This window comes from Pseudomonas sp. MHK4 (assembly GCF_054600775.1).
On record NZ_BAAIAK010000011.1, the window covers coordinates 1 to 111953 of the forward strand.

The following is a 111953-nucleotide window of genomic DNA, read 5'->3' on the forward strand; positions in this document are numbered from 1 at the left end:
GCCGTCCGGGGCATTGACGGTGAAGGTGCCGTGCTGGGTCAACGCCGCGTTGTCGGGGTCGCTGCCGTAGGTGAGGTTTTTCTCGTAGACGGTCAGTTCGCCGCCTGCGACGTCCAGGCCGCCGAGGGTCACCCCGTCATCGTTGTTGTGTACGATGAGCACCAGCCTGGCGGTGCTGCTGTCGCCGTCAGCATCGGTGAGGGTGTAGGTGAAGGTCTCGGTGCCGTTGCCGCCGGCGTGCAAGTCCTTGAAGTCGGCGTCGCCGGGATTGAGGGTGTAGGTGTAGGTGCCATTGGCGTTAAGTACGAGGGTGCCGTAGGTGCCGATGAAAGTGCCGGGGGTGATCGGGCCGCTGTTGGGGCCGGTCGCGATGCGGTCGGCGCCTTGCACGTCGTTGCCCAGAACGTTGCCTTCGAGGGTGAGCAGGGTTTCCGAGGCGGTGTTGGCATTGTGGTCATCGATCGCCTGGGGCACGTCGTCGGTGATGTTGACGTCCAGGGTACCGGTGGCGGTGTCGCCATTGCTGTCACCGGCCACCACGGTGAAGTGTTCACTGAGTTGGGTGCCGTCACCGGTGGAATGGTTCTCGCTGCCGTTGAGGGTGTAGCTGTAACTCACCACGCCCGTGGTCGGGTTGTAGCCGGTGATGGTCAGGGTGCTACCCAGCGGCGTGGTGATCGACTGCGGAAAACCGCTGGCCACGCCGCCGCTGATCACATTGATCCCACCGATGCTCAGGCTGCTCAGCCCGTCGGGCGCCGAGACGGTGAAGGTGCCGCTCTGGGTCAGCGCGTTGGGGTTGCTCGCCGAACCCTCGGCCAGGTTGGCTTCCTTGACGGTCAGTTCACCGCCCTCCACTGACAGCCCGTTGAGGGTGACCGGATTGTTCTCGGGCGGGGTGACCACAGGCGGTATGACTTGCGGTGGAGTGACTTCCGGCGGCGTGACTTCGGGCGGAGTGGTTTCAGGTGGTGTTACCAGAGGCGGAATTACCACCACTGGCGGCGTAACGACAGGCGGCGTAATCAGCGGTGCAGAGGCGCCGTCGTCCGGGTTGTGATCGCCGTCGTGCCGCTCCCGAGGAAATTCCGGAATGCCGTTGAACCCGGCGGTGGGGAAACCAAGGGTTGGATCGACATGCCCCCCCACTTCCTCAAGCATGACAAAACTGTGGCCCCCGCCCAGTGCGCCCCCGGCAGGTCCGGTCGAACCCGGGCCGGCCGCCGTGGCTTCAGCGGTCTGGGTCGGGTCGTCACCGGCGGCAATGGCTTTTTGCAGTTGCTCGACATCGGTCAACTGTGCCTGGCTCGGGGTCGTTGCTTCAGCCGTATCGACATGGGGCGAAGTTTGCGCCAACAACTGGTCAGTCATTTGCAGGCTACTGTCGCGGCCTAGCGTCAGTTCCTGGCCGTTCTGCAGATGCACCGCCACCGCGCCTTCGGCCCCGGTCACCAGTTGATCGCCGGCAAACAACCGATCCCCCTCGACCAGCACTCGACGGGCGCCATCACCCGCCACCGCGAAGACCTGACCGATAACCTTGCTGACGATACCGATGAGCGTAGCCATGTGCATTCCCTCCGCTGCCAACGCTTTGTCGGCACCCTGTCTGAATGCGGAGAATATGCACATGGGCTCAAGCAGGTTACCTGGCGAATCGCCGCCGCCGTCGCGACCTGGATAAACCCTTTGCAATCAATGGCATTGGGCTACCTGTCGAAAACAACGTCATCCGCCAGCGTTGCGTAACAGTCCTGAATCACCTTGGCGACAAAAAACCGTCACCCCAGTCTGCGCCGCATCCCTCCCCTCCAGCACTTCTCCGCTCTTTGTCGATAAGTGGACTTGACCTTTCCTCAAGCCCTGATGAGCGCCATAAGGCACATAAATCAAGGGCTTTCGCAGTGAACAATGTGCTGGATTTTGCAGAGTACATAAGTTTTTTTTGGCATAAAGCTTATGAGAAAAACTTCTTAGGTTCGCCTGAAAATGTTCTTAGCTCTCTTGTTACAAGCATGAAACGGTTTTACCTATAAATGTCGTCAAATAATTGGCGACGCATAAAGCACTATTAGGATTCAGGGAGATGAACCATGCGCCTTTTAAACCCCCTCTTCAGCGCGGTTTTGCTGGCAATTGCCTGCAGTTCCCAAGCGCATGCCATGTCGCTGACCGAAGCGATCCAGAGCACTATCGCGACCCACCCGGAGCTGGCATCGCGGGTGGACAGCCGTCTGTCGGCTGATGAAGACGTGAAGGTCGCCAAGGGGGGCTTTTATCCATCAGTGGACCTGAATGCCGCGTACGGGCGCGGGTACAGCGACAACACCAACACCCGGGCGCTGGGCAATCACCACACCGAAATCCTCAATTACACCCAGTCGGAACTGCGTCTGCGGCAGATGCTCTTCGACGGGTTCAATACCGCCAACGAAGTCGAGCGGACCAAGGGCGTCGTCAACTCCCGGGCGTATTACGCCCAGGGCACCGCCCAGGACCTGGCCCTGCGTACTACCGAGGTGTACCTCGAAGTGCTCAAGCGCCGCGAACTGGTGACCTTGGCCAAGAACAACCTGCAAGCGCACTTGCGCGTCAACGATCAGATCGGCCTGCGCACCGAGCGCGGGGTCGGCAGCAACGCCGATGCCGACCAGTCCAGTGCCCGTAGGGCCCTGGCGGAAAACAACCTCGACACCGCCGAAGTCGATCTGGCCGACGCCGAGTCGAACTTCGCCGCCGTGGTCGGCCGCCTGCCCGATGAACTCGAAGCGCCGCCGTCGATCCGTGGCGAAGTGCCGGCCTCGCTGACGGATGCCCAGCAAAGCATGGTGGACAACAACCCGTACCTGAAATCCGCCCAGGCCGACGTGCAATCGGCCGAGAGCCAGTACGAAGTTGCCAAGTCGCCGTTCTACCCACGCTTCGACGCCGAAGCCGCGGTAGGCGCGAACAACAACATCGCCGGCGAAGAAGGCCATGACAACGAATGGCGGGTCGGTGTGGTGATGAACTACAACCTGTTCCGCGGCGGCAGCGACAAGGCGCGCCTGCAATCCGATGCCCACAAGATCAATCAGGCGATGGACATCCGCAACAACGCCTTGCGCCAGCTCAACGAAAACATCCACCTGGCCTGGAACGCCATGGTCAACGCCAAGAAACAAACGCCAACCGCCCGCGAGTACGCCGAGACCAGCCGACGCGTGCGCGTGGCGTATCAGGATCAGTTCGGCCTCGGCCAACGTACCCTGCTCGACCTGCTGGACAGCGAAAACGAGCTGTACAACGCCAACCGCCGCTACACCGAAGTCCGCTACACCGAGGAGTATTCGATGTACCGTGTGCTGGCGAACATGGGCCAGTTGCTGAGCAAGCAACGCGTGGTGCTGCCGGCCGACGCCGTCGCCCAGGCCGAAGTGAAAAGCGAAGCTCGCCTGCCTGAACTCAGGTGAACAGCCCTGTGTAGGGCGTGCAGATACCCATGCCATATGCCGTAGCGCAACGGGAGCGATCAATGTGACCAGCATGGAAACCGCCAACACCGGTGTCGATCCACGCCTGAGCTTCGATGACCCGCTTCTGGACGGTCTGTTGATCCTCTGCAAACTCCATGGCGCGACGGTCAGTCGCGCCAGCCTCAGTGCCGGGCTCCCAATGGCACACCAACGCTTGAGCCTGGACCTGCTGCCCCGCGCAGCGGCCCGGGCGGGACTGCAGGCGCGCCTGCTGCGTCGCGAACTGAAAGACATCAGCGCGCTCAACCTGCCGGTATTGCTGCTGCTCAACAACGGCCGCACCACCGTGTTGCGCCGCTATGGCGAGGACGGCCGTGTCCTGGTCCTGCCCAGCGAAGCCGATGGCGGCGAGCAATGGACCACCACCCAAGAACTTGCCGAACACTACAGTGGCCAGGCGCTCTTCGCCCGGCCCCGGCATGAACTCGAAGACCTTCGTTCCCCCCTGGTGCCGCGGGTAGAGGCCTGGTTTCGCGACACGTTGAAGCTGTCGAAATGGTTATACAGTGATGCGATCCTGGCGAGTTTCCTGATCAACCTGCTGGGGCTGATGGTGCCGCTGTTCGTGATGCAGACCTACGACCGCGTGGTGCCGAACCAGGCCACCTCGACCCTGTGGGTGCTGTCCGTCGGCCTGCTGATCGGTACCGGTTTCGAACTGGTGCTGCGGGTGGTGCGCGCGCACTTGCTGGACACCGCCGGCAAGAAGACCGACGTGATTCTCTCGGCGACCCTGTTCGAACGCATCACCGGCATGGCGATGAAAGCCAGGCCTGCGACCATCGGTGGCTTTGCCCAGAGCATTCACGACTTCCAGGGCCTGCGTGAGTTCCTCACCGCCGTGACCCTTACCAGCCTGATCGACCTGCCCTTTGCCCTGCTGATGCTGGTGGTGATCGGCCTGCTGGGCGGCTGGCTGGTGGTGATTCCGGTCCTGGCGTTCCCGATCACGATCATTTTCGCCATGATCATTCAGGCGCGCTTGCGCGACACCGTGCAGAAAAGCCTGAGCCTGGGCGCCGAACGCCAGGCCCTGCTGATCGAAACCCTCGGCGGCCTGGAAACCCTCAAGGCCTGCAGCGCCGAAAGCGAGCGCCAGCACAAATGGGAAAGCACCCACGGCGCCCTCACCCGCCTCGACAGCCATGCGCGTAATCTCTCGGCACTGGCCACCAACGGCACGCTATTCATCCAGCAGTTTTCCGGCATGGCGACCATCGTTGCCGGGGTCTACAGCATCATCGCCGGCAACCTCAGCGTCGGCGCGCTGGTGGCGACCTACATGCTCGGCAGCCGGGTACTGGCACCGCTAGGCCAAATCGCCGGCCTGATCACGCGCTACCAGCAAGCGCAGCTGACCATGAAAAGCACCGACGCGCTGATGTCCCTGCCGCAAGAACGCGATGCCAACCAACGCCCGCTGGAACGCACGCAACTGCAAGGCGCCCTGGACGTGGTCGGCGTGACCTTCCACTACAACGGCCAGAACGCCCCGGCGCTGGCCAATGTCAGCTTCAGCGTGAAACCCGGCGAACGGATCGGCATCATCGGTCGCAGCGGCTCGGGCAAAAGCACCCTGGCGCGCCTGGTGATGGGGTTCTACGAACCGGCGCAAGGCCAATTGCTGCTCGATGGCCTGGACCTGCGCCAACTGGACGTCGCGGACCTGCGCCATCAGATCGGCTACGTCGCTCATGACCTGCCGCTGCTGGCCGGTAGCTTGCGCGACAACCTGACTTTGGGGGCGCGCTACATCAGTGACGCGCGCATGCTCGAAGTGGCCGAACTGACCGGCGTCACCGAACTGGCCCGGCAACACCCGCAAGGCTTCGACCGCCCTGTCGGCGAGCGCGGGCAACTGCTGTCCGGTGGTCAACGCCAGGCGGTATTGCTCGCCCGGGCGTTGCTGCTCGACCCACCGATCATGCTGCTCGACGAGCCCACTAGTGCCATGGACAACAGCAGCGAAGACGCCTTGCGGCAAAAACTCCACACCTGGGTCCAGGGCAAGACCGTGCTGCTGGTGACCCATCGCACCTCGATGCTCAGCCTGGTCGATCGCCTGGTCGTGCTGGACAACGGACGGATCGTCGCTGACGGCCCGAAAGAAGCGGTCATCGATGCATTGCGCAAGGGCCGTGTTGGCTCTGCGGCCGTCTAGGAGTTGCCTATGTCCGCTTCATCGGATGCTTCGAAAGCACGTGGCTACTTCGACAGTTTCAGCAAAAGTGCCGAAGCCGAGTTCATGCCGGAAACGGCCGGCGCCGCGTTGCAGGACTCCCCACGCTGGTCGCGGATCACCGTATGGCTGGCTGCCGCGTTGCTGATCAGCGCGTTGGCCTGGGCCAAGTTCGCGGTGCTGCAGGAAGTCACCATGGGCGAAGGCAAGGCGATTCCGTCGAGCAAGGTCCAGGTGATCCAGAACCTCGAGGGCGGTATCGTCACCGAGATCTTCGTGCGTGAAGGGCAGATGGTGAACAAGGGCGACACCTTGCTGCGCCTGGATGACACGCGCTACCTGTCGAACAAGGGCGAAAGCGAGGTCGATCGCTATGCGCTGACCGCGCAGGTCGAACGCCTGTCGGCCGAAGCCGAAGGCCGGCCATTCAAGCTGTCGGAAGAAGTGATCGCCAAGGCGCCGCAAGTCGCCGAAGACGAACGCTCGCTGTACGAACAGCGGCAACGTCGACTGGCCAGCGAACAACGCACGCTCACCGAACAACTGCGGCAAAAAACCCAGGAACTGGCGGAATTTCGCTCGAAAGCCGGGCAATACGGCTCCAGCCTGGCGCTGGTCAACCAGGAGATGGCCATGTCCGAGCCGCTGGTCAAGACCGGCGCCGTATCACCGGTGGAGATCCTGCGGCTCAAGCGCAGCGCGGTGGAAATCCGTGGTTCGTTGAACGCCACCACCCTGGCCATTCCCCGGGCGGAATCGGCGATCGCCGAGATCAGGAGCAAGATCGACGAATCCGAACAGTCGTTCCGCTCGGATGCGGCCAAAGAGCTGAACGAGAAACGCACCGACCTGTCGAAAATCACAGCTTCCAGCATTGCCATCGACGACCGCGTGACCCGTACCACGGTGCTCTCGCCGGTCAAGGGCATCATCAAGATGCTGAAGGTCAATACCATCGGCGGCGTGGTCCAGCCGGGCAGTGACATGGTGGAAATCGTGCCGTTGGAAGACAACCTGCTGATCGAGGCCAAGGTTCGCCCACAGGACGTAGCGTTCCTGCATCCTGGCCAGAAAGCCATGGTCAAGTTCAGTGCCTACGATTACACGATCTACGGCGGCTTGAGCGCCAAGCTGGAGCTGATCGGCGCCGACACCATCACCGACGACAAGGGCAACAGCTTCTACCTGATCCAGGTGCGCACTGACAAAAATCACTTGGGCGGGGACGTAAAACCGTTGCTGATCATTCCGGGGATGGTGGCGACGGTGGATATCATTACCGGGGAGAAAACCGTGTTGGATTATCTGCTTAAACCGGTGTTGAAAGCGCGGACCGAGGCGATGCGCGAGCGGTAGTTACTCGAAAGTTGTGGTGATTGATCTACCGCCGAAAAGGCCGGCACATAGGACGATCATCTGTCGCCATGATTACGCTGGTAAACCTCCTCCCCCATCGCCGCAATCTGCCCCTCGATCAACGCCTCGAACGGCCTGAGCAACGGCGCAAAGCTGGTCGGCGCTTCAAGGGTTTCCAGCGCCTGCACGATCGCCTCCACCGTCGACAACGCCCCGGGCCCCGGTGCCTTTCGCAGTCGATAACGCGATACCCCGCCTGATACCAGCGTCACCCTCGGCAACGCCGCCAGCAGCGGATTCAGGTGCAGCATCTTGCGCGCCTTGCGCCAGGTGCCGTCCGGTACGACCAGCAACAGCGGCTCATCGGTGACGGGGCAGGCCTGCATCGGCTGCGCGTCCTCCCCGGGAAACAGCAACCGCGCCCGATAGCCTGGCGGGTTCAACAACCTCGGCAGATCCTCGAACACCTCACCGACGATCAACTCGGCATTGTTCAACCCAAGCGCCGCCAACCGCGCGGTGTTCAGGGCATGGTTCACTTCGCTCGGGTGTTGCAACAGCAACACGCGGGTGCGGCTGTCGAGGCTGGGGATCAGCGGGCACAGGCAATGGCTTTGCGGGCGCAGACAGCGCGGACATTGAATTCTCGGCATCTTCTTCACGCCTGGTTGAGTTGTGCTTTGAGCAGGTCGCGAAAGGTCTGGATCAGCGGCTCACGGCTGCGGCCACGGCGCACGATCATCGAGAACGGCGCCTGATAACCGAAGGTGGCCGGCAGCAGCACCCGCAGGTCGCCCTTGTCGGCCCACGCCTGGGCGTAGTGTTCCGGCAGGTAACCGATGTAGGCGCCGGACAGCACCAGAATCAGCTGCGCCTCCATACTCTCCACGGTTGCGGCGCTGTGCTTGAAACCATGACGGGCCAGTTCGGCCTGGCTCCAGTAGCCGCGACCGACCATGCGTTGCTGGGTGATGACCTGCTCGGGGATGCGCCGCTCGTTGAACAGCGGATGCCGGGTACTGCAATACAACCAGTGCTGTTCGCGGTACAGCGGCATGTACACCAGGCCGCTCATGCGCGTGGAAAACGCGCCGATGGCCAGGTCCAGGCGATTGTCCTGCACACCCAGTTGCAGTTCATAGGGGCTCATCACCGACAGGTGCAAGTGCACCGCCGGGTGCTCCTGGCTGTAGGCGCCGATGGCTTCGGCGAACGGCAGGGCCTTGTCGCTGACGGTGGAGTCGATCACCCCCAGGTTCAGCGTACCGCGCAATTCGCCCTTGAGTGCGGCGGCATATTGTTCGAAACCTTCGAGCTCGCCCAACAAACGCAGGGTTTCCTGATGGAACAGTTCACCCTTGCTGGTCAGGCTGAACCCGCCGCGGCCGCGATGGCACAAGACCAGGCCCAGGGCGGATTCGAGCTGGCTCATGTAGGTACTGATGGCCGACGTCGAGAGGTTGAGCTCGTGCTGGGCGTTGGCGAAGCCCTGATGACGCACCACGCTGACGAAGATGCGCAATAGTTTGAGGTCGGGTAAAGCGTTGGCCATGGGGGCTCCGTAACCTGTCCAGAGAGATCGTGGTAACGATCGGTGAGAAGTCTATCGCCGCCCCCGCCATTAGTTTAGAAAAATCTGAACTAAGTATTTGCCCGTAGCGATTCTTCCCGGCCACTACATTTCGCAGAATCGGCGCCACAAGGTTCGCCCGTGCCTTCCGTGGACGGCGAAACCCAATAAATAAAACAACGACGATGAGGCCCTACCCGTGGACAAGATTCTTCACCAACCACTGGGCGGCAACGAAATGCCGCGCTTCGGCGGCATCGCCACCATGATGCGACTCCCCCATGTACCGACCGCTGCAGGTCTGGACGCCGCTTTTGTCGGCGTGCCGCTGGACATCGGTACCTCCCTGCGCCCTGGCACTCGTTTCGGACCTCGCGAAATCCGCGCCGAATCGGTGATGATCCGCCCGTACAACATGGCCACCGGCGCTGCACCGTTTGACTCGCTGTCGGTTGCCGACATCGGCGATGTGGCGATCAACACCTTCAACCTGCTGGATGCCGTACGGATCATCGAAGAATCCTACGACAACATCCTCGAACACGATGTGATCCCCCTGACCCTGGGCGGCGACCACACCATCACCCTGCCGATCCTGCGTGCCATCCATAAAAAGCACGGTAAGGTCGGACTGGTGCACATCGATGCCCACGCCGATGTGAACGATCACATGTTTGGCGAGAAAATCGCCCACGGCACCACCTTCCGCCGCGCCGTCGAAGAAGGCCTGATCGATCCGGACCGTGTGGTCCAGATCGGCCTGCGCGCCCAGGGCTACACCGCTGATGACTTCAACTGGAGCCGCAACCAGGGCTTCCGAGTGGTCCAGGCCGAAGAGTGCTGGCACAAATCCCTGGCGCCACTGATGGCTGAAGTTCGCGAAAAAGTCGGCGGCGGCCCGGTGTACCTGAGCTTCGACATCGACGGCATCGATCCGGCCTGGGCGCCGGGTACCGGCACCCCGGAAATCGGTGGTCTGACGACCATTCAGGCCATCGAGATCGTTCGCGGCTGCCAAGGCCTGGACCTGGTCGGTTGCGATCTGGTAGAAGTCTCGCCCGCTTACGACACCACCGGCAACACCTCGCTGCTGGCCGCCAACCTGCTGTACGAAATGCTCTGCGTACTGCCTGGCGTGGTCCATCGCTGAGGATCGGTCATGAACGAACGTGATCAGGTATTGAAAGCGGCCGCCGACCTGGTGTCCGCCTTCGCCCGTAACGATCGCGAAGCCTACTTCGGCGCTTTCAGCCTTGATGCCAGCTTCGTCTTCTACACCCTCGAACAGCCGCTGCTGTCGCGCGCTGCCTACCAGGCATTGTGGGACCGCTGGCGTGCCGAGGACGGCTTCGAGGTGCTTTCGTGCACCTCGAGCAACGCCTTCGTCAGCCTGCAGGGCGACGTGGCGATTTTCATCCATGACGTGGCCACTGAGCTGCGCATGCAAGGGGAGCAACACTTCAGCCAGGAGCGCGAGACGATTGTTTTCAAAAAACAAGCGTCTGGCCAAGAACAACAAGGCCTATGGCTGGCCTGCCACGAACATTTGTCCGCGATGCCGGAAGGGCTGCCAACCCCTTAGCCAAACAGGTGACGCTCACACACGATGAGCGCGCCTTTATGATCGGAGCAGATCATGAATAACAACAACAACGACCAAAGCCTTACGCAGATTGAAACCCACGGGGTCGAACAGATCCCGGACAACGAACGCACCGCAGGCCCGACGGACTTGTTCCGGATGATCTTCGGGGGTTCCAACACCTTCGCCACCGCCGTGCTCGGCAGCTTCCCGGTACTGTTCGGCCTGTCTTTTCATGCGGGCGTGCTGGCGATCGTGCTGGGCGTGTTGCTGGGTTCGCTGATCCTCGCGCCGATGGGCCTGTTCGGTCCGATCAACGGCACCAACAACGCCGTGTCTTCCGGTGCACACTTCGGCGTGCACGGGCGGATCGTCGGATCGTTCCTGTCGCTGTTGACCGCCATTGCCTTCTTCTCGCTCTCGGTGTGGAGTTCGGGTGATGCGCTGATCGGTGGCGCCAAACGCCTGATCGGCCTGCCGGAAACCGACCTGACCCTGGGCCTGGCCTACGGTCTGTTCGCGATCCTGGTGCTGACCGTGTGCATCTATGGCTTCCGTTTCCTGCTGTGGGTCAACAAGATCGCGGTATGGAGCGCCAGCCTGTTGTTCCTGTTGGGCGTCTTCGCTTTCGCAGGGCCTTTCGATGTGAACTACGCCGGCACCGTGAACATGGGGCAGCCGGGTTTCTGGGCAGCGTTCATCGGCGCCGCGCTGGTGGCCATGAGCAACCCGATCTCCTTCGGTGCGTTCCTGGGCGACTGGTCGCGCTACATTCCGCGTGACACCTCCAAGCGCCGGATCATGGCGGCGGTGGTGATTTCGCAAATCGCGACCTTCATCCCGTTCCTGTTTGGCCTGACCACTGCGACCATCGTAGCGATCAAGGCTCCGGACTACATCGCGGCCAACAACTATGTCGGCGGCTTGCTGGCGGTTTCACCCAGCTGGTTCTTCCTGCCGGTGTGCCTGATTGCGGTGATCGGCGGCATGTCCACCGGCACCACCTCGCTCTATGGCACCGGGCTGGACATGTCCAGCGTGTTTCCACGGGTGCTGTCGCGGGTCAAGGCGACGTTGCTGATCGGTGTGATGTCGATTGCGTTCATCTTCATCGGACGCTTCGCGGCGAACCTAGTGCAGAGCGTGTCGACTTTCGCCGTGCTGATCATCACCTGCACCACCCCCTGGATGGTGATCATGATCATCGGCCTGCTGGTGCGTCGCGGCTTCTATTGCCCGGATGACCTGCAAGTGTTCACCCGCGGCGAGAAAGGTGGCCGCTACTGGTTCACCCACGGCTGGAACTGGCGTGGCCTGGGTGCCTGGATCCCGAGCGCGGCCGTCGGCCTGTGCTTCGTGAACCTGCCGGGGCAGTTCGTCGGACCACTGGGCGAAATGGCCGGCGGCATCGACATCAGCCTGCCGGTCACCCTGGGCCTGGCCTCGCTGGTGTACCTGGCACTGCTGAGCCTGTTCCCGGAACCGCGCGCGGTGTTCGGCCCGAATGATCCACGCAGCAAGAGCACGGATCCGCTCGTTAAACCGGCTATCCGCCAAACAGCTTGATCCACCTGTAGGAGCGAGGCTTGCCCGCGAAGAACGATGACGCGGTTTGCCTGATGGACCGCGGTGCCTTGTTCGCGGGCAAGCCACGCTCCTACAGAAAAGATTGATTTTCAGCCTCACATAAAAAAGACAATCGGAGACACGCCATCATGGCTTTGGATTTATTCGTCGTACTCATCTACGCCGCCGCGATGCTGATACTCGGCTATTACGGCATGCGCAAGGCCAAGACCAACGAAGACTTTTTGGTCGCCGGTCGTAACCTCGGCCCGAGCCTGTACATGGGCACCATGGCCGCCACCGTCCTGGGCGGTGCGTCCACCGTGGGCACCGTGCGCCTGGGCTACGTGCATGGCATCTCCGGTTTCTGGCTGTGCGCAGCACTGGGTTGCGGGATCGTGGCGCTGAACCTGTTCCTCGCCAAGCCATTGCTCAAGCTGAAGATCTACACCGTTACCCAGGTCCTGGAAAAACGCTACAACCCGATGGCCCGCTCCGCGAGTGCGGCGATCATGCTGGCGTACGCGCTGATGATCGGCGTGACCTCGATCCTGGCCATCGGCACCGTGCTGCAAGTGCTGTTCGGCCTGCCATTCTGGGTCTCGGTACTGCTCGGCGGTGGCGTCGTGGTGGTTTATTCGGCCATTGGCGGCATGTGGTCGCTGACCCTGACCGACATCGTCCAGTTCGTGATCAAGACCGTAGGCCTGATGTTCATCCTGCTGCCAATCTGCATGTACCGTGTGGGCGGCTGGGATGAACTGGTGTTGAAACTCCCGGCGGCAAGCTTCAGCTTCACCACCATCGGCTGGGACACCATCATCACCTACTTCATGATCTACTTCTTCGGCATCCTGATCGGTCAGGACATCTGGCAACGGGTGTTCACCGTCAAGACCGCCAAAGTCGCCCAGGTCGCCGGTACCGCTGCCGGTATCTACTGCATCATCTACGGTCTGGCCTGCGCCCTGATCGGCATGGCCGCTCACGTACTGATCGCGGACCTGGACAACGTCAACAACGCTTTCGCCGCCATCGTGAAGCTGTCCCTGCCGGACGGTATCCGAGGCCTGGTGATCGCTGCCGCACTGGCCGCCATGATGTCCACCGCCAGCGCCGGCCTGCTCGCCGCCGCCACCACCCTGACCGAAGACCTGCTGCCAAAACTGCGCGGTGGTAAACAGTCGAGCCTGGGCCTGAACCGCCTGGTAACCCTGCTGACCGGTATCGTGGTGCTGGGTATCGCCCTGGTGGTGAACGACGTGATCAGCGCCCTGACCCTGGCCTACAACCTGTTGGTGGGCGGCATGCTGGTGCCGCTGATCGGCGCGATCTTCTGGAAACGCGCCACCACCGCCGGCGCCATCGCCAGCATGGGTCTGGGCTTCGCCACAGCGCTGGTGTTCATGTTCAAGGACGGCCTGGATGCCAACACGCCGATCTACTACAGCCTCGGCGTAGGCCTGGTGAGCTTCGTGGTCGTTAGCCTGCTGTCTCGTCGCCCGATGACGCTGGCCAGCGCCGCCTAAGCTGAAACATAACGACTTGATGCTTTCTTCGACGAGTGTGGCGTCGGTTGCCACACTCGTTTTTTTTCGCCTGAAGGAAACTGCCCATGAAGATCGTCAGCCGCGATCAGTGGTTCGAAGTCAAACAGCTCAGTGACGGCATCCGCCTGATTCACGAGCCCTTCATTCGCCCCTTCTATCGCTGCAACCTTTGGCATATCCAGGGCCGCGATAAAGACCTGTTGCTGGACAGCGGATCGGGGCTGGTCAGCCTGCGCGAACAACTGCCATGGATCACCGAGCGGCCCCTGGTGGCGGTGGCCAGTCACTGCCATTTCGACCACATTGCCGGGCACCACGAATTCGTCGAGCGCCTGGTGCACCCGGCGGAGGCGGACATCCTTGCCGCACCGGACGGTGAGAACGACTTGAGCAAGGCCTTTGTCGGCGACGACATGTTCGAAGCGCACCCCGATTGTCCGTTGTGCTACGCCGAGTATCGGGTCAAGGCCGCACCGGCCACCGGGACCATCGAGGAAGGCGATGTATTGGACCTGGGCAACCGGGTGATGCAAGTGCTGCACACGCCGGGGCACTCGCCGGGCGGCATCAGCCTGTACGAAGCGGCCACCGAGACCCTGTTCAGCGGCGACATCATTTACGACGGGCCGTTGATCGAAGACGCTTACCACTCCAACCTCGACGACTACGTACGCAGTCTGCAGCGTTTGCGTGCCCTGCCGATCCGTACGGTGCATGGCGGGCATTTCGGCAGCTTTTCCGGGGACCATCTACGCCATATGATTGACCAGTGGCAACGCTCGCACGCCTGAAGCCTGCTGTACTCAATCCCAGGAACAAAATGCAGGGACGATCACCACAACGTCGTCGAAGCCCCCATGAAAAGAACTGCCGTGCGTGCCACCGTGCATCAGTACATCAGCCGCCTGCTTGAAGGCCGGGATGACTTCGACGACAACGCCAGCCTGGCGCAGTTGGGATTGGATAAAGCGGATATCGAAGACCTGATCTTCCATCTGGAAGACGAACTCGGCTTGACGGCGTTCACCGCCGAGGAAGACCGGATGCTCAAGACCGCCAGGACGGCAAACGACTTGAGCCGGTTCTTGATGGAGATCGGGCGGCATTGACCTGGCCGATTTCCCTGTGAAACACCCATTGCTCATGGAGCAGCAGCCTTTGGCTGCTGCTGCAAAACGGCGTCGCGTTTACCGGCGACGCTGCTGGCGTCGACGCTGTTCGTCGTCGGTACGAATAGGCACAGGTTGCAGAGGCGGTTCAATCAAACCGAGCGCAACACCCAGGTCGTGCAGCCAGTTTTGGATTTTCTCTTTCATGATGCCCCCTTCAGGGTAGTGCCGGGCGACCGGAATTCTGTAGTCGCTTCGCACTGATAATAGTCCGAAGTGTCGAGCAATGCTCGCCAAACATAGCAACGATCTGTTACTGAATGGATCACAATCCGACGACAAGAGTTCAGCCAGGCGCATTGCCACCAGCGGGCGGCCTCACTCAAGGCTGTCCAAGCGTCCTGCGTAAACGTCGGCGCACCCACTGTTCAGCGCTTACAAAGGTAATCCCCAGCAGCACCAGAATGGCTCCGATGACAAAATTGAGGCTCAGCGCCTCCCCCAGCAGGACAACCCCGAACGTGACGCCAAACAGGGGCGTCATGAATGAAAATACCGCCAGGTTGGCCGCCAGGTAACGGCGCAGCAGCCAAAACCAGACCAGGTAGCTGAAGAACGAGACCACGATGCCCTGGAACAACACGCTGGCCACCGCCACGCGGGTCACGCTGACGTGGGTGATCTGGCCACTGAGCAACGCAATCAGCAACAGGCCGACGAAACCGACGATCAGCTGATAAAACAAGGTCAGGGTCACCGGCGCCTCCGACAGACGCGATGCGCGCACCACCACGGTGGTCGCCCCCCAGCAGGCTCCCGCCAGGACGCCCAGCGCATCGCCCAGCAACATGCGGCGATCGAGGTTGTCCCAGGACAAACCACCGGCAAAGGCAATGCCGATCCCGACGAAGGCGAGGAAAATGCCCAGCCATTGCAAAGGCCGCAAACGCTCGCTCGGCAATAACCAATGCACGCCCAGCGCCGTAAAAATCGGCGCGGTGTAGAGGAACACCGACATGTGCGCCGCCGTGGTCAGCTGCAGGCCTTCGGAAATGAACAGGAACTCCAGGCCAAACAAGGCCCCGGCCAACAGCCCGCCGCGCCAGGTGGCGCCCACCTGGTTCCAGCCGCCCTTCCAGCAGATCAACAACCCCACCAGCAGTGCGGACAGGCCCGAACGCCCGGCTGCCTGCATGACCGGCGCAATATCGGGCGCCGCCCACTTGATCATTACCTGCTGAATGCCCCAGACCAGGCACAACCCCACCATCACTTGCAGGGCAAATCCATCGGCGCTGCGCCGGGAGGCGCTCACCCTGATACCTCGACAACACAGAACATGGGAGGATCAGCTCAGTTCAATACGATCGGCATGAATGACAATCTGGCCGTTCTTGTACAACGCACCAATGGCCTTCTTGAAGTTGCCCTTGCTGACGCCGAACATGCTGCTGATCAGGGTTGGATCGCTCTTGTCGCTGACGGCCAGGCTGCCGTTGTTCTCGCGTAACTTGGCGAGGATCTTCGAGTTCAGGCTGCTGGCCGCTTCGACACCCACCGGTTGCAGGCTCAGGCTGATCTTGCCGTCGCTGCGAACTTCCTTGATGAAGCCCTTCTCTTCTTTGCCGGCGCGCATGAACTTGAAGATTTCGTTCTTGTGAATCAGGCCCCAGTGCTTGTTGTTGATGATTGCCTTGAAGCCCATGTCGGTGGCTTCGGCCACCAGCAAATCAACTTCCTGACCTGGGGTGTAGTTGGCGGGCGTCTTGTCCAGATACCGGTCCAGACGCGCCGTCGCGGTAATGCGGCGGGTATGCTTGTCGAGGTAGACATGCACCACGGCATATTCACCGGCCGTCATCTGGCGCTTTTCTTCCGAATACGGCAACAGCAGGTCTTTGGGCAGGCCCCAATCGAGGAACACGCCAATACTATTGACTTCAACAACTTTCAAACTGGCGAATTCACCGACTTGAACTTTCGGCTTTTCAGTAGTTGCGATGAGTTTGTCATCGCTATCCAGATAAACAAAAACGTTGAGCCAGTCTTCATCTTCACTGGGAATATCTTTTGGAATATAACGATTAGGCAGCAGGATTTCGCCATCCGCGCCACCGTCCAGATATAAACCGAAGTTAGTGTGTTTAACTATTTGTAAACTGTTGTAACGCCCGACTAAAGCCATGTCCAATACCCTCATTGCGTGGCGCCATTCTACCCGGTTTTAGCGGTCAGGTTCGGCGGTCAGCCCGGTGGAGCCAGAAATTCCGCGCAAAGCCTTAATTTTCTTGGTTTTGCCCTGCTCGACCGGCCGCTCGTCTGACTGATCTGTCAGTTATCCTGCCGCCCACCCTGGATGGAGCGCTGTTTTTCCGAGCCGAGTTCTTAGTTAAAACAGCGGCTTAGGGCAATATCGCAAATAACAACTTGCATTTTGTCGCACCACCACCCAATGTCCTCCAGCGGATATTTACCAAGCAAATATGAAGTCAATCCTGTACGATGCCTGGCCAAGTTAATTTTCTACAGGTTAATGGCCGCCATGCGCGTAAAAGCATCCAACAGCAAAGCAAAGCCAGCTCCAGCCGTCGAAACCAGCGAGTCGATCAACAGCCAGATCGCTGCGTTTCTCAAATCCGGTGGTGAAATCCAGCAAATTGCCAAAGGTGTCAGCGGCCAGACGTTCGGCCCGTCCAAGCAGATCACGCTCGGCAAGAAGTAATACCCTGCGCTGCACCTGGTCCCTAAGCGCTTTGAGCTTCGAAGCGCTTGGACTGGAACCCCGCCCCACCCTCGCTGCAAACCCTCCAATCTTGTAGAAATCGACGAACGGCCCTCACTCGCCGTCATTCGTCGGTATTCTTGCACGCGTCTAGATCAAGCGTTTCAGCAGGCTCAAGCTTGCGCTCGCTGTCCATGGAGTGACGCATGCGCATACCCTCTTGCTTACCCCTACTGCTCGCCGGCCTGCTGGCGTGTCCGACGGTGCACGGGCAAATCTTTCAACGCGAGCTGGGGGCCTTCGACCTCAAGCTCGGGACGAGCCCCAGTCGCAGCATGGCCCAGGGCCTCGTCAAGCCATCGGCCGTTGGCTCGTTTCATGGCGGCCTGGACCTGACTCATGACAGCGGTTTCTACTTTGGCCAATGGTCGCCGAGCATGGGCATCAGTCCGGGGAAGAACCTCGAAATAGACTCCTACGCGGGCTTCAAGCAACCCTTCGACCAGGTCCTTGGCTACGAAGTGGGCGTTATCCATTACAGCTACCCCGAAGTCGACACCCTCGACAGTCAGGAAGTGTTCGGTGGCCTCACCCTGTTGGGCAGTCGTTTCGGCGCAGCCTTGAGCAACGACCCGGACAAACAGAACAGCACGCTGTTTGCCGACCTGCGCGGCAACCAGCCGTTCGGTATCGGGGTCAGCATGAAATACACCACCCATCAATTGAACACGCCAGTCGCGGTGGACGGCGGTTATGTCGGCAGCTTCACCGACTGGTCGGTAAAACTGTCCCGACCGTTCATGGGCATAGATGTCGATCTGATCTACAGCGACTCCAGCCTCAACGGCAGCTATTGTTCAGCCTATACCGGGCAAAATAGTCAGTGCGACGCACTACTCACCCTCAAGGCCGAGCGCGCGTTCTACTGACGGGCTGAACTGCCGGGTTGATTCTGCGTTCAGATGAGAAACAGCTCCAGAAGCCAGGCTTTCGCAAGGATTCGCCCATGTCTAGCTGGATTAAACACATCGCCTTAGTACTCATGTTCACCCTTGCCCTCGGCGCGTGCAGCCGCATGGGCGTTGCCTATCGCAACCTCGACGTGATCATTCCCTGGACGCTCAGCGATTACCTGGACATGAACGGTGAGCAAAAGAACTGGCTTAGCGAACGCCTGAAAGAACACCTGGATTGGCATTGCAGCACGCAAATGCCGGGGTATCTCGACTGGCTGGACCGTTTGCAGACCATGATCGCGACCAACCAGGTAACCGATGCCGCGCTGCAGGCGCGCACGGCGGAAGCCGAAGCGGCAATCGCCGAGACGGCCCGGGAAATCACGCCTTCAGCCATCGAATTGCTGCAGGGCCTGGATGACAATCAGGTCGCGGAAATGAACGAGGCTTTCGCCAAGGACCAGCGCAAGCGTCAGGAGAAATACCTGAAACCGCCGCTGGAGCAGCAGATCAGGCAGCGTGGCGAGCGCATGGAGAAACGCTTGAATGAATGGCTAGGACCGCTCAGCGCCTCTCAACACCAGCGAGTCTTGGCCTGGTCGAATGCCTTGGGCGATCAGAACACGCAATGGATCGCCAACCGCATCCACTGGCAGAAACAGTTCAGTGCCGCAGTGGCGCAGCGCCACACACCACAATTCCCACAGCGAATCGAGACGCTTCTGGTCAATCGTGAGAGCTTGTGGACACCGGCTTACCGCGAGGCTTTTGCCAAGACCGAAGCCCAGGCACGGGCACTATTTGTGGATTTAATGGCGGAAAGTACCCCGGACCAGCGTGATCGATTGCTGAAAAAGATCGAGAGCGTGAGGAAGGATTTCAGTGATTTGAAGTGCCTGAAAGCGGCGAAGCAGGGTTGAAAGATCAAAGGATCGTCCGAACGCGGACCGAACCTTCGGCAGCTCCTACAGGATGTCCGCCGATCCCCTGTAGGAGCTGCCGCAGGCTGCGATCTTTTAGCTCAGGCGATCTGTGCCTTCGAAGCCACCTCATCGAACGTCAGTTCGTCCAGGGCATCCTCCTGCTCATCCAGCACCTGCCGCGGATGGTCATTGCCCGGAATGCTGCTGTCGATCAGGCTCAGAAGGCTTGCGCCCCGGGGCGTCAAAATGTAATTCGACCCGGAACCACCCTGCTCCTCCGGCCGAGGTTCGATATACCCGCGCTCCAGCAGCAGCTTTTCATACTCGCCGGCCACTGCTTTCAAATGATCCAGGTTTTCAGTCTGCTCACCTTCCGATGCTTTCTCCGCGGCATACTGCTCGGCGTAGGGCCGCGGCGTGAAGCTGCTCGCACCGTTCTGCACTTCGTGCAGCAAGCGTTCAATCAAATCCCAGTTATAAGTCGTCATCCCGTTTCAACCTCCGGTACCCGTGAGAAAGAGGGGCCTTCTTAGGTTGTGACAGATGTGCACGGTAGCCGTTCAGCCCACGTCTTTACCGCTACCGACCGGCGGTATGTCGAATTACCGGCAAGTCAAACGACTAGGCTGTGTAAGTCACTTCCGCGCATCACGCAGGAGAAAGCCCATGAACATTCAGAATCACCCGGTCGTGTCCCGGGAAGAATGGCTCGCCGCCCGCATGCAACATCTCGCCCACGAAAAGGCCTTCACCAAGGAACGCGACAGGCTCAGTGCCGAGCGCCGCGCCCTGCCCTGGGTAAAAATCGACAAGGACTACCACTTTCAGGGCGCCAACGGTGAACTGAAACTCGCCGACCTGTTCGGTGGCCGCAGCCAGCTAGTCATTTACCATTTCATGTTCGCCGACGGTTGGGACGAGGGCTGTCCCGGATGCTCCTTCCTGTCGGACCACATCGACGGCGCCAACCAGCACCTGGCGCACCACGATGTCGCGGTGGTGGCGGTGTCCCATGCACCGTTCGCCGAGTTCCAGGCGTTCAAACGGCGCATGGGCTGGACATTCGACTGGGTGTCGTCCGAAGGCTGCGATTTCAACTATGACTTCGGTGTGACGGCCCGCCCCGAAGACGTCGCCGCCGGCAAGGCCACCTACAACTACGAAAAAACCGACGGCTCTGAAGAGGAACTCCCCGGTCTCAGCGTGTTTTATCGCAATGAAGCCGGCGAGATTTTCCACACTTACTCGACTTATGCCCGCGGCCTGGATCTGTTGGTCGGTACATACAACTACCTCGACCTGACGCCCAAGGGGCGCAACGAAGACGAAATAATGGATTGGGTGCGCCATCATGATCGGTACGATGATAAGGCGCCCAAGAGCTGCTGCCATGGGGGATGAGGGTGAACTTTTTCCCTGTTGCAGGCCTCAACCGGTTAACCCGCCTTAACCGGAACTGAGGCCTCACAGATGAAAATCCTGCTGAAACTCACCCTCGCCACCACCCTAGCCTGCGCCCTGCCCGTCTGGGCCTGCACACCCGAGGAGGCCACCCTCAAGCGCGAGCAGCTGGCCAAGGAAGTTACCAGGCTCACCGAACAGAACCCGACCAAGGCCAAGGAAATCAACGACGAGCTGCAGAAGATGGACCTGGGAACGGCCGCCAAGGATTTGCCGGACAAGTGCCAGTTGATTGATCAGCGGCTCAAGGAATTGGGTACGGCCGAGAAGAAAGCCGAAAGTTGAAGATAAAAAACCCGGACACTGTCCGGGTTTTTATTGAGCTAACCGAGGCGCTTATTCAGCGGCCGGCGCTTCCGGCTTGCGGCGCTTGAGCGGGGCCATGCCGTCCTTGCTGACCAGAGAGTCGCTCTTCGGACGGTTGACGCTCTTGCGTTTGGTCGGGGTCTTGGCGGCGACTTTTTTCTTGTCGCCCTTGGCGTCGGTTTTTTTCTTCTTCACGCCGACGGCCTTGCCGGAGGCCTTGACCTTTTTCGGTCCGCCGTAGGTACCTTTGACTTCCTTGATGGTGCGGCGCTCGAAGCTCTGCTTGAGGTAGCGCTCGATGCTCGACATCAGGTTCCAGTCGCCGTGGCAGATCAGCGAGATGGCCAGGCCATCGTTGCCGGCACGACCGGTACGACCAATGCGGTGCACGTATTCGTCACCACTGCGCGGCATGTCGAAGTTGATCACCAGGTCCAGGCCGTCCACGTCCAGGCCGCGCGCGGCGACGTCGGTGGCCACGAGGATTTTTACCCCGCCCTGCTTCAGACGATCGATCGCCAGTTTGCGATCCTTCTGGTCTTTCTCGCCGTGCAGCACGAACGCCTTGTATTCCTGGGCCACCAGGCGGCCGTAGATGCGGTCGGCCATGGCCCGGGTGTTGGTGAAGACGATGGCCTTCTGGTAGGTCTCGTTGGCCAGCAGCCAGTTGACGATCTGTTCTTTGTGCTGGTTGTGGTCAGCGGTGATGATTTGCTGGCGGGTGGTTTCGTTCAGCTGGCTGACCGCATTGAGCTGCAGGTGCTCAGGATTGTTCAGGACCTTGGCGATCATCTCGCGCAGGCCGGAACCGCCCGTGGTGGCGGAGAACAACATGGTCTGCTGGCGGTTGGTGCACTCGTCCACCAGGCGCTGTACGTCTTCAGCGAAACCCATGTCGAGCATGCGGTCGGCTTCGTCGAGCACCAGCACTTCGACTTCCTTGAGGTCAAGGTTGCCAGCGTTCAGTTGCTCGATCATCCGGCCTGGGGTGCCGATCAGGATGTCCGGCACCTTGCGCAGCATGGCAGCCTGGACCTTGAAGTCTTCGCCGCCGGTGATCAGGCCGGACTTGATGAAGGTGAATTGCGAGAAGCGTTCAACTTCTTTCAAGGTTTGCTGGGCCAGCTCGCGGGTTGGCAGCAGGATCAGGGTCTTGATGCTGACGCGGATCTTGGCCGGACCGATCAAGCGGTTGAGGATCGGCAAAACGAATGCAGCGGTCTTGCCGCTACCGGTTTGCGCTGTCACCCGCAGGTCACGACCTTGGAGCGCCAGCGGAATAGCCGCTGCTTGCACAGGCGTTGGCTCGACAAATTTCAGCTCGGCCACGGCTTTGAGCAGGCGTTCGTGCAAGGCGAATTCGGAAAACACGGGTGCTACCTCGAAGAAATGCAAAAAAACAGCTGCATAGGGTACCGGTTTCGAGCGCTCAGGCCGAGTTTCTTTGTACAAATGGCGCTAATCAGTGGTTTTTTTGTTGCCCGATTTGTCCCTGAACGTAATACAAAGCGTCTTAAATGCTCTAATCGCCCCTCGCGTCCCAATAGAAGAATCGTTTTTGCCCATGGATATCAAACAGCTCTGGCTCAATGCCCAAGACCTTTGGGGTGCCCTCGACCAGCATCCGCTCGTGCACGCCAGCCTGGCCCTGATGGTGTTGTTGTTCATTGCCCTGGCCCTCGGACGAGTGGCTCGCTACCTGATCCTGCACGCCAGCAAAATTCTTGGCCGTCAGCCGGCGCTGCACTGGATCAACGACTTGCGACACAACAAGGTGTTCCAGCGGCTGGCGCAGATAATTCCGTCGCTGGTGATCCAGTTCGGCCTGCACCTGGTGCCGGAGCTCAGCAAGACCGCGATGCTGTTCCTCGGCAACGTGGCGCTGGCGTTCACCATCCTGTTCCTGCTGCTGTCCGTCTCTGCATTGCTCAATGCCCTGCTGGACATCTACGCCCGCACCGAACATGCGCGCACCCGCTCGATCAAAGGCTATGTGCAACTGGCGAAAATGGTCTTGTACGTGTTTGGCGCGATCATCATCGTCGCCACCTTGATCGATCGTTCGCCGCTGTTACTGCTGTCGGGCCTGGGTGCGATGTCGGCGGTGATCCTGTTGGTCTACAAGGACACCCTGCTGTCGTTCGTCGCCAGCGTGCAGCTGACCAGCAACGACATGCTGCGGGTCGGCGACTGGATCGAGATGCCACAGGTCGGTGCCGACGGCGATGTGGTGGACATCACCCTACACACGGTCAAGGTGCAGAACTTCGACAAGACCATTGTCTCGATCCCGACCTGGCGCCTGATGTCCGAGTCCTTCAAGAACTGGCGCGGCATGCAGCAGTCCGGTGGCCGGCGGATCAAGCGCAGCCTGTTCATCGACGCCAGTGGCGTGCGGTTCGTTCGCGATGACGAGGAGCTCAAGCTCTCCCAGGTGCATCTGCTCACGGACTACATCAGCCGCAAGCAGGCCGAGCTCAAGGCCTGGAACGAGGCCCAGGGCAATGTCGCGGCGATGTCGGCCAATCGAAGGCGCATGACCAACATTGGCACCTTTCGCGCCTATGCACTGGCCTATCTGAAGAGTCATCCAGAGATCCAGCCCAACATGACCTGCATGGTCCGGCAAATGCAGACCACGGCCCAGGGTATTCCGCTGGAAATCTACTGCTTTACCCGCACCACCGCGTGGGCCGATTACGAACGGATCCAGGGGGATATTTTCGATTACTTGCTGGCGGTGTTGCCGGAGTTTGGGTTGAGCCTTTATCAGCAGCCCAGCGGCACGGATTTACGCGCCGGCTTGCTGCCGGCGGTGCTAGGCGCGAGCCACATCCCCGAGCCGGAAAAGCACGTGATGTAGGAGCTGCCGCAGGCGATCTTTTGACTTTCAAGATCAAAAGATCGCAGCCTGCGGCAGCTCCTACGCGGGTTTTGTGTGCTGCCTGATACCTAATCGGCTAATCCACACCGCCATCAGGATCACCGAACCACCCAGCAATAACCGCCCCAGCTCCTCATGCTGATTCCAGATCAGCAGGTTGATCAGCAACCCCACCGGTACATGCAGGTTGTTCATCACCGCCAGTGTCCCGCCGTTGACCAGGCAGGCGCCCTTGTTCCACCAGTACAGCCCGAGCGCGGTCGAGACCAGGCCGAGGAACAGCAGCACGCCCCATTGCAGCGGTGCTTCGGGCAGGAAGTTGGATTTGCCGAACATAAGGAACGCCGGCAACGCCACCGCCAGTGCGCCCAGGTAGAAATAGCCGAATCGCCGGTAATGCGGCAAATCACTCGGATGGCGCGCCACCAGGTGTTTGTAGAGCACCTGCCCGGCGGCGTAGGTGAAGTTGGCCAGTTGCAGCAGCAGGAATCCCATGAAGAAGTCCGGGTTGATCCGGTCGTAGCGAATCACCGCTGCGCCACCCACAGCTACCAGTGCCGCGACCAAGGCCCAGGGATTGAAACGACGGTTCAACGCGTCTTCGATCAGGGTCACGTGCAGCGGCGTGAGGATAGTGAACAGCAGCACTTCCGGTACCGTCAGCACGCGGAAGCTCAGGTAGAGGCAGACGTAGGTCACACCAAACTGCAACGCGCCGATCAGCAACATGCCGCGCATGAACGCCGGCTCCACCGAACGCCAGCGGGTCAGCGGGATGAAAACCAGTCCCGCCAGCAGCACGCGTATCAGCACCGCGAAGTAACTGTCGACATGACCGGCCAGGTACTCGCCGATCAGACTGAAGGAAAACGCCTGGATCAGCGTGACAAAAAGTAGATAGCCCATGCTCGCCTCGTCTTGAATGGCGGCGAAGATAGCGGGTTTTGACGGGGATCGCGAACAGTCAAACGATACAAAAAACCTGTAGGAGCGAGCTTGCTCCGGGCGGCGTTCCGACGATGGTCGTCAACGATAACGCGCACAAGCTGGATGAACGCAGCGCCCTTGAGTTCTTCGCGAGCAAGCTCGCTCCTACAGGATCTTATGGCGACGACAAATCCCAGGCAAAAAAAAGCCCGATCTCGCTAAAGCGTTCAATCGGGCTAGAGCACTCAGGAGCAACAAGTGCAAAGGGAGGTTCGATGCGCGTATGGGCTTGAAGGGTAACGCGCCAGGTCACTAGAACATCCGGTGATTATCTGGCGATTAACGGCTCAAGCCACTTGGGAAAGCTTGGCGTTCGCCTGGTTCAGGCCTTTCTCCTGGAAGTCGCCGCCCAGGTTCATGCCTTCGGCATGGATGAACGTCACGTCGTGGATGCCGATAAAACCCATGACCTGGCGCAGGTAAGGTTCCTGGTGATCTGCGGTGCTGCCGGCGTAGATCCCGCCGCGAGCGGTCAGTACATAAGCGCGCTTGCCGCTGAGCAGGCCTTGTGGGCCGGTTTCGGTGTACTTGAAGGTCACGCCGGCACGCAGCACATGGTCGAGCCAAGCCTTGAGGGTGCTCGGGATGGCGAAGTTGTACATCGGTGCGGCCATCACCAGCACGTCGGCGGCGAGCAGCTCGTCGGTCAGCTGGTTGGAGCGTTCCAGGGACAGCTGTTCGATGTCGCTGCGCTGATCGGCGGGTTTCATCCAGCCGCCCAACAGGTTGATATCCAGGTGTGGCACCGGGTTGACGGCCAGGTCACGAACGGTGATCTGATCCTTCGGATGCGCGGCTTGCCACTGGGCGATGAAGGTCTGGGTCAGTTGACGGGAAACCGAGTCTTGCTGACGGGCACTGCTTTCGATGATCAGAACGCGGGACATGGGCTGTAGCCTCCATCTGAGAATGCTGTAGGTCGATGGAGTGAAGGTTAAACAGCGTCATATCGATTAAAAAGCGCAAATAACTGCTATAACCGATCAAGAAATTCGTTTATAAGCGGAGCATCAGCGATTGGCGTGCTCTGCTGGAGGTCATTTCGGCTTGCAGGTCATGCTGATGTACAGCTTGATGATCTTGCGGTTGAACTTGGCGGAAAGATCCGCGCTTTTGCCGGCGTCGAGATTGATCCTGCGGGTCTTGGGCGATTCAGGACCGTTGCGAAACACCACCGTGCATTCGGCAGCGGTGTCGCCGTAGTTGTTCACGGTGATCGAACCCATGTCGTAATCGGAAGCGTAGGTGGTGTAGTCGATCTTCAGTCCATTGAGCTCTTTCTGTACATCGATCGGATAAGCAAACGCAGTCAGCGGCAGCATTGCCAGTACCAAAAAAACGATTTTTTTCATTCAGCAGTCTCCAATAAGAACTGCGCAGCTTAGGACAAGAGGAGCCCATCATGAAAGCGCCCCGCGTGACCCTTGATCAATGGCGAACGCTTCAGGCCGTGGTCGACCACGGTGGCTTCGCCCAGGCCGCCGAAGCGCTGCATCGCTCGCAATCGTCGGTCAGCTACACCGTAGCGCGCATGCAGGACCAGCTCGGCGTGCCGTTGCTGCGCATCGATGGGCGCAAAGCAGTCCTCACCGAGGCGGGCGGCGTGTTGTTGCGTCGCTCCCGCCAACTGGTGAAACAGGCCAGCCAGCTCGAAGACCTGGCCCATCACATGGAGCAGGGCTGGGAAGCCGAAGTGCGCCTGGTGGTCGACGCCGCCTACCCGAGCGCCCGCCTGGTCCGTGCGCTGACCGCGTTCATGCCGCAAAGCCGTGGCTGCCGCGTGCGCCTGCGTGAAGAGGTGCTGTCGGGCGTGGAAGAGGTGCTGCTCGAAGGCGTGGCCGACCTGGCCATCAGCGGTTTCAGCATTCCCGGTTACCTGGGCGCGGAATTGAGCGACGTCGAATTCGTCGCGGTCGCCCATCCGGAACACCCCCTGCACCGGCTCAATCGCGAACTGAATTTCCAGGACCTGGAAAGCCAGCTGCAAGTGGTCATCCGCGACTCCGGTCGCCAGCAGCCGCGGGACGTCGGCTGGCTCGGTGCCGAACAGCGCTGGACCGTCGGCAGCCTGGCCACCGCCGCCACTTTCGTCGGCAGCGGGCTGGGCTTTGCCTGGTTGCCAAGGCACATGATCGAACGGGAACTCAAGGAAGGTACGCTCAAGCTGCTACCGTTGGACCAGGGCGGCAGCCGTAACCCGAGTTTTTACCTGTACTCGAACAAGGACAAACCGCTCGGCCCGGCGACGCAGATTCTCATCGAGCTGTTGCGCACATTCGACACCGCACCACTGGACGCACCGTTCGCCGCCCCAGAACAAGCCTGACATGGAGGTAACGCATGGCCTATTTCGAACACGAAGGTTGCAACCTGCACTATGAGGAATATGGGCACGGCGCGCCGTTGCTGCTGGTCCACGGCCTGGGCTCCAGCACCCTGGACTGGGAAGAACAGATCCCGGCGCTGGCCGCCCGCTACCGGGTGATCGTCCCGGATGTGCGCGGCCACGGGCGCTCCGACAAACCCCGCGAGCGCTACAGCATCGCCGGGTTCAGCGCCGACCTGGTGGCGCTGATCGAGCACCTGAACCTGGGGCCGCTCCATTACGTAGGATTGTCCATGGGTGGCATGATCGGCTTTCAACTGGGCGTGGACCAGCCGCAATTGCTCAAGAGCCTGTGCATCGTCAATAGCGCACCGGAGGTCAAGTTGCGCAGCCGCGACGATTACTGGCAGTGGTTCAAGCGCTGGAGCCTGATGCGTGCACTCAGTCTGCGCACCATTGGCCAGGCCCTGGGTGGCAAACTGTTCCCCAAGCCGGAGCAGGCCGATTTGCGACAAAAGATGGCCGATCGCTGGGCAAAAAACGACAAACGTGCTTATCTCGCCAGCTTCGATGCCATTGTTGGCTGGGGGGTTCAGGAACGACTGTCAAAGCTCACCTGTCCAACCCTCATCGTCAGCGCCGACCGTGACTACACGCCGGTCGCGCTGAAGGAAAACTACGTAAGACTGCTGCCCAATGCGCGGCTGGCAGTGATCGCCGATTCGCGTCACGCCACCCCGCTGGATCAACCCGAACGCTTCAACCAGACGCTGCTGGAGTTTCTCGCCGCAGTCGACACCACCCCTCAGGATCACTGACCCATGCTGAAAAAAATCGCCCTCGCCGCTGGCTCCGTTCTGTTTGCCGCCAACCTGATGGCAGCAACGCCTGCCAAGGCGCCGCACGTTCTACTGGACACCACCAACGGCCAGATCGAAATCGAACTGGACCCGGTCAAGGCCCCGATCAGTACCAAGAACTTCCTTGAGTACGTCGACAGCGGTTTCTACAACAACACGATCTTCCACCGCGTGATCCCGGGCTTCATGGTCCAGGGTGGCGGCTTCACTCAACAAATGCAGCAAAAAGACACCAAGGCGCCGATCAAGAACGAGCACAAGAACGGCCTGGTCAATGTGCGTGGCACCTTGTCCATGGCGCGTACCTCGGTGCCTGACTCGGCCACCAGCCAGTTCTTCATCAACGTCAAGGACAACGATTTCCTCGACCAGGGTGACGGTTACGCGGTATTCGGCAAAGTGGTCAAGGGCATGGACGTGGTGGACATCATCGTCAATTCGCCAACCACCGTGCGCAGCGGCATGAAGGATGTGCCAGCTGACCCTGTGTTCATCAAGTCAGCCAAGCGCATCGACTGAGACTAAGCTGGACAAGGATGTCCGAGCCGTTGCCGGTACTGCCGGCAACGCTCAAACCGTTGGAGGAGAGCCCGTTCGCGGGTGAATAACCGATGCTTTATCGCCGTTTTGAAAAACTGATCGACGTGTTCCGCGACGCCCCGACAGCGGCACCGCCGGATCGCGTATTGCCGTTCTATACCTATTACCTCAAGCAGGTCTGGCCCAGTTTTGCCGCCCTGCTGATCGTTGGCCTGGTCGGCGCACTGATCGAAGTGGCGCTGTTCAGTTACCTGAGCCGTATCATCGACCTGGCCCAGGGCACGCCCAACGCCGATTTCTTCAAGGAACACGGCCTCGAACTGACCTGGATGGTGGTGGTGGCGCTGGTGCTGCGCCCGGTATTCGTCGGCCTGCACGACCTGCTGGTGCACCAGACCCTCAGCCCCAGCATGACCAGCCTGATCCGCTGGCAGAACCACAGCTACGTGCTCAAGCAGAGCCTGAACTTCTTCCAGAACGACTTCGCCGGGCGCATCGCCCAACGCATCATGCAGACCGGCAACTCCCTGCGCGATTCAGCCGTACAAGCGGTGGATGCGCTGTGGCATGTGCTGATCTACGCCATCAGCTCGCTGGTGCTGTTCGCCGAAGCCGACTGGCGCCTGATGATCCCGCTGCTGACCTGGATCTTCGCGTTCATCAGCGCCCTGTATTTCTTCGTGCCACGGGTCAAGGATCGCTCGGTAGTGGCCTCCGATGCGCGCTCCAAACTCATGGGGCGGATCGTCGACGGCTACACCAACATCACCACCCTGAAGCTGTTTGCCCACACCAACTTCGAGCAGCAATACGCCCGCGAAGCGATCAAGGAGCAGACCGAAAAAGCCCAACTGGCCGGCCGTGTCGTCACCAGCATGGACGTGGTCATCACCAGCATGAACGGCCTGTTGATCGTCGGCACCACCGGACTGGCCCTGTGGCTGTGGACGCAGTCGCTGATCAGCGTGGGTGCCATTGCGCTCGCGACCGGGCTGGTGATCCGCATCGTCAACATGTCCGGCTGGATCATGTGGGTGGTCACCGGCATCTTCGAAAACATCGGCATGGTCCAGGACGGCCTGCAAAGCATTTCCCAGCCGGTCAGCGTTACCGACCGTGACCAGGCCAAACCTCTGGCGGTGGCCCGTGGCGAAGTGCGTTTCGACAATGTGGATTTCCACTACGGCAAACAGAGCGGGATCATCGGCGGGCTCAACCTGACGATCAAACCCGGCGAGAAGATCGGCCTGATCGGTCCGTCCGGCGCCGGCAAATCGACCCTGGTCAATCTGCTGCTGCGCCTCTATGACGTCGAGGGCGGGCGCATCCTCATCGACGGCCAGAACATCGCCGACGTCAGCCAGGAAAGCCTGCGCGAACGCATCGGCATGATCACCCAGGACACGTCCCTGCTGCATCGCTCGATCCGCGACAACCTGCTTTACGGCAAACCCGACGCCACTGATGCCGAACTCTGGGAAGCGGTGCACAAGGCCCGGGCCGACGGCTTCATCCCCAGCCTGTCGGACGCCGAAGGCCGCAGCGGTTTCGATGCCCATGTCGGGGAACGCGGGGTGAAGCTTTCCGGCGGCCAGCGCCAGCGCATCGCCATCGCCCGTGTGCTGCTCAAGGACGCGCCGATCCTGATCATGGACGAGGCCACGTCGGCCCTGGATTCAGAGGTCGAAGCGGCCATCCAGGAAAGCCTCGAAACCCTGATGCAGGGCAAGACCGTGATCGCCATCGCCCACCGTCTCTCGACCATCGCCCGGATGGACCGGCTGGTGGTGCTGGAGAACGGCAAGATCGCCGAAACCGGCAGTCACGCCGAGTTGCTGGCCCATGGCGGTTTGTATGCGCGGTTGTGGCAACACCAGACAGGGGGTTTTGTCGGGATCGATTAGGCCATGTACCCGATAAAAAACCGCCACGCCCCCCACCCCGGGCGCTGGCGGTTTTTTATGCCCACTGGAACTTTGCAAAAACAGTGCTGTACTCAGCCAAGGTTCTGGAGGTGGTTCTGCAGTCCATCTGCTGGATGCACAAGGCAGCAAAATCTCGAAAGGACACTCTCTCATGTCTCTGTTCAAACGTTCCGCTACAGAGTTGGTAGGTACTTTCTGGCTGGTGTTGGGTGGTTGCGGCAGCGCGGTGCTGGCCGCCGCTTTCCCGGATGTCGGGATCGGTTTGCTCGGGGTTTCCCTGGCGTTTGGCTTGACCGTGCTGACCATGGCATTCGCCATCGGCCACATTTCCGGTTGCCACCTCAATCCGGCGGTGTCGCTGGGGCTGGTGGTCGGCGGACGGTTTCCGGCCAGTGAACTGCCGGCCTACATCATCGCCCAGGTGATTGGCGCGGTGATTGCCGCCGCCCTGCTGTACTTCATTGCCAGCGGCAAGCCCGGTTTCGAACTGGCGTCGGGCCTGGCGTCCAACGGATTCGGCGAACATTCCCCTGGCGGCTACTCGATGGCGGCGGGATTTGTCTGTGAACTGGTGATGACCGCCATGTTCATCCTGATCATCCTGGGCGCCACCGACAACCGTGCGCCAGCGGGGCTTGCGCCGATCGCCATTGGCCTGGCACTGACCCTGATCCACCTGATTTCAATCCCGGTGACCAACACCTCGGTCAACCCGGCACGCAGCACCGGCCCGGCGCTGATCGTTGGTGGCTGGGCGATCCAACAGCTGTGGATGTTCTGGGTCGCGCCGCTGCTCGGTGCGGTCGTCGGCGGCGTGCTGTATCGCTTTTTGGGCAAGGAAACCAGCTGATAGGCAGTACCGCGAAGATCAGCCTTGTCGGTAAGGCAAGGCGGTCTTCGCTTCATCCGCGTAGGCCAATACCCCGATCCGCTCCTGCTGCAAAAAGTCCTCCACGGCCGCCTTCAAGCCCGGATGGCGCAAGTAATGCCAGGAGTGCGTGATGACCGGCTCGAATCCGCGAATCAACTTGTGCTCACCCTGGGCGCCAGCATCGAAACGCGCAAAGCCATTTGCAATTGCGTAGTCCATGCCCTGATAGAAGCACGTCTCGAAGTGCAGCCGATCGAACTCCGCCAGGCAGCCCCAGTAACGCCCGTAAAAACTGTCGCCGCCGACCAGGCTGAACGCCATCGCCACGGGACGCGAGCCTTGCCTGGCCAATACCACGCGAATGGATTGCGGCATGCGCTCAGCCAGCAGACTGAAAAACGCCCGCGTCAGGTAGGGTCTTTGCCGACGCACGGCGTAGGTATTGGCGTAGCAGGCGTAGACGAAATCCCACAGTGACTCGGTCAATTCCCGGCCTTCGAGCCATTCGAAATCGATCCCCTGCCCCGCCACTTGCTCGCGCTCCTTGCGCATCTGCTTGCGTTTGCGCGAACTCAGGGCGTCGAGAAAATCCTGGAAATCCCGATAACCGCGGTTCTGCCAGTGATACTGACAACCGATGCGCTGCAACCAGCCAGGTTGTTCGGCCAGCGCGGCGTCGGTGAACGGATCGGTGAAGTTGATGTGGGCACTGGACAGTTGTTCGATCTCCAGATAGCCCGGCAGACTCTTGAGCAATTCAAAACCATCCTCCACCCGGGCTGCCAATAAGCGCGGGCCGCTGACCGGGCTGAATGGCACGGCCGTCAGCAGTTTGGGGTAGTAATCGATGCCCGCGCGTTCGCAGGCATCGGCCCAGGCGTGGTCGAACACGTATTCGCCGTAGGAATGCCACTTACGGTAGCTGGGCAACGCCGCGACCAGCCGATCACCTTCGATGTGCAGCAAATGCTCGGGCTGCCAGCCGGAATGGGGCCCGACACTGCCGCTGTCTTCCAGCGCGCCGAGAAAGCCGTGACGCAGGAATGGCTGATTCTCGGGTACCAGCGCGTCCCAGGTTTGCGGGTCGATTTCAGACAGACTTTGCAGGCGTTGCAACGGCATCACCATCCTCACTCTTCATGGCGTGGAAGCCTGGCGAGTATCGCCTATCGCTGTGCATTGCACACGGTCATTTCGACGACAGCGCTCTGGATCAAGGGTTCGCGACGACTGTACATCGTCATAGACATGCCATCACTCTGCCACTGCACTGTAATAAACCATCGCGATACTGGCGCCTGTTTTTAGAGCGCCGGGTTATATCCGGCCACTGTTTTCCGTCCACCCCATGGTCGGTTGTGCCCAGGATGGTCCAGCCATCCACTCTCATCTTCGGAGATTGATATGCGTCTTGCTTCCACGAAAACTGCGGCGGCCTTGTGTGGCGGCCTGTTGCTGGCCATGAGTGTTCCGGCCAGCGCCGCAGTCGACGCCAAACTGCTCGACATGCTCAGGGCTAACGGTTCGATTACCAACGCCCAGTACGGCGAACTGCAAGCCGAGCTGGCAAGGGATCAGAAAGACCAGCAAATCGCTCGTCAGGCCCAGCAAGAGACCAACGAGCAGATCGCGGCCACCGCGAAGAAAACCAATGAGCTGAGCACCTTCGACCAGAAACTGGCGTGGGCGGCCAAGACCCAATTCAAGGGCGACGTGCGTTTCCGTCAGGAAAACGTCCACAACGATGGCGTTTCCAACAACAAGGACCAGGATCGCCAGCGCATTCGTGCCCGCCTGGGTGCGTTCAGTGAAATCAACCCGCAGGTGGACACCGGCATCCGTATCGCCACCGGCAGCAGCGACGACGCCCGTTCCACCAACCAGGACCTGAACAACTACTTCGACAAGAAGCAGATCTGGCTGGACCTGGGTTATGTCGACTACCACCCCGACGCCATCAAGAACCTGCACGTAATCGGCGGCAAGATGCTGCAGCCGTGGGTGAGCATGGGCGACATCATCTGGGATAGTGACGTCAACCCCGAAGGCCTGGCCCTGACCTACAAGTACCCGCTGGGCAACACTGAACTGTTTGGCAGCGCCGGCCACTACACCCTCAAGGACAACGTCGATGGCGACGGCGTGCAGTTCAAGCACGACTTGCGTCTGTACGCTGGCCAGCTGGGTGCGCGTTTCGCCATTACCGACAACCTGAAATTGACCGTCGGCGGCAGCCTCTACAACTACGACAACGACGAAGACAGCCTCTGCACCGCCACCACCACGCCATGCGCGCTGGCCGTCAACGGTAACAGCCCCGGCGAAGAGTTCCGTCTGTGGGAAGGTTTCAGCCAGATCGACATCGGCGGCCTGCCAATGCCGCTGTCGCTGTACGGCCAGTACGTCCACAACGCCGAAGCCAGCAACAACCAGGACACTGGCTGGCTGGCCGGGGTCAAGACCAAAATCTACGGCTTTGGCCTGGACTACAACTACCGCGACATACAGCAAAACGCGGTGGTGGGTGCCTTCACCGACTCCGACTTCGCCAACGGCTTCACCGGTTCGCGCGGCAGCAAGCTGAAAGTCAGCTACGAGCTGGACAAGAACTTCACTCTGGGTGCGACGTACTTCATGGCGACTTCCGACTACACCAACGCCAGCGTCAACCTGAAAGACTCCGACATCAACACCCTGCAACTGGATGCCGAAGCGAAGTTCTGATTCCCCGCTACACGACTCCGGCACGGATGCCTGAGCCCCTTTTACAGCCTGGCGTTGATGTATCGGTCCCCATCATCCTCCGATATTTCAGCGCCGGGCTGTTTCTATTGGTGCAAAAAAAGCCGCAAATCAGCGCTTGCGCAACAGAACGCTACCAATCGAATAACCGGCACCGAACGAGCTGAGCACCGCCAGCGAACCGGCCGCCAGATCGTCCTGGTTTTTGTGGAACGCAATCACCGAACCTGCCGAACTGGTGTTGGCATAGGTATCGAGGATCACCGGCGCTTCCTGCTCGGTGGCTTCACGTCCCAGCAGTTTCTTGACGATCAGGTGGTTCATGCTGAGGTTGGCCTGGTGCAGCCAGAAGCGTTTCACGTCATTGACGTTGAGTTGATTCTCTTCCAGGTGCGCAGCGATCAGCTCGGCGACCATCGGGCAGACTTCCTTGAACACCTTGCGGCCTTCCTGCACGAACAGTTTGTCCTTGGCACCGATGCCCTCTTCCGCGGCGCGGTTGAGGAAGCCGAAGTTGTTGCGGATGTTGTTGGAGAACTGGGTCAGCAGTTTGGTGCTGACAATGTCGAACTGGTGGCTGGAGGTAGCCAGGTCAGCGCGCTCGATGATCACCGCGGTCGCGGCATCGCCGAAGATGAAGTGGCTGTCGCGGTCGCGGAAGTTCAGGTGACCGGTGCAGACTTCCGGGTTGACCATCAGGACCGCCCGGGCCTGGCCCAACTGCACGCTGTTGGCGGCGGCCTGGATGCCGAAGGTGGCCGAGGAGCACGCCACGTTCATGTCAAAACCGAAACCCTGGATGCCCAGCGCTTCCTGGACTTCGATGGCAATGGCCGGATAGGCGCGTTGCAGGTTGGAGCAGGCGACGATCACGCCGTCGATGTCCGCGGCGGTCTTGCCGGCACGTTGCAAGGCTTGTTCAGCGGCGCCGATGGCCATCTGGCAAAGCACCGACCATTCGTCGTTGGAACGCTCCGGCAAGCGTGGTGCCATGCGTTGCGGGTCGAGAATGCCTTCCTTGTCCATGACAAAGCGGCTTTTGATGCCAGAGGCTTTTTCGATGAAGGCTGCGCTGGACTCGGTCAACGCCTCGACTTCACCGCGGGCAATGGCCTCGGCGTTGTCGGCGTTGAATTGAGCGACATAAGCATTGAAAGACTGCACCAGCTCTTCGTTGGAGATGCTGTTGGCCGGGGTGTACAGGCCGGTGCCGCTGATGACGACGTTATGCATGGTCGTGTCTCTAATCTGTTCAGGCAGAAAGCATTGGTACAAGCGTACCAATGCACAAAGGGTCTATTCCCATCCGTGGACGCAAACCTGGCATCGCTTTATTCCGACCTGCCCGCGGCGGCGAAGGCTCAAAATCGCGGGGCCGGTGTTTATAGGCGCGAAGTTTGCCATAAACCTTGGATTTTGGCGCCTTTTTGCATGAGCAACGACTTCCCCTGTAGGAGCGAGCTTGCTCGCGAAAATTGTCAACGATAACGCTGCGAGCCTGACACCCCGCCGCGCTCTCGGGTTTTTCGCGAGCAAGCTCGCTCCTACAGGGGTTCGTGTCAGGCTTCGACTTGCGACCACTGCTTGTTGAGGCGTTTGTCGGATATTGGCACCTTGGTTCCCAATTGCTGGGCGAACAGGGAAACCCGGTATTCCTCCAGCCACCAGCGATACAACTCCAGCTGCGGGTCGCGCTTGCCTTCCTGGGCGTGTTTGTTGGCGCGGGCCTGGTATTGCGTCCAGAGCCCGGACAACTCGCCGCTCCAGACCCGGTCCCGTTGCACCTGGGCGCCGATTTTTTCGAAACGCTGTTCAATGGCCTTCAGGTAGCGCGGCAGTTCCTTGAGCCACTGCATCGGCGTTTCCCGGACAAACCCCGGATACACCAGATGGCTGAGCTGCTGCTTGATGTCGTTCAGGGCCACCGCTTGCGCCAGGTCGATCTTGCCCTTGAAGCGTTTTTGCAGGCCGTGCCAGTGCTTGAGGATTTCCAGGGTCAACCTGGCCACGCGTTCGGCATGTTCGGTCCATGCACCGCGCTTGCGTTCGGCCAACGCGGCCAACCCGGCACCGTCGCGTGGCAGCGGGTCTTCACCGTCGAGAATGCAGCTGTCGAGGCTGGCCAACAGAATGTCTTCCACCAATGCATCGACACGCCCCATGTCGCGATACAGCAGGCCCAGTTCGGTCAAGCCCGGCAGCTTGCCGCGAAGGAACTTCGCCGGTTCCGCCAGTTGCTGCATCAGCAGACGCTGCAAGGCGCGGCGATGCTGGAACTCGGCCTCGGCCGGGGTCGAAAAACGTCCTTCCTTGACCGTCCCCGCCTCTTCCACCAGCGCTGGATAAACCGTCATCGACAGCCCGGCGATCTTCTGTTGGGTTTTCTCGGCGACGGCGGCAAACACTTTCGGCTCGACCGGCTGCTGGCTTTTCGCGGATTGCGGCACAGCCAGGGCGGCCTGACTGGCTTGCGCGAAACGCGCGGTCAGTTCGGCCAGGTCGCGCCCTTCACCGAGGAACTTGCCCTGGGCGTCGACGATCTCCAGGTTCATCCGCAAATGGCTTTCGACCTGCTGCGCCGCCTCGGCCCAGGCTTCATCGCTAACCCGGGCGCCGGTCATGCGCAGCAACTCGCGACCTAATGCCTGGGGCAACGAGCCTTCAGCGAAAGTCATGCGCTGCAACGCGGCCTTGACGAAATCCGGCACCGGCACGAAGTTCTTGCGCAAGGCCTTGGGCAGGTTGCGCACCAGGGCAATGCACTTGGCTTCGATCACTCCCGGCACTAGCCATTCCAGGCGTTCCGGCGGCAGCATCGGCAACAGCGGTGCCGGTACACGCAAGGTCACGCCGTCGCGTGGGTGATTCGGTTCGAAGTGGTAGCTCAGGGCCAACTCCAGGTCGCCGATGTGCAGCGTGTCCGGATAATGCTGGGCGGTGACTTCACTGGCTTCGCGGGCCAGCACGTCCTCTTCGCGCATGATCAGCAACTGCGGGTCTTTCTGGCTGTTGATCCGATACCAACTGTCGAACGTTGCGGTCTGGTGAATCTCTGCCGGCAGCCGCGCATCGTAGAAGGCGTATAGGGTTTCTTCGTCGGCGAGAATGTCGCGACGGCGGGCCTTGGCTTCCAGCTCGTCGAGTTGTTCCAGCAGCTGCTTGTTGGCCGTCAGGCACTTGGCCTTCGACTGAATCTCGCCACGCACCAGCGCTTCGCGGATGAACAGTTCGCGGGACACCACCGGATCGACCGGGCCGTAGTGCACCGGCCGGCGACCGACCACGATCAGCCCGAACAGGGTGATCTGCTCGAAGGCCACGACCTGGCCACGCTTCTTTTCCCAATGGGGTTCGAAGTGGTTTTTCTTGATCAGGTGCCCGGCCAGGGGCTCGATCCAGTCGGCATCGATCTTGGCCACCATGCGCGCATACAGCTTGGTGGTTTCCACCAGTTCAGCGGTCATCAGCCACTGCGGACGTTTCTTGCCGATGCCCGACGAGGGGTGAATCCAGAAGCGCCGCTGCCGCGCGCCGAGGTAATCGCCGTCTTCAGTTTTCTGGCCGATCTGGCTGAGCAGGCCAACCAGCACCGCCTTGTGCAGTTTCGGGTAATCCGCCGGTTCTTTATTGAGGCTCAGCTGCATGTCGCGGCAGATCAGGCTCAACTGGCGATGGGAGTCGCGCCATTCGCGCAGGCGCAGGTAATTCAGGAAATTCTTGCGACACCAGTTGCGCAACGGGCTGGCGGTCAGCGCCTGGCGCTGCTCTTCGAAACCGCGCCACAGGTTGACCAGCCCGGCGAAGTCCGAGTCGGTATCTTTCCATTGCGCGTGGGCCTGATCCGCCGCTTGCTGGCGCTCCGGCGGACGCTCGCGCGGGTCCTGGATCGACATGGCGCTGGCGACGATCAGCACTTCCTGCAGGCTGCCGAGCTTGGCCGCCTCGAGCAGCATGCGGCCCATGCGCGGGTCCACCGGCAGTCGCGCCAACTGGCGACCGAGCGGTGTCAGTTGGCTGTTGCGGTCCACCGCCGAGAGTTCTTGCAGCAGGTTGTAGCCATCGCTGATCGCCTTGCCATCCGGCGGCTCGATGAACGGGAATGCGCTGACCTCGCCAAGGCGCAGATGCAGCATCTGCAAGATAACGGCGGCGAGGTTGGTCCGCAGGATTTCCGGATCGGTGAATTCCGGGCGCCCGAGGAAATCCTCTTCGCTGTAGAGGCGCACGCAGATGCCCGGCTCGACCCGTCCGCAGCGGCCTTTACGCTGGTTGGCGCTGGCCTGGGAAATGGCTTCGATGGGCAGGCGCTGGACCTTGGCGCGGTAGCTGTAGCGACTGATGCGCGCGGTGCCGCTGTCGATCACGTAGCGGATGCCCGGCACGGTCAGCGAGGTTTCCGCGACGTTGGTCGCCAGCACCACGCGACGGCCCGGGTGCGACTGGAAAATCCGCTGCTGCTCGGCCGGCGACAGGCGCGCGTACAACGGCAGGATCTCGGTGTGCTTGAGCTGGGCCTTGCGCAGCATGTCGGCGGCGTCGCGAATCTCGCGCTCGCCGGGCAGGAACACCAGCACGTCACCGGGGCTGCGGCGTTCGCTGCGCTCATGGGCGGCGATTTCGTCGAGGGTGGCGAGGATCGCCTGATCCACCGTCAGGTCGTCCTCGACCCGGTTGCCCTCCTCGTCCTGCTCCAGGGTCAGCGGGCGATACCAGGTGTCCACCGGGAAGGTACGGCCGGAGACTTCGACAATCGGCGCATCGTCGAAATGCTTGGAAAAACGCTCCAGATCGATGGTTGCCGAGGTAATGATGACTTTCAGATCCGGACGGCGCGGCAGCAGGGTTTTCAGGTAACCGAGCAGGAAGTCGATGTTGAGACTGCGTTCGTGGGCCTCGTCGACGATGATCGTGTCGTAGCGTTCCAGGTAACGGTCGTTCTGGGTTTCCGCCAGCAGGATGCCGTCGGTCATCAGTTTGATCAGGGTGTTGGAATCGCTCTGGTCTTCGAACCGCACCTGATAGCCGACCAGCGCACCCAACGGCGTGCCCAGTTCCTCGGCCACCCGGGCGGCCACGCTTCGCGCAGCGATTCGCCGCGGCTGGGTGTGGCCGATCAGGCCATGTTGGCCGCGGCCGATTTCCAGGCAGATTTTCGGCAACTGGGTGGTTTTACCCGACCCGGTTTCGCCGGCAATGATCAGCACCTGGTGCTTTTCCAGCGCTTGCTTGATTTCGTCGCGCTTGGCGGCGATCGGCAGGCTGTCGTCGTAACGAATCACCGGCAGGCTGGCGCGGCGCGCCAGCACCTGGTCACAGGACGCCTGCATCCGCGCTACCCACTGGGCCAGCTTGGCCTCGTCGGGTTTCTTGCGCAGCTCAAGCAACTGCCGCCTCAGCCGGTGGCGGTCGGCGAGCATGGCGTGTTCGAGGTTTTTCAGCAGTTTGTCGATGGAGGGCGATTCGTCGGTCATCGGGTACGCAATTCAGTCGTCTAGTGGCGCAGGGGGGCGATTGTCGCAGATTTGAAGGGCGAACGAGATCCCTTGTAGGAGCCGGCTTGCCGGCGAAGGCGTCTGCACTGACGATGCAAGGCTCAAGACTGCCTTCGCCGGCAAGCCGGCTCCTACAGGGGTTCGTGTCGGATGGAGGACTATTCGTTATCCAGGCCCTTGCGCCGATACGGAAACACATCGATCACTTTGCCGGCGCGAATGGCGTCCTGCAGGCTCTTCCAGTAATCGGCGTTGTACAACTCGCCATGCAGTTGATCGAACAATTTGCGCTGGCCGAAATCGGCAAACAGGAACGGCGGAAACTCCTCGGGGAACACATCCAGCGGCCCGATCGAGTACCAAGGCTCGGACGCCATCTCATCTTCCGGCGTACGCGGTTGCGGGATGTGGCGGAAATTAGCCTCGGTCAGGAAGCAGATCTCGTCGTAGTCGTAGAACACCACGCGACCGTGACGGGTAACGCCGAAATTCTTCAGCAGCATGTCACCGGGAAAGATGTTCGCCGCCGCCAGCTGCTTGATCGCCAGGCCGTAATCCTCCAGGGCCTCGCGTACTTGCGCGTCGTTGGCGTTTTCCAGGTACAGGTTCAACGGCGTCATGCGCCGTTCGGTCCAGCAGTGCCGGATCAGCACCGTGTCACCTTCCACCGACACCGTGGACGGCGCGACGTCCAGCAGTTCTTCCAGGCACGCCGGGTCGAACTTGCTCAGCGGGAAGCGGAAGTCGGCGAACTCCTGGGTGTCGGCCATGCGCCCGACGCGGTCGACGCTCTTCACCAGTCGGTATTTCTCGATGACTGTGGCGCGGTCGACGTTTTTCGACGGCGAGAAGCGGTCCTTGATGATTTTGAACACGGTGTTGAAACCCGGCAGGGTGAACACGCTCATGACCATGCCGCGCACGCCGGGGGCCATGATGAACTGGTCGTCGGTGTTGGCCAGGTGGTTGATCAACGCCCGGTAGAACTCTGACTTGCCATGCTTGTAGAAACCGATCGAGGTGTACAGCTCGGCGATGTGCTTGCCCGGCAGGATGCGCTTGAGGAAGCCGATGAACTCCGCTGGCACCGGCACATCGACCATGAAATATGAACGGGTGAACGAGAAGATGATCGACACGTCCGCTTCGTCGGTGATCAGCGCGTCGATCTGGATGCCGCGCCCCTCCAGGTGCAGCAGCGGGATCGCCAGCGGCCATTGCTCATCGGCGGTGTAGATGCGCCCCACGAGATAAGCGCCTTTGTTGCGGTAGAGCACCGAGGAAAACAGTTCGACGCCGAGCTCGGGGTCCTTGCACACCCAGTCCGGCAGATTCTCGCGCAGTTGCGCTTCGAGGCGGCGCAGGTCGCCGGGCAGGTCGGCGTATTCCTCGCTGAACCGATAATCGGCAAAGATGCTCGCCAGCATGCCCGCCAGCTGGCCCTGGGGTTTGTAGGTGCGGGTTTGCGCGGCGCGGGCCCGGCGCAGGCTCGGCCGCGTGGTGTGGATGAACATGCAGCCGTCGCTGATCAGGTCATGGCTGAACAGCCCGCAGAAAATCGAGTTGTACCAGGTCTCGGACAATTCATCGTCGAAACGCAGGTCGATCAGGGTGATGTAGGCACTCTTGACCAGCGGCCAGCAACTGACGTCCAGCGTGTCACTGTCGAACGCGATGCGCAGCCGTTCCACGGTTTCGCTGACTTTTTCTTCGTAGAGATTGATCCGCGCAGCGGACGCGACCTGCGTCTCCTGCCACTGGGCCTGCTCGAAGCGGGCCCGCGCGCCGTCGGTGATCTGACGGAAATGCTCGCGGTAATCGTCAAAGCCATCGAGGATCATTCGGGCGATATCGGCGGCTGGCCATTGCTGCGGCATGGTGAGACCTCTGCGGGAATTCGTGAGCCCTGAGCTTAGCCAGTGAAGCGGGTGCAGGAGAAGTGTAATTTTGCGCCCGGGTTATTTGCCGGTTTTTCGGTTGCCATCGATCGGCCGCTCGGCAACACTCTCGTCCCCATAAAGGAAGGAGAGCAGCGTGAACCCCGTCGATATTGTCCGTTTACTGTCACTGGCGGCCATCTGGGGTGCGAGCTTTCTGTTCATGCGCATCATCGCCCCGGTGATTGGCACGATCCCCACGGCGTTTTTCCGCGTGTCGATTGCCGCGACCGGCCTGTTGCTGATCCTCGGGCTGATGCGCATCAGCTGGGATTTCAAAGGCAAACTCAAGACCGTGATGCTGCTCGGGGTGATCAACTCGGGGATTCCGGCCACCCTGTATTCCGTGGCCGCCCAGGTGCTGCCAGCCGGGTACTCGGCCATTTTCAACGCCACCACCCCGCTGATGGGCGTATTGATCGGCGGCTTGTTCTTCCATGAACGGCTCACCGCCGCCAAGCTCGGCGGAGTTTTCCTCGGCCTGTTCGGCGTTGGCGTGCTGACGCGCGCGGGACCTGTGGCGTTCGATATGCAATTGCTGATGGGCGCCCTCGCCTGCCTGCTCGCCACCACCTGTTATGGCTTTGCCGGTTTTCTTGCCCGCCGCTGGCTGGATCAGGCCGGCGGCCTCGACAGCCGATTGTCTGCGCTGGGCAGCATGCTTGGGGCGACGCTGTTCCTGTTGCCGCTGTTCGGCTACAGCGTGATCAGCCAACCGCCAGCGAGCTGGGGCGGCTGGGATGTCTGGTTGTCATTGCTGGGATTGGGGCTGGTGTGTACTGCGCTGGCGTACATCGTTTACTTCCGTTTGCTCAGCTCGGTCGGGCCGGTAAGGTCGATGACCACGACCTTTTTGATCCCGCCGTTCGGGGTGTTGTGGGGGGCGTTGTTGCTGGGTGAGCCGTTGTCCATGGCGCATGTGTATGGCGGGGTATTGATCGGGGCGGCGTTGTGGTTGGTGTTGAAGCCGGCGGTAGTGAGGGTGGCTGAGGTCACCGGCAAATAGATTTGTGGTGCCGGTGAGGGCCTCATCCCTGGCAAGCCAGCTCCTACAGGGCCGACTGACTCACCTCCCCATCCACCAACCGCCGAATCCCCAGCGGATTAGCGTTCTGCAACGCCTCGGGCAACAACGCATCCGGGTAATTCTGGAAACACACCGGCCGCAGGAATCGATCGATCGCCAAGGTTCCCACCGATGTCCCGCGCGAATCCGACGTCGCCGGATACGGCCCGCCATGCACCATCGCCTCGCATACCTCGACGCCGGTCGGATAACCGTTGAGCAGAATCCGCCCGACCTTTTCCTGCAACATCTCCGCAAGCCAGCGGTATTCCAGCAGCTCATCCGCCTCGCCAATCAAGGTCGCGGTCAATTGCCCGCGCAACCCCTGCAGCGCCTCCGCCAACTGCGCACGGCTTTCGACTTCGACGACGATGGTGGTCGGCCCGAACACCTCTTCCTGCAGCAGTTCATCACCCTTGAGCAACAGGCTGACATCAGCCTTGAACACTTGCGGCTGCGCCTGATTGCCCTGTTGCGGCTTGCCCGCCAGATGGCTCAGCCCTGGATGTTCGTGCAGCTCGCCCAGGCCTCGGCTGTAGCTGGCCAGTGCACCGGCATTGAGCATGGTCTGCGCCGGTTGCTGGTTCATGCTCGCGCAAAAGGTTTCGAGAAAGGTGCTGAACTGCGGCGAACGCAGGCCGATGACCAGGCCAGGGTTGGTACAGAACTGCCCACATCCCAAGGTCACTGAACCGGCAAGCTGCGCCGCGATCTGTTCACCGCGCTCGGCCAGCGCCTCGGGCAGCAGGAACACCGGGTTGATGCTCGACATCTCGGCGAACACCGGGATCGGCTGTGGCCGGGTTGCGGCCATGTGGCTCAGGGCATTGCCGCCCTTGAGCGAACCGGTGAAACCCACGGCCTGGATCGCCGGGTGCTTGACCAGCCACTCACCGACGCCACCGCCGTAGATCATGTTGAACACCCCGGCGGGCATTTCCGTGCGCTCGGCGGCGCGGATGATCGCGTCCGCCACCCACTCGGCGGTTGCCATGTGCCCGCTGTGAGCCTTGAACACCACCGGGCATCCGGCGGCCAGGGCCGAGGCGGTATCGCCACCGGCAGTGGAAAACGCCAACGGAAAATTGCTGGCGCCGAACACCGCCACCGGCCCCAGGGCGATGCGGTACTGACGCAGATCCGGACGTGGCAATGGCTGGCGATCCGGTAACGCCCGATCGATGCGCGCGCCGTAGAAATCACCGCGACGCAAGACCTTGGCGAACAAGCGCAACTGGCCGCTGGTGCGACCGCGCTCTCCCTGGATACGCCCGGCCGGCAACGCGGTTTCGCGGCACACGGTGGCGACGAAGTCATCGCCCAGCGCATCGATTTCATCGGCGATGGCATCGAGGAAGATCGCGCGTTTTTTCGCGCTGAGGTTGCGGTAGATCGGGTAAGCCGCGGCGGCGGCTTTGGCGGCTGCATCCACCTCGGCTTCGGACGCCTGGAAGAAGGTGCCGGGCAGTGGCTCGCCGGTGGTCGCGTCGAGGCTTTGCAGGCACAAATTGCCGTTGGCGCTGCGGCGGCCGCCGATGTAGTTGTGTCCGAGTATCGTGGTCATTGAAGTTTCCTTGATCGATTGCAGACCTGTAGGAGCCGGCTTGCCGGCGAAAGCGATTTCGTGCGCGACGTTGATGTTGATTGTTCGATCGCCTTCGCCGGCAAGCCGGCTCCTACAAGGGTCAAAGCGCACGCACCTGACCGATAGCCAACGGCTGGGCACTTTCACCAATACCGTTCACCAGCGGCGCACCAAACTCATCGAGACTGATCTGGAAGCGGTCCCCCGGCTGGGTCTTGATGCCATCGGCAAACGACAACGTGGCGGTGCCGAAGTAGTGCACATGCACATCACCGGGACGCAGGAACTGCGCGTACTTGAAGTGGTGGAATTCGAGGTTGGCCAGGCTGTGGCACATGTTGTCTTCGCCGCTGAGAAACTCCTTTTCCCAGATCGTCTTGCCATCGCGCTTGATGCGGCTGGTGCCCACCAGGTGTTTGGGCAATTCGCCGACGCGCAGCTCCGGTCCATAGGAGCAGCAACGCAGTTTCGAATGGGCGAGGTACAGGTAGTTGCGCCGTTCCATCACATGGTCGGAGAACTCGTTGCCCAGGGCATAACCGACGCGATACGGCTGGCCGTCGTCGCCGATCACATAGAGCCCGGTCAGCTCGGGTTCTTCGCCAGCGTCTTCGGCAAAGGGCGGCACCGGGAAGTCCGCACCGGGCCGCACGACGATGCTGCCGTCGCCCTTGTAGAACCATTCCGGTTGCGCACCGACCTGCCCGGCCGCGGGCTTGCCGCCCTCCAGGCCCCATTTGAAAATGCGCATGGTGTCGGTCATGGCGGTTTCGTCGGCGCCTTCCTGCTGGTGCATTTTGTCCCGCGCCGAGGCGCTGCCCAGGTGGGTCAGGCCGGTACCGCTGATCAGGCAATGGGCCGGGTCTTCATGATCCAGCGGTGGCAGGACCTGGCGCTGCTGCAACAGCTGGGCGTAGTCCGGGCCCGGCTCGGTGCCGCGCAGGGCGACTTCTTCCTGCAGGCTGCGATTGCCGCGGATCGCCGCGAGTGCCAATTCACGGGTGCTGCGCGTGCCCTTGAGCACCTGGACCTGTGCCCCGTCGACCAGCCCGACCTGGCGTTCGCCGGCAGTGTTTTCAAATTGAATCAGGCGCATGTCGCCTCCGCAAAGTCATGGACGACGCCGCCGGATGACGGCGCCTCAAGGTCACTCGATGATGTTGAAGTCGCTCAGGTACTCATCGGAGATTTCCAGGCCCAGGCCCGGCTTGTTGTCGTCGAGCTGGATGTAGCCGTTGACCGGTTGCGGTTCGCCCTTGAACACGTAGTAGAAGAGTTCGTTGCCGACTTCGACGTCGAACACCGGGAAGAACTCGGCCATTGGCGACGCCGTGGTGGACATGGTCAGGTGGTAGTTGTGCATCTGCCCGGCGTGGGGGATCACCGGCACCGACCAGGCTTCGGCCATGGCGTTGATCTTGCGTGCGGCGGTGATGCCGCCGACGCGGTTGGTGTCGTACTGGATCACGTCGATGGCGCGGCGTTCCAGCAGGTCCTTGAAGCCGTAGGAAGTGAACTCGTGCTCGCCACCGGAGATCGGCATGATGCCCATTTTCTTCAGCTCGATGTAGCCCTCGATGTCGTCGGCGATCACCGGTTCTTCCAGCCAGCGCGGCTCGAACTCGGCCAGTTTCGGCAGCATGCGGCGGGCATATTCCAGGGTCCAGCCCATGTAGCATTCGAGCATGATGTCGACGTCGGGGCCGGCCAGGTTACGCAGGGCGCGCACTTGTTCGATGTTCTTGCGCATGCCCGCCGGGCCGTCTTTCGGGCCGTAGCCGAAGCGCATTTTCAGCGCGGTGAAGCCCTGGTTCAGATAGCCCTGGGCTTCTTCGAGGAACAGGTCGAGGTTGTCGTTGGCGTAGAGCTTGGAGGCATAGGTCCAGATCTTTTCCTTGGTGCGGCCACCGAGCAGTTTGAACACCGGCTTGTTCACTGCCTTGCCCATGATGTCCCAGATGGCGATGTCGATCGCCGAGATGGCCGCCATGCCGATGCCTTTGCGGCCCCAGGCGTGGCTCTGGCGGTACATTTTCTGCCAGATGTATTCGTTGTCGAACGGGTCTTCGCCAATCGCGATGGGCGCCAGGTAGGTGTCGATGATTTCCTTGGCCACACGCGGCGCCAGGGCGCAGTTGCCGATACCGACAAGACCGGTGTCGGTCTCGACTTCCACCACCAGCCAGCCGTGGAAACGGAACGAGCCCATGGCGTCGCCGCGCTCGAAGAGGATGTCGCTGGCGTTGGTGCAGAAGTGCGCTTGAGGTGGGACGACTTTGCCTTTCCACTCGAATACGCGGGTACGGATCGCTTTGATTTTCATGAATACGTTTTCCTTGCGCTGCCGGCTTCTTGTAGTTGTTGAGTCGCTGCGTGGAGCCGCTCGGGTAGCGGTTGCGCGCATTCGATGGAGCGACTGTAGCCAGCGCCCGGGGGCGGCGGATAATCACTTATGCGTATCCGGCGATAACCTGGGGTGATAGGAAAACGCAGTAATCCTGTAGATCGAGTTATCGGGGCAATACAAAAAACTGTAGGAGCTGGCTTGCCAGCGATGACGGCCTGACAGGCACCTTTGAAGTGACTGTTAGGGCGTCATCGCTGGCAAGCCAGCTCCTACAGGGGAGTTGCGTTTTTTTGAAAATCAGTAGCTGTTGCCACCCATCCGGCAAGCAATCTCGAACGCCTGGCGAGTCGCGCCGACGTTGGCCTTGCCCTGCCCCGCGATATCGAACGCGGTGCCGTGGGCCGGCGTGGTGATCGGAATGGGCAGCCCACCCTGCACCGTGACGCCGCGGGAGAAGCCCATCAACTTGATCGCGATCTGCCCCTGGTCGTGGTACATCGTCACCACCGCGTCGAAGGCGCTGGCGTCGCCCTGGACCTTGAGGAAAATCGTGTCCCCCGGATACGGCCCTTCTGCCGCTATCCCCAGTTCCTGAGCCTTGCGCACGGCCGGGCCGATGATGTCCAGTTCTTCGCGGCCGAACGAGCCGTTGTCGCCGTTGTGCGGGTTCAGACCGCAGACGCCGATACGCGGTTTTTCCAGGCCGTTGCGTTTGAGCGCGGTGTCGATCAGTTGAATCGCTTCCACCACCCGCGCCTGGCTGAGCATGCCCGGGACTTCAGCCAATGCCACGTGGGAGGTCACGCGTGAAGTCCAGAGATTGTCGAGCACGTTGAACTCGCAGAACGGCCCGTGGAAATCCAGCAGCTCGGCGAACCAGTGCAACTCATCGTTGTGGGCCATGCCGGCCATGTGCAGCGAAGTCTTGTTCAACGGCCCGAACAATATCGCATCGGTGGTCCCGGCCTCGGTCAGGCGCAGGGCGACTTCCAGGGTGTCGAGGCTGTAGCGACCGCCAATGACACTGGACTCGCTACGGGGAAATTCGCCGACAGTGTCGCCGCGAAAATCGTAGAACAGCGGCGTGTCGTCCACGAATGACAGCTGCTCCAGCGACTCCACCCGGCGATAGGGAAACTCCACCCCGGCGATGCGCATGCCGCGCCGCATTTCCGCTTCGTCGGCAATCAGGATTACATTGGCCTGACTGCGCACGTCGGGCTCGCCGAGCAAGCGTGCGATCAGTTCCGGACCGATGCCCGCCGGGTCGCCCAGGACCATCGCGATGGTTGTCTTGTTCATGCTTCACTCCTCAAGGATTCAGGCCGCGCCCGGTCAATGGCGCAAGGTTCGCAGCGGTAGATGCGCTGCGCGTTGCTGTAGAACAGTCGCTCCTGATCGGCCAGTGGCAGATCGGCGACGATGGATTTGAAACCGCTGTAGATGGCGTCGAACGAGCCACACAGGCTGTCCACCGGGAAGTTGCTGGCGAACATCGCCCGCTTGGTGCCGAACATGGCGATGATTTCGCGCACGATCCAGGCGTTGTCGATGGCGCGCCAAGCCCGGCCCGCCTGGCCCAGGCCGGAAATCTTGACCTGCACGTTGGGCCACTGCGCCAGCCGCGCCATCGCCGCGCGCCAACCGGCCAGGCCTTCGGCGCTGCGGTCATTGGGCAAACCGGCGTGGTTGAGAATCAGGGTGATGCCGGGGAAGTCCCGGGCCAGCCGCTCGGCCTCGGGCAGGTTCCACCAGGGGGTTTGCAGATCGAAGTGCAGGCCCAATCCCTCCAGCGCGGCATAACCGCGCCGCCAGCGCTCGTCGCTCATCAGGCTGCGTACCCGGCCGAACTGTGCGGGGGACGTCGGCCCGCCAGGCTTGTGCCGCACACTGCGCACGCACTTGTGGCTGGCCTGCTCGCGCAGCACGGCAATGGCGTCCGGGTGGTCGAGCCAGGCCTGCGCGACGATCGCATTCGGCACGCCGTAGCGGGCGGCCAGTTGCTCGACGAAACGGGTTTCGCCAATCGGGTCCTGCGGGTTCCATTCGGTCTCGACATATACCGTTTGCACGACTCGATGGTCGCCGGCATCGGCGAAATAATCGTCGGGCAGGTAACGGCGCTTGATCGCGGAGTAATCGCCATAACGAAACGGGATGTTCGCCTCCGGCGCCAGCCACGGATGGTCGTTGATCGTTGGGTCCCAGAAATGATGATGGGCATCGATGATCGGACCGTTCCACCGTTCAGCCATGGCGCACCTCGTCGAGACTGATGAACAACGTTGCCAGCACAAACACCGCCGAGCACACCGCGAAGAATCCCGGCACCGGGGCAAAACCACTGCTCATTTGCATAATCACACCGCACTGGTGACGAGCCATTGTGCGTCCCTCAATTTTTATTGTTGTACAGTTGCAGACATTAACCTGTGCCGCGTTTTTCACGGTGTTGATGAGCACTATCGAAGGCCCGGTGATAACCGTCTAATCAAAACTTGAAATCAGGTGATAGCTTCGGGTTATGGCACGCCGTGCTTTCAACGATCTTTCAATGTTGGACCTTTCTTTTCTGTAGGAGCGAGCTTGCTCGCGATGATCGTCAACGAAAACGCGTGTTTCCTGAATTAGCGCAGCGCTCGTGAGTCCATCGCGAGCAAGCTTGCTCCTACAGAAGTCCTGCTTCGTTTGACTAGCTATAACCCCAGGCTATCGGTGTATGTATTGTTTTGACTAGACGCGGGGGCTGCCGCTTCCCACACTCACTCCAGGCTTGCGGCTTTACCGCTCAAACAAGTCGCTCATAACAATTACAAAAACACAGAAACGAGGCCCTCCCATGCGAAATGCATTCGTCCGTCGCACTTCCCGTCTGTTTCTTGGCTGCACCCTGATCGCCGCCGGCGCCCTTCCCGCTCTCGCCCAGGCCGCCTGGCAACCGGACAAGAACGTCGAAATCGTCGTCGCCGGTGGCCCCGGTGGCGGTACTGACCAACTCGGTCGCCTGATCCAGTCGATCATCACCACGCACAAACTGCTCGACGTTAATACCATCGTCCTGAACAAGGGCGGCGGCAACGGCGCCGAAGCTTTTCTCGACATGAAAATGAACAAGGGCGATGCCGAGAAACTGGTGATCGGCACCAACAACATCTACCTGTTGCCGCTGGTGTCCAAGCTCGGCTACCAATGGCAGGAACTGACGCCGATTGCCGCCGTGGCCGAGGATGACTTCATTCTCTGGAGCTACAAGGGCGCACCGTGGAAGGATGCGAAAAGCTTCTACGAAGCGGTCAAGGCCGACCCGTCGAACCTGCGCATGGGTGGCAGCCAGTCCAAGGATGTCGACCAGACCCTGACCCTGCTGCTCAACCAGACCACCAACAGCAAACTGGTGTACATCCCGTTCAAGAGCGGCAGCGAAGCCGCGACCCAGCTGGCCGGCAAACACATCGCCGCCAACGTCAACAACCCCAGCGAAAGCATCAGCCAATGGCGTGGCGATCAGGTCGAACCGCTCTGCGTGTTCAGTAAAGAGCGCATGGCCTACACCGAAAAAGTCGCCGGCGACAAATCCTGGGCCGATGTACCGACCTGCCACGAACAAGGCCTGGGCATCGATCAATACCGCTTCCCGCGCACCGTGTTCATGCCCGGCGACATTTCCGCCGAGCAACGCGCGTTTTATGTCGAGCTGATGCGCAAGGTCACTGAAACGCCGGAGTTCAAGGCCTACGTCAAGCAGAACGCGCTGGTGCCAACCTTCCTCGAGGGCGAGCCGCTGACCGCCTACATCGAAAAAGACACCGCCCGCGTCACCCCGGTCTTCAAGGAAGCCGGCTGGTTGAAAAACTGAAGTTGTCACGGCCGCTCGCCTGCGGGCGGCCGTCATCTGCTGGAGGTGTCTTCATGTCCCATTCTTCGGATTCACCCGCGCTGGTCGGCACCCGTTGGGTCGAACTCGGCCTGACCGTCTTCACCGCGCTGATCGGCGTGGTGGTGATGTTCGGCAGTGTCGAACAGGGTATCGGCTGGGGCGATGCCGGCCCCGAGCCGGGTTACTTCCCCTTCTACATCGGCCTGATGTTGAGCGCCGCGAGCGTGGCCAACGGCGTATTGACCCTGGTGCGCTGGCAAGCGCTGAGCGTTGCATTCGTCAGTCGCAGTGCGTTTCGGCAAGTACTGTCGGTGTTCATCCCGATTGCGCTGTTCGTCGCGGCCATGCCACTGACCGGCATCTACGTCGCCTCGGCGTGCTTCATCGCCTGGTTCATGTGGCGTGACAAGGTCCGTGCAAAACCGTACGGCAAATTGATGATCGGCACGGTATCCCTCGGCGCGGTACTTGCCAGCTACCTGATCTTCGCGCTGTGGTTCAAGGTCCCGCTGGATGCCGGCCCGATGGGCGACTGGATAGCCCTGGCCGGGAGACACTTCAAATGAGCGAATTCGATTCCCTGCTGCAAGGCATGAACCTGATCCTGACCCCGGGCCACGTCGGCCTGATGGTGATCGGCGTGCTGCTGGGCATCCTGGTCGGCGTGTTGCCCGGCCTCGGCGCCCCCAATGGCGTGGCACTGTTGCTGCCGCTGACCTTCACCATGTCGCCGGTGTCGGCGATCATCCTGCTGTCGTGCATGTACTGGGGCGCGCTGTTTGGCGGCTCGATCACCTCGATCCTGTTCAACATCCCCGGTGAGCCCTCATCGGTGGCGACGACGTTCGACGGCTACCCGATGGCCCGCGAAGGTCGTGCCGCCGAAGCCTTGACCGCCGCGTTCAGTTCGGCGTTGCTAGGAGCACTGGCCGGGGTGTTGTTGCTGACCTTCCTCTCGACAAAAATTGCCGCCTTCGCCATGTCGTTCAGTTCGCCGGAGTTCTTCGCGGTGTACCTGTTGGCGTTCTGCACCTTCATCGGCATGAGCAAGAACCCGCCGCTGAAAACCGTGGTGGCGATGATGATCGGTTTCGCCATGGCGGCGGTCGGCATGGACACCGTTTCCGGCAACCTGCGCCTGACCTTCGACCAGCCGATCCTGATGACCGGCATCAGTTTCGAAGTGGCGGTGATCGGCCTGTTCGGCATTGGCGAAATCCTCTGCACCGTGGAGGAAGGCCTGGTGTTCCGTGGCGAACACGCGCGCATTACACCGATGGTGATCCTGCGCACCTGGGCCAAGTTACCGCGCTACTGGTGGACCATCGTTCGCAGCACTCTGGTCGGCTGCTGGATGGGTATTACACCGGGCGGACCGACCGCCGCATCGTTCATGAGCTACAGCCTGGCGCGGCGCTTTTCGAAGAACCGCGACAACTTTGGCAAAGGTGAACTCGAAGGCGTGATCGCCCCGGAAACCGCCGACCACGCGGCCGGCACCAGCGCCTTGCTGCCGATGCTGACGTTGGGTATTCCCGGCTCGGCGACCGCAGCAGTGATGCTCGGTGGATTGATGATCTGGGGCCTGCACCCGGGGCCAACGCTGTTCGTCGAGCAGCATGACTTCGTCTGGGGCCTGATCGCCAGCATGTACCTGGGCAACGTGGTGAGCTTGATCGTTGTGTTGGCCACCGTGCCGCTGTTCGCCTCGATCCTGCGCATTCCGTTCTCGATCATCGCGCCGATCATCATCATGGTCTGTGCAATCGGTGCCTACTCGGTGCACAACTCGTTCTTCGACGTGGTGCTGATGCTCGGTTTCGGCGCGTTGGGTTATCTGTTCAAGAAACTCGGCTACCCGATCGCGCCACTGGTACTGGCGGCGGTGCTGGGCGACAAGGCCGAGGATGCGTTCCGTCAGTCGATGCTGTTCTCTGACGGGCACCTGGGGATCTTCTGGTCCAACCCACTGGTGGGAAGCCTGACCACGGCGGCGCTGCTGATGCTGTTCTGGCCGTTGATTTCCAAGGCCTTGGCAACCCTGATGGGCCTGCGCAAACCTCAGGTCGCGAAGCCAAAATCGGTGCTGTGACACGGCAATGCTGGCAACGCCTGACATTTGTTGTCAGGCTTGCCGCAGTCTTTATTGCGAGTACGGCCCATGTCCCGAATTCCTGATGCCAATGTAATCCACAGTCGACTGCGTCTTCGCCAACTGCGGTTGATGCTGGCACTGGAGGAATTCGGCTCGTTGCGCCGCGCCGCCGACCACATCGGCATGACTCAACCGGCAGCGACCAAGATGCTGCACGAGGCCGAGGACCTGCTCGGCGTCGAGCTGTTCGAACGTCTGCCTCGCGGCATGCGCTCGACCCCGTTCGGGGAAACCGTCATCTACTACGCGCGTATGGTCTTCGCCGAACTCAGCGGCATGCGCGAAGAACTGGTGGCGCTGCAGTCGGGCAACCTGGGGCGGGTCGCCGTTGGCGCGATTCCGGCGCTGGCTTCGGGGCTGTTGACCCGCACCATCGCGACCTTGAAACAAAGCCATCCACGCTTGTCCATGAGCATCCAGGTCGACACCAGCGACGTGCTGGTGCAGGCCCTTTTGCAGGATCAACTGGACATCGTCCTGGGTCGAATTCCGCCTGGAGCACGGGCCGAAGAACTGCTGTTCGACAGCCTTGGCGAAGAAGCGCTGTGCGTGATCGCCGGAGCGCAAAATCCGCTGGCGCAGGAAAAGCAACTGGGTTGGGCAGAGTTGCAGAACATGACCTGGGTGCTGCAACAGCAGCCAAGCCCGATGCGCGCGATCATCAATCAGGTGTTTCACAATGCGCGGGTCGACATTCCCAGCAGCATCGTCGAAACCACCTCGATCATGACCCTGCTCTCGTTGATCCAGCAGACCGACATGCTCGGTGTCACACCGGTGTCGGTGGTCGAGGATTATCCCGGCCGTGACCTGCTGGCGGTGTTGCCAATCAAGTTCGAAGCACGACTGCCACCCTACGGGCTGATCACCCGCCGCCATCGCATCCAATCCTCGGCGATGCAGGCATTCATGAACTCGGTGCGAGCCGAGCATGCGCTGAGCAAATGAAGCAGGCCTGGCGCCATGCTCCAGGCCTGGACAGGCATCAACCCTCTTGCAAAAGACGGTTGAGGTATTGGCCATAACCATTTTTTGCCAATGGCGCCGCCAGTTTCTGCAGCTGATCGGCATCGATCCATTTCTGCCGGAAGGCAATTTCTTCAGGACAGGCGACTTTAAGGCCCTGGCGACGCTCGAGCGTGGCAATGAACTGACTGGCATCGAGCAATGAGTCGTGGGTCCCGGTATCCAGCCAGGCGTAACCGCGGCCCATGATTTCCACCGACAGGTTGCCCTGTTCCAGGTAGAGACTGTTGAGATCGGTAATCTCCAGCTCACCCCGCGCCGATGGCTTGATGCTCTTGGCCATCTCGACCACGTCCTGGTCATAGAAATACAGACCGGTGACCGCAAAGTTCGACTTGGGTTTGAGTGGCTTTTCTTCGAGACTGATCGCCTTGCCCTGGCCGTCGAACTCGACCACGCCGTAACGCTCCGGGTCATTGACGTGATAGGCAAAGACACTTGCCCCCGCCTGACGCGCCATGGCACTTTGCAGAATATTGATGAAGTCGTGGCCATGATAGATGTTGTCACCCAGGACCAGGGCGCTGGGGTCGTTGCCGATAAAGTCTTCGCCGATGATGAACGCCTGCGCCAGGCCATCGGGCGAAGGCTGCACCGCATAGGAAATGTTCAGGCCCCAACGGGCGCCATCCCCCAGGAGCTGTTCGAAACGCGGAGTGTCCTGTGGCGTGGAGATGATCAGGATGTCGCGGATACCCGCCAGCATCAGGGTGCTCAGTGGGTAGTAGATCATCGGCTTGTCGTAAACCGGCAGCAGCTGCTTGGAAATGGACAATGTCGCCGGATGCAGTCGAGTACCGGAGCCGCCGGCAAGGATGATGCCTTTACGATTGAGCATGGTCATTTCTCCAGTATTTCTGCGAGCATCCGTGTCACGCCGACTTTCCAGTCAGGCAAGCTCAGCGCAAAGGCTTTTTGCAGTTTTTGAGTATCGAGTCGGGAATTGCATGGGCGTCGTGCCGGCGTCGGGTAGGCCTCGGTGCCGATTGCGCTCACCCTTGCCGGGCTAACCTTGAGGCTCATGCCCGCCCGCTCGGCGTGTTCGAGTACAAAACGAGCATAGCGACACCAGGTGGTTTCGCCAGCGGCCGCCAGATGGTAGATCCCACCCAATTGCGGGTCGACCATCAGGCTACGAATGGCATGGGCGGTCACATCCGCCAGCAACTCGGCACCGGTTGGTGCACCGAACTGATCGTCGATCACGGACAGGCTTTCACGTTCCCGGGCCAGGCGCAGCATGGTCTTGGCAAAGTTGTTACCCCGGGCGGAATACACCCAGCTGGTCCGCAAGATCAGATGCGCACAGCCGCTGTCGGTAATCGCCTGCTCGCCGGCCAGCTTACTGGCCCCATAGACACTCAATGGCGCGACCGGATCGTCTTCCTGCCAGGGTGTATCGCCAAGCCCTGCGAACACATAATCGGTGGAGTAATGCACCAGCAGGGCCTTGAGCCGTAACGCCTCGCGAGCCAGTACCGCTGGTGCATCGGCGTTCACCCGATGCGCGAGCTGCGATTCGCTTTCGGCCTTGTCGACCGCGGTGTAGGCCGCTGCGTTAACGATAACGTCAGGCGCGAAGCGCTGCACGGTGGCGGCCAGGCCTGGCAAATCCGTCAGATCGCCGCAGTGGTCCTGGCTTGCCGAGCTCAGCGCCAACAACTCGCCAAGGGGAGCAAGACTGCGTTGCAGCTCCCAGCCCACCTGGCCATTCATGCCGAGCAATAGCAGTTTCATGCGCTGCGCCCCGCATAATTTTTCTCGACCCACTCGCGATAGGCGCCGGACTGGATATTGCGCACCCAATCCTGGTTTTCCAGGTACCACTGCACGGTTTTGCGAATGCCGGTCTCGAAGGTTTCCGCCGGTTTCCAGCCCAGTTCACGTTCGAGTTTTCGGGCATCAATGGCATAACGTCGATCGTGTCCGGGCCGGTCGGTCACGTAGCTGATCTGGGCATGATAGGGCTGGCCGTCGGCACGCGGACGCAGCTCATCGAGCAACGCGCAGACGGTGTGCACGATCTCGAGATTGGTTTTTTCGTTCCAGCCACCGACGTTGTAGACCTCACCCACACGGCCGGCCTCCAGCACACGGCGTATGGCGCTGCAGTGGTCCTTGACATACAACCAGTCGCGAATCTGCTGGCCATCGCCATAGACCGGCAATGCATGGCCGGCCAGCGCGTTGACGATCATCAGCGGAATGAGCTTTTCCGGGAAGTGATACGGCCCGTAGTTGTTCGAGCAGTTGGTGATCAGAACTGGCAGGCCGTAGGTGTGATGGTAGGCACGCACCAGGTGGTCGCTCGCGGCTTTGCTGGCCGAGTAAGGGCTATTGGGTTCGTACGCGTGGCTTTCGTTGAACGCCGCCTCTTCCTTGGCCAGCGAACCATAGACTTCGTCGGTGGAAACATGCAGGAAGCGAAAGGCCTGCAGCGAGTCGGGCGCCAGCCCCTTGACGTAGGCGCGCACGGCTTCGAGCAAACGGAAAGTGCCGACGATGTTAGTGTCGATGAAGGCTTGCGGCCCGTGGATGGAGCGATCGACATGGGACTCGGCGGCAAAATTGAGAATGGCACGGGGCTGATGCTCTTCGAGCAAGCGCTCGACCAGGTCACTGTCACCGATATCGCCCTGCACGAAAACATGCCGCGTATTGCCCGTCAGGGTGCGGAGGTTGTCCAGGTTGCCGGCATAGGTCAGTTTGTCCAGATTGACTACGGTTTCATCGGAGTGCGCCAGCCAATCCAATACGAAATTTGCCCCAATGAAGCCTGCACCGCCAGTTACCAGGATGGTCATTGATTCAGACCTTTTTTCAGTAAGGTTGCGAGGATCGGACCCCAGGTTCTCAAAGACGGATTGCCCATTCAAACCGGCATGCTTGAAACCCGCGCAGCCCGGTTAAAACCCGATGGCATCACTGCCAAGGGAATTCTGCTGTCGCTAGGGTTGGAAAAGGTTTTGACCATTCAGCGTACGCCAGCTCTGTGGCCGGCTCTATATATGCTCCCTCACGCCCAGACGGCATTCAGGGGCGACATTCGTAATATAGCAAAGCTCCCAAAAATAAAAAAAAAGATCGCCTGGTGGCGATCGTTTTTCCCGGCCCCGGCCTTTGGCCAACAGGTGTTCAGCCCAAGAGCCAATGAGCCAGCAACCCCAGCACGACAACCGCCAGTACCGGTCGCATGGCCCGATACGCCTTGGGATGACGGCGTTTCCACTGCTTGATCGTCCCGCTGAACCTGTCGCTGAATTGCTTGCTCCAGGCATAGGCCTGGTTGATCCCCCCCACCCGTTCATCTGCCAGGTTCTGCGGCGCGGTGGCGCGCCCCAGCAGGCGGCTGATCCAGCGGTTGATGCGGGTGATCCCGCGGTTACTGAGCGGCCGCTCGATGTCGCAGAACAGAATGACCCGAGTCTTGTCGGTTTCGTTCTTGACCCAGTGCACATAGGTTTCGTCGAACATCACGTCTTCACCATCACGCCAGGCGTACGCCTGACCGTCGACGAAAATGCGGCATGCGTCGCTGTTGGGCGTCGACAGCCCCAGGTGGTAGCGCAACGAGCCGGCGAATGGATCGCGGTGCGGATTGAGATGACTGCCACCCGGCAGCAGGGCAAACATCGCCCCCTTGACGTTGGGAATGGCGCTGACCAGCGCTACGGTCTGCGGGCACAGCTGCTCGGCCGAGGGCAAAGGTTGGTCGTACCACTTGAGGTAGAAGCGCTTCCAGCCCTTCTTGAAAAACGAACCGAAGCCGGCATCGTTGTTTTTTTCCGCGGCGCGGATGAAACCCTCATCGAACAGGTGCATCGCTTCGTCACGGATAACTTGCCAATTGTCCTTGAGCACATCCAGTTCGGGAAACTTTCTGCGGTCCAGGTAGGGTTTTGAAGGCACGCCGGAAAACAGGTACATCAAGGCGTTATAGGGAGCAAACAGGGCCGAATGGTTGACGAACTGGCGCAGCACCGGCAAGCGCGCCTTGCCCCGCAAATGCACATAGAGGGTACTGCCCATAAACAGCAGCAACAACGACGCTTTCGCGGCAACCGAAATGCTCATCAACAACTCCTTGATCGATAATCTATGCAACGCCATTCCTCGACGCGGCCGTTGGCATGATAAACACTACCAAGCACGGGAAAAACCCGTGAAACCCGACATACAGTGTTTAGGAATGAGTAACAAAGTATTTCTTAACACAAGGAGCCTGAACGCTTGCTGATCCGCGTCAGGTCTCACCCGATGAAGAAGGGACTTCCCTTCTCCATCATTCAGCCTTCCCTATCCGTTACTGCTGGTTCTCCTGCTCGGTAAACAGATCGCTGAACAGCATGCTCGACAAGTAACGTTCACCGGAATCCGGAAGGATCACCACAATGGTCTTGCCCTGCATTTCCGGGGTCTCCGCCAGGCGTACCGCCACGGCCATCGCGGCGCCGCAAGAAATGCCGCACAGGATGCCTTCTTCCTGCATCAAGCGCAGGGCCATGGCCTTGGACTCCTCGTCAGTTACCAGCTCCACCCGGTCGACGATCGACAGGTCGAGGTTTTTCGGCACGAAACCGGCGCCGATGCCCTGGATCTTGTGCGGGCTCGGCTTGATTTCTTCACCGGCCAACGCCTGGGAAATCACCGGTGATACCGCTGGTTCCACCGCCACCGAAACGATGGGTTTGCCCTGGGTATTCTTGATATACCGCGATACTCCGGTAATAGTTCCGCCTGTTCCAACACCGGCCACCAGGACATCCACTGCACCGTCGGTGTCATTCCAGATCTCGGGGCCGGTGGTTTTTTCGTGGATGGCGGGGTTGGCCGGGTTGTCGAACTGCGCCGGCATGAAATAACGGGCCGGATCACTGGCAACTATTTCCCCGGCCTTCTCGATCGCGCCTTTCATGCCCTTGGCCGGCTCGGTCAGCACCAGCTCCGCCCCCAGTGCCTTGAGTACCTTGCGGCGCTCGATGCTCATGGATGCCGGCATGGTCAGCATCAATTTGTAGCCACGGGCGGCGGCAACGAAAGCCAGGCCGATGCCGGTGTTGCCGGACGTCGGCTCGACGATGGTCATGCCCGGTTTGAGTCTGCCTGTGCTTTCGGCGTCCCAGATCATGTTGGCGCCAATCCGGCACTTGACCGAGTAACCGGGGTTGCGCCCCTCTATCTTGGCCAGGATGGTGACGCCGCGCGGCGCGATACGGTTGATCTGCACCAGGGGCGTGTTGCCGATGGAATGGGCATTGTCAGCGTAGATACGGCTCATGGCTGGGTCCTTAACGACAGCATTGAAATAGGGCATCAAGGTAAGCCTCTTGCCCGTAGGCGTCCAGTCAGGTCGAACGTCCGGGTGTAACCGTAGTCAATGGCTTTAGAACGCCAGAGAATTACCACCATGAAACGTCGATACCGCTGGCCGCTGTGGAGCTTCGCCGGCCTCATAGTGCTGTTGATTGCCCTGCACTTCGCCCTGCCCTACCTGGTGCGTGACTACCTCAACGACAAGTTGGCGAACATGGGCGATTACCGCGGCCAGATCACCGACGTGGACCTGGCCCTGTGGCGCGGTGCCTACAAGATCAACGGCCTGAAAATCGTCAAGGTCGAGGGCAAGGTGCCTGTTCCCTTCGTCGATGCGCCCCTGATCGACCTCTCGGTCAGCTGGCATTCCCTATGGCACGACCACGCGGTGGTCGCCGAAGTGACGTTCTTCAAGCCCGAGGTCAACTTCGTGGACGGCGGGGCCAACAAGCAAAACTCGCAAACCGGTGAAGGCACCGACTGGCGTGCCCAACTGGGCAAATTGCTGCCGATCACCCTGGATGAAGTGCGGATCGACGATGGCAAGATCAGCTTTCGCAACTTCAATTCCAAACCACCGGTGAACATGAATGCCACCAAGGTCGACCTGAACATCTACAACCTGACCAACGTGGTCGATGCCAAGGGCAAGCGCGACGCCCGCTTCGACGGCAAGGCACTGCTGCTGGGGCACGCCCCCCTGGAAACCACGGCCACCTTCGACCCCCTGAGCAACTTCGAGGATTTCGAATTTCGCATGCGGGCCCGGGACATCGAGCTCAAACGCATGAACGACTTCGCTTCGGCCTACGGCAAGTTCGATTTCAACGCCGGCCATGGCGATGTGGTCATCGAAGCCGCGGCCAAAAAAGCCAAGTTGACCGGCTACATCAAACCGCTGCTCAGGGATGTCGACGTGTTCAACTGGCAACAGGATGTGGAAAACAAGGACAAGGGGATCTTCCGTTCCATTTGGGAGGCTATCGTCGGCGGCTCCGAAACCGTGCTGAAAAACCAGGGCAAGAACCAGTTTGCAACCCGTGTCGAGCTGAGCGGCAACGTCCATCAAAAAGATATCAGCGCGTTCCAGGCGTTTTTGCAGATTTTACGCAATGGTTTTATTCAGGCATTCAATGCCCGGTATGAACGACCCAAGCCGGAAGCCGGTTAACCTTTGCGCGTGACGGTGTAACGCCCGGTGTCTTCGGCTGCCCGAAGCGGGTTGGCTTGCTGTTGCAGGAAATCCCATCCCAGGCAGGCCAGGGCCAGTGATCGCGGCACCGCCTCTCGACCACTGCTGTAGCGGCTGATGCTGCGGGCGCTGACTCCCAAAGCCTCGGCGGCCTGATTCAGCGGCAATCCGGTTCGAGCACGCCAATCGATGAAGATCCGGGTATTTTCGTCCGACGCGTTTTGCGCAAGCGCATCCAGGTACAAGGTGTCGGCACCGATCTGGATGTCCAGCTCAGGCCACTCTACACACCAGCCGTCATCACCCAGCATCGCCCCCTCGAAAGCGCTTCCTTGCAGAGGATACAAGCCCACAAAGGCCTGCAGGTCGCGACTCAGGTCCAGGGTCAGTTGTTGACCATCGATGAACGTCAGCGCCAGCCGATAATCCGGCAATACCTCCACTGCTGATAGTCGTGGTCGCTTCATGGGTAACATCGTTTCCAATCCTCCAGCAATTGCGCCTGATGGGCTCTGATCCACCCAAGCGCTTCCTTGATAATCAACGGCGGAGCCTTGCCTGCCATCACTTCGACGGTTTCCAGGCTCAGCATGACATCCAGCCCGCCACCGGTCAGATGAACGTGAGGCGGCGGATGGTCCTTCTCTCGCAGCTGAATGCGATAGGTATCTCGAAATCGATATTTAGTAGACATGCCCGACAAGCTATCGCCAAAATGGCGATATCTCAATACTGGCCAGCGGCTCCGACTAAGTCAAGATGTGACGCTCCATTCAGAGACTGAATAAGCCGTCTGCGTTCACAGTCGACCGGACTGCGCGCTATAGTCGGGGCTGACCATTTTATTGCACCTTTTATTTATTGCACCCCGCGCCCTGCCTCGCTCAGGCCGGCGTTACCGTTCGAGGATTAGCAGATGAAGTTCGAAGGCACCCAGGCCTACGTCGCCACCGATGACCTGAAGCTGGCGGTCAACGCCGCCATCACCCTGGAGCGGCCGCTGCTGGTCAAGGGCGAACCAGGCACCGGCAAGACCATGCTCGCCGAGCAACTGGCCGACTCCTTTGGCGCCAAGCTGATCACCTGGCACATCAAGTCCACCACCAAGGCTCACCAGGGCCTGTATGAGTACGACGCGGTCAGCCGCCTGCGCGATTCGCAGCTCGGGACGGAAAAGGTCCACGACGTTCGCAACTACCTGAAAAAGGGCAAGCTCTGGGAAGCCTTCGAATCCGAAGAGCGGGTCATCCTGCTCATCGATGAAATCGACAAGGCCGACATCGAGTTCCCCAACGACCTGCTGCAAGAACTCGACAAGATGGAGTTCTACGTCTACGAGATCGACGAAACCATCAAGGCCAAGAAGCGCCCGATCATCATCATTACCTCCAACAACGAGAAAGAGCTGCCGGACGCCTTCCTGCGCCGCTGCTTCTTCCACTACATCGCGTTCCCGGATCGCACGACCATGCAGCGGATCGTCGACGTGCATTACCCGGACATCAAGAAAGACCTGGTCAGCGAAGCGCTGGATGTGTTCTTCGACGTGCGCAAGGTGCCGGGCCTGAAGAAGAAGCCTTCGACCTCCGAGCTGGTGGACTGGCTGAAGCTTCTAATGGCCGACAACATCGGCGAAGCGGTGTTGCGCGAGCGCGATCCGACGAAAGCCATCCCGCCGCTGGCCGGCGCTTTGGTGAAAAACGAACAGGACGTGCAACTGCTTGAGCGTCTGGCGTTCATGAGCCGTCGCGGCAGTCGATAAGAGGCTGATGCCATGCTGCTCAACCTGTTCAATGAAATGCGCGCCGCCAAGGTGCCGGTCTCGGTGCGCGAACTGCTGGACCTGATCAACGCACTGAAACAGCGCGTGACCTTCGCCGACATGGACGAGTTCTATTACCTGTCCCGGGCGATCCTGGTGAAGGACGAAAAGCATTTCGACAAGTTCGACCGGGCCTTCGGGGCTTACTTCAATGGCCTGGAAAAGCTCGACGATCACCTCCAGGCACTGATTCCGGAAGACTGGCTGCGCAAGGAGTTCGAGCGCTCGCTGACCGATGAAGAGCGGGCGGCGATCCAGTCCCTTGGCGGCCTGGACAAGCTGATCGAAGAGTTCAAGAAACGCCTGGAAGAACAGAAGGAACGCCATGCCGGCGGCAACAAGTGGATCGGCACCGGTGGTACCAGCCCGTTCGGTTCCGGCGGTTTCAACCCGGAAGGCATTCGGGTCGGCGATGCCGGCAAGCGCCAGGGCAAGGCTGTGAAAGTCTGGGACCAGCGCGAGTACAAGAACCTCGACGATTCAGTCGAGCTGGGCACGCGCAACATCAAGGTCGCCCTGCGCCGCTTGCGCAAATTTGCCCGCCAGGGCGCGGCGGAAGAGCTGGACATCGATGGCACCATCGATCACACCGCCAAGGATGCCGGGCTGCTGAACATCCAGATGCGACCGGAGCGGCGCAACACGGTGAAGTTGCTGCTGTTGTTCGACATCGGCGGCTCGATGGACGCCCACGTGAAGATCTGCGAAGAGCTGTTCTCGGCCTGCAAGACCGAGTTCAAGCATCTGGAGTACTTCTACTTCCACAACTTCATTTATGAATCGGTGTGGAAGAACAACATGCGTCGCACCTCCGAGCGTACTTCGACCATGGACCTGCTGCACAAATACGGCGCCGACTACAAAGTGATCTTCATCGGTGACGCCGCCATGGCCCCCTACGAAATCACCCAGCCGGGTGGCAGCGTCGAGCACTGGAACGAAGAAGCCGGTTATGTGTGGATGCAGCGGTTCAAGGAGAAGTACAAAAAGCTTATCTGGATCAACCCGTATCCGAAGGACACCTGGGGCTATACCTCGTCGACCAATATCGTGCGGGATTTGATTGAGGACCAGATGTATCCGTTGACCTTGCGGGGGTTGGAGGAAGGGATGCGGTTCCTGTCCAAATAACCCCATCGCCCTGTAGGAGCTGGCTTGTCGGGTCGCCGCATCGCAGCGAAGGCGTCCGATCGCTACAAGACTCAAGACCGCATTCGCCGGCAAGCCGGCTCCTACAGGGGGTCACCTGAACCGCTGCAGATACTCGACTTGTTCGCGATGGGCGACCTCCTGCACCACCGGCCGCAACCGCACCCGCGCCCCCGGCAAACACTGCGCCAGCCGCGCCAACGCCAACGGCGTCAACGCCCCCAGCCGTGGATAACCGCCAATGGTCTGCCGATCATTGAGCAGCACAATCGGCTGCCCGTCCGGCGGTATCTGCACCGCCCCCAATGGAATCCCCTCGGAAATCATCGGTTTGCCCTGATACTGCAAGGCCGTACCCAGCAAGCGAATACCCATGCGGTCGGCGCGGCTGTCCAGGCTCCATGCGCTGTTGAACGCATCGAACAGGCTTTGCCCGCTGAATTCACCGATCTGCGCACCGAGTACCAGGTCCAGGGGAGCCTCGAGATTCAGGTCCGGTCGTTGGTCTGCAGTCAATTCCCGCAGCAACATCAGTGAATTTCCCGAATAGCTCAAACCGGCGCCCTTGCCCAGCGCACGCCCCATGCCATCCAGTCCGCCCAGCTCCTCGCGAACCACCGTCGCGCTGCTGCCCAGCACCTTCGGCGCATCGAAGCCACCTGGCGCGGCCAGATAGGCCCGGGCGCCGAGCAATGGCTGGGTGAACTGCAGACGCTGGCCCTTATGCAGCCTGAAACTGCGCCACGGTGCCAATGGTTCGCCGTCTACCTGCGCGCCAAGGTCCGCTCCGGCCAGCGCCAGCACGCAATCGTCCTCGGCCACGACGGTGAACCCGCCGAGGGTGATTTCGATCACTGGCGCATCGAGCCCGTTGCCCAGCAACCAATTGGCCCAGGACATCGAACGCCAATCCGCCGCGCCACCCTGGGTCACGCCCAGGTGCCGCACGCCAAAACGACCGGCGTCCTGCAACAGGCACAACGGCGTACTTGCTTCAATCGTCAGACGGCTCATGCCTGGGCCTCCAGTGGCGTGTCGTCACCGCCCAGGTTGATGAATTCGGCATGCCCGACCGCTTCGAAACGCACGGTGTCGCCCGGTTGCATCAGGCTGTAGCCGTCGCGATTGCGGTCGAACAGTTTGGCCGGCGTGCGACCGATCAGGTTCCAGCCGCCCGGCGATACCACCGGATAGGCGGCCGTCTGCCGTTCGGCGATGCCAACACTGCCGGCGGCGACTTTCTTGCGCGGCGTACTCAGGCGCGGTGCGGCAAGCACTTCTTCCACCAGGCCCATGAACGCGAACCCCGGGGCGAAGCCCAGGGCGAACACCTGGTACTCACGCTCGCTATGACGGCGGATCACCTCTTCCACGGCCAGCCCGCTGCGTTGCGCCAACACGCTCAATTCCGGACCGACACTCAAGTCGTACCACACCGGCAGCACATGACATTGGCCGCGGGTACACGCGTTGGGCGACAAGTCGATCAACGCCTCGGCAATCAGTTCCCGGGCCTGGCTCGGGCTCAAGCGGGTCAGATCGTAATGCACCATCAAGGTTGTGTAGGACGGCACCAGGTCGATCAGTTGCTCACCGAACGCTGCCCGCAGGCTTTCGCTGGCGGAGAGCATCCACGGCATGTTGGCTTCGGCGATCTCATCGAACAGACGCACCATCAGGCAATCGAGCGCGACCACTTCTACCCGCAGTTTCATGACGCGACCTGCTGATTCAAGGCTTCACGAATGCGCCGCACGGCAGCCACCGAACTGGCGTTGTCGCCGTGCACGCACAGGGTGTTGGCCTGCAGGTGCAAGGCGCTGCCGTCGCTGGCGGTAAGGTGATCGCCACGGGCAATGATCAACGCCTGCTCGATGATTTTCTCCGGATCGTGATGCACCGCTCCCGGCAGTTGCCGCGAAACCAGCCTGCCGGCGCTGTCGTAAGCGCGGTCGGCGAAGGCTTCAAACCACAGGGTCACACCATACTCCTCGCCCAACTGCTGCGCGGCGCTGTTGTCGCGGGTGGCCATCAGCATCAACGGCAGGCTGCGGTCATAGGACGCCACCGCTTGCAGCACGGCGCGCAGTTGGGCCGGGTTGGCCATCATGTCGTTGTACATGGCGCCGTGGGGTTTGACGTAACTGACCCGCCCGCCCTGGGCCCTACAGATACCGTCGAGGGCGCCAATCTGGTAATGCAGGATGTCCTGCAGTTCCTGGGTGGCATAGGCCATGGAACGGCGGCCAAAACCGACCAGATCCTGATACGCCGGGTGGGCGCCGATCTGCACACCGTGGCTGAGGGCCAGGCTGACGGTCTTGCGCATGATGCTCGGGTCACCGGCATGGAACCCGCAGGCAATGTTGGCGCAATCGATGAAGGGCATGACTTCGGCGTCCAGACCCATGGACCAGTTACCAAAGCTTTCGCCAATGTCGCAGTTCAATAGCAGGCGGCTCACGCTGAACACTCCTGTAGGCTTTATTCTTGTTAGCTGTGGGCATATCCGTATGACACGCCCGCAGATTACCAGTTACTGGGCGTCGAGTTGCTTGCCACGGGTTTCCGGCAAGCTCAGGGCCGCGAGGATCACCACGCCGTAGGACACCGCCGCAAAGGCACCGATGCCAACGCTCAGCGGCACCGTCTGGCTGAGCAGGCCGATCAGCAGCGGGAACAACGCCGCCAGCGCGCGGCCGATGTTGTAGCAAAAGCCTTGGCCGGAACCACGAATGCGCGTCGGGAACAACTCGGTCAGGAAGGCGCCCATGCCACTGAAGATGCCCGAGGCAAAGAAGCCCAGCGGGAAGCCCAACCACAGCATCACACCATTGCTGACCGGCATTTGCGTGTACAGCAGCACAATGGTGAAGGAGCCGACGGCGAACAGGATGAAGTTCTTTTTGCGGCCGAGGATGTCGGTCAGATAGGCGCTGATGACATAGCCGACGTAGGAACCGACGATCACCATCGCCAGATATCCGCCGGTGCCGAGTACGCTCAACCCGCGTTCGTTTTTCAGGAAGGTCGGCAGCCAGGACGTGATGGCGTAGTAGCCTCCCAGGGCGCCAGTGGTCAGCAACGAAGCGCGAATCGTGGTGAAGAGCATGCCCGGAGCGAAGATCTCGTAGAACTTCGAAGGGTTGCTCGGTTCCTGCCTGGCTTTGGCTTCGCGGTAGATTTCCGGGTCCTTGACCAGGCGGCGAACGAAGATCACGAAAATCGCCGGCACGATGCCGAGGATGAACAGCGCGCGCCAGGCGTCTTCCGGCGGCATGATCGAGAACAGCAGCGCGTACAGGATCGCGGTCAGGCCCCAGCCCAGCGCCCAGCCCGATTGCACCATGCCGACGGCCTTGCCGCGGTCCTGGGCGCGAATGACTTCGCCGATCAGCACGGCGCCGGCGGTCCACTCGCCGCCGAAACCGAAGCCCATCAGGGTCCGCGCAATCAGCAGTTGTTCGTAGCTTTGGGCGAAACCGCAAAGGAAGGTGAAGAAGGCAAACCACAGCACCGTCAGTTGCAAGGTGCGCACGCGACCGATGCGGTCGGAGAGAATCCCCGCCACCCAGCCACCGATGGCCGAAGCGATCAGCGTGCTGGTGTGAATCAGCCCTGCCTGGCCGGTGGTGATGCCCCACATGGCAATCAGGGTCGGCACCACGAAGCTGAGCATCTGGGTGTCCATGCCATCGAGGCCATAGCCGATCTTGCAGCTCCAGAAGGTGCGGCGTTCCTGCTGATTGATGTTGCGATACCAGTCGAAAGGTCCCGGGCGAGCCGTGGCTTTCGGAATGGCGGTGGTGTCGGGCGCACTCATGGCAAATCTCCGCGCTGATTTTATTGGTATTGTTCTGAGCCCCGACGACGCCTATCGTGGGAACCGGATGTGTCGATTTTTGGGCGCGCCAGCGCTCTGCGTCCAACTAATAAAAACCTGCCCTAGCCATAAGAAAAACTTGATCACATGAACCTGAAGTTTCTCGAGACCTTCGTCTGGGTCGCCCGGCTCAAGAGTTTCCGCCTCACCGCCGACAAACTCTTCACCACTCAGGCGTCGATTTCCAGCCGCATCGCCGTGCTCGAAGGCGAGCTTGGGGTGAAGCTGTTCCTGCGCGACTCACGGGGTGTGAGCCTGACGCCGGAAGGCTTGAAAGTGCTCGAATACGCCGAGCAGATGATGGACACCATGCAGGCGCTCAAGCAGTCGATCGAGACCCGTTCCTGCAAGGCCGGACGCGTGCGAATTGGCGTGATGGACACGGTGATCCACACCTGGCTGAGCCCGTTGGTAGCGCAGATGACCGATCACTACCCGCTGGTGGAAATCGAATTGGTGGCCGATACCTCGCTCAACCTCTGCGATCAGCTGCAAAAAGGCTTTCTCGATGTGATCCTGCAAACCGACCTGCTGCGCCAGGAAAGTGTGCGCAGCCTGGAACTGGCCAGCCACCCCATGGGCTGGATCGTCGCCAGCAATTCGCTCTACAACCGCGACTACTCAGGCATCGCCGACCTGGCGAACGAGCGGATCATTACCTACTCGAAAAACTCCCATCCCCATCAGGAAGTGCTCGCGCTGATGCAGGCCAACGGCGTCATCGCGCCGCGGCTGAACTGCGTGAATTCGGTCTCGGCGATCACCCGGTTGCTGCGCGACGGCTTTGGCATCGGTGCATTGCCACCGGTGCTGGTGGCCGAGGAACTGGCGCGGGGTGAATTGACTTTGCTGGACATCGACCAACGCCCACCGGACCTGCAAGTGGTGGTGTCGTGGCGGGTCGGCGTGGAATGGGTCGAGGAGATTGTGGCGTTGTGTCAGCAGGTGCTGGAGGGGTACGCGCGTCGGGTGGGTGAAAATTACATCGTTTTGCATCGTTGACCTGTAGGAGCTGGCTGCCAGCGAAGGGGCAATGCCTGACACACCGCATCGCTTGATTCGCTGGCAAGCCAGCTCCTACAAACCGCGCAAATCCCGCTCTTCGATCGGCCGGCTCTGGCGCAGACGCTTGCCGCCCAGCACCACCCAATCGATCAGGCGGAACAGGCACTCGATCCCGAACGACAGCAGCAACGCCCCGCTCATGCCCCAGATCATCGCCTCCGGGGTCAACAGGATCTGGTAACTGTAGCCATTCCAGGTTTCCTTGCGAATGTCCGGATCGGCGGCCAGCACCACTTGCAGGAAGCGGATGTACCACGGCCCTTGCATCGCCTGGAACTGCTTGTCCAACGCCACCTGGCGGGTCAGCAGGTTGCCCAGGCTATCGGCATCGCTGCGAAAGATCGGATCTTCACTGGCGCGATAGTGGGCGACCAGCGCCTGCATGTCGCCCTTGAAAAATTGATTGGCCGTGTTCTGGAATCCGCTCAATCCGGCCTGCGCTTCAATCAGGTGAGCTTCGACCCGCTTGGCGTAATCATTGATGAACCCCGGCACCTGGACACCAATCAACAGGCCCGCCGCAAACAACACCAGCCGTAGATAACTGAGCAACATCGGGGATGATCCTTATTCGGTCCTGCCCTGGCTGACGCATTCGCCGCGTCGCCACAGGCTCCATTGGCCTGGCTCGTAGCGGGTCCAGGTTTCATTTTCGGTCAGGGGTTCGGTGGCGATCACCGTGACCACATCATTGGGCGTGGTTTCGGCCTGGAAGTCGACGATCACGTCGACGTCCTTCAGGCGCGCCGGGCCGAACGGGGCGCGACGGGTGATCTGCGCCAGCTTGGTCGAGCAATAGCAGAACAGCCAGTCGCCATCGCTCAGCAGGCAGTTGAACACGCCCTTGCTGCGGTATTCGGCGCAGGCGGCGACCAGGTCCGGCAGCAGTTCCTCGACCTCCACAGGCTCGGGAAAGGCGGCCCGCACGCGGTTGAGCAAGTCACAGAACGCCGCTTCACTGTCGGTATCGCCAACGGGGCGATAGAAGCTGGCAGTGGGCTGGAAATCCGCCAACTGGCCATTATGGGCAAAGCACCAGTTACGGCCCCACAACTCGCGTACGAAGGGATGGGTATTGGAAAGGCAGACCTTGCCGACGTTGGCCTGGCGGATATGCCCGATCACCACTTCGCTCTTGATCGGGTAGCGTTGCACCAGGTTTGCCACTTCCGACTCGCAGCTCGCCGCCGGGTCCTGGAACAGGCGCAAACCCCGACCTTCGTAGAAAGCGATGCCCCAACCGTCTCGGTGCGGCCCCGTACGCCCACCGCGCTGCATCAGCCCGGTGAAGCTGAACACGATATCGGTCGGGACATTGGCGCTCATGCCCAGTAACTCACACATGCTCGGACTCTCGCTTCATGGCAGGGGCACGGTTACAGACGGGGTTCGACGCGCATCCGCTGGGGATTGCCCGGCACAGGCGGACGACCGAAACGATCATCACCGGCACCGCCGAAGGGGTGGTCCTCTTCCTGCTCGTCGGCACGGACAGCGGCCTGGGCCGCGGCCGCCTGTTCCTTGCGGGCCCTGGCGCCACGCTCGAGGACAAAACGAATGGCCACGAACACCAGGTAGATGCCGAAAGCGATCATGCCGTACATGAACAGGTCGGAAATCGCCCGCCATGCGTTGTTGCCGACCTTGAACAACAGGTCCAGGGCCGTGATGGCAAGGGCCGGAGCCACTTTTTCCTTCACCGGGTCGATGATGGTCGGGCTGAACAGCAGCACCGCCACCAGTAAACGCAGGGGTTCGCGCAGCCAGCGCCACATCCAGCGGGTGATGCGCATCCACACCAGCAGGCAGCCCAAAGCGGCAAAGGCGTAGAGGCCCCAAGCGATCAGATAGTCGTTCTCGGTCATGGTGTCCATGGCAAGGCAGGCAAAGAGGCGCTTATGATAACGGCTTTTCGTCCATCAGGCTGCGCAAATCCAGCCAGCAACGCGCAACCCCTGTGGGAGCGGGCTAGCTCGCGAAAGCGGTGTGTCATTCAACAGGGATGTTGAATTTTCTGGCCCCTTCGTCGGAGCGCCGCCCGGAGCAAGCCCGCTCCCACAGGTTGCGAACCCCATTCAGTAAATTGTTCGAGAGACCTTCATGCCCCTATCCGCCAATGTTAGCGACGCCCCGATTGCCCACAAGGCCGAAGGATCCGACCCGTATGCCTGGCTGCAGGAGCGCGATAGCGCTGCGGTGCTCGACTACCTCAAGGCTGAAAACCGTTATCAGGAGGAGCAAACCGCCGATCAGGCCGGGTTGCGTGAAACCCTGTTCGAGGAGATCAAGGGCCGGATTCTCGAAACCGACCTGTCCCTGCCCTCGCCGTGGGGACCGTACCTGTATTACACACGCACCACGGCCGGTGACGAATATGCCCGTCATTACCGCTGCCCGCGCCCGGCCGACGACAGCCTGGTCCTTGACGAAAGCCAGGAGCAACTGCTGCTGGACCCTAACGAATTGGCCCAAGGCGGCTTCTTTTCCCTCGGCGCGTTCAGCATCAGCCCCGATCACCAGCGCCTGGCGTACAGCATCGATTCCACGGGCGATGAGATCTACACGCTGTTCGTCAAGGAATTGTCCGACGGTCGCGTCAGTGAACTGGAGTTCCAGGACTGTGACGGCAGCATGACCTGGGCCAACGACAGCCTGACCCTGTTTTTCGGCGAACTGGACGACACCCATCGCCCGCACAAGCTGTTGCGCTATCGCCTGGACGGCACGGCGGCCGAAGAAGTGTTCCATGAAACCGACGGCCGCTTCTTCATGCACTGCTATCGTTCGAGTTCTGAACAGCAGTTGCTGCTATCGGTGGGCAGCAAGACCACCAGCGAAGTCTGGGTGCTCGACGCCAACCACCCGCAACGCCCCTTTACCTGCGTAGCGTCGCGCCAGGAAGACCATGAGTACGACCTCGACCACGGCGCGCTGGACGGCCAATGGACCTGGTTCATCCGGACCAATCGCGACGGCATCAATTTTGCCCTGTACACCGCCGCTGACAGTGGCGTGGCGCCGACCGAGGCCGACTGGCAGAACCTGATCCCCCACAGCGACTCGGTGATGATCGATGGCATGAGCCTGAACGCCGGCGCCATGACCCTGAGCCTGCGGGTCGGCGGCTTGCCGGTGATCGAAGTTCACCCGCAGGACCTGCCAAGCTATCGGGTGCAACTGCCGGACGCGGCCTACAGCCTGCACGTGCAGAACAGCCTGGAATTCGTCAGCGAACGGATTCGCCTGCGCTACGAAGCGTTGAACCGTCCAGCGCAAATCCGCCAGCTGAACCTGGTCAGCGGTGAGCAAAAAGTGCTCAAGCAAACCCCGGTACTGGGCCCGTTCGACGCCGACGCCTACGTCAGCCAGCGCCTGTGGGCCACGGCGCCCGATGGCACGCAAGTGCCGATCAGCCTGGTGGTCAAGCGCGAAGCACTGGGCAAGCCGGTTCCGCTTTACCTGTACGGCTACGGTGCCTATGGCGAAAGCCTCGACCCGTGGTTCTCCCACGCGCGCCTGAGCCTGCTCGATCGCGGCATGGCCTTCGCCATCGCTCACGTGCGCGGCGGCGGTGAACTGGGCGAAGCCTGGTATCGCGCCGGCAAGCAGGAGCACAAGCAGAACACCTTCAGCGACTTCATCGCCTGCGCCGAACACCTGATCGCCAATGGCCTGACCACCGCGCCACAACTGGCCATCAGCGGCGGCAGCGCCGGTGGCCTGTTGATCGGCGCGGTGCTTAACCAACGGCCGGAGCTGTTCGGCGCGGCGATTGCCGAAGTGCCGTTCGTCGATGTGCTCAACACCATGCTCGACCCGGACCTGCCATTGACCGTCACCGAATACGACGAGTGGGGCAATCCAGAAGAGCCGGACGTGCATGATCGGATCAAGGCCTACGCGCCGTACGAAAACGTCAGCGCCCAGTCTTATCCGCCGACCCTGGTGATCGCCGGCTACAACGACAGCCGCGTGCAGTACTGGGAAGCGGCCAAATGGGTGGCGAAATTGCGCGCCACCAAGACCGACAACAACCTGCTGCTGCTCAAGACCGAACTGGGCGCCGGGCATGGCGGGATGAGCGGTCGATACCAGGGATTGCGTGACGTAGCGCTCGAATACGCCTTTTTGTTCAAGGTGCTGGGGGTGGCCTGAGGAACCTGGCATTACAACAATGGGATTGCGGTGATTTCAAAATCGAGCCCGTAACAGACACAACAAAAAAGACCGCACGACATGTCAGAACCCACCTTACTGAACAACGAAATTCGCAACTGGCTGATGGACTGCGGCCTGTTCAACCAACTGCTGCCGGCGGAATTCTGCGCGGCCTCGGGCTACTTCAGCCTCAGCACCATTGTCCAGGGCGAAGAAATCTTCCACGAGGGCGATGCCGGCAGCTTCATGTGCATCATCCATACCGGCCAGGTGGCGGTGCAGAAGACCACCAGCGACGGCCAGCAGGTGACCATCGCGACACTGCGCAGCGGTCGCTCGTTTGGCGAAATGGCCGTGCTCGACGGCGAACGGCGCTCGGCCAGTTGCGTGGCCGCGAGCAACTGCCAGTTGCTCAACCTGGGCAAGGATTCGCTGGAAAAGATGCTCAACGAGGCACCGAAAATCGCGGCCAAGATCATCCGCGCCCTCGCCGTCTCTCTCTCCAACCGCTTGCGCATGGTCGATGGGCAACTGCTGTCGCAACAGGTTTAACCGCCGGGCGACTTGACCTTCGGCGGGTTCTGCTCGATTCCCGGCACGGGCTGGTCCTTGGTTGGCGGGCTCGGCATCTCGATCGGCACCAAGGGTGGGCCGCTACTGCCCGGGCCCACTCTAGGCAGGGGTGCCGGGCTGATTTGCGGGTACGGCGTAGGCGTTGCGGTGCCAGGCGAACCGGGCATGGGCGCGGGACTGATCGGCGTGGTCTGCAACTGCTGGGCCTGCGCTGCAGTTATCGAGAGCGCGGTCAGGGCAATGGCCGTTAGAATGGTGCGCTTCATCAATGGCTCCGTTGGCCTTGTGGTCGATTGCAGGCTACTCCCAACTGCGCCGGTTTGCCTTCCCCTGTGCTGCCCTTTTTCCTCAAGTGAGCCCCATGAAACGTTTTGTTCTGCTCGATACCGCCCCTATTCCCGAGAACGGCGGTGCCCTGTGCCTGTTCGAGTACGGCGAGGATTTCGTCATCAAGATCCAGGGCGGTGACGGCGGACAATTGATGAATACGCGCATGCACGGCTCCGAGGATGCACTGGCCGAGATCCCCTGCCGCAAGGTCGCGGGAAGGCCGAACTCGCGGGTATTGATCGGCGGCCTGGGCATGGGCTTCACCCTCGCCTCGGCACTCAAGCACTTGGGCAAGAGCGCTGAAGTGGTGGTCGCCGAACTGGTGCCCGGCGTTGTTGAATGGAACCGCGGGCCCCTGGGCGAGAAAGCCGGCAACCCGCTGCAAGACCCGCGGACGGTGATCCGCCTGGAAGACGTGGCCAAGGTCCTGCAGGCAGAGCCACAAGGATTCGACGCGATCATGCTCGACGTCGACAACGGCCCCGAAGGCCTGACCCAGAGAGCCAACAGCTGGCTCTACTCCGCCGGCGGCCTGGGTGCCTGCGCCAAGGCCCTGCGACCCAAAGGCGTGCTGGCGGTCTGGTCGGCGAGCGCAGACCGGCAGTTTTCCGACAAACTGAAAAAAGCCGGCTTCAAGGCCGAGGAAGTGCAGGTCTTCGCCCACGGCAACAAAGGCACCCGCCACACCATCTGGATTGCCGAGAAGCTCAAGGGCTGAGCTAAACTGCGTGTTATACCGTCATTAGTCATTCAACAAAGGTGAACCCATGAGTTCGTCCACCCCGACCAACACCTCGAAGCTGGACCGCATCCTCGCCGACAACCAGCGCGACAAGGAAATGGGCTACCGCGACAAGGCCCTGAAGATGTACCCGCACGTGTGCGGCCGCTGCGCCCGTGAATTCTCCGGCAAGCGCCTGAGCGAACTGACCGTGCACCACCGCGACCACAACCACGACAACAACCCCCAGGATGGCTCGAACTGGGAATTGTTGTGCCTGTACTGCCACGACAACGAACACTCGCGTTATACCGACCAGCAGTATTTCGGCGAAGGCTCGCTGAGCACGCCAAAAATCGCCAAGGCGACGCACAACCCGTTTGCGGCGTTGGCTGGCCTGATGAAGAAAGAAGACTGATATCTTCAGTGGCTGGGCTGGCCTCTTCGCTGGCAAGCCAGCTCCTACAATGATCGCTACAACCTGTAGGAGCTGGCTTGCCAGCGAAAGCGATTGCCCAGGCACCACCAATCTGTGAACTGACCGCTGTCGCCCAATCCCCGTATAATCGCGCTTTTTTCCTGGAAGGCGCTTCGCTCGTGGCAGACAAACGGTACAGCTGCATCGGTTTGTATAACCCCAAATCACCGGAGAACGTCGGTTCGGTGATGCGCGCCGCTGGCTGTTATGGCGTGGCGTCGGTGTTCTACACCGGCAAGCGCTATGAACGCGCCGCCGACTTCGTCACCGATACCAAGCGCGTCCACTACGACATCCCGCTGATCGGCATCGACGACCTGAAGAAAATCCTGCCCCTCAATTGTGTACCGGTTGCCGTGGAACTGGTCGACGGCGCTCGCCCGTTACCGGAATACACCCACCCCGACCGCGCGCTCTACATCTTCGGCCCGGAAGACGGCTCGCTGGATAAAGAGATCCGTGACTGGTGTGAAGACGTGGTCTACATCCCGACCACCGGCTGCATGAACCTGGCCGCCACGGTCAACGTCGTGCTTTACGACCGCATGGCCAAGGGCCTCAATACCCGCTCGGGGCCGAAATTCCGCTGAATCGCCGCACATCCGATGGAACAACTGGCCTGCTGCGGCAGTCAGCTTATCTATCCATTACTCAAGCCTGGAGTCAGATCATGAGCGAACTCAAACGTGTAGAGCGCATCGAATCCACCCCGTTCCAGACCCCTTCCGAGCAGAATGTCCATGGCTGGGAACGTATCGGCTCAATGGCCGGCGGCGTGGTCATGGTTGGCAAGGGCTTGCGTCGCGGCGGCCTGTTCGGCCTGATTCAGGTGGCGATCGGCGGCGTGGCCCTGGCCCGTGGCATCACCGGCCACAGCTCGGCGAAAAGCCTGTTGGAAAAAAGCCGCCAGGACATGAATAACGTGCGGGCGAAGATCCAGCGCGCGGGTGACGAGTTGAACCGGTTGAAAGCCAATGCCGAGGCGGCGACCAAAACGGCGACCGTTACCGGCAATGATTCGTTGAAATCGCCTAAAACCGGGGTTTGATCCCGAATTTGCGCCAGGGTTTGTGGCCTCATCGCCAGCAGGCTGGCTCTCACAGGGGCTCTTCTTTGTTGCACAGGTTGTGTAAACACCGAAGATCACTGTGGGAGCCAGCCTGCTGGCGATGGCGGTATTATTCAAGCAATCCCGTATCCAACACCTTGGAAGCTTCGCCAATCACGCTCTCACTGAGCTGCACGAATTCCTTGGTATCAATGCTCCCCAGATGCATCGCCCCGCGCAGTACATCGTCCAGCGAACGCTTGTTGCGCGTCTTCAGGCGAATCTCGCGATCCAGCTCCTGTAGTAACAACACCGCCTTGGCCACCTGCGCAGCATTGACCTGCTCGCCGCGCAAACTGGTGACTTTCTGGCTGTCCTTGACCAGTTTCCTGTGCAAGCCCTCATACCGCTCATCACTCATGCCACCGGCCCGGCGCACCAGTTCGATGGCGTAGTACTCGGCGAAACCTTCACTGATCCAGTCGCTGCGCTGTTGATCGTTGATTCGCCCGAACACTTGGGCCAACTCGCGAACCAACGGGCTGGTACCGCTTTCACTGACCAGCGGCAGGCGGCTATTGAGGTAAATCGATTCGTGCGCCGACAGGCTGCCGCGCCACATCGGATCGTTGGCGCCGACAATCAGCAACTTGGTCGGGTGTCGCGGGAACACGGCCTGCACTTGGGGCCAGACGAACGTCAGCAGCGTCAGCACATCCATGCGCCGCATGCCCTGGCCGCGCGGTGAAGCGACGGTGACTTCGGTTTCACCCAAGCGGGTGCGACGGCTGCCGAGATGCCCGGCAAGCATCCAGCCCGTGGGTCGATCAAACAATCGGGAAACGTTATCGATACGAAACTTGTTCTTGCCGATGCGCGGCCAGGCGGTTTCGATGCTTTGCCAGCCATTGGGCAACTCGAATTCAAGGCGTGAAACCAGCTCGGTGCCGTCCTGCTGATCGAGTCTGGCCGGCGGCACCAGATCGTCACCACGCATCAGCGCCCAGGTCGGTGTCATGCGGGTGTCGAAGCTGCCGCTCTTGCGCCCGTGACTGATCTTTACGCGATAGGTCAGGCTGGCCTTCTCGGCCGCCGGCCGCCACACGCCGCGGGCCTGTTTGCCCTCTGTCAGCTGCCATTGGCCGTCGGCCTTGAAATCGCTGTAGTGGCTGCCGTCGCCGAGGTCGAAATCCAGGCTGCGGACCGCCGCGCCCTGGGCCAGGGTCAAGCGTACTTCAGCCTGGTCGCTTTGCGGCAGCAGGCGCACGTGATAATCCAGATCGACTTTCTTCGCCGCCCACACAGGCGCGCTCAGGGCGCACAACCCAACGACCAGCGCCCGCCGCCATCCCACAGCCATACACACTCCTTCGTGAAAACTTGACCTGCGCTGCGCTTAACCCGCGCGGAAAATCAGATGGTCTTCCCAATCCTCTTCCGCCACGCTGCCTTCGGCGAGCATGCGCCCGGACTGGGAAATACGTTCGTGGTGCACCGCATCGCGATCACCGCACACCAGGTGATGCCACAGCGGCAGGTCCTTGCCCTCGCTGACCAGGCGATAGCCGCAGGTCGGTGGCAGCCATTTGAACTCGTCGGCCTTGCCCGGTGTGAGCTGGATGCAGTCCGGCACCGAGGCGCGACGGTTGGGGTAATCGCTGCACTGGCAGGTTTTCAGATCCAGCAGTTTGCAAGCGATGCGTGTGTAATAAACGCTGTTGTCGTCTTCGTCTTCGAGCTTTTGCAGACAGCACAGGCCGCAGCCGTCGCACAGCGATTCCCACTCCTGCTGATCGAGCTGATCGAGGGTTTTGCGTATCCAGAACGGTTCTACTTTGGCGGCCATGGTTCGAGCATCGACATCGGGTGGTGAAAAGGCCGCCAGTCTAGTGCCCGCAGCCCCGCGGGCCAAGCATTGGCGACTGCCGGTAGAACACGCTTGTCAGTTTATGCGCCGCCAAGTAGGGTTTTGCGTCGCTCCCACTTTCAAACGTAGCCAGGAATCTCTTGATGAGTGCAAATCCACGCGTTGCCGATTATGTCATTCACCCTCAGTTCACCGATCGCTGGTCACCCCGCGCCTTCACCGGCGAAAGCATTCCTGAAGAAACCCTGCTGAGCTTCTTCGAAGCCGCGCGTTGGGCACCGTCGGCGTACAATTCGCAGCCTTGGCGCTTCCTCTATGCGCGTCGCGATACGCCGAATTGGGAACGTTACCTGGGCCTGCTGAACGAATTCAACCGCAGCTGGGCGCAACACGCCTCGGCACTGGTGATCGTGATCTCGAAAACCACCTTCACCGCGCCTGGCGCAAGTGAAGAAACCCCGGCGCTGTGGCACACCTTCGACACTGGTTCCGCCTGGGGCCACCTGGCGTTGCAGGCCAGCATCAGCGGCTGGCACACCCACGGCATGGCCGGTTTCGATCAGGAACTGACCCGCAAGGAGCTGAACATTCCAGAAGGCTACGCCCTGCATGCCGCCGTGGCGGTGGGCAAGCTGGGGGATAAAGCGACGCTGGCGGATTACCTGCAAGCGCGTGAAGAGCCGAGCCCGCGGCGTCCGTTGAGCGAATTGGCGGCCGAAGGCGACTTCACCCTCTAAGCCACAACGCATATCCACTGCAGGAGCCGAGCTTGCTCGCGATAACGGTGTCACAATCAACGATGATGTTGAATGTGATGCCTTCTTCGCGAGCAAGCTCGGTTCCTACAGGTTTAGCGTTAACTCAGTAGCCGCGATTGAAATCCACTTCCCCGCGCAACGCTTCACCCGCCTGATACGCCCGCAGGTTCGCGACAAACAGATCCACCATCAACGACGGCGAAGTCGGTGCCGAACTGTGTCCCGTCAGCAGCAGGCCAAAGGCTGTCCAGAACGGATGGCGTTGCGGCAGCGGCTCCTGGCGACAGACGTCGATCACGGCGCCTACCAGATGCCCTTCCTTCAAGGCCTCCACCAGATCCGCATCCACCACCGCCACACCGCGCCCGACGTTGATGAACAACCCGCTCGGCTTGAACTGCCTGAACAGCGCCGCATCGTAGATATCGTGGGTGTTCGGAGTATTTGGCAGCAGGTTGACCACATAATCCACTTCAGCGACCAAGCGTGGCAGATCCGCCAGAGAACCGACTTCGATGAAGGGTGCCTGCTCACGGGCCTCACTGGCGATGCCATACAACTGGACACCAAAAGGTACGAGGAACTGCGCCACCGTCTGCCCGATATCACCGGTACCGACGATCAGCACCTTGCGCCCCGCCAGGCTCTGGCCGTGACGACTGTCCCATTTGCGCTCGACCTGGCTGACCAGCCGCGCCAGCACTTCACGTTCGTGGCCGAGCATGTAGGTGAGCACGTATTCGGCCATGACCTGACCGAAAATCCCCACTGCGCGGGTCAGGCGATAGTGTCGAGGCAAGCCGTCGGCCAGCAGCGGCGTGATACCCGCCCAGGTCGACTGCAGCCATTGCGGCTGATGGCCCTGACGCAGCAGGGTCGCCAGCAAGTCGGGCTGGCCGAGCCAGACCGGGCAATCGGCAGCCAGGCGTGCAAGTTCGGCGGAATCGCCGCTGGTCAGTACTTCCACATCAGGCGCCGCCTCTTGCAACAGTCGGGCGTACACCGGGTGGTCGTGTTCAGCAATCAGAACGCGCATGCTTCAAACCTTTCGAAAAACAGTGCAGACGGCCGCCGACAGAGTCCTGCTCCGTCCCAGCGGCTATCGCCAAAATCATTCCAGTGTTGATCAAGGCTTCGAACAGAAGCCCGCCTGTCGATCACATGGGATCGTTGCGTCGCAGTAATTCTTCCGGCAAGTGTTCGATGTATTCCTCTTCCGCGGGCGGCATTTGCAGGTGATAGCCCTGCTTTTCGAGGTTATCCAGCACCACGGTGATGTCCTCGCGCGACAGTTTGCGCTCGGGGCTCAACACCAGGTCGAACGCGTGGATCGCTTTGCCGAAGGCGGCCATCAAGGGTTCCGGTACGCGCTCCAGGGCATCGCTCTTGAGCACATAGAGGTACATCTCGTTTTTCTTCGAACTGCGGTAGATGGAGCAAATACGTTTCAAGGCTGTTCTCCGGCGGTAGCCAGGCTGTCGAGCAGCGCCTGGCCCATCAATTCGCGGCGCCAGCCACGCAATGAATCAGGCAATTGGTAGGGACCATTGGGGAAGCCGCTCTTGAGCAACGCTTCCAGGGTTTTCTTGCGCAGCATCACCTCAGGCGCGATGTTCAAGCGCTCGCCCTCGGCCTGGCCGATGGCCTTGAGCCGCTTGAGCAGCGCGGCGGCCTCCACCGGCAACGGCTCAGGCACGGCGGCCGGCCATTGCTCCGGCGACACACTGCCAGAGCGCTTGATCAGATCAAGCAGAAACTCGCCGTCCTGACGCACGGTACGCGGGTGCATGTCTTCGATTTTCGCCAATGCGCCGAGGTTGTCCGGCTGCGTGCGCGCCAGCGGCCACAGCGAATGCTCACGAATGATGCGGTTGCGCGGCAGGTCACGGGCTCGCGCTTCCTGCTCGCGCCAGGCGCAGAGTTCTCGCAGCACGGCGAGTTGCGCGCGGGACAGCTTCCAGGCCAGCTTGGCGTCGCGATAGACCTCGTACGGGTCGATTTCGCGGCGCAGGTTGGCCACCAGCTCCCCACCGTCTTCCAGGACCCAGGCGTATTTGTCGTCCGACAGTTGCGGACGCAACTTGACGAAGACTTCCGCCAGGTGCACGGCGTCTTCAGCGGCGTAGCTGATCTGCGTTTCGGAAAGTGGACGTTGCAGCCAGTCGGAACGGGTTTCGCCCTTGGGCAGGTCGATACCCAGCACTTCCTGCACCAGCCGCGAATAACCCATGGAGAAACCGAGGTTCAAGTAAGCGGCGGCCAGTTGCGTATCGAACAGCGGTGCCGGCAGGCTACCGGTCAGGCGCAGCAGGACTTCGAGGTCTTCGCTGCATGCATGGACAACCTTGACCACGGCCGGGTTTTCCAGCAATTGGGCCAGGGGCTTCCAGTTGTCGATGGTCAACGGATCGATCAGGTAGGCACGTTCGCCATCGCCGACCTGCAGCAGGCCTGCGATAGGGTAGAAGGTGTCGACCCGCATGAATTCGGTATCGAGGGCAACGAACGGCAGCTGCTGCCACTCGGTGCAAAACCGACCGAGGCTATCGTTGTCGCGAATCCAGTGAATATCGATGGCCACACGGCTCTCCCTTGAAGAATGGCGCGCAGTATATATCGCCCCCGACGATTTCCGCGCATTCACTGAACAAGAGCTTTAGCGAAAATGCCTGCCTGATGGCAAGAATAGTCCGACAAACACGACCTAACCGACCTTACCCAGCACGTAAACCCGCCTTGGTGCGCAACCGGGCAGAAAATCCTGATGGCTGAGGACGCGCAATCCTGCTTCCTTGAATTCAGCTTCTACCTGGGCCTTGCTGACCAGCGGTCGGGGTGCAGGCCCCCGTACGTCGGTGCGCCCGCCCTTGAGACGGCCACCCACCCGCACTGCCACGATCACCGTATCGCGACTGACCCGGCAAAACTCGCCCAACATCGCCAGACGAAGCTCGGGACTGGCAATGTACTGAAACAGCTGCATGCAAAAAATGCAGTCAACCGCATTTTCCGACAAGCCAATGTTGAAGGCCGAGCTTTGAAAGGTCCTGACTCGCTGCATCAGGCTCTGCGAGTGGTGGGTCCGGGCATGTTCGAGAATTCCCTGGGAGGGGTCCGTCGCGAGAATCACCCGGTTCGCCCGCTCGCCCAGCACCGACCAGAAGCGCCCGACACCGCAAGCCACATCGAGAATCAAGCCCGGTTCGCCAGCGACCTTGAGCGCCCGGCGCACCATTTGCTCGTCGCGCCAGAACGCGAGGCGCTGGCCCAGGCCTTGAGCGCGCGGCTGCAGGCAGACGCGGGCATGCTCCTGGTCATATTGCCGGGTGAACTCGAGCTCGATGGCGGAGGGGGACTGGGCAGACATGGTCTAGGGCTCTTGAGCGTGGATTTGCCGGCCGCAGGCCGTTGCATGAATAGCTGGCACAACACTCAATCCTTAGCCAGTACGCCATCGATTGCCGCTCTGCGGCACCCGGCAAACATATCCAGGTCCTGGTTATAAACCTTGCTGTTGACCTCCAGCAGCCCCAGCATCGAATGGAACAGGTTGTCCTGGCTCAAGGGCTTTTCACGACTCAGTTGCAGGCAATGGGTGTCCACCGAGAACGACTTCTGATAGCTGTCGGAGAACCAGGCCAGCATCGCCACGTGCTTCTGTTGATCCGGGGCCAGCATGTAGGGCGTGCCATGGAGGAACAGGTTGTATTCGCCCAGGGATTCACCGTGGTCCGACAGATAAAGCATCGCGGTATCGACTTTATCCTGGTTGCTGCGCAACAGATCGATCAGGGTCGACAGCACATGGTCGGTGTACACCAGCGTGTTGTCGTAGCCATTGATGATGCTTTCGCGGCTGCAGTTGTTCAGTGCATTACTCTTGCAGACCGGCGTAAAGCGTTCGAATTCCTTCGGATAACGTTTGTAGTACTCCGGACCGTGACTGCCCATCTGGTGCAACACCAAAACAGTGTCCTTATCCAGGTTATCGATGAAATGTTGCAGGCCTTGCAGGAGGATTTCGTCGCGACATTCACTGTTGGCGCACAGCACCGGGTCTTTCAGGTTGCTGAGGTCGTCGAGGGTGACGCGATCGCAGGTCCCCTTGCAGCCCGACTGGTTGTCACGCCAGATCACGTCGAGGCCGGCACGCTTGAGCACATCCAGCAGGCCTTCTTCGTTCTTGGCCTTGCTCGCGTTGTAATCCTTGCGCCCCATGTTGGAGAACATGCAGGGCACCGACACCGCGGTTTCCGTGCCGCATGACTTCACGTCGGTAAACGCGATCAGCCCGGCTTCCTTTTCCAGCATCGGTGTGGTGTCGCGGTTGTAGCCCAGAACACCGAAGTTCTCCGCCCGGGCGCTCTCACCCACCACCAGGACCGTCAGCGACTTGCGACCATGGGTTTCCCAGGCAGGGTTGCGCTGCGCATCTTCACCGACTTTGACAAAGGGCTGGCGTGCTGATGCGACCTGCTCGCGCAAGTAACCGGCGGAGGCACCAATGTAGTTGCTCGGAACCACCATCAAGCGCAGTTCGTGGTGATTGCGAAACAGCGAAGACAGGCCCTGATAGTTAACCAGCGCAACACCACCAATGACCGCCACCGAGGCAAACGTCACAAGTGCCTTGCTTAACAACTCACGGTGCCAGCGGCGATAACTAACCGGCGTTTTCCACAATAACCAGGACGGCAGCACTCCAAGGAAAACAATGTAAGCCAGCAACTTCAAAGACAGTAAGTCGCGCACTTCCGTGGCATTGGTTTGAGCGAAGTTGCGCAACATGCCAACGTCGATCAAGGCACCATATTGCGCCATGAAATAAGCGACGCCTGCACTGATCATGAACAGCAGGGTCAGCACGGGTTTCAGCACCGGCCGGAACGCCAGCAAGGTCAGGATAATATTAAAGGCCGCGAGGATCATCGCCCCGAAGGCCACGCGCATGACGATGCCTTTACCGTCAGCTGTGGTGATATCGAAGAGGTGCTGCCACAAGACAAAATTGAAGGCAGTCAATAAAAAGGCGCTGGCGATCAGTGTCACCCACTCCGGGCGCACGGCTTTAATCTTCAACATGGTGGTTGGCTATTCCTGAAAAGAAGTGCCGTCGACAAATGTGAAAATTTCATTTATCGCGGCAACACTAACTCTAGGCAGCCGAGCATCAATTTTTCGTGAAAAAGAAGCCAACGATTAGTTGCCTTCCTCACACTCGATAAAACTTTCTGCTTATTTGAGAATGGTTCAGCTCTGGTTCAGCAAGATTAAAAGTCCGAACATCTCAAGGGGGCTCATCGCAGCCGTATTTAATTTCCCGATACTGCCCCGGACTTTCTGATTTGCCGCCCGAGAACCACAGGCGCCTAATCGGCCGCTGATTTATCAAGGTCCGATCATGGAAAACATTCGCGTTACCTCCCGCCCTGCCCTGTGGTTGATGGCCAGCATCCTGCTGGTCGCCCTGAACCTGCGGCCCTCCATGGCCGCGGTCGGTCCTTTGCTGTCGGCGATTCGCGGCGACATCCCGCTGAGTTTCAGTCTCGCCTCGCTGCTGACCCTGCTGCCGGTCATGACCATGGGGCTGGCGATGTTCTTTGGACTGGCGATCAGCCAACGCCTCGGCGAGCGCCGCACGGTGGTGCTGTCGCTGCTGGTCATCGGCCTGGCCACTGCATCGCGATTGTTCCTCGATTCGGCGCTGGAACTGATCTTCAGTGCCGTATTGGCCGGCATCGGTATCGCGCTGATCCAGGCGCTGATGCCGACGCTGATCAAATCCCGCTTCAGCGACAACGTGGCGTTGTGCATGGGCCTCTACGTCACGTCGATCATGGGTGGTGCCGCCATTGCCGCCTCTTTCGCCCCACTGGTGATGATCCGTACAGGCAGTTGGCGCATGGGCCTGGCCATCTGGGCGGTGCTGGCCGTGCTCGCGCTGTTGTTCTGGTGCAGTCAACGCGTGGGGGCACCGACGCCGGGTTCAACCAGCCACCGCTCGTTCTTCCGCCATCCCCGCGCCTGGCTGCTCGCGGCGTTTTTCGGCCTGGGCACGGCGTCCTACACCTGCGTGCTGGCCTGGCTGGCGCCGTACTACGTGGAAAAGGGCTGGAGTGAACAGGACGCCGGGTTGCTGCTGGGCTTCCTGACCGCCATGGAGGTGTTGTCCGGCCTGCTGGTTCCGGCCATCGCCAACCGCAGCCGCGATCGGCGCCTGGTGCTGGTGGTGTTGCTGGCGCTGATCATGGTCGGTTTTTGCGGGCTGATTCTCAGCCCTGTCAACCTCAGCCTCCTGTGGCCGTGCCTGTTGGGGCTGGGAATCGGCGGGTTGTTCCCGATGAGCCTGATCGTGTCACTGGATCATCTGGACGAGCCTCGGCAAGCGGGTGGGCTCACGGCATTCGTGCAAGGCATTGGCTACCTGATCGCCGGCCTCTCGCCGCTGGTGGCCGGGATGATCCGTGATCAGCTCGGCAGTTTCGAATGGGCCTGGTGGTCACTTATCGGAGTCATGGCCCTGATGATCCTGATGGCCTTGCGCTTCGATCCACGGCATTACGCCAGGCACATGCACTAACCCGCAGCCCCCTTCGAATGCCTGTGCAACATTTTCCTGTTGCTTGCATTGCTATAGGATCATTCGCTCAAGTTTGCACATGAGCCAGAAAGGATGCTGAACAGCAACGTGCTACGAAAGCTCGACATGCAGGACTTGATGGTGTTCGTCGCCGTGTATGAGCAAAACAGCGTCTCCGGCGTTTCCGAGACGCTGTGCGTCAGCCAGTCCACCGTGAGCTACTGCCTGAAAAAACTGCGCGCCGGGTTTGAAGACGAATTGTTCATCAATACCCGCACCGGGATGCGCCCCACCTACAAGGCCGGCAGCATGTACCCCCTCATGCTGAAGATCCTCGACAGCATCAACCTGTGCCACGCCAGTGCGTCGGCGTTCGATCCGACCCTACAACCGACGGTTTTCAACCTCTGCGCCCCGGAATACTTCGAGCAGCTGGTTTTGCCGCGCCTGTTGAAGCGCTTCGCGCTCGCCGAGCTTGCGGTGGTGGTCAATGTCCATAAGCTTGAAACCGACATCCCGGCCCAGGCACTGCGTGAGGGCAGCCTGGATCTGGCGATAGGTTTCGGTCCGGACTTTCATCGAAGCCACGCCGACTTCAATGTGCGCACGCTGCTGGAAGACGATTTCGTCTGCGTACTCGACAAACGCAACGCCCCGTCGCAACCACGCCTGAGCCTGCAAACCTTCATCGAGCGCCGGCACGTGTTCCCAACCCCCTGGACATCCACCAGCAACATGGTCGACGGCTGGTTGGCGCAGCAAACCCGACAACGCCAGATCGTCGCACGGGCCAATAGCTACGGCGCAGCCCTGAAGATGATCAGCGGCACCGACTTCATCCTCACCCTGCCCCGGCGTATCCAGCGATTGCTGGCCGATGACACCGTCTTCGAGCGTTGCGAAGCGCCCAATGGCTTGCCGGGATTCACCCTGGACATGCAGTGGAGCCAGGGCGCCGATCAGGACAGCGCCAACATCTGGTTACGTGAGGAAGTAATCGAGGCTTGCGCCGAACTGGATATGGCCTGAAATTCAGGCACCGACGGTGGTCTTGGCATAGGATTCTCGATCGATGTCGAGAATCTCCACGCACAACTGCACCTCCACCCCCGTCGGCCATTCGCACAGATCCTTGACCACGGCCAGCAGGCTGTCGGACAGCTGCTTCTTGATCTCCGCGGAGCGACCGCTCAGCACGGCCAGTTTCACATGCACGAACGCCCGCTCGGCCAAAGCCGTGCCGACCTTGAACGTTTGGACCTTCACCGCGCGACTCTTGATGTCGAATTCGGCACCGAACTGACCGGATCCCACCAGCGTGTTGTTCAGACGCATCAATGCCACATCGGCGTTCAGGTCAGGCAGGTTGGCGGTGTATTCCAGGTGCAGGTGAGGCATGGCGTAACTCCTGTAGGTCGGTGGAAAAGTTCATAGGTATAACACGGCGCTGTCTTGCTCACTGGGGCAGCGACAACAGATTGCGCTCGCCCATGAAGGCTTCGAGTCGTGAGCGCAACCAGCGCTCGGCAGGGTCGCTGTCGACGTGGCTGAGCCAGACCATGGACAATTCGAGGGTCGGCGTGCTGAACGGAAATGGCTCCATGAACACCTGACCGGACGCCGCCATGGCCTCTGCCGTGTAATCCGGCAGGCTGGCAATCAGGTCGGTACCGGCGAGCAAGGCCGGCAACGAGCTGTATTGCGGCACCGAGAGCACCACCTGGCGCGTGCGGCCGATTGCTGACAGCCACTCATCAGCGAAACCACTGACGTTGGCAATATGCGACACCAGTACATGAGGTCGCGAGCAGTACTCATCGACCGTCAGCGGCGTATCGCTGGCATCGGCGCGTAAAACGCTGGGACGGATGTGCCGCAACAACTTGCGCTTGGCGTTGGCGGGCAGACCGCGGGTCTGGCTGACACCGACCGTGATGTCGCCAGACGCCAGCAAGTCGGGAATGCGCCAGTAATCAACGTTCTGCACCACGAACACCACCTTCGGCGCTTCCCGGCGTAAAGCCCGCAGCAACGGCGGCAACAGGCCGAACTCGACATCGTCCGACATCCCGATGCGAAAGGTCATGGTGCTGCTGCTCGGGTCGAAATCATGGGTCAGGCTCAACGCCACCGACAACGAATCCAGCGCCGGCGACAGATGCCGAAAGATCTCTTCAGCCCGCGCCGTCGGCTCCATGCGATGGCCGACGCGGATGAACAACGGATCGTTGAACATGGTCCGCAAGCGGTTGAGCGCCGAACTGATGGTCGGCTGACCGAGAAACAGCTTCTTCGCCACCTTGGTGACGTTGCGTTCGAGCATCAGTGTCTCGAATACCACCATCAGGTTGATGTCGGCCTTGCGTAGTTCGTTGCGATTCATCCATTGACCCCGCGCTCTAAAACTATCGACAGTTTAGGGAGTTGTAACAATCTGCGTCTACGCGGCTGAACAAATGCCTTGGGCGATTTTTGTTTAATGCCAAAAGGCTCACGCGCCGGGTCCTACAGCCCCTTCCTGATTTCGTCGCAGCCCTGGCGGTACAACCCCGCGCCCCTAAGCTCAGGAAGCCTCGGGCAAAACCGGCGCGGACGCGCCACAACTTTCGAACACAAAAGGAGATTTTCAATGGCTAGAGACAAAGCGAAAGACGACAAGCACTTCAACTGCACCCAGGTGCATGAAGCCGACTACGTCGCCGGTCTTTATCCTCACGCCAAGGACGAAGTGAAAAACTTCCTGGCAACGGCCTGCAAGGACAAATCCCTGCACAACTCAACCCACAAGGACGTCTACGACCTGATCAAGAGAAAACTGGGCCACTCACAGCCGTAAGACTGCCCGGGCAACAGGAAGCTGCTCTTGACGAGCAGCTTCACCGGGTAACAGATCACCGACTTGCTTGATCAACTCAGCTTTTAACGCAGTGCTCCATACCGTGACCGCCACCACTGTATTCAGGACCATAATAATATTTGGTGAACGACACTTTCCCCTCTAGCGTTGAAACAACCTGTGCAACACCGACCCCATAATCTTTCAACGACGGATCGGTATGCGCGAAATACACGGCCAGAGAGTCGGAGGTGCCCGCAGCGAACCCGTCATACCTGGACTTGTCCTCCAGCGTCAGCACAAAGTTATAAGCGCCATACTTCCCGGCACTCTGTTCGGCATTGAGTGTCATGTCGACAACCCCTTTAAAGCCACCAATATGGCTATCCTTGCCCGTACATTCATAGCGCCCACTGTAATCGGTACCGGTAAAGACCGCCGGGGCCTGGGCAGCCCACGCGGGAGCGGAAACGAATACGATGGCAGCGGCAATGCTCCTGAGCATAGTTGACCTCTTTGTATTTGTAGGAAATCATTAATTATTGCGTAGGAATATTCTGCAACTTAGTGCTCAACCGCTTATTTGTCGCGCACTAACCATCAATTATTAACTTTATTATCCAAGTTTATTTTAGACTTTTGAAACAAGGTCTTTCGTGAAAACAATAAACATCGACTGCGCTATTCGGCGGACAGCGGAATGAAACATCGATTATCGATTTGAAACAATGCAGGACACTGCCAATTGGTAAATCGGTCGGCAGTACAACGGGGGGGACGGGCCAACAGGGGCCATTGACTCGCCCTGCGTAACCCGCAGACACCAAAAACGAAAAAGCCCCGCAGCTTTTCAGCTGCGGGGCTTTTTCCATGTAATGGCGGAGAGATAGGGATTCGAACCCTAGGTACCGGTGAAGGTACAACGGATTTCGAATCCGTCCCATTCGGCCACTCTGGCATCTCTCCAACGGCGCGCATCATATCAACACTTTTGCCGAAAGCAAACCCTCTTTCGCAAATTTTTTCTGTGCTATCAGATGCTTGCGTCGATTAAAGCGGTACGCCCAGACGATTGGCGACTTCTTCGTAGGCTTCGATGACGTCACCGAGGCCCTGGCGGAAGCGGTCCTTGTCCATTTTCTTCTTGGTGGCCTTGTCCCACAGGCGGCAGCCGTCCGGGCTGAACTCGTCGCCCAGGACGATGGAGCCATCGTGGAACACGCCGAATTCCAGTTTGAAGTCGACCAGCAGCAGGCCGGCGTCGTCGAACAGCTTGCTCAGGACTTCGTTGACCTTGAGCGACAGTTCCTTCATGCGCGCCAGTTGCTCGGCAGTGCCCCAGCCGAATGCCACGACGTGGGATTCGTTGATGAACGGGTCGCCCTTGGCGTCGTCCTTGAGGAACAGTTCGAAGGTGTAAGGGTTGAGCTTCATGCCTTCTTCAACGCCCAGGCGCTTGACCAGGCTGCCGGCGGCGTAGTTACGCACGACGCACTCGACCGGGATCATGTCGAGCTTCTTCACCAGGCACTCGTTGTCGCCCAGCAGTTTGTCGAACTGGGTCGGCACGCCGGCAGCTTCGAGTTTCTGCATGATGAAGGCGTTGAACTTGTTGTTCACCATGCCTTTGCGGTCGAGTTGTTCGATGCGCTTGCCGTCGAACGCCGAAGTGTCGTTGCGAAACAGCAGGATCAAGCGGTTGGCGTCGTCGGTCTTGTAAACCGATTTGGCTTTGCCGCGGTAGAGTTCTTCACGTTTTTCCATGATGGGCTCCGCTTGCTAAGTAGGTGGGCTAGGCGATGTGTCGCCAGTCGAGCCCTGAATCTTGATCGGCCAGTTGCAGCCAGTCCGGGTCGCACCCGAGGGTGTCGACAAAACATTGCCGGGCCAGCCGCGGCAGGTTGTTCTTGCTGCTCAGATGGGCCAGGACCAGGTGTTGCAGGTCTTTCCAGCCCAACTCGGACACCAGGAATGCCGCCTGATGGTTGTTCAAATGTCCCAGCTCACCGCCCACCCGCTGCTTGAGAAAGTACGGGTAATGACCGCGAGCCAGCATGTCCCGGCAATGGTTGGCCTCGATCATCAATGCATCGAGGTCGCGATAGCCGTCCAGCACCTTGTCGCAATACGAGCCCAGGTCGGTCAACAGGCCGAAGCGCCGCTCACCGTCACCGAAAACGTATTGCGTCGGCTCCTGCGCATCGTGGGCCACGGCAATGACACCAATGCTCAAGTTGCCGATCTGCAGTTGGTCGCCACCGGCCAGGAAGCCCGCGGGTTCGACCGGTTTGCGCATCCCGCGCAGGGTGCCGCGACTGAGGTAGACAGGCAGATTGTAGCGCCGAGACAGCAAACCCACGCCATGCACGTGGTCGGCATGTTCGTGGGTCACGAGTATCGCGCTCAGCTGAGCAGGGTCTACACCCAGGCGCAGCAAGCGTTTTTCGGTTTCCCGCAGGGAGAAACCACAATCCACCAGCACATACGTATCAGCGCTGGCTATCAGCGTGCCATTCCCTTGGCTACCGCTGCCGAGAACGGCAAAACGCATGTGATCAGCCCAGATTGTCCTGAATCACGCTCAACACTTTGCGCGCCACGTCAGCCGGCGCCACGGTGTTGATGTTTTTCTCGACGGTGACCTGGACGCTGTCGCCGACCTTGCTCAGGCGAACCTGATAACGCTCGGCACGGGACTCGACTTCTTCCTTGCTCGGCGCACTGCCGAACAGGCTGCTGAAGAACCCGGGCTTGTCGTCTTTCTTCTCGGCTTTTTCAGCGAGGTTGATGTAGTACAGGCCCAGGCTGCGGTTGATGTCTTCAACACGCCATTCGCCCTGCTCCAGCGCACGGCCGACGCTCGACCAGGCACGATCCAGGTCGGTACCGACGTTCAGCACCGGGTTGCCGCTGCCGTCTTCGCTCAGGCTGATGCGGCTTGGCGCGTCGAAATCGCGGGAAGCCAGCATGGACACCGAACCGCCCTTCTCGGAGATGCGGCTCATGCTCGCCAGCATGTCGTCGACCAGCGCCGCGTCCAGGCCAGTGTTAACCGAACGGTTAGTGAAGGCGACGTCGGCAGTGCTGCCGGCAGGACGCTCGGCGGTAACCACATAGATTTCACTGGTATTGCGTTGCACACCCGGCTCGATACGTACCCGGGCACGGATTTCGCTGTCAGAAGCGATGCCCGCTGCGCTCAGGCGCTTGGCCATGGCGGCGGACAGTTCGTCGGAATGCTGCCAGGTGGTGGTGAATTCACCGGTTTGCGGACGCTGTTCGTCCAGGCGGAACCCGTTGTCCTGGAAGAACTGAACGGCCACGGGCCACGCTTCCGCTGGCGGGTTCTGCGCCAGGATCGAACGCGTATCGCCGCTCTTTTGCAGCGAGTAGGCACTGGCATCGGCTGCGGCCGTCAATGGCTGCGGCCGAGGCACGACGTATTCGCCCTTGGCGGTGTCGTCGGCGACGTTGCGCGGAATCGGCAATAGCGGATCCAGGCGCTTGGCAGTGGTGATGTCCGGCGGCAATTGCATCGGTGCAGTCTGTTGCGCTTCCAGGTAGTCGCTACCACGGTCACGGAAATAACCATCCGGGCCCCAGACCCATCCACAGCCACTGGTGCTGGAGATGATCAAGGCAAGCGCGGAAAGTCCGGCCATTCGCTTCATGCGTTGTACTTCCTCAATTAAACCAGGACGCCGGACTGGCGCATGGCCTGCCGCAGCGGTTCGTGACATTCGGCGCTGAGCCAGGTGAGCGGCAGACGGATTCCGTCCGGCATCAAGCCCATTTCATGCAGCGCCCATTTCACGGGAATTGGATTGGACTCGATAAACAGGGTTTTATTGAGTGGCATCAGTTTTTGGTGAATGGCGCGCGCCTTCTCGGCTTCGCCGTTCAGCGCGGCAATGCACAGGTCGGCCATGTCACGCGGGGCAACGTTGGCGGTCACCGAAATGTTGCCCTTGCCGCCCAGCAGGATCAGCTCGACCGCGGTAGCGTCGTCACCGGAGATCACCAGGAAGTTGCTGTCGACGCCGTCGATGATGGTCTTGGCGCGCTGAAGGTCGCCGGTGGCTTCCTTGATACCGATGATGTTCTTGACGCTCGACAGGCGGATCACGGTCTCGGCCAGCATGTCGCAGGCGGTGCGGCCTGGCACGTTGTAGAGGATCTGCGGGATGTCGACGGCTTCGGCGATCGCCTTGAAGTGCTGGTACAGGCCTTCCTGGGTCGGCTTGTTGTAGTACGGCGTGACCAGCAGGCAAGCATCGGCGCCGGCAGTCTTTGCGTTGGTGGTCAGCTCGATCGCCTCGCGAGTCGAGTTGGCGCCTGTGCCGGCGATGACCGGAATGCGACCGTTGACCTGCTTGACTACGCGACGGATCACTTCGATGTGTTCGCTCACATCAAGGGTGGCCGATTCACCTGTAGTGCCGACCGCCACGATGGCGTGGGTGCCGTTTTGCAGGTGAAAGTCCACCAGTTTGCTCAGGCTGTCCCAGTCGAGACGACCTTGTGCATCCATGGGTGTGACCAGTGCCACCATACTGCCCGCAATCATGCAACCGCTCCTGCCGGAAAAAGAGAGCCGTAATGGTACTGGCGCCAAGATGCTTGTACAAGCGAAGTACTGCGCTGCCGCCATTCCCCTTGGCGCCGCTTTTCGCTACCCTTCAGACTTTGATCGATACTGCTAAGCTCGTATTTCGGGTTTGCGCCTCCATTTTCGACCTCACAAGCCCCCGATACAGGGTTGCCACCCCCGCTCCTGCCACTCTGGAGCCACGTTGCGACCTTGTGCCCGGGGTTTTGAGAATTCGTATCCGCAGGTTCGCTCCCGGCAAAACCAGCCGATAGAAGTACCGACCGCTCATCGCTTTAGGAATGCTGCATGTCCACCCCCACAGTTCGCGAACAATTCCTTGTCATCAGTGCCCTCGGCGCCAACCCCATGGAGCTGACTAACGTCCTGTGCCGCGCCAGCCATGAAAACCGCTGCGCCGTGGTCACCTCCCGCCTGACCCGTCATGGCGAGTGCAGTGCGCTGGTCCTCGAAATCTCCGGCAGCTGGGACGCCCTGGCTCGCCTGGAAGGCAGCCTGCCGACCCTGGCAAAACGACATGCCTTCACCGTCAACGTGGTGCGCAGCGCCGCCCTGGAGAACCGTCCCCAGGCGCTGCCCTACGTGGCTTATGTCAGCTCGGCCTACCGCTCGGACATCATCAACGAGCTGTGCCAGTTCTTCATGGACCACAACGTCGAACTGGAAAACCTGACCTGTGACACCTATCAGGCGCCACAGACCGGCGGCACCATGCTCAATGCCACGTTTACCGTGACCTTGCCGGCCGGTGTGCAGATCAGCTGGTTGCGCGACCAGTTCCTGGACTTCGCCGACGCGCTGAACCTCGATGCCCTGATCGAACCGTGGCGTCCACAGAACCCAATGTAAGGAAGCATTCATGGCCGTTGCACTCGACCAACCGGTTGCCGACTTCGAAGCACCCGCCACCAGCGGGCAAACCGTCCGCCTCGCCGACCTCAAGGGCAAGCAGGTAGTGATCTACTTCTATCCCAAGGACAGCACGCCGGGCTGCACCACCCAGGGCCAGGGCTTTCGCGATCAGCTGGAGGCCTTCAAGGCGGCCAACACCGAAGTGTTCGGCGTATCCCGCGACAGCCTCAAGTCCCATGAGAACTTCAAGGCCAAGCAGGCCTTCACCTTCGAGCTGATCAGCGACAAGGAAGAAGCGCTCTGCCAGCTGTTTGATGTGATCAAGCTGAAAAAGCTCTATGGCAAGGAATACATGGGCGTGGATCGCAGCACGTTCCTCATCGACAAGGATGGCGTGCTGCGTCAGGAATGGCGCGGCGTGAAGGTGCCGGGGCATGTGGATGCAGTTCTGGCTGCGGCACAGGCCCTCAACAAAGCCTGATTCATTGGGTGCCTGTTCTGACGCCTTCGCTGCGATGTGGCGACCCCGACAAGCCAGCTCCTACAAGGTACGCGCAACCATTGTAGGAGCTGGCTTGCCAGCGAAGAGGCCCTCAAGGCCGGCGGTTAAAGCAGCGGCGCCACAACCGGCTCTCTACGCGGCCACGCATCCAGCACAGCCTTGAACAGTGTCGCCAGGGGAATCGCAAAGAACACCCCCCAGAAGCCCCACAACCCGCCAAACAACAACACCGCGCAGATGATCGCCACCGGATGCAGGTTCACCGCTTCCGAGAACAACAGTGGCACCAGCACGTTGCCATCCAGCGTCTGGATGATCCCGTAGACCGCCATCAAATAGATGAACTGATCGCTCCAGCCCCACTGGAACAGTGCAATCAGGAACACTGGCACGGTCACCACCACCGCCCCGACGTAGGGCACGACCACCGAGATACCCACCAACAAGGCCAGCAGCGCCGCATAGTTGAGTTCCAGGACGACAAAGGCGACGTAGGTCACCCCGCCGCAAATGAAAATCTCGATGACCTTGCCACGAATATAGTTGGCGATCTGCCGGTTCATCTCATGGGCAACCCGGGTGATCAGCGCCCGCTCACGGGGCAGGTAGCCGCGCACCCATTGGCCGATCATTTGCCGGTCCTTGAGAAAGAAGAACACCAGGATCGGCACCAGCACCAGGTAGATCATGATGTTGACCAGCAGCGGCAGGCTCGACAGCGAGAACGTCAGCGCCCATTGGCCAAACTTGCCGATCTCGCCCCGCGCCACTTCGATGGCCTGCAGCACCTGCTCGTCGGACACCAGGTGTGGATAGCGCTCCGGTAGCAGCAGCAACAGCGTCTGCCATTTGGCGAGCATGCCGGGCAATTCGTTGAACAGGGTGATCAGTTGATGCCAGAGCAACGGCACCACGACCACCATGAACACCAGCAGCAGCCCCATGAACAGCGCGAAGACCAGCCCCACCGCGACGCCACCCGGCACCCGCAGGCGCTCCAGGCTTACTACCAGGCCCTGCATCAGGTAGGCCAGCACCATCCCGGCAAGCACCGGCGCAAGCATGCCTCCCAGGGTCAGTACGGCAGTGAACGCCAGGAACAACAGGACTGCAAGAACCACGGCTTCTTCGTCGGAGAAGTAGCGCTGAATCCAGTCGCGCAACACTTTGAACATCAATAATCCTTAGGAACGAACGCAGCAGGTTTCAGGCTTTTTTCAACCAGTAACGGTAAATGCCCGATTCATCTTCTTCACGAAGCAGCGTATGACCGGCCAATCGGGCAAAGGTGCGGAAATCGCGCTGCGAACCCGCATCTGTGGCGATTACCTTGAGCACCGTACCACTGGACATCTTATTGAGTTCCATCTTGGCCTTGAGCAACGGCAAGGGGCAATTGAGGCCACTGGCGTCGAGTTCAACGTCATGGGCTACAGCGTCGATCATTGCATCACTCCGGGTCAGGTGGTTGAGTTGCCTAGAATATCTGGTCGCAACGCTGGTGTCCGGCTACAGTAAGCTCTTTGTCGACTAAGGCTTTGTGCATGACTTTTTTGCGCCCTACCCTGCTGACGCTCGCTTGCCTGCTCGCCTCACCGGGCTTTGCCGACGACCTGCCGTCACTCGGCGACGCCAGTTCTGCCATCGTCTCGCCGCAACAGGAGTACCAGTTGGGCCGCGCCTGGCTTGCCCTGTTGCGCAGCCAGGTAGCGCAGCTCAATGACCCGCAGCTCAAGGACTACGTCGAATCCAGCGTCTACCGCCTGGTGGAGACCAGCCAGGTCAATGACCGGCGCCTGGAGTTCATCCTGATCAACAGTCCGCAGCTCAACGCATTCGCGGCACCCGGCGGGATTGTCGGGGTCAACGGCGGCCTGTTCCTCAATGCGCAGACCGAAGGCGAATATGCCTCGGTACTGGCTCACGAATTGGCTCACTTGTCGCAGCGCCACTTTGCCCGTGGCGTCGAAGCCCAGCAGCGCATGCAAGTACCGATGATGGCCGCGCTGCTGGCCGGCATCGTGATTGCGGCGGCTGGCGGTGGCGATGCCGGTATTGCGGCGATTGCCGGGACGCAGGCGGCGGCCATCCAGGAGCAGCGGCGATTCTCTCGCCAGAACGAACAGGAAGCCGATCGCATCGGCATCCTCAATCTGGAAAAGGCCGGCTACGACCCACGTTCCATGCCCACCATGTTCGAACGCCTGGGGCGTCAGTACCGCTTCGACGCCAAGCCGCCGGAGTTCCTGCTGACTCACCCGGTGACCGAATCGCGTATCGCCGATACCCGCAACCGTGCCGAGCAGGCCCCACAGGGCGGCATCGAAGACACCCTGCGTTATCAGTTGATTCGTGCGCGGGTCCAGTTGATCTATGAAGAAACCCCGGGCCTGGGCGCCAAGCGCTTCCGCGCCCTGCTGGATGAAAACCCGAAAAGCGATGTGGCGCGCTACGGTCTTGCGATTGCCCAGATCAAGGGCGGCCAGCTCAACGAAGCACGGGAAAACCTCAAGCAGTTGCTGGCCAAGGCGCCGAACGAGATCATCTACAACCTCGCCCAGGTCGACCTGGACATCACCAACAATCGCCTTCCGGATGCACAGTCCCGGGTTGACCGGATGCTGACGCAATATCCCGGCAATTACCCGCTGAACCAGGTACGTGTCGACCTGTTGCTGAAACAGAACCGCGCTGCCGATGCCGAAAAGGCCCTCGAGGGCCTGCTCAAATCGCGTCCGGACGATCCGGACGTGTGGTATCAGGTTGCCGAAACCCGTGGCCTGTCAGGCAACATCATCGGCTTGCACCAGGCGCGCGCCGAGTATTTCGCACTGGTGGGCGACTATCGTCAGGCCATCCAGCAACTGGACTTTGCCAAGCGCAAGGCCGGCAGCAATTTCCCGCTGGCATCGCGAATCGATGCCCGCCAGCGCGAGCTGATGGAGCAGGAACGCATGATCAAGGACATGATGGGCTGACTGGTTTCAGCGTCAAAAAAAAACCGCCTCATTCGAGGCGGTTTTTTTATTCAACCAACAGGCGGATTATTCAGCCAACTTGAAGGTGATGAAGCTCGCGCGGTTCTGGCGCAGTACGCGCATCGACACCGAGCGATTCTTCGGCAAGGCTTTGGCAATGTCCGTGAACTCCTTGGCCGAACCAATCGCCTGATTGTTCAGGTGTGTGATGATATCGCCTGGCTGCAGGCCAATCATCGACGCAGGACCGTCCTGAACTTCCTTGATCACCACGCCGCCCTTGAGGTCGTAGGTTTTCTTCTGTTCGTCGGTCAGCTCGGCCACGGAGACTCCCAAGCGGTTGCTGCTGCGCTCGATGCTCGACAGTGGAAGGTCGTCCAGCTCCTTGCCTTCTTCCGGAATCGCGCCAACGGTCAGCTCGACATTCTTGCGCTTGCCTTCGCGGATCACTTCCAGATTGGCCTTGGAGCCGGCCTTCAAAGCGCCCACCAGATGTGGCAGATCGGCGGACATGACGATCGGTTGACCATTCATGGTCAGGATCACATCGCCTACCTGCAGCCCGCCCTTGGCAGCCGGGCCGTCATCCTGAATCTGCGCGACCAGCGCACCGGCCGGTTTTTCCAGCCCGAACGATTCAGCCAGGTCCTTGTTCACTTCCTGGATCACTACACCCAACCAGCCACGGCTGACCTTGCCACCGCTTTTGAGCTGATTGGAAACGTCCATGGCCACGTCGATAGGGATCGCGAACGATACGCCCATGAAGCCGCCGGAACGGGTGTAGATCTGCGAGTTGATCCCGACAACCTCACCATTGAGGTTGAACAGCGGCCCACCCGAGTTCCCCGGGTTGATAGGCACGTCGGTCTGGATGAACGGCACATAGTTTTCGTTCGGCAGGCTGCGACCGACGGCACTGACGATGCCCTGGGTCACGGTATGGTCAAAACCGAACGGCGAGCCGATGGCCACGACCCATTGCCCGGCTTTCAGATCCTGGGATTTGCCCAGTTTCAGCACCGGAAGATCCTTGGCTTCGATTTTCAGCAGCGCCACGTCGGAGCGCGGATCGGTGCCGATCAGCTTGGCCTTCATTTCACTGCGATCGGACAGACGCACGAGAATTTCATCGGCATCGGCGATCACATGGTTGTTGGTCAGGATGTAGCCGTCAGGCGAAATGATGAAACCCGAACCCAGGGATTGCGCTTCGCGCTGACGATCGCCACGGGGGGATCGAGGCTGCTGTGGCGGCATGCCACGCTCGAAAAACTCGCGCAGCATCGGCGGCAAGCCCTCGAGGTCAGGCATCTGCTGGTTCACTTTGCGGTCAGGCAGTTTTTGCGTGGTACTGATGTTCACCACCGCAGGCGACGCCTGTTCGACCAGTTGCGTGAAATCAGGCAATTCGACCGCCTGAACAGCGACCGCCTGACCGAGCACCAGCACGGTGGCAAAAATGGAGAGGTAAGACTTCAAGCGTGGTATCGACATACGGCTCCCGTTACGACGAGCATGGTTAAGCGATATGGAGCAAGGAACACCGGGAAAGATACGCCGGTATTTTTGTTCCGGGAACAACAAACAAGGCCAGAGCCGAGGGGCTCTGACCTATAAAAAATATTGGGGGGATTTGCAAATTGAAATGCTCACGAAACATTTCGATTTCACGTCACTGCTGGGTCGCAGAGGCGTCGGTGCGCATGGATAAGGCTATGCGTTCGGCAGTGCCGATCGGGATCTCACCCACCACAGTCACCATCATCTCGCCTTGCGGCGTGCTCAAGCGCCGGGAGACTGCGACGGTTGGGCCTAATTGCGTACGGGTATCGGTGACGCCTGAACCGCTCAAAGGCTCGAGGAACACTGAAAAACGCGCGAGGCCATCGTCATACATCAGGCTGTTGACCTGGGCCTTGGTCTCGGGATCCTTGCGTGCCGTGCTGCTGGTCAGTTCGAAACCCGGTGGCAACCAGTCCGAATGCCAGACCCGCGCTTCCTTGACCTGCGATGCCTTGTCGCTGTCGAGTTTGACCACTTTGCAGTCAGCGCCCGGCTGCAGGTCACTATCGGTCGGAACGGTAGCGGGATCGAGTCGAGTGAACTGGAAACGCTCGAGCAGGCGCCCCTTGTCATCCAACAGCAATGATTTCAGCGGCAGGCCGGTTTCCTGATCCAGATGCAGTTCAAAACCGTAACGGTGCTGGTCACGGGGTGTCAATGAGACAATCACTGCCGGTCGCCCGGCCACGCGCGACTTGCCGATGACAGCAAGGTCATACCAATTCTTGAGCTTTTGTGGATCGAGTGAACGAGCTGCAGAATTGGAGGTATCCCCCAGCCCTGCCATCAGGTTGCCGCTAACGCATTGAGTATGTCCATCAATGCGCACGACCTCCTGAGCGGACCCGTCGAGTTGGATCAAGCGCTCGCGGACCTTGCCATCCTGGACGCGGTGCCAGATGTTGTGGGTAGAAAAACTACCGTTACGCTCGTAGACAAAAGTACCTTGAAAGCTTTGCTGCTGCTCGGCCTGGCCCAGACGGGTCAACCAGTCTTGAGCCTGATCGGCGTGGGCTGGAACAACGAACCAGCCACTGAGCAAAAGCGTAAGTAGAGGTATGGCGCGCATGATCCTCCTTAACGGTTTTCCAGGCTTGCTGCACGCGCGTAAGGCAGAGCGCTCTCGGTACCTTTCAGTGCAGCCTGTTGAGCATGTTGGCGCAAGTAGCCTGGCAGGCGTTGATCGTTCCAGCCAGGTTGACCTTGCAATACACCATTGGCCATTGGGCCCGTGGCTTCCGAACTCTCATTGTAGCCTGCCAGAACAGCCGGGCCCTTGACTTGTGGAACCGCCAGGCCTGGTTGCGTGGATTGCTGCGCCAGTTCTACACCAGCGATCTCGTCCTGGTTGTACAGACGAACACCTGCCAGTACCGCCAGGGTTACCGAAGCGGCAACGGCCAGACGACCCAGGCTGCGCCATGGACCACGGGTGGCTTTTGCCGGCACGGCTTCGTCAGCCAACGCAGCAGAAACAGCCGCGGCGATATCCAGGCGTGGAAGCAGCAGGTCTTTGTGCATCACTGCCCGAGCGATCTGATAACGAGCCCAGGTTTCACGGGTTTCAACATCGTCACAGGCACTCAGTACCCGACGCAATTCCAATTCGTCCGCTTCGTTATCCATCACTGCGGACAGCGATTCCTGCAGGGCTTCACGACTCATGGCGTTCCTCTCTTGGCTGTCGCCGCTGTCTTTAGTTTTCCTGCAACAACGGCTGCAGGGCTTTATCGATGGCCTCCCGGGCGCGGAAGATCCGGGAGCGCACGGTACCCACCGGACATTGCATGACGCTCGCAATGTCCTCGTAACTCAGACCATCGAATTCACGTAAAGTTAACGCCGTACGCAAATCTTCTGGCAGTTGCTGAATGGTTCGATGGACGGTGCCTTCGATCTCATCCCGCAGCAAAGCCCGTTCTGGCGACTCGAGATCCTTGAGGCCATGATCGCCATCGTAGAACTCTGCATCCTCGGAACTGACATCGCTATCCGGCGGCCGACGGCCGCGTGAAACCAGATAGTTCTTCGCCGTGTTGATGGCGATGCGGTAAAGCCACGTATAAAACGCGCTGTCCCCGCGAAAATTACCAAGTGCGCGGTAGGCCTTTATGAAGGCTTCCTGCGCTACATCCTGGGCTTCATGGGTGTCGTGCACGAAACGCACGATCAACCCGAGAATTTTGTGCTGATATTTCAGCACTAGCAGATCGAATGCACGCTTGTCGCCGCGCTGAACGCGTTCGACCAGCTGCTGATCCTCTTCCTGGGTTAGCATGAACACTCCTCGATAAGCTCGGAGGAGGCTTGCATCACTAAACGACCGGGCTTGCAAACATAGACTCGGGCTTTTCGCAAAAGTTCTCCCCCTCCAGGCAAGTTTCCTGCGGGCTCTGATTCGGCACGCACGAAAAACGCAGCGCGAGATTCCTCGGCTGCGCGAATAATCTTGTCATCGGTTTGACCGCCAGGGATCCAACCTCGATCCTGCGATGAAACCGACACTGTCCCTTGATTCAGGCAACCGTCTATTGATCTTGGGCCTTTGGCAAAAGTTCCAAATATTTATAGCTGCACAGAATCGACATTGTGCAACCCTGAAGCGAAAAAGAGTGTTAAATCCACGATACAGTTCGCTTGTCGCCGAACCGGTGGAAAAAACATCCGACGAAGCGTCGGCAGATTTCCGTCACAGTAGTTTCACAATGCCATATCGGCTCGGCTATTGTGCCGCTCCCCCCCTCTATATACTAGTGGGCTGTGCGGCTGCCGGGCATGCCTGTCCAGATGTCTGGCGCCTACCCCGACCCGGGTCGCTTTGAGCGGAATCCTGAAATGAGCCAACAGTTTCAACACGATGTCCTGGTAATTGGCAGCGGTGCTGCCGGCTTGAGCCTTGCGCTGACCTTGCCCGGTCATTTGCGCATCGCCGTATTGAGCAAAGGCGACCTCGCCAATGGCTCGACGTTCTGGGCCCAGGGCGGTGTCGCCGCCGTTCTGGATGACACCGACACCGTCGAGTCCCACGTCGATGACACCCTCAACGCCGGTGGCGGGTTGTGTCACGAAGACGCCGTGCGCTTTACCGTCGAGCACAGCCGAGAAGCCATCCAGTGGCTGATCGACCAGGGCGTGCCCTTTACCCGCGATGAACAGTCCGGCACCGAAGATGGCGGATTCGAGTTCCACCTCACCCGTGAAGGCGGTCACAGCCATCGGCGCATCATCCATGCCGCCGATGCCACCGGCGCGGCGATTTTCCGGACACTGCTCACCCAGGCCCAGCAACGACCAAACATCGAGTTGCTGGAACAGCGGGTCGCGGTCGACCTGATTACCGAAAAGCGCCTGGGTCTCGAAGGCGATCGCTGCCTGGGTGCCTACGTGCTCAACCGCGGCACCGGTGAAGTCGACACCTACGGCGCCCGTTTCGTGATCCTCGCCTCCGGCGGCGCCGCCAAGGTCTACCTCTATACCAGCAACCCTGATGGCGCCTGCGGTGATGGCATCGCCATGGCCTGGCGCTCGGGCTGCCGGGTGGCGAACCTGGAATTCAACCAGTTCCACCCCACCTGCCTGTATCACCCGCAAGCCAAGAGCTTCCTGGTCACCGAAGCCCTGCGCGGCGAAGGTGCGCACCTGAAGCTGCCCAACGGCGAACGCTTCATGCAGCGCTTCGATCCCCGGGCCGAACTGGCGCCACGGGACATCGTCGCCCGGGCCATCGACCACGAGATGAAGCGGCTCGGCATCGACTGTGTCTATCTGGACATCAGCCACAAGTCCGAAGATTTCATCAAGACGCACTTCCCGACGGTGTACGAACGCTGCCTGGAGTTCTCCATCGATATCACCAAACAGCCGATCCCGGTGGTACCGGCGGCGCACTACACCTGTGGCGGTGTGATGGTCGACCAGCAAGGTCGCACCGACGTGCCAGGGCTGTACGCGATTGGCGAAACCAGCTTCACCGGCCTGCACGGTGCCAACCGCATGGCCAGCAACTCGTTGCTGGAGTGCTTTGTCTACGCGCGCTCGGCGGCGGCGGACATCCTGGAGCAATTGCCACGGGTATCGCCGCCTGTCGCCCTGCCTGCCTGGGATGCCAGCCAGGTCACCGATTCCGACGAAGACGTGATCATTGCGCACAACTGGGATGAGTTGCGCCGCTTCATGTGGGACTACGTGGGCATCGTGCGCACCAACAAGCGCCTGCAGCGTGCCCAGCACCGGGTGCGCCTGTTGCTCGACGAAATCGACGAGTTCTACAGCAACTACAAGGTCAGCCGGGATTTGATCGAACTGCGCAACCTGGCCCAGGTGGCCGAGCTGATGATCCTGTCGGCCATGGAGCGCAAGGAAAGTCGCGGCCTGCACTACACCCTCGACTACCCGAACATGCTGCCGGTCGCCCGGGACACTATTCTGGTGCCGCCCACCTACGCCGAGTGAACTTGAGCCGAACTCGCAGGCGTCGGTGCAGATCCGCCGCTTGCGAGTCCCGGGGCAGGCAAATTGTCCTGACTCGCCGCTCGCCGCGCAGACGAAAGCGCAGCACCACGATCAACGGTAACGCCAGGCTGTCCGGACGCAGCTGTACCGGCTGCCATCCCTTCGCCTGATTCCATAGCTGCCAGGCATCGGCGTCACGACGCAAGCCGCGAAAGGCCTGTGGGTGCGTCAGTAGAATCTGTCGAGGCAACGACCATGCGCCGTGCAACAGACAGCACAAGGCACCGGGCAGGCTGGCCCAGAGTGGTAGGGTGAGCAGGAATAACGAACCCAGCGCGAACAGCTGGGCTACAAGATACGCCGCCAGCAACTGCCGTGAGGCATGCCAGCGGCATTCGAACCCGTTATTTGGGCTGGACACGATCCAGGATCATGCGAACCATGCGCTGAAGTTCCGGATCTTCCGATTCGGCGCGCTCCATGAACCAGCCGAACATGTCCTGATCTTCGCATTCGAGCAGCCTGACGTAGCAGGCGCGATCCACTTCGTTGAGGTGCGGATAAACCTCTTTCACAAACGGCACCAGCAACACGTCAAGCTCAAGCATGCCGCGGCGGCTGTGCCAGTAGAGGCGATTCAGTTCAACATCTTCGACCATGGAGCGCTCCTCAAATAGGCCGCAAGTATACAGCCCCGCGCCCCATCGAACAGTCGGCTTTGGTCGGGCACGTCCGACCTTTTGTGAACTACCCATTTCAGGGACAGCCCCTTATCATGTCCGCCAGACTCTTTACCCTGCGATGACCCATGGCCGATTCCGCTTTTTTCTGCACGCTGTCCCATGAAGGTGTCCTGGCGGTCCGCGGCGCGGACGCCGGCAAGTTCCTGCAAGGCCAACTGACCTGCAACCTCAATTACCTGAGCGACACCCGGGCCAGCCTCGGCGCGCGTTGCACACAGAAAGGCCGGATGCAATCAAGCTTCCGCATCCTGCTCGAAGGTGATGGCGTACTCCTGGCCATGGCCAGCGAGTTGCTCGAACCGCAATTGGCGGACCTGAAAAAATACGCGGTGTTTTCCAAGTCCAAACTGACCGATGAAAGCGCTGCCTGGGTTCGGTTTGGCGTCGAGCATGGCGACGGGGCGTTGAAAAGCCTCGGCCTCGAACTGCCGGCAGAGACCGACAGCGTGGTGCGCCATGACGGCCTGATCGCCATTCGCGTCTCGCCGGAACGCGCCGAGCTGTGGGTTGGCGCCGAGCAAGCCGATGGCATCAAGGGCAAACTGTCCGCCCTGATGGGCGAAGGTGAGCTCAATCAATGGCTGCTGGGCCAGATCCGTGCCGGGATCGGCCAGGTGATGCCAAGTACCCGCGAGCTGTTCATCCCGCAGATGCTCAACCTGCAAGCCGTCGGCGGCGTGAGCTTCAAGAAAGGCTGCTACACCGGCCAGGAAATCGTCGCGCGCATGCAGTACCTGGGCAAACTCAAGCGCCGCCTGTATCGCCTGCAACTGGCTGGCGGCGAACTGCCGGAACCCGGCACCCAGCTGTTTGCCCCGAGTCACGGCAGCTCGATCGGCGAAGTGGTGCTGGCCGCCAATGCCGCCAATCACATTGAATTGCTGGCGGTGTTACAAGCCGAAGCTGCAGAAGGCGGCGACATTCATCTGGGCGCACTCGACGGCCCGGCCCTGAAGTTGCTCGACCTGCCGTACGAACTGGACCGCGATCGCGAAATCCAGCGTTAACCGCAGTGTTTTTTTTGCAACACCTAGAGATGCGTAATGAGTGAGCTGGCGGAAAAGGTCCAACAGGATTTGGTTGAGGCCATCGATAACGATGACCTGGTTCTGCCAACGTTACCGGAAGTAGCTTTGCAGATTCGCAAGGCCGCTGAAGACCCGGAAATCAGTATCGGTAGCCTGAGCAAAGTGATTGGCCGCGATGCCGCGCTGTCGGCGCGCCTGATCAAGGTGGTCAACAGCCCACTGCTGCGCGCGGCGCAGGAAGTCACCGATCTGCACACGGCGATCACGCGCCTGGGCATCAACTACAGCAGCAACCTGGCCATCGGCCTGGTCATGGAGCAGATTTTCCATGCCCGCTCCGCGGTGGTGGAACAGAAAATGCGCGAGGTCTGGCGCAAAAGCCTGGAGATCGCCGGGGTCAGCTACGCACTGTGCCGCAACTACACCCAGCTCAAACCCGACCAGGCGGCCCTTGGCGGGCTGGTGCACCAGATCGGGGTCTTGCCGATCCTGACGTACGCCGAAGATCACTATGAACTGTTGTCCGATCCGGTCAGCCTCAATCATGTGATCGACCGCATTCATCCGATGCTCGGCGACAAGTTGCTGCGGGTCTGGGAGTTTCCGGAAAAACTGGTGCAGGTGCCGCGGCTCTACCTGGACTTCAAGCGACAGTCCGCGAAAATCGATTATGTCGACCTGGTCCAGGTGGCCAGCCTGTACTGCCACAAAGACACCGACCATCCGATTTCGCGCATTGACCCCTTCGGCGTACCGGCCTTCGTCAAGCTGGGGATTGATCCGGACAACAAGGCGATGTGTGCTGACCTGGAGGAAACGCGGTTGATGTTTTATTGATTGATTGAAGACCGCGTCGCGCCCATCGCCAGCAGGCTGGCTCCCACAGGGATTTATGTAACGCCACAGATCCTTGTGGGAGCCAGCCTGCTGGCGATAGGGCCAGAACAGGCACATCACTCCCCTGCATTAAAACTCACCCGTACCTTCAACCCCGCCTTCTCCCCATCATGCAGGCTGATCTGCGCCAGGTGCGCCCGGCAGATCTCGCCGACAATCGCCAACCCCAGGCCTGAACCCGCCACCTGTTGATTGCGCCGGTAAAAACGCTCGAACACCCGATCCCGCTCATCCAGGGGAATCCCCGGCCCATCGTCCTCGACCTCCAGCACCGCCGGAGCCGAAACCCGCAAAATCACATTGCCACCCGCAGGTGTATGGGCCAGCGCGTTATCCACCAGGTTGCTCAACAGTTCATTGAGCAGCGTCGGTTCGCCGCGCAACCAGACCGGTTCATCCGCTTCCAGCGCCAGGGCCACGCCGCGCTTGTGGGCTAGCGGCGCCATGGCCATGCCCAGCTCACGGGCCAACTGACTGAGGTCGAGCAATTGCGCTCCGCCTTCGGCAATCGCCCTGGCGCCGTTTTCCACCCGGGCCAGCGAGAGCAATTGGTTGGCCAGGTGGGTCAGGCGATCAGTGCCCTGGGCGGCGGTTTCCAGGGTGCTGCGCCAGGTTTGCGCCTCGCTCGAACGCAAGCCCAATTCCAGCCGGGCCTTGAGTGCCGCCAACGGTGTGCGCAGTTCGTGGGCGGCATCGGCGATGAATTGCGCCTGCTTCTCGAACTGCCCGCGCAGACGCTCGGTGAAATGATTGAGTGCACGCACCAGTGGCCACAACTCGCGCTGCACTTCCACCAGGGGCAACGGCCGCAGGTCATCGGGTTGGCGCTCCTCCACCGCGGTCCGCAAACGCTCCAGCGGACGCAGCGCCGCACTGACCGCAAACCACACGATCATCAATGCGCCGATCGCCAGCATGCCCAGACGCAGCAAGGTATCGCCGGCCAGGCTGCGAGCCATGCTGACGCGGGCCTCATCGGTCTCCGCCACGCGAATTTCCGCCATGCCGTTCATGTTCGGTTCGCTGACAGCCTTGAGCAGACTGACCACGCGCACGTTCTGTCCTTTATAAGTTGCGTTGTAAAAACGCGCCAGCGCCGGGTAGTCGTCGGTGCGCGGCGTACCGGGTGGCGGCGCCGGCAGGTTTTCGTAGCCGGAGATCAGCTTCTGATTGATGTCGTTGACCAGGTAGAAGATTCGCCCCGCACTGTCGTAGGCGAACGTATCGAGGGCCACGTACGGCACGTCCAGGCTGAGGCTGCCATCACGCTCGGACAGGCCGGCGGCGATGGTCCGCGCCGAGGCCAGCAAGGTCCGGTCATAGGCCGTGTCAGCCGCTTCGCGACCGTTCCAGTAAGCGCTCAAGCCACTGGCCAGCATCAATACCACGAGCAACAGCGCCAGGTTCCACAGCAACCGCCAACGCAGGCTGCTGGCCTTATGCATCACGGCTTTCCAGCAAGTAACCGAGGCCGCGGAACGTGACGATGGCCACCGGGTGGCCGTCGAGTTTCTTGCGCAAGCGGTGCACGTAGATTTCGATGGCGTCGGGGCTGGCCTCCTCGTCCAGGCCGAAGACCTGCGAGGCCAGTTGCTCCTTGCTCATGACCCGGCCGGGACGGGCGATCAGGGCTTCGAGCACCGCCTGCTCGCGGGAGGTCAGGGTCAGCAGTTCTTCCCCGAGAGTGAAGCGCCGGGTTTCCAGGTCGTAGGCCAGCACACCGCAGCGCTGCAGGCGCTCACCACCCAGCACGCTGCGGCGCAGCAAGGCCTTGACCCGGGCTTCGAGCTCGGTGAGTTCGAAAGGCTTGGCCAGGTAATCGTCGGCGCCCAGGTTCAGGCCATGGACCCGATCCTTGACGTCGCTGCGGGCGGTCAGCATCAACACCGGAAGGTTCTTGCCCCGGGCACGCAGGCGCGCCAGCACCTCGAAACCATCCATGCGCGGCAGGCCGACGTCGAGAATCGCCATGGCGTATTCCTCGCTGCCCAGCGCCAGGTCGGCCGCGACACCGTCGTGCAGCACATCCACGGTCAACCCGGTGCTTTTTAGCGCCTGGGCGACGCTTTCGGCGAGCTGCAGATGGTCTTCGACGAGCAGGACACGCATGGATCATTACCTCGTTCAGGGATGGTCGACGCCATTCTTTGGCGCGGAGTTTACAGCGGCATCCGCCACTGTGAAGCCCGAAAAACCGTGAAAGCCCGATGAAAGGTTAGCGAAAGGTTCGACCGTTAGAGTCGAGCCACGGATGGTTTCGATCGCAGCCATCGATCCTGCTTTGAAATGTAGCTCCCGAAAAACGCCTCGATGCGTTTTCGCCAATAAGAACAATAACGAGGTACTTCGCCATGCTGTCCACCCCGCTCCAGATTTACCCGCCCTCCCCCTTTTCCCGCTCCCCATCGATTACGCTTGCCGGCGCCGTTATCGGCTGCGCGAAGCGAAACCGCCGCATCTGAAACATCCCCAAAAACAACAACTCCCGTGGAGACAAAAATGAATCGATCACTGCGCCGTTTCGCCCTCGCCGCCAGCGTCATGCTATTTGCCGGCCAACTGATGGCCGAGCCCAAACGCCCGGAATGCATCGCCCCGGCCTCGCCCGGCGGCGGTTTCGACCTGACCTGCAAACTGGCGCAGAGCGCGCTGGTCAACGAAAAACTGCTGACCAAGCCGATGCGGGTGACCTACATGCCCGGCGGTGTCGGCGCGGTGGCCTACAACGCAGTGGTCGCCCAGCGCCCGGCCGATGCCGGCACGCTGGTGGCCTGGTCCAGTGGTTCGCTGCTGAACCTGGCCCAGGGCAAGTTCGGTCGTTTCGATGAAACCAACGTGCGCTGGCTGGCCGCCGTCGGCACCAGCTACGGCGCCATCGCGGTGAAAAGCGATTCGCCCTACAAGAACCTGGACGATCTGGTGCAGGCGCTGAAGAAAGATCCGAGCAAAGTGGTGATCGGTTCCGGCGGCACCGTCGGCAGCCAGGACTGGATGCAAACCGCGCTGATCGCCAAGGCCGCCGGGATCAACCCGCGCGACCTGCGTTACGTCGCCCTCGAAGGCGGCGGTGAAATCGCCACCGCCCTGCTCGGCGGCCACATCCAGGTCGGCAGCACCGACATCTCCGACTCCATGCCGCATATCCAGAGTGGCGACATGCGCCTGCTGGCGGTGTTCTCCGACAAGCGCCTGGACGAGCCGGAAATGAAAGACATCCCAACCGCCCGCGAGCAAGGCTACGACATCGTCTGGCCAGTGGTACGCGGTTTCTACCTGGGGCCAAAAGTCAGCGACGAAGACTACGCCTGGTGGAAAGACTCCTTCGACAAACTGCTGGCCTCGCCTGAGTTCGCCAAGCTGCGCGATCAGCGTGAACTGTTCCCGTTCGCCATGACCGGCCAGGAGCTGGACACCTACGTGAAGAAACAGGTAGCGGACTACAAAGTGCTGGCCAAAGAGTTCGGCCTGATCAAGTGATCGTCTCTGTCTAGCGGCGGCGGCTTCGTTTGGCGGAGCCGCGGCACAGGAGTTCCCCATGCTCTTACAACGCATTTTTGCTTCGGTGCTGTTGCTGGCCTGCCTCGGCCTGGCGCTGATGGCCTGGCCCTACCAGGCCGAATATTCCTACGAACCGGTCGGCCCCCGGGCCTTTCCACTGCTGATGCTCGGCCTGATGGGATGCGCGCTGCTGTACATGGCGTTTCGCCCAACACCGATCGAGCACAGTGAAGACGACCCGAAACTGGACCGTGAAACCCTGAACAAGATCGGCATCTGCGTCGTGTTGCTGCTGATCTTCGCCGGGCTGTTCGAACCTTTGGGTTTCATCCTCAGCAGCATGCTCATCGGCATTCCGATGGCACGCCTGTATGGCGGTCGCTGGCTGCCCAGCGTTGTCGTCACCACGCTGATGGCCGTTGGTCTCTACCTGCTGTTCGACAAGTTGATGGACGTGCCGCTGCCCCTGGGCCTGCTCGACGTTCTGGAGAACTGATATGGATACGCTTGGCTATTTGGGTCAGGGCTTCGGCGTCGCGCTGAGCCCGTACAACCTGGTGACCGCGCTGTGCGGCACCCTGATCGGTACAGTGGTCGGCCTGCTGCCGGGCCTGGGGCCAATCAACGGCGTGGCACTGCTAATCCCCATCGCTTTCGCCCTCGGCCTGCCACCGGAATCGGCGCTGATCCTGCTGGCGGCGGTGTACCTGGGTTGCGAATATGGCGGGCGGATCAGCTCGATCCTGCTGAACATTCCGGGCGAAGCCTCCACGGTGATGACCACCCTCGACGGCTACCCGATGGCCCGCAAAGGCCTTGCTGGTGTGGCCTTGTCGTTGTCGGCGTGGAGTTCGTTCATCGGCGCCTTCATCGCTACCTGCGGCATGGTGCTGTTCGCCCCGCTGCTGGCGAAATGGGCGATTGCCTTCGGGCCGGCGGAATATTTTGTGCTGATGGTGTTCGCCATTGTCTGTCTCGGCGGCATGGCCGGTGATCGTCCGCTCAAGACCTTCATTGCCGCGCTGATTGGCCTGTTCCTGTCAACGGTCGGCATCGACGCCAACAGCGGCGTGTACCGCTTCACCGGGGACAACATCCACCTGACGGACGGCATTCAGTTCGTCGTGCTGGTGCTCGGCCTGTTTTCCATCAGCGAGATTCTCCTGCTGCTGGAAAAAACCCATCGCGGCCAGGAAGCCGTGAAAGCCACCGGGCGCATGATGTTCAACTTCAAGGAAGCGTCGGCGGTGTTCGTGGTGAACATTCGTTGCGGTGTGTTCGGTTTCATCATGGGGGTATTGCCGGGTGCCGGCGCGACCCTGGCCAGCGCCGTGGCCTACATGACCGAAAAGCGTATCGCCGGTGCCAAGGGCACGTTCGGCCAGGGTGACATGCGCGGTCTGGCAGCGCCGGAAACCGCCATCGGTGCTTCCGCCTGCGGCGCGCTGGTGCCGATGCTGACCCTCGGCGTTCCGGGCTCGGGCACCACGGCGGTGATGATCGGCGCCCTGTCGCTGTACAACATCACACCGGGTCCGCTGCTGTTCCAGCAGCAACCGGATATCGTCTGGGGCCTGATCGCCTCGTTGTTCATCGCCAACATCATGCTGGTGATCCTCAACATTCCGATGATCCGCATCTTCACCCGCATCCTCGCCGTGCCGAACTGGGCGCTGGTGCCGGTGATCGCGATCATCACCGGGATCGGCGTCTATGCGGTGCACGCGACCACCTTCGACTTGTTCCTGATGGTCGGCATCGGCATCTTCGGCTACATCCTGCGTAAACTGGACTTCCCGCTGTCGCCGGTGCTGCTGGGGTTCATCCTCGGGGGGCTGATGGAACAAAACCTGCGTCGCGCACTGTCGATTTCCAACGGTGCGCTGGAGATCCTCTGGTCGAGCCCGATCACCTTCGGTGTCTGGGTGCTGACCGTGTTCATGCTGCTGGTGCCGCTGCTGCGGATCTGGCGCAAACGTTCGGTTGCACGGCGCGTTATCGCCGATGTCTGATCGAACACCCTTCAAAGCGTGGTGGGGAACCCCGCTGGTCGGCCTGCTGGGCGGTTTCCTCGCCAGCCAGGTCGGCTGGCCTTTGCCGTGGATGGTCGGCTCGTTGCTGGCGATCATCCTGGTGCGCTGCCTGACACCCTGGCAACTGGCGGAAATCCCTGGCGGGCGCAAGTGCGGCCAGTGGATCGTCGGCATCGGCATCGGCCTGCACTTCACCCCGGTGGTGATGGAGCAGGTGCTGAGTCATTTCGGCTTGATCTTCTTCGGCGCCCTGGTCACCAGCCTGTCGGCGGTGGTCGGGGTGTGGTTGATGCGTCGCACCGGCGAAGATCGCGCCACTGCATTTTTTTCCAGCATGCCCGGCGGCTCCGGGGAGATGGTCAACCTCGGCGCGCGAAATGGCGCGGTGCTCAGTCGCGTCGCTGCCGGTCAAAGCCTGCGGGTGCTGGTGGTGGTGCTGTGCGTTCCGGCGGCGTTCAAGTATCTGTTGGGCGACGGCGCGCCAATCTCCCACGGGGGCAGCATCGATTGGTACTGGCTGGCGTTGTTGTTTCCGGCTGGGGCGTTGGCGGCCTGGATCTGGGAACGCCTGCGTCAACCCAACCCCTGGCTGTTCGGGCCCTTGCTGGTGAGCTCGGCGGTGAGCATTGGTTGGGACCTGCACATCGGCTTGCCCAACGGTGGCAGCCAGATCGGCCAATGGCTGATCGGCAGCGGCCTGGGCTGTCACTTCAATCGGCAGTTTTTCCGTCGTGCGCCGTCGTTCATGGGGCGGACGTTGATCGGTACGGTGCTGACCATGTTGATTGCCACTGCGGCGGCCCTGGGCTTGAGTGCGCTGACCCACCTGGATTTGCGCTCGCTGACGCTGGGCATGATGCCGGGCGGGATTGCCGAGATGAGCCTGACGGCGGAAACCCTGCAGTTGTCGGTGCCGCTGGTGACGGCGATGCAGGTGATGCGGTTGTTGTTTGTGTTGTTTCTGGCGGAGCCGTTGTTCAAGTACTGGAACCGCAATCCGGATTAAAGACCGCGTTGAATTCATCGCCAGCAGGCTGGCTCCCACCTTGATTGTGTGAACACTGAAGATCCAGTGTGGGAGCCAGCCTGCTGGCGATGCTTTTCAAATCGACGGCAACCGCCACTCGATCGGCGTCTCGCCATTCTGCTCCAGGAACTTGTTGGTGCGGCTGAAGTGCCCGCATCCGAGGAAGCCACGATAGGCCGACAGCGGTGACGGGTGTACCGAAGTCAGTACCAGGTGCTTGGTCGCATCGATCAGCTTCTGTTTGCTCTGGGCATGGGCGCCCCACAGCATGAACACCAGGTGCGGCTGCTGCTGGCTGACCACTTCAATGATCCGGTCGGTGAAAAACTGCCACCCCTTGTCCTTGTGCGCGTTGGCGTTGGCACGCTCCACGGTCATGGTGGTATTGAGCATCAACACGCCCTGCTCGGCCCAGCTTTGCAGGTAGCCGTGGCTGGGGATATCGATGTTCAGGTCGCGCTTCAACTCTTTATAGATATTGACCAGCGACGGCGGCGCCGGCACGCCCGGTTGCACCGAAAAGCACAGGCCGTGGGCCTGGCCCGGGCCGTGATAGGGGTCTTGGCCGAGAATGACCACC

At 60.6% G+C, this 111953-nt stretch carries 110 protein-coding genes and 1 tRNA gene (1 of these 111 running past the window's edge); 50 read left to right on the plus strand and 61 right to left on the minus strand.

Annotated features, from left to right (window positions below):
* Nucleotides 1–1569, minus strand: a 1569-nt coding sequence (locus tag ACYP2Q_RS23600) for a retention module-containing protein (protein WP_459732697.1), incomplete at its 3' end; no start/stop codon positions are given.
* 524 nt (nt 1570–2093) lie between these two features.
* Here ACYP2Q_RS23600 and ACYP2Q_RS23605 point away from each other — a divergent pair.
* The 3 genes from ACYP2Q_RS23605 to ACYP2Q_RS23615 all read left to right on the plus strand — a co-directional run bounded on the left by ACYP2Q_RS23605 (nt 2094) and on the right by ACYP2Q_RS23615 (nt 7050).
* On the plus strand, nt 2094–3452 hold the full coding sequence (locus ACYP2Q_RS23605) for a TolC family outer membrane protein (protein WP_459732698.1): 1359 nt from the start codon (nt 2094–2096) through the stop codon (nt 3450–3452).
* Between the two features lie 64 nt (nt 3453–3516).
* Nucleotides 3517–5676 carry a type I secretion system permease/ATPase gene (locus ACYP2Q_RS23610; RefSeq protein ID WP_459732699.1) on the plus strand — a complete coding sequence of 720 codons (2160 nt, stop codon included), beginning with the start codon at nt 3517–3519 and terminating at the stop codon, nt 5674–5676.
* A 9-nt stretch (nt 5677–5685) separates the two neighbouring features.
* Complete coding sequence (locus ACYP2Q_RS23615; protein WP_459732700.1) at nt 5686–7050, plus strand: HlyD family type I secretion periplasmic adaptor subunit; 1365 nt, start codon at nt 5686–5688, stop codon at nt 7048–7050.
* A 56-nt stretch (nt 7051–7106) separates the two neighbouring features.
* On the opposite strand, the gene ACYP2Q_RS23620 is transcribed toward ACYP2Q_RS23615, so the two are convergent.
* Nucleotides 7107–7703, minus strand: a complete 597-nt coding sequence (locus ACYP2Q_RS23620; protein ID WP_459732701.1) for a tRNA-uridine aminocarboxypropyltransferase — start codon at nt 7701–7703, stop codon at nt 7107–7109.
* A 5-nt stretch (nt 7704–7708) separates the two neighbouring features.
* Nucleotides 7709–8602 (minus strand): LysR family transcriptional regulator, encoded by an 894-nt coding sequence (locus ACYP2Q_RS23625; protein ID WP_053156392.1) that lies wholly within the window; start codon nt 8600–8602, stop codon nt 7709–7711.
* Between the two features lie 217 nt (nt 8603–8819).
* On the opposite strand from ACYP2Q_RS23625, the gene speB reads away from it, so the two are divergent.
* From speB to ACYP2Q_RS23655, 6 genes are all read left to right on the plus strand, one after another.
* A complete protein-coding gene (gene speB / locus ACYP2Q_RS23630) occupies nt 8820–9770 on the plus strand; it encodes an agmatinase (RefSeq protein ID WP_008060136.1) in 951 nt (316 codons plus the stop codon).
* 9 nt (nt 9771–9779) lie between these two features.
* Nucleotides 9780–10202 carry a YybH family protein gene (locus ACYP2Q_RS23635; RefSeq protein WP_459732702.1) on the plus strand — a complete coding sequence of 141 codons (423 nt, stop codon included), beginning with the start codon at nt 9780–9782 and terminating at the stop codon, nt 10200–10202.
* Between the two features lie 54 nt (nt 10203–10256).
* Entirely contained in the window at nt 10257–11768 is a 1512-nt protein-coding gene (locus ACYP2Q_RS23640) for a purine-cytosine permease family protein (RefSeq protein ID WP_459732703.1), read from the plus strand.
* Nucleotides 11769–11917: 149 nt separating this feature from the next.
* Nucleotides 11918–13297 (plus strand): sodium:solute symporter family protein, encoded by a 1380-nt coding sequence (locus ACYP2Q_RS23645; RefSeq protein ID WP_459732704.1) that lies wholly within the window; start codon nt 11918–11920, stop codon nt 13295–13297.
* An 86-nt stretch (nt 13298–13383) separates the two neighbouring features.
* Nucleotides 13384–14109, plus strand: coding sequence for an MBL fold metallo-hydrolase (locus ACYP2Q_RS23650; RefSeq protein ID WP_459732705.1), 726 nt, complete (start codon nt 13384–13386; stop codon nt 14107–14109).
* A gap of 66 nt (nt 14110–14175) precedes the next feature.
* A complete protein-coding gene (locus ACYP2Q_RS23655; protein ID WP_459732706.1) occupies nt 14176–14427 on the plus strand; it encodes an acyl carrier protein in 252 nt (83 codons plus the stop codon).
* Between the two features lie 78 nt (nt 14428–14505).
* Here the strand turns inward: ACYP2Q_RS23655 and ACYP2Q_RS23660 are convergent, their stop codons facing one another.
* From ACYP2Q_RS23660 to ACYP2Q_RS23670, 3 genes are all read right to left on the minus strand, one after another.
* Nucleotides 14506–14634 (minus strand): PA1414 family protein, encoded by a 129-nt coding sequence (locus ACYP2Q_RS23660; RefSeq protein WP_007914492.1) that lies wholly within the window; start codon nt 14632–14634, stop codon nt 14506–14508.
* Nucleotides 14635–14809: 175 nt separating this feature from the next.
* Nucleotides 14810–15742, minus strand: a complete 933-nt coding sequence (locus tag ACYP2Q_RS23665; RefSeq protein WP_459732707.1) for a DMT family transporter — start codon at nt 15740–15742, stop codon at nt 14810–14812.
* 33 nt (nt 15743–15775) lie between these two features.
* Nucleotides 15776–16612: a CvfB family protein gene (locus ACYP2Q_RS23670; protein ID WP_459732708.1), complete on the minus strand. Its 837-nt coding sequence runs from the start codon at nt 16610–16612 to the stop codon at nt 15776–15778.
* A 348-nt stretch (nt 16613–16960) separates the two neighbouring features.
* Between ACYP2Q_RS23670 and ACYP2Q_RS23675 the strand changes: the two genes are divergently transcribed.
* The 3 genes from ACYP2Q_RS23675 to ACYP2Q_RS23685 all read left to right on the plus strand — a co-directional run bounded on the left by ACYP2Q_RS23675 (nt 16961) and on the right by ACYP2Q_RS23685 (nt 19025).
* The gene (locus ACYP2Q_RS23675) at nt 16961–17149 is read left to right on the plus strand and encodes a hypothetical protein (protein ID WP_172668627.1); all 189 of its coding nucleotides are present in this window, start codon (nt 16961–16963) and stop codon (nt 17147–17149) included.
* 206 nt (nt 17150–17355) lie between these two features.
* Nucleotides 17356–18078 (plus strand): TorF family putative porin, encoded by a 723-nt coding sequence (locus tag ACYP2Q_RS23680; protein WP_459732709.1) that lies wholly within the window; start codon nt 17356–17358, stop codon nt 18076–18078.
* Nucleotides 18079–18155: 77 nt separating this feature from the next.
* Nucleotides 18156–19025 (plus strand): DUF6279 family lipoprotein, encoded by an 870-nt coding sequence (locus ACYP2Q_RS23685; protein ID WP_459732710.1) that lies wholly within the window; start codon nt 18156–18158, stop codon nt 19023–19025.
* A 101-nt stretch (nt 19026–19126) separates the two neighbouring features.
* Here the strand turns inward: ACYP2Q_RS23685 and ACYP2Q_RS23690 are convergent, their stop codons facing one another.
* Nucleotides 19127–19516 (minus strand): hypothetical protein, encoded by a 390-nt coding sequence (locus tag ACYP2Q_RS23690; protein ID WP_046816826.1) that lies wholly within the window; start codon nt 19514–19516, stop codon nt 19127–19129.
* Nucleotides 19517–19694: 178 nt separating this feature from the next.
* Between ACYP2Q_RS23690 and ACYP2Q_RS23695 the strand changes: the two genes are divergently transcribed.
* Both ACYP2Q_RS23695 and ACYP2Q_RS23700 read left to right on the plus strand, forming a co-directional pair.
* Nucleotides 19695–20429 carry a DUF899 domain-containing protein gene (locus ACYP2Q_RS23695; RefSeq protein ID WP_459732711.1) on the plus strand — a complete coding sequence of 245 codons (735 nt, stop codon included), beginning with the start codon at nt 19695–19697 and terminating at the stop codon, nt 20427–20429.
* Nucleotides 20430–20498: 69 nt separating this feature from the next.
* On the plus strand, nt 20499–20774 hold the full coding sequence (locus ACYP2Q_RS23700; protein ID WP_459732712.1) for a hypothetical protein: 276 nt from the start codon (nt 20499–20501) through the stop codon (nt 20772–20774).
* Between the two features lie 51 nt (nt 20775–20825).
* Here the strand turns inward: ACYP2Q_RS23700 and ACYP2Q_RS23705 are convergent, their stop codons facing one another.
* Entirely contained in the window at nt 20826–22166 is a 1341-nt protein-coding gene (locus tag ACYP2Q_RS23705) for a DEAD/DEAH box helicase (protein ID WP_459732713.1), read from the minus strand.
* A 193-nt stretch (nt 22167–22359) separates the two neighbouring features.
* On the opposite strand from ACYP2Q_RS23705, the gene ACYP2Q_RS23710 reads away from it, so the two are divergent.
* Nucleotides 22360–23658, plus strand: a complete 1299-nt coding sequence (locus ACYP2Q_RS23710; protein WP_459732714.1) for a mechanosensitive ion channel family protein — start codon at nt 22360–22362, stop codon at nt 23656–23658.
* A gap of 60 nt (nt 23659–23718) precedes the next feature.
* Here ACYP2Q_RS23710 and ACYP2Q_RS23715 read toward each other — a convergent pair whose 3' ends face one another.
* From ACYP2Q_RS23715 to ACYP2Q_RS23725, 3 genes are all read right to left on the minus strand, one after another.
* Nucleotides 23719–24585, minus strand: a complete 867-nt coding sequence (locus ACYP2Q_RS23715; RefSeq protein WP_459732715.1) for a carboxylate/amino acid/amine transporter — start codon at nt 24583–24585, stop codon at nt 23719–23721.
* A 368-nt stretch (nt 24586–24953) separates the two neighbouring features.
* The gene (locus ACYP2Q_RS23720) at nt 24954–25553 is read right to left on the minus strand and encodes an FMN-dependent NADH-azoreductase (protein WP_046816820.1); all 600 of its coding nucleotides are present in this window, start codon (nt 25551–25553) and stop codon (nt 24954–24956) included.
* A 150-nt stretch (nt 25554–25703) separates the two neighbouring features.
* Nucleotides 25704–26018 (minus strand): 3-phosphoglycerate kinase, encoded by a 315-nt coding sequence (locus ACYP2Q_RS23725; protein ID WP_459732716.1) that lies wholly within the window; start codon nt 26016–26018, stop codon nt 25704–25706.
* A gap of 50 nt (nt 26019–26068) precedes the next feature.
* On the opposite strand from ACYP2Q_RS23725, the gene ACYP2Q_RS23730 reads away from it, so the two are divergent.
* From ACYP2Q_RS23730 to aqpZ, 5 genes are all read left to right on the plus strand, one after another.
* The gene (locus ACYP2Q_RS23730; protein ID WP_110964427.1) at nt 26069–26992 is read left to right on the plus strand and encodes a LysR family transcriptional regulator; all 924 of its coding nucleotides are present in this window, start codon (nt 26069–26071) and stop codon (nt 26990–26992) included.
* 14 nt (nt 26993–27006) lie between these two features.
* Nucleotides 27007–27810 carry an alpha/beta fold hydrolase gene (locus ACYP2Q_RS23735; protein WP_459732717.1) on the plus strand — a complete coding sequence of 268 codons (804 nt, stop codon included), beginning with the start codon at nt 27007–27009 and terminating at the stop codon, nt 27808–27810.
* A gap of 3 nt (nt 27811–27813) precedes the next feature.
* Nucleotides 27814–28371, plus strand: coding sequence for a peptidylprolyl isomerase (locus ACYP2Q_RS23740; protein ID WP_459732718.1), 558 nt, complete (start codon nt 27814–27816; stop codon nt 28369–28371).
* 92 nt (nt 28372–28463) lie between these two features.
* The gene (locus ACYP2Q_RS23745) at nt 28464–30296 is read left to right on the plus strand and encodes an ABC transporter ATP-binding protein (protein ID WP_459732719.1); all 1833 of its coding nucleotides are present in this window, start codon (nt 28464–28466) and stop codon (nt 30294–30296) included.
* A gap of 172 nt (nt 30297–30468) precedes the next feature.
* The gene (aqpZ, locus tag ACYP2Q_RS23750) at nt 30469–31167 is read left to right on the plus strand and encodes an aquaporin Z (RefSeq protein WP_459732720.1); all 699 of its coding nucleotides are present in this window, start codon (nt 30469–30471) and stop codon (nt 31165–31167) included.
* 18 nt (nt 31168–31185) lie between these two features.
* Here the strand turns inward: aqpZ and ACYP2Q_RS23755 are convergent, their stop codons facing one another.
* Nucleotides 31186–32310, minus strand: coding sequence for a GNAT family N-acetyltransferase (locus ACYP2Q_RS23755; protein WP_459732721.1), 1125 nt, complete (start codon nt 32308–32310; stop codon nt 31186–31188).
* Between the two features lie 282 nt (nt 32311–32592).
* On the opposite strand from ACYP2Q_RS23755, the gene ACYP2Q_RS23760 reads away from it, so the two are divergent.
* Complete coding sequence (locus ACYP2Q_RS23760) at nt 32593–33912, plus strand: putative porin (protein ID WP_459732722.1); 1320 nt, start codon at nt 32593–32595, stop codon at nt 33910–33912.
* A 129-nt stretch (nt 33913–34041) separates the two neighbouring features.
* Here the strand turns inward: ACYP2Q_RS23760 and ACYP2Q_RS23765 are convergent, their stop codons facing one another.
* The 3 genes from ACYP2Q_RS23765 to aceK all read right to left on the minus strand — a co-directional run bounded on the left by ACYP2Q_RS23765 (nt 34042) and on the right by aceK (nt 41299).
* The gene (locus ACYP2Q_RS23765; protein ID WP_459732723.1) at nt 34042–35163 is read right to left on the minus strand and encodes a beta-ketoacyl-ACP synthase III; all 1122 of its coding nucleotides are present in this window, start codon (nt 35161–35163) and stop codon (nt 34042–34044) included.
* Nucleotides 35164–35489: 326 nt separating this feature from the next.
* Nucleotides 35490–39401, minus strand: a complete 3912-nt coding sequence (hrpA, locus tag ACYP2Q_RS23770) for an ATP-dependent RNA helicase HrpA (protein ID WP_459732724.1) — start codon at nt 39399–39401, stop codon at nt 35490–35492.
* 179 nt (nt 39402–39580) lie between these two features.
* Nucleotides 39581–41299, minus strand: coding sequence for a bifunctional isocitrate dehydrogenase kinase/phosphatase (gene aceK / locus ACYP2Q_RS23775; protein WP_459732725.1), 1719 nt, complete (start codon nt 41297–41299; stop codon nt 39581–39583).
* Nucleotides 41300–41456: 157 nt separating this feature from the next.
* Between aceK and ACYP2Q_RS23780 the strand changes: the two genes are divergently transcribed.
* Nucleotides 41457–42365 (plus strand): DMT family transporter, encoded by a 909-nt coding sequence (locus ACYP2Q_RS23780; RefSeq protein WP_459732726.1) that lies wholly within the window; start codon nt 41457–41459, stop codon nt 42363–42365.
* 43 nt (nt 42366–42408) lie between these two features.
* Here the strand turns inward: ACYP2Q_RS23780 and ACYP2Q_RS23785 are convergent, their stop codons facing one another.
* From ACYP2Q_RS23785 to ACYP2Q_RS23805, 5 genes are all read right to left on the minus strand, one after another.
* Nucleotides 42409–43989 carry an aldehyde dehydrogenase (NADP(+)) gene (locus ACYP2Q_RS23785; protein ID WP_459732727.1) on the minus strand — a complete coding sequence of 527 codons (1581 nt, stop codon included), beginning with the start codon at nt 43987–43989 and terminating at the stop codon, nt 42409–42411.
* 121 nt (nt 43990–44110) lie between these two features.
* Nucleotides 44111–45106 (minus strand): AraD1 family protein, encoded by a 996-nt coding sequence (araD1, locus tag ACYP2Q_RS23790; RefSeq protein ID WP_459732728.1) that lies wholly within the window; start codon nt 45104–45106, stop codon nt 44111–44113.
* A gap of 51 nt (nt 45107–45157) precedes the next feature.
* Nucleotides 45158–46333 (minus strand): L-rhamnonate dehydratase, encoded by a 1176-nt coding sequence (locus tag ACYP2Q_RS23795; RefSeq protein ID WP_034150001.1) that lies wholly within the window; start codon nt 46331–46333, stop codon nt 45158–45160.
* Nucleotides 46334–46654: 321 nt separating this feature from the next.
* Complete coding sequence (locus ACYP2Q_RS23800; RefSeq protein ID WP_459732729.1) at nt 46655–47659, minus strand: 4-hydroxythreonine-4-phosphate dehydrogenase PdxA; 1005 nt, start codon at nt 47657–47659, stop codon at nt 46655–46657.
* Entirely contained in the window at nt 47656–48612 is a 957-nt protein-coding gene (locus tag ACYP2Q_RS23805) for an amidohydrolase family protein (RefSeq protein ID WP_459732730.1), read from the minus strand. Before ACYP2Q_RS23805 ends, ACYP2Q_RS23800 begins: the two co-directional genes overlap by 4 nt.
* 584 nt (nt 48613–49196) lie before the next feature.
* Between ACYP2Q_RS23805 and ACYP2Q_RS23810 the strand changes: the two genes are divergently transcribed.
* The 4 genes from ACYP2Q_RS23810 (at nt 49197) to ACYP2Q_RS23825 (ending at nt 53337) form a co-directional block, all read left to right on the plus strand.
* Nucleotides 49197–50213: a Bug family tripartite tricarboxylate transporter substrate binding protein gene (locus tag ACYP2Q_RS23810; RefSeq protein WP_459732731.1), complete on the plus strand. Its 1017-nt coding sequence runs from the start codon at nt 49197–49199 to the stop codon at nt 50211–50213.
* 53 nt (nt 50214–50266) lie between these two features.
* The gene (locus ACYP2Q_RS23815) at nt 50267–50800 is read left to right on the plus strand and encodes a tripartite tricarboxylate transporter TctB family protein (RefSeq protein ID WP_459732732.1); all 534 of its coding nucleotides are present in this window, start codon (nt 50267–50269) and stop codon (nt 50798–50800) included.
* Nucleotides 50797–52326, plus strand: coding sequence for a tripartite tricarboxylate transporter permease (locus tag ACYP2Q_RS23820; RefSeq protein WP_459732733.1), 1530 nt, complete (start codon nt 50797–50799; stop codon nt 52324–52326). The genes ACYP2Q_RS23815 and ACYP2Q_RS23820 overlap by 4 nt, the downstream gene beginning before the upstream one ends.
* A 69-nt stretch (nt 52327–52395) precedes the next feature.
* Nucleotides 52396–53337, plus strand: a complete 942-nt coding sequence (locus ACYP2Q_RS23825) for a LysR family transcriptional regulator (RefSeq protein ID WP_274073559.1) — start codon at nt 52396–52398, stop codon at nt 53335–53337.
* A 37-nt stretch (nt 53338–53374) separates the two neighbouring features.
* Here the strand turns inward: ACYP2Q_RS23825 and rfbA are convergent, their stop codons facing one another.
* From rfbA to cysK, 5 genes are all read right to left on the minus strand, one after another.
* Complete coding sequence (gene rfbA, locus ACYP2Q_RS23830) at nt 53375–54253, minus strand: glucose-1-phosphate thymidylyltransferase RfbA (RefSeq protein ID WP_459732734.1); 879 nt, start codon at nt 54251–54253, stop codon at nt 53375–53377.
* Nucleotides 54254–54255: 2 nt separating this feature from the next.
* The gene (gene rfbD / locus ACYP2Q_RS23835) at nt 54256–55152 is read right to left on the minus strand and encodes a dTDP-4-dehydrorhamnose reductase (protein ID WP_459732735.1); all 897 of its coding nucleotides are present in this window, start codon (nt 55150–55152) and stop codon (nt 54256–54258) included.
* Nucleotides 55149–56219, minus strand: a complete 1071-nt coding sequence (gene rfbB / locus ACYP2Q_RS23840) for a dTDP-glucose 4,6-dehydratase (RefSeq protein ID WP_459732736.1) — start codon at nt 56217–56219, stop codon at nt 55149–55151. Before rfbB ends, rfbD begins: the two co-directional genes overlap by 4 nt.
* Before the next feature lie 331 nt (nt 56220–56550).
* Complete coding sequence (locus tag ACYP2Q_RS23845; protein ID WP_459732737.1) at nt 56551–57489, minus strand: aspartyl/asparaginyl beta-hydroxylase domain-containing protein; 939 nt, start codon at nt 57487–57489, stop codon at nt 56551–56553.
* Nucleotides 57490–57718: 229 nt separating this feature from the next.
* A complete protein-coding gene (gene cysK, locus ACYP2Q_RS23850; protein WP_323628775.1) occupies nt 57719–58693 on the minus strand; it encodes a cysteine synthase A in 975 nt (324 codons plus the stop codon).
* Between the two features lie 99 nt (nt 58694–58792).
* Here cysK and ACYP2Q_RS23855 point away from each other — a divergent pair, with 99 nt between their 5' ends.
* Nucleotides 58793–59899 (plus strand): DUF748 domain-containing protein, encoded by a 1107-nt coding sequence (locus ACYP2Q_RS23855; protein WP_459732738.1) that lies wholly within the window; start codon nt 58793–58795, stop codon nt 59897–59899.
* Here ACYP2Q_RS23855 and ACYP2Q_RS23860 read toward each other — a convergent pair.
* Together ACYP2Q_RS23860 and ACYP2Q_RS23865 are read right to left on the minus strand one after the other, a co-directional pair.
* On the minus strand, nt 59896–60396 hold the full coding sequence (locus tag ACYP2Q_RS23860) for a DUF2442 domain-containing protein (RefSeq protein ID WP_459732739.1): 501 nt from the start codon (nt 60394–60396) through the stop codon (nt 59896–59898). The two genes, ACYP2Q_RS23855 and ACYP2Q_RS23860, sit on opposite strands and share 4 nt — an antisense overlap.
* Complete coding sequence (locus tag ACYP2Q_RS23865; protein WP_323628772.1) at nt 60384–60614, minus strand: DUF4160 domain-containing protein; 231 nt, start codon at nt 60612–60614, stop codon at nt 60384–60386. The genes ACYP2Q_RS23860 and ACYP2Q_RS23865 overlap by 13 nt, the downstream gene beginning before the upstream one ends.
* 222 nt (nt 60615–60836) lie before the next feature.
* Here ACYP2Q_RS23865 and ACYP2Q_RS23870 point away from each other — a divergent pair, with 222 nt between their 5' ends.
* Together ACYP2Q_RS23870 and ACYP2Q_RS23875 are read left to right on the plus strand one after the other, a co-directional pair.
* Nucleotides 60837–61682 (plus strand): AAA family ATPase, encoded by an 846-nt coding sequence (locus ACYP2Q_RS23870; protein ID WP_008055443.1) that lies wholly within the window; start codon nt 60837–60839, stop codon nt 61680–61682.
* A 12-nt stretch (nt 61683–61694) separates the two neighbouring features.
* Nucleotides 61695–62873 (plus strand): vWA domain-containing protein, encoded by a 1179-nt coding sequence (locus ACYP2Q_RS23875; protein WP_046816791.1) that lies wholly within the window; start codon nt 61695–61697, stop codon nt 62871–62873.
* A 111-nt stretch (nt 62874–62984) separates the two neighbouring features.
* Here ACYP2Q_RS23875 and ACYP2Q_RS23880 read toward each other — a convergent pair whose 3' ends face one another.
* The 4 genes from ACYP2Q_RS23880 to ACYP2Q_RS23895 all read right to left on the minus strand — a co-directional run bounded on the left by ACYP2Q_RS23880 (nt 62985) and on the right by ACYP2Q_RS23895 (nt 66714).
* Entirely contained in the window at nt 62985–63905 is a 921-nt protein-coding gene (locus ACYP2Q_RS23880; protein WP_459732740.1) for a 5-oxoprolinase subunit C family protein, read from the minus strand.
* Nucleotides 63902–64606, minus strand: coding sequence for a 5-oxoprolinase subunit PxpB (gene pxpB, locus ACYP2Q_RS23885; RefSeq protein ID WP_459732741.1), 705 nt, complete (start codon nt 64604–64606; stop codon nt 63902–63904). Before pxpB ends, ACYP2Q_RS23880 begins: the two co-directional genes overlap by 4 nt.
* Complete coding sequence (locus tag ACYP2Q_RS23890) at nt 64603–65355, minus strand: 5-oxoprolinase subunit PxpA (RefSeq protein ID WP_459732742.1); 753 nt, start codon at nt 65353–65355, stop codon at nt 64603–64605. The genes pxpB and ACYP2Q_RS23890 overlap by 4 nt, the downstream gene beginning before the upstream one ends.
* Before the next feature lie 72 nt (nt 65356–65427).
* Complete coding sequence (locus ACYP2Q_RS23895; protein ID WP_459732743.1) at nt 65428–66714, minus strand: MFS transporter; 1287 nt, start codon at nt 66712–66714, stop codon at nt 65428–65430.
* A 147-nt stretch (nt 66715–66861) separates the two neighbouring features.
* On the opposite strand from ACYP2Q_RS23895, the gene ACYP2Q_RS23900 reads away from it, so the two are divergent.
* Entirely contained in the window at nt 66862–67776 is a 915-nt protein-coding gene (locus tag ACYP2Q_RS23900) for a LysR family transcriptional regulator (RefSeq protein WP_459732744.1), read from the plus strand.
* Between the two features lie 75 nt (nt 67777–67851).
* On the opposite strand, the gene ACYP2Q_RS23905 is transcribed toward ACYP2Q_RS23900, so the two are convergent.
* From ACYP2Q_RS23905 to ACYP2Q_RS23915, 3 genes are read right to left on the minus strand one after another with little or no spacing between them, the layout of a single operon-like run.
* Nucleotides 67852–68394: a DUF2937 family protein gene (locus ACYP2Q_RS23905; RefSeq protein ID WP_020797831.1), complete on the minus strand. Its 543-nt coding sequence runs from the start codon at nt 68392–68394 to the stop codon at nt 67852–67854.
* A 12-nt stretch (nt 68395–68406) separates the two neighbouring features.
* Nucleotides 68407–69183 (minus strand): class II glutamine amidotransferase, encoded by a 777-nt coding sequence (locus ACYP2Q_RS23910; protein WP_459732745.1) that lies wholly within the window; start codon nt 69181–69183, stop codon nt 68407–68409.
* A gap of 32 nt (nt 69184–69215) precedes the next feature.
* Nucleotides 69216–69713, minus strand: a complete 498-nt coding sequence (locus tag ACYP2Q_RS23915) for an MFS transporter (protein ID WP_459732746.1) — start codon at nt 69711–69713, stop codon at nt 69216–69218.
* Between the two features lie 226 nt (nt 69714–69939).
* Here ACYP2Q_RS23915 and ACYP2Q_RS23920 point away from each other — a divergent pair, with 226 nt between their 5' ends.
* Entirely contained in the window at nt 69940–71994 is a 2055-nt protein-coding gene (locus ACYP2Q_RS23920; protein ID WP_459732747.1) for a S9 family peptidase, read from the plus strand.
* A gap of 81 nt (nt 71995–72075) precedes the next feature.
* Nucleotides 72076–72549 carry a cyclic nucleotide-binding domain-containing protein gene (locus tag ACYP2Q_RS23925; RefSeq protein WP_459732748.1) on the plus strand — a complete coding sequence of 158 codons (474 nt, stop codon included), beginning with the start codon at nt 72076–72078 and terminating at the stop codon, nt 72547–72549.
* Here ACYP2Q_RS23925 and ACYP2Q_RS23930 read toward each other — a convergent pair.
* Nucleotides 72546–72836, minus strand: a complete 291-nt coding sequence (locus ACYP2Q_RS23930) for a hypothetical protein (RefSeq protein WP_459732749.1) — start codon at nt 72834–72836, stop codon at nt 72546–72548. The two genes, ACYP2Q_RS23925 and ACYP2Q_RS23930, sit on opposite strands and share 4 nt — an antisense overlap.
* A gap of 95 nt (nt 72837–72931) precedes the next feature.
* On the opposite strand from ACYP2Q_RS23930, the gene ACYP2Q_RS23935 reads away from it, so the two are divergent.
* The 4 genes from ACYP2Q_RS23935 (at nt 72932) to ACYP2Q_RS23950 (ending at nt 75147) form a co-directional block, all read left to right on the plus strand.
* Nucleotides 72932–73618, plus strand: a complete 687-nt coding sequence (locus ACYP2Q_RS23935) for a spermidine synthase (protein WP_459732750.1) — start codon at nt 72932–72934, stop codon at nt 73616–73618.
* Between the two features lie 49 nt (nt 73619–73667).
* Entirely contained in the window at nt 73668–74039 is a 372-nt protein-coding gene (locus ACYP2Q_RS23940) for a YajD family HNH nuclease (RefSeq protein WP_007944009.1), read from the plus strand.
* A gap of 179 nt (nt 74040–74218) precedes the next feature.
* Nucleotides 74219–74689: an RNA methyltransferase gene (locus ACYP2Q_RS23945; RefSeq protein WP_046816778.1), complete on the plus strand. Its 471-nt coding sequence runs from the start codon at nt 74219–74221 to the stop codon at nt 74687–74689.
* Between the two features lie 80 nt (nt 74690–74769).
* Nucleotides 74770–75147, plus strand: a complete 378-nt coding sequence (locus tag ACYP2Q_RS23950) for a YgaP family membrane protein (RefSeq protein WP_459732751.1) — start codon at nt 74770–74772, stop codon at nt 75145–75147.
* Nucleotides 75148–75277: 130 nt separating this feature from the next.
* Here the strand turns inward: ACYP2Q_RS23950 and ACYP2Q_RS23955 are convergent, their stop codons facing one another.
* Together ACYP2Q_RS23955 and ACYP2Q_RS23960 are read right to left on the minus strand one after the other, a co-directional pair.
* Nucleotides 75278–76507, minus strand: coding sequence for a hypothetical protein (locus ACYP2Q_RS23955; protein WP_459732752.1), 1230 nt, complete (start codon nt 76505–76507; stop codon nt 75278–75280).
* Between the two features lie 36 nt (nt 76508–76543).
* Nucleotides 76544–76993 carry a YcgN family cysteine cluster protein gene (locus ACYP2Q_RS23960; protein ID WP_020797823.1) on the minus strand — a complete coding sequence of 150 codons (450 nt, stop codon included), beginning with the start codon at nt 76991–76993 and terminating at the stop codon, nt 76544–76546.
* Nucleotides 76994–77157: 164 nt separating this feature from the next.
* On the opposite strand from ACYP2Q_RS23960, the gene ACYP2Q_RS23965 reads away from it, so the two are divergent.
* Entirely contained in the window at nt 77158–77751 is a 594-nt protein-coding gene (locus ACYP2Q_RS23965) for a nitroreductase family protein (RefSeq protein WP_274073537.1), read from the plus strand.
* A 124-nt stretch (nt 77752–77875) separates the two neighbouring features.
* Here the strand turns inward: ACYP2Q_RS23965 and ACYP2Q_RS23970 are convergent, their stop codons facing one another.
* The 5 genes from ACYP2Q_RS23970 to ACYP2Q_RS23990 form a co-directional block, all read right to left on the minus strand.
* Nucleotides 77876–78808, minus strand: a complete 933-nt coding sequence (locus ACYP2Q_RS23970; RefSeq protein ID WP_459732753.1) for a D-2-hydroxyacid dehydrogenase — start codon at nt 78806–78808, stop codon at nt 77876–77878.
* A gap of 121 nt (nt 78809–78929) precedes the next feature.
* Nucleotides 78930–79223: a YcgL domain-containing protein gene (locus ACYP2Q_RS23975; protein ID WP_274073535.1), complete on the minus strand. Its 294-nt coding sequence runs from the start codon at nt 79221–79223 to the stop codon at nt 78930–78932.
* On the minus strand, nt 79220–80353 hold the full coding sequence (gene rnd / locus ACYP2Q_RS23980) for a ribonuclease D (protein ID WP_459732754.1): 1134 nt from the start codon (nt 80351–80353) through the stop codon (nt 79220–79222). The genes ACYP2Q_RS23975 and rnd overlap by 4 nt, the downstream gene beginning before the upstream one ends.
* A gap of 123 nt (nt 80354–80476) precedes the next feature.
* Complete coding sequence (locus ACYP2Q_RS23985; RefSeq protein ID WP_459732755.1) at nt 80477–81139, minus strand: class I SAM-dependent methyltransferase; 663 nt, start codon at nt 81137–81139, stop codon at nt 80477–80479.
* Nucleotides 81140–81204: 65 nt separating this feature from the next.
* Nucleotides 81205–82854, minus strand: a complete 1650-nt coding sequence (locus ACYP2Q_RS23990) for a phosphoethanolamine transferase (RefSeq protein ID WP_459732756.1) — start codon at nt 82852–82854, stop codon at nt 81205–81207.
* Nucleotides 82855–83173: 319 nt separating this feature from the next.
* Here ACYP2Q_RS23990 and ACYP2Q_RS23995 point away from each other — a divergent pair, with 319 nt between their 5' ends.
* Together ACYP2Q_RS23995 and ACYP2Q_RS24000 are read left to right on the plus strand one after the other, a co-directional pair.
* Nucleotides 83174–84352 carry a cyanate transporter gene (locus tag ACYP2Q_RS23995; protein ID WP_459732757.1) on the plus strand — a complete coding sequence of 393 codons (1179 nt, stop codon included), beginning with the start codon at nt 83174–83176 and terminating at the stop codon, nt 84350–84352.
* 93 nt (nt 84353–84445) lie between these two features.
* Nucleotides 84446–85381 carry a LysR family transcriptional regulator gene (locus ACYP2Q_RS24000; protein ID WP_459732758.1) on the plus strand — a complete coding sequence of 312 codons (936 nt, stop codon included), beginning with the start codon at nt 84446–84448 and terminating at the stop codon, nt 85379–85381.
* Between the two features lie 3 nt (nt 85382–85384).
* Here ACYP2Q_RS24000 and ACYP2Q_RS24005 read toward each other — a convergent pair whose 3' ends face one another.
* Entirely contained in the window at nt 85385–85750 is a 366-nt protein-coding gene (locus ACYP2Q_RS24005; RefSeq protein WP_459732759.1) for a 5-carboxymethyl-2-hydroxymuconate Delta-isomerase, read from the minus strand.
* Nucleotides 85751–85808: 58 nt separating this feature from the next.
* Nucleotides 85809–86735, minus strand: coding sequence for a LysR family transcriptional regulator (locus tag ACYP2Q_RS24010; RefSeq protein WP_459732760.1), 927 nt, complete (start codon nt 86733–86735; stop codon nt 85809–85811).
* A gap of 246 nt (nt 86736–86981) precedes the next feature.
* Here ACYP2Q_RS24010 and ACYP2Q_RS24015 point away from each other — a divergent pair, with 246 nt between their 5' ends.
* Complete coding sequence (locus ACYP2Q_RS24015; protein ID WP_459732761.1) at nt 86982–87188, plus strand: hypothetical protein; 207 nt, start codon at nt 86982–86984, stop codon at nt 87186–87188.
* A 76-nt stretch (nt 87189–87264) separates the two neighbouring features.
* Here the strand turns inward: ACYP2Q_RS24015 and ACYP2Q_RS24020 are convergent, their stop codons facing one another.
* The 6 genes from ACYP2Q_RS24020 to dapA all read right to left on the minus strand — a co-directional run bounded on the left by ACYP2Q_RS24020 (nt 87265) and on the right by dapA (nt 91755).
* On the minus strand, nt 87265–87693 hold the full coding sequence (locus tag ACYP2Q_RS24020; protein ID WP_459732762.1) for a hypothetical protein: 429 nt from the start codon (nt 87691–87693) through the stop codon (nt 87265–87267).
* A 371-nt stretch (nt 87694–88064) separates the two neighbouring features.
* Nucleotides 88065–88154: transfer RNA gene (locus ACYP2Q_RS24025), tRNA-Ser, on the minus strand.
* A gap of 84 nt (nt 88155–88238) precedes the next feature.
* Nucleotides 88239–88952, minus strand: a complete 714-nt coding sequence (gene purC, locus ACYP2Q_RS24030) for a phosphoribosylaminoimidazolesuccinocarboxamide synthase (protein WP_046816763.1) — start codon at nt 88950–88952, stop codon at nt 88239–88241.
* A 28-nt stretch (nt 88953–88980) separates the two neighbouring features.
* Complete coding sequence (locus ACYP2Q_RS24035) at nt 88981–89739, minus strand: MBL fold metallo-hydrolase (protein ID WP_459732763.1); 759 nt, start codon at nt 89737–89739, stop codon at nt 88981–88983.
* Between the two features lie 4 nt (nt 89740–89743).
* A complete protein-coding gene (gene bamC / locus ACYP2Q_RS24040; protein ID WP_459732764.1) occupies nt 89744–90859 on the minus strand; it encodes an outer membrane protein assembly factor BamC in 1116 nt (371 codons plus the stop codon).
* Nucleotides 90860–90876: 17 nt separating this feature from the next.
* Nucleotides 90877–91755: a 4-hydroxy-tetrahydrodipicolinate synthase gene (dapA, locus tag ACYP2Q_RS24045; RefSeq protein ID WP_459732765.1), complete on the minus strand. Its 879-nt coding sequence runs from the start codon at nt 91753–91755 to the stop codon at nt 90877–90879.
* 330 nt (nt 91756–92085) lie between these two features.
* Here dapA and ACYP2Q_RS24050 point away from each other — a divergent pair, with 330 nt between their 5' ends.
* Together ACYP2Q_RS24050 and ACYP2Q_RS24055 are read left to right on the plus strand one after the other, a co-directional pair.
* The gene (locus tag ACYP2Q_RS24050; RefSeq protein WP_008055980.1) at nt 92086–92646 is read left to right on the plus strand and encodes a glycine cleavage system transcriptional repressor; all 561 of its coding nucleotides are present in this window, start codon (nt 92086–92088) and stop codon (nt 92644–92646) included.
* A gap of 10 nt (nt 92647–92656) precedes the next feature.
* A complete protein-coding gene (locus tag ACYP2Q_RS24055) occupies nt 92657–93130 on the plus strand; it encodes a peroxiredoxin (protein WP_459732766.1) in 474 nt (157 codons plus the stop codon).
* Between the two features lie 125 nt (nt 93131–93255).
* Here ACYP2Q_RS24055 and ACYP2Q_RS24060 read toward each other — a convergent pair whose 3' ends face one another.
* Together ACYP2Q_RS24060 and ACYP2Q_RS24065 are read right to left on the minus strand one after the other, a co-directional pair.
* Complete coding sequence (locus ACYP2Q_RS24060; protein ID WP_459732767.1) at nt 93256–94326, minus strand: AI-2E family transporter; 1071 nt, start codon at nt 94324–94326, stop codon at nt 93256–93258.
* Nucleotides 94327–94357: 31 nt separating this feature from the next.
* Nucleotides 94358–94597, minus strand: a complete 240-nt coding sequence (locus ACYP2Q_RS24065; RefSeq protein ID WP_459732768.1) for a sulfurtransferase TusA family protein — start codon at nt 94595–94597, stop codon at nt 94358–94360.
* A gap of 98 nt (nt 94598–94695) precedes the next feature.
* Between ACYP2Q_RS24065 and ACYP2Q_RS24070 the strand changes: the two genes are divergently transcribed.
* On the plus strand, nt 94696–96129 hold the full coding sequence (locus ACYP2Q_RS24070; RefSeq protein WP_459732769.1) for a M48 family metalloprotease: 1434 nt from the start codon (nt 94696–94698) through the stop codon (nt 96127–96129).
* A gap of 66 nt (nt 96130–96195) precedes the next feature.
* On the opposite strand, the gene ACYP2Q_RS24075 is transcribed toward ACYP2Q_RS24070, so the two are convergent.
* The 4 genes from ACYP2Q_RS24075 to rpoE all read right to left on the minus strand — a co-directional run bounded on the left by ACYP2Q_RS24075 (nt 96196) and on the right by rpoE (nt 99973).
* Nucleotides 96196–97626: a DegQ family serine endoprotease gene (locus tag ACYP2Q_RS24075; RefSeq protein ID WP_459732770.1), complete on the minus strand. Its 1431-nt coding sequence runs from the start codon at nt 97624–97626 to the stop codon at nt 96196–96198.
* Nucleotides 97627–97804: 178 nt separating this feature from the next.
* Nucleotides 97805–98764 carry a MucB/RseB C-terminal domain-containing protein gene (locus tag ACYP2Q_RS24080; protein ID WP_459732771.1) on the minus strand — a complete coding sequence of 320 codons (960 nt, stop codon included), beginning with the start codon at nt 98762–98764 and terminating at the stop codon, nt 97805–97807.
* A gap of 8 nt (nt 98765–98772) precedes the next feature.
* Entirely contained in the window at nt 98773–99360 is a 588-nt protein-coding gene (locus ACYP2Q_RS24085) for a sigma-E factor negative regulatory protein (protein ID WP_077184187.1), read from the minus strand.
* A gap of 31 nt (nt 99361–99391) precedes the next feature.
* On the minus strand, nt 99392–99973 hold the full coding sequence (gene rpoE, locus ACYP2Q_RS24090) for an RNA polymerase sigma factor RpoE (RefSeq protein WP_003172477.1): 582 nt from the start codon (nt 99971–99973) through the stop codon (nt 99392–99394).
* 557 nt (nt 99974–100530) lie between these two features.
* Here rpoE and nadB point away from each other — a divergent pair.
* A complete protein-coding gene (nadB, locus tag ACYP2Q_RS24095) occupies nt 100531–102147 on the plus strand; it encodes an L-aspartate oxidase (protein ID WP_459732772.1) in 1617 nt (538 codons plus the stop codon).
* On the opposite strand, the gene ACYP2Q_RS24100 is transcribed toward nadB, so the two are convergent.
* Together ACYP2Q_RS24100 and ACYP2Q_RS24105 are read right to left on the minus strand one after the other, a co-directional pair.
* The gene (locus ACYP2Q_RS24100; RefSeq protein ID WP_459732773.1) at nt 102116–102568 is read right to left on the minus strand and encodes a protein YgfX; all 453 of its coding nucleotides are present in this window, start codon (nt 102566–102568) and stop codon (nt 102116–102118) included. The two genes, nadB and ACYP2Q_RS24100, sit on opposite strands and share 32 nt — an antisense overlap.
* The gene (locus ACYP2Q_RS24105; RefSeq protein WP_007898624.1) at nt 102552–102806 is read right to left on the minus strand and encodes an FAD assembly factor SdhE; all 255 of its coding nucleotides are present in this window, start codon (nt 102804–102806) and stop codon (nt 102552–102554) included. Before ACYP2Q_RS24105 ends, ACYP2Q_RS24100 begins: the two co-directional genes overlap by 17 nt.
* A 149-nt stretch (nt 102807–102955) precedes the next feature.
* Between ACYP2Q_RS24105 and ygfZ the strand changes: the two genes are divergently transcribed.
* Together ygfZ and ACYP2Q_RS24115 are read left to right on the plus strand one after the other, a co-directional pair.
* Entirely contained in the window at nt 102956–103897 is a 942-nt protein-coding gene (ygfZ, locus tag ACYP2Q_RS24110; protein WP_459732774.1) for a CAF17-like 4Fe-4S cluster assembly/insertion protein YgfZ, read from the plus strand.
* Between the two features lie 36 nt (nt 103898–103933).
* On the plus strand, nt 103934–104755 hold the full coding sequence (locus ACYP2Q_RS24115; RefSeq protein WP_459732775.1) for an HDOD domain-containing protein: 822 nt from the start codon (nt 103934–103936) through the stop codon (nt 104753–104755).
* Nucleotides 104756–104871: 116 nt separating this feature from the next.
* Here ACYP2Q_RS24115 and ACYP2Q_RS24120 read toward each other — a convergent pair whose 3' ends face one another.
* The gene (locus ACYP2Q_RS24120) at nt 104872–106260 is read right to left on the minus strand and encodes a sensor histidine kinase (RefSeq protein ID WP_459732776.1); all 1389 of its coding nucleotides are present in this window, start codon (nt 106258–106260) and stop codon (nt 104872–104874) included.
* Nucleotides 106253–106924, minus strand: coding sequence for a response regulator (locus tag ACYP2Q_RS24125; RefSeq protein WP_008055965.1), 672 nt, complete (start codon nt 106922–106924; stop codon nt 106253–106255). Before ACYP2Q_RS24125 ends, ACYP2Q_RS24120 begins: the two co-directional genes overlap by 8 nt.
* A 390-nt stretch (nt 106925–107314) precedes the next feature.
* Between ACYP2Q_RS24125 and ACYP2Q_RS24130 the strand changes: the two genes are divergently transcribed.
* The 4 genes from ACYP2Q_RS24130 to ACYP2Q_RS24145 are packed head-to-tail and all read left to right on the plus strand — an operon-like array spanning nt 107315 to nt 111352.
* The gene (locus tag ACYP2Q_RS24130; RefSeq protein WP_459732777.1) at nt 107315–108292 is read left to right on the plus strand and encodes a Bug family tripartite tricarboxylate transporter substrate binding protein; all 978 of its coding nucleotides are present in this window, start codon (nt 107315–107317) and stop codon (nt 108290–108292) included.
* Between the two features lie 58 nt (nt 108293–108350).
* The gene (locus tag ACYP2Q_RS24135) at nt 108351–108809 is read left to right on the plus strand and encodes a tripartite tricarboxylate transporter TctB family protein (protein WP_459732778.1); all 459 of its coding nucleotides are present in this window, start codon (nt 108351–108353) and stop codon (nt 108807–108809) included.
* A 1-nt stretch (nt 108810) separates the two neighbouring features.
* Nucleotides 108811–110325, plus strand: coding sequence for a tripartite tricarboxylate transporter permease (locus tag ACYP2Q_RS24140; protein WP_339554153.1), 1515 nt, complete (start codon nt 108811–108813; stop codon nt 110323–110325).
* Complete coding sequence (locus ACYP2Q_RS24145) at nt 110318–111352, plus strand: AbrB family transcriptional regulator (RefSeq protein WP_459732779.1); 1035 nt, start codon at nt 110318–110320, stop codon at nt 111350–111352. Before ACYP2Q_RS24140 ends, ACYP2Q_RS24145 begins: the two co-directional genes overlap by 8 nt.
* Nucleotides 111353–111448: 96 nt before the next feature.
* On the opposite strand, the gene ung is transcribed toward ACYP2Q_RS24145, so the two are convergent.
* Nucleotides 111449–111953: the 3' portion of a uracil-DNA glycosylase gene (ung, locus tag ACYP2Q_RS24150; protein WP_459732780.1), read on the minus strand. Its footprint extends 188 nt past the window's final position; 505 of the gene's 693 nt are visible here — the last part of the coding sequence; the start codon falls outside the window, past its right edge; the stop codon is at nt 111449–111451.

Bases quoted from the DNA above. Each gene is read 5' to 3' on its own strand.
- ACYP2Q_RS23605 (WP_459732698.1), top strand. From the start codon at position 2,094: ATGCGCCTTTTAAACCCCCTCTTCAGCGCGGTTTTGCTGGCAATTGCC.
- ACYP2Q_RS23615 (WP_459732700.1), top strand. From the start codon at position 5,686: ATGTCCGCTTCATCGGATGCTTCGAAAGCACGTGGCTACTTCGACAGT.
- ACYP2Q_RS23620 (WP_459732701.1), bottom strand. From the start codon at position 7,703: ATGCCGAGAATTCAATGTCCGCGCTGTCTGCGCCCGCAAAGCCATTGC.
- ACYP2Q_RS23625 (WP_053156392.1), bottom strand. From the start codon at position 8,602: ATGGCCAACGCTTTACCCGACCTCAAACTATTGCGCATCTTCGTCAGC.
- ACYP2Q_RS23635 (WP_459732702.1), top strand. From the start codon at position 9,780: ATGAACGAACGTGATCAGGTATTGAAAGCGGCCGCCGACCTGGTGTCC.
- ACYP2Q_RS23640 (WP_459732703.1), top strand. From the start codon at position 10,257: ATGAATAACAACAACAACGACCAAAGCCTTACGCAGATTGAAACCCAC.
- ACYP2Q_RS23645 (WP_459732704.1), top strand. From the start codon at position 11,918: ATGGCTTTGGATTTATTCGTCGTACTCATCTACGCCGCCGCGATGCTG.
- ACYP2Q_RS23650 (WP_459732705.1), top strand. From the start codon at position 13,384: ATGAAGATCGTCAGCCGCGATCAGTGGTTCGAAGTCAAACAGCTCAGT.
- ACYP2Q_RS23655 (WP_459732706.1), top strand. From the start codon at position 14,176: ATGAAAAGAACTGCCGTGCGTGCCACCGTGCATCAGTACATCAGCCGC.
- ACYP2Q_RS23660 (WP_007914492.1), bottom strand. From the start codon at position 14,634: ATGAAAGAGAAAATCCAAAACTGGCTGCACGACCTGGGTGTTGCGCTC.
- ACYP2Q_RS23670 (WP_459732708.1), bottom strand. From the start codon at position 16,612: ATGGCTTTAGTCGGGCGTTACAACAGTTTACAAATAGTTAAACACACT.
- ACYP2Q_RS23675 (WP_172668627.1), top strand. From the start codon at position 16,961: ATGGCCGCCATGCGCGTAAAAGCATCCAACAGCAAAGCAAAGCCAGCT.
- ACYP2Q_RS23680 (WP_459732709.1), top strand. From the start codon at position 17,356: ATGCGCATACCCTCTTGCTTACCCCTACTGCTCGCCGGCCTGCTGGCG.
- ACYP2Q_RS23685 (WP_459732710.1), top strand. From the start codon at position 18,156: ATGTCTAGCTGGATTAAACACATCGCCTTAGTACTCATGTTCACCCTT.
- ACYP2Q_RS23690 (WP_046816826.1), bottom strand. From the start codon at position 19,516: ATGACGACTTATAACTGGGATTTGATTGAACGCTTGCTGCACGAAGTG.
- ACYP2Q_RS23695 (WP_459732711.1), top strand. From the start codon at position 19,695: ATGAACATTCAGAATCACCCGGTCGTGTCCCGGGAAGAATGGCTCGCC.
- ACYP2Q_RS23700 (WP_459732712.1), top strand. From the start codon at position 20,499: ATGAAAATCCTGCTGAAACTCACCCTCGCCACCACCCTAGCCTGCGCC.
- ACYP2Q_RS23710 (WP_459732714.1), top strand. From the start codon at position 22,360: ATGGATATCAAACAGCTCTGGCTCAATGCCCAAGACCTTTGGGGTGCC.
- ACYP2Q_RS23715 (WP_459732715.1), bottom strand. From the start codon at position 24,585: ATGGGCTATCTACTTTTTGTCACGCTGATCCAGGCGTTTTCCTTCAGT.
- ACYP2Q_RS23720 (WP_046816820.1), bottom strand. From the start codon at position 25,553: ATGTCCCGCGTTCTGATCATCGAAAGCAGTGCCCGTCAGCAAGACTCG.
- ACYP2Q_RS23725 (WP_459732716.1), bottom strand. From the start codon at position 26,018: ATGAAAAAAATCGTTTTTTTGGTACTGGCAATGCTGCCGCTGACTGCG.
- ACYP2Q_RS23730 (WP_110964427.1), top strand. From the start codon at position 26,069: ATGAAAGCGCCCCGCGTGACCCTTGATCAATGGCGAACGCTTCAGGCC.
- ACYP2Q_RS23735 (WP_459732717.1), top strand. From the start codon at position 27,007: ATGGCCTATTTCGAACACGAAGGTTGCAACCTGCACTATGAGGAATAT.
- ACYP2Q_RS23740 (WP_459732718.1), top strand. From the start codon at position 27,814: ATGCTGAAAAAAATCGCCCTCGCCGCTGGCTCCGTTCTGTTTGCCGCC.
- ACYP2Q_RS23745 (WP_459732719.1), top strand. From the start codon at position 28,464: ATGCTTTATCGCCGTTTTGAAAAACTGATCGACGTGTTCCGCGACGCC.
- aqpZ (WP_459732720.1), top strand. From the start codon at position 30,469: ATGTCTCTGTTCAAACGTTCCGCTACAGAGTTGGTAGGTACTTTCTGG.
- ACYP2Q_RS23755 (WP_459732721.1), bottom strand. From the start codon at position 32,310: ATGCCGTTGCAACGCCTGCAAAGTCTGTCTGAAATCGACCCGCAAACC.
- ACYP2Q_RS23760 (WP_459732722.1), top strand. From the start codon at position 32,593: ATGCGTCTTGCTTCCACGAAAACTGCGGCGGCCTTGTGTGGCGGCCTG.
- ACYP2Q_RS23765 (WP_459732723.1), bottom strand. From the start codon at position 35,163: ATGCATAACGTCGTCATCAGCGGCACCGGCCTGTACACCCCGGCCAAC.
- hrpA (WP_459732724.1), bottom strand. From the start codon at position 39,401: ATGACCGACGAATCGCCCTCCATCGACAAACTGCTGAAAAACCTCGAA.
- aceK (WP_459732725.1), bottom strand. From the start codon at position 41,299: ATGCCGCAGCAATGGCCAGCCGCCGATATCGCCCGAATGATCCTCGAT.
- ACYP2Q_RS23785 (WP_459732727.1), bottom strand. From the start codon at position 43,989: ATGACCACGATACTCGGACACAACTACATCGGCGGCCGCCGCAGCGCC.
- araD1 (WP_459732728.1), bottom strand. From the start codon at position 45,106: ATGCGCCTGATTCAATTTGAAAACACTGCCGGCGAACGCCAGGTCGGG.
- ACYP2Q_RS23795 (WP_034150001.1), bottom strand. From the start codon at position 46,333: ATGAAAATCAAAGCGATCCGTACCCGCGTATTCGAGTGGAAAGGCAAA.
- ACYP2Q_RS23800 (WP_459732729.1), bottom strand. From the start codon at position 47,659: ATGAACAAGACAACCATCGCGATGGTCCTGGGCGACCCGGCGGGCATC.
- ACYP2Q_RS23805 (WP_459732730.1), bottom strand. From the start codon at position 48,612: ATGGCTGAACGGTGGAACGGTCCGATCATCGATGCCCATCATCATTTC.
- ACYP2Q_RS23810 (WP_459732731.1), top strand. From the start codon at position 49,197: ATGCGAAATGCATTCGTCCGTCGCACTTCCCGTCTGTTTCTTGGCTGC.
- ACYP2Q_RS23815 (WP_459732732.1), top strand. From the start codon at position 50,267: ATGTCCCATTCTTCGGATTCACCCGCGCTGGTCGGCACCCGTTGGGTC.
- ACYP2Q_RS23820 (WP_459732733.1), top strand. From the start codon at position 50,797: ATGAGCGAATTCGATTCCCTGCTGCAAGGCATGAACCTGATCCTGACC.
- ACYP2Q_RS23825 (WP_274073559.1), top strand. From the start codon at position 52,396: ATGTCCCGAATTCCTGATGCCAATGTAATCCACAGTCGACTGCGTCTT.
- rfbA (WP_459732734.1), bottom strand. From the start codon at position 54,253: ATGCTCAATCGTAAAGGCATCATCCTTGCCGGCGGCTCCGGTACTCGA.
- rfbD (WP_459732735.1), bottom strand. From the start codon at position 55,152: ATGAAACTGCTATTGCTCGGCATGAATGGCCAGGTGGGCTGGGAGCTG.
- rfbB (WP_459732736.1), bottom strand. From the start codon at position 56,219: ATGACCATCCTGGTAACTGGCGGTGCAGGCTTCATTGGGGCAAATTTC.
- ACYP2Q_RS23845 (WP_459732737.1), bottom strand. From the start codon at position 57,489: ATGAGCATTTCGGTTGCCGCGAAAGCGTCGTTGTTGCTGCTGTTTATG.
- cysK (WP_323628775.1), bottom strand. From the start codon at position 58,693: ATGAGCCGTATCTACGCTGACAATGCCCATTCCATCGGCAACACGCCC.
- ACYP2Q_RS23855 (WP_459732738.1), top strand. From the start codon at position 58,793: ATGGCTTTAGAACGCCAGAGAATTACCACCATGAAACGTCGATACCGC.
- ACYP2Q_RS23860 (WP_459732739.1), bottom strand. From the start codon at position 60,396: ATGTTACCCATGAAGCGACCACGACTATCAGCAGTGGAGGTATTGCCG.
- ACYP2Q_RS23865 (WP_323628772.1), bottom strand. From the start codon at position 60,614: ATGTCTACTAAATATCGATTTCGAGATACCTATCGCATTCAGCTGCGA.
- ACYP2Q_RS23870 (WP_008055443.1), top strand. From the start codon at position 60,837: ATGAAGTTCGAAGGCACCCAGGCCTACGTCGCCACCGATGACCTGAAG.
- ACYP2Q_RS23875 (WP_046816791.1), top strand. From the start codon at position 61,695: ATGCTGCTCAACCTGTTCAATGAAATGCGCGCCGCCAAGGTGCCGGTC.
- ACYP2Q_RS23880 (WP_459732740.1), bottom strand. From the start codon at position 63,905: ATGAGCCGTCTGACGATTGAAGCAAGTACGCCGTTGTGCCTGTTGCAG.
- pxpB (WP_459732741.1), bottom strand. From the start codon at position 64,606: ATGAAACTGCGGGTAGAAGTGGTCGCGCTCGATTGCCTGATGGTGCGT.
- ACYP2Q_RS23895 (WP_459732743.1), bottom strand. From the start codon at position 66,714: ATGAGTGCGCCCGACACCACCGCCATTCCGAAAGCCACGGCTCGCCCG.
- ACYP2Q_RS23900 (WP_459732744.1), top strand. From the start codon at position 66,862: ATGAACCTGAAGTTTCTCGAGACCTTCGTCTGGGTCGCCCGGCTCAAG.
- ACYP2Q_RS23905 (WP_020797831.1), bottom strand. From the start codon at position 68,394: ATGTTGCTCAGTTATCTACGGCTGGTGTTGTTTGCGGCGGGCCTGTTG.
- ACYP2Q_RS23910 (WP_459732745.1), bottom strand. From the start codon at position 69,183: ATGTGTGAGTTACTGGGCATGAGCGCCAATGTCCCGACCGATATCGTG.
- ACYP2Q_RS23915 (WP_459732746.1), bottom strand. From the start codon at position 69,713: ATGGACACCATGACCGAGAACGACTATCTGATCGCTTGGGGCCTCTAC.
- ACYP2Q_RS23920 (WP_459732747.1), top strand. From the start codon at position 69,940: ATGCCCCTATCCGCCAATGTTAGCGACGCCCCGATTGCCCACAAGGCC.
- ACYP2Q_RS23925 (WP_459732748.1), top strand. From the start codon at position 72,076: ATGTCAGAACCCACCTTACTGAACAACGAAATTCGCAACTGGCTGATG.
- ACYP2Q_RS23930 (WP_459732749.1), bottom strand. From the start codon at position 72,836: ATGAAGCGCACCATTCTAACGGCCATTGCCCTGACCGCGCTCTCGATA.
- ACYP2Q_RS23935 (WP_459732750.1), top strand. From the start codon at position 72,932: ATGAAACGTTTTGTTCTGCTCGATACCGCCCCTATTCCCGAGAACGGC.
- ACYP2Q_RS23940 (WP_007944009.1), top strand. From the start codon at position 73,668: ATGAGTTCGTCCACCCCGACCAACACCTCGAAGCTGGACCGCATCCTC.
- ACYP2Q_RS23950 (WP_459732751.1), top strand. From the start codon at position 74,770: ATGAGCGAACTCAAACGTGTAGAGCGCATCGAATCCACCCCGTTCCAG.
- ACYP2Q_RS23955 (WP_459732752.1), bottom strand. From the start codon at position 76,507: ATGGCTGTGGGATGGCGGCGGGCGCTGGTCGTTGGGTTGTGCGCCCTG.
- ACYP2Q_RS23960 (WP_020797823.1), bottom strand. From the start codon at position 76,993: ATGGCCGCCAAAGTAGAACCGTTCTGGATACGCAAAACCCTCGATCAG.
- ACYP2Q_RS23965 (WP_274073537.1), top strand. From the start codon at position 77,158: ATGAGTGCAAATCCACGCGTTGCCGATTATGTCATTCACCCTCAGTTC.
- ACYP2Q_RS23970 (WP_459732753.1), bottom strand. From the start codon at position 78,808: ATGCGCGTTCTGATTGCTGAACACGACCACCCGGTGTACGCCCGACTG.
- ACYP2Q_RS23985 (WP_459732755.1), bottom strand. From the start codon at position 81,139: ATGTCTGCCCAGTCCCCCTCCGCCATCGAGCTCGAGTTCACCCGGCAA.
- ACYP2Q_RS23990 (WP_459732756.1), bottom strand. From the start codon at position 82,854: ATGTTGAAGATTAAAGCCGTGCGCCCGGAGTGGGTGACACTGATCGCC.
- ACYP2Q_RS23995 (WP_459732757.1), top strand. From the start codon at position 83,174: ATGGAAAACATTCGCGTTACCTCCCGCCCTGCCCTGTGGTTGATGGCC.
- ACYP2Q_RS24000 (WP_459732758.1), top strand. From the start codon at position 84,446: ATGCTGAACAGCAACGTGCTACGAAAGCTCGACATGCAGGACTTGATG.
- ACYP2Q_RS24005 (WP_459732759.1), bottom strand. From the start codon at position 85,750: ATGCCTCACCTGCACCTGGAATACACCGCCAACCTGCCTGACCTGAAC.
- ACYP2Q_RS24010 (WP_459732760.1), bottom strand. From the start codon at position 86,735: ATGAATCGCAACGAACTACGCAAGGCCGACATCAACCTGATGGTGGTA.
- ACYP2Q_RS24015 (WP_459732761.1), top strand. From the start codon at position 86,982: ATGGCTAGAGACAAAGCGAAAGACGACAAGCACTTCAACTGCACCCAG.
- ACYP2Q_RS24020 (WP_459732762.1), bottom strand. From the start codon at position 87,693: ATGCTCAGGAGCATTGCCGCTGCCATCGTATTCGTTTCCGCTCCCGCG.
- purC (WP_046816763.1), bottom strand. From the start codon at position 88,952: ATGGAAAAACGTGAAGAACTCTACCGCGGCAAAGCCAAATCGGTTTAC.
- ACYP2Q_RS24035 (WP_459732763.1), bottom strand. From the start codon at position 89,739: ATGCGTTTTGCCGTTCTCGGCAGCGGTAGCCAAGGGAATGGCACGCTG.
- bamC (WP_459732764.1), bottom strand. From the start codon at position 90,859: ATGAAGCGAATGGCCGGACTTTCCGCGCTTGCCTTGATCATCTCCAGC.
- dapA (WP_459732765.1), bottom strand. From the start codon at position 91,755: ATGATTGCGGGCAGTATGGTGGCACTGGTCACACCCATGGATGCACAA.
- ACYP2Q_RS24050 (WP_008055980.1), top strand. From the start codon at position 92,086: ATGTCCACCCCCACAGTTCGCGAACAATTCCTTGTCATCAGTGCCCTC.
- ACYP2Q_RS24055 (WP_459732766.1), top strand. From the start codon at position 92,657: ATGGCCGTTGCACTCGACCAACCGGTTGCCGACTTCGAAGCACCCGCC.
- ACYP2Q_RS24060 (WP_459732767.1), bottom strand. From the start codon at position 94,326: ATGTTCAAAGTGTTGCGCGACTGGATTCAGCGCTACTTCTCCGACGAA.
- ACYP2Q_RS24065 (WP_459732768.1), bottom strand. From the start codon at position 94,597: ATGATCGACGCTGTAGCCCATGACGTTGAACTCGACGCCAGTGGCCTC.
- ACYP2Q_RS24070 (WP_459732769.1), top strand. From the start codon at position 94,696: ATGACTTTTTTGCGCCCTACCCTGCTGACGCTCGCTTGCCTGCTCGCC.
- ACYP2Q_RS24075 (WP_459732770.1), bottom strand. From the start codon at position 97,626: ATGTCGATACCACGCTTGAAGTCTTACCTCTCCATTTTTGCCACCGTG.
- ACYP2Q_RS24080 (WP_459732771.1), bottom strand. From the start codon at position 98,764: ATGCGCGCCATACCTCTACTTACGCTTTTGCTCAGTGGCTGGTTCGTT.
- ACYP2Q_RS24085 (WP_077184187.1), bottom strand. From the start codon at position 99,360: ATGAGTCGTGAAGCCCTGCAGGAATCGCTGTCCGCAGTGATGGATAAC.
- rpoE (WP_003172477.1), bottom strand. From the start codon at position 99,973: ATGCTAACCCAGGAAGAGGATCAGCAGCTGGTCGAACGCGTTCAGCGC.
- nadB (WP_459732772.1), top strand. From the start codon at position 100,531: ATGAGCCAACAGTTTCAACACGATGTCCTGGTAATTGGCAGCGGTGCT.
- ACYP2Q_RS24105 (WP_007898624.1), bottom strand. From the start codon at position 102,806: ATGGTCGAAGATGTTGAACTGAATCGCCTCTACTGGCACAGCCGCCGC.
- ygfZ (WP_459732774.1), top strand. From the start codon at position 102,956: ATGGCCGATTCCGCTTTTTTCTGCACGCTGTCCCATGAAGGTGTCCTG.
- ACYP2Q_RS24115 (WP_459732775.1), top strand. From the start codon at position 103,934: ATGAGTGAGCTGGCGGAAAAGGTCCAACAGGATTTGGTTGAGGCCATC.
- ACYP2Q_RS24120 (WP_459732776.1), bottom strand. From the start codon at position 106,260: ATGCATAAGGCCAGCAGCCTGCGTTGGCGGTTGCTGTGGAACCTGGCG.
- ACYP2Q_RS24125 (WP_008055965.1), bottom strand. From the start codon at position 106,924: ATGCGTGTCCTGCTCGTCGAAGACCATCTGCAGCTCGCCGAAAGCGTC.
- ACYP2Q_RS24130 (WP_459732777.1), top strand. From the start codon at position 107,315: ATGAATCGATCACTGCGCCGTTTCGCCCTCGCCGCCAGCGTCATGCTA.
- ACYP2Q_RS24135 (WP_459732778.1), top strand. From the start codon at position 108,351: ATGCTCTTACAACGCATTTTTGCTTCGGTGCTGTTGCTGGCCTGCCTC.
- ACYP2Q_RS24140 (WP_339554153.1), top strand. From the start codon at position 108,811: ATGGATACGCTTGGCTATTTGGGTCAGGGCTTCGGCGTCGCGCTGAGC.
- ACYP2Q_RS24145 (WP_459732779.1), top strand. From the start codon at position 110,318: ATGTCTGATCGAACACCCTTCAAAGCGTGGTGGGGAACCCCGCTGGTC.